We start from the raw sequence: 107,448 nt of genomic DNA, 5'->3' as shown, positions 1-107,448 counted from the left end.
AGGCCCGAAGAAGGACACCTTCAGGTGGCCGTTGGCCTCATCTTCGACAAAAACCGCGCGCCCCTCTGCTTCCTCCCATTTACCTTCTTCCTCTGAATAACCCCGGTTGATTACCCGAATACTGCCGTCATCCTGAACCGAGTACTCGGCAGTCACATTGGACAGGCCCTCCTCAAAGGAATGATCAAGGCGGGCAATTTCGTACCAGGTGCCCTGGTAGCGCTCGACGTCCAGATCACTCACGGGGTCAATTCCATCAGGCAGCCCGGTGCATCCTGCCAGCAGAATAACAACGGAAACAGTCAGACTTTTTACAATGGGCATAAACGGGATTCCTGCAGGGTAAAAGCCATATCCGGCGATCGGATCCGGCCAATAAAAAAATTTACGTTTACGTAAGGTAGAGCTATCTATCTGTTACGCCTGGTATTTTAAAATTCGACTGAAAATGCACGATCTCCAGCCATTGACGATGATGCAAAAGCTATCTAGTCTTTTTCCGTCGAGGCCCCAAAAGGGCCCGCACAACCAAAATCATGTCAACCGGCCTACCCGCCGGGGCAAAACAACAAAACAACCACGAAAGCCGTGATCCGGCCTGGTGGAAGAGGTTTTCAGTATGCCACTGGTAAATCAGTCCCTGATGATGGGCCCATGTGCCCGTATTCTGCAACGTTCGTTTACACCTTTCCTGAAGCATCCCGTTTTCGCATCACGATCATCTGGTTCAAGCCTGCTACGAAACTCCGTCTTCACACGGTTACTGCAGCCTCAGTCTGATATCTGATCGCACCATTACCCGTTAACGACCTTCCGTTTCATGACAATGGAAACGCGCTTACAGGAGCCGGACCAATGACCGTATTTACTCATCCTGAATTCGACCACCATGAACACCTGACTTTCTGCTGCGACCCGGAAACAGGGCTACGAGCCATTATTGCCGTTCACAATACATCCCGGGGGCCGGCCCTCGGCGGATGCCGTATGTTCCCTTATGCCAGCGACGAGGAGGCTCTCCGTGATGTGCTGCGCCTGTCACGGGGTATGACTTACAAGTCTGCCCTGGCCAATCTCAACCTCGGTGGTGGCAAATCGGTGATCATTGGTGATCCCCGACAGCACAAATCAGAAGCGCTTCTGGAAGCCATGGGGCGCTTTCTGGAACAGCTCGGAGGCCTCTACATTGCGGCAGAAGATTCGGGCACCAGCGTCGCTGACCTCAAGATCATGGGCCGCCACACCGCCAATGTAGCAGGCATCAGGGATCGTGCCGGATTCGATGGTAAACCCAGCAATGGTGACCCTTCACCAGCGACGGCCTGGGGAACCTTCGTGGGTATCCAGGCAGCAGTAAAACACAAACTCGGTCGCAGCGACCTGAAGGGGCTCAGGGTTGCGGTCCAGGGCATCGGCAATGTGGGCTACCGACTGGCCCGGCACCTGTCCGAAGCTGGCGCGAAACTGTGGGTGCATGACACTCATCAGGACCAGATGGACCGGGCAGTGGCAGAGCTTGGCGCCACACCGGCCACGGCCGAAGAAATCCTGTATCTGCCCGTCGATGTGGTGGCGCCCTGTGCCATGGGCGCGGTCCTGGGTGATCAGTCCATTGCAAAGCTCCAGGCACCCATCGTTGCCGGTGCTGCCAACAACCAGCTTGCCAGTCCGATTCATGACGAGGTGCTCTGGAAACACGGTGTCCTTTACGCCCCGGATTTCGTTATCAATGCCGGTGGCATCATTGACGTGTATTACGAGCGCACCGGCCCGGATCCCGAGGCGGTTCGCGAACACGTGGACACCATCGGCGTCACACTGAAGGAAATTTTCGAGCGTTCAGACCGCGATGGCCTCCCCACGGGACGGATTGCAGACCGGCTGGCAGAGGAAAGATTCCGGCACATACCCCGTTGATGGTAGCGAGTTCGTCGCCATCGCTCACTCCCCCGAAAACAAAAACAGTAAACAGGAGAAAACAATGAGTAACTCTTCTTCATCCGCCCCGGGCGGTGCCATGGACAAGACGGCCGCGCGTGGGCTCTGGTCCTCCCGCCTCGCCTTTATACTGGCGGCCACCGGCTCAGCCGTCGGTCTGGGCAATATCTGGAAATTCCCCTACATCACCGGTGAAAATGGCGGTGGCGCCTTTGTTCTGGTCTATCTGTTGTGTATTGCTGCTGTAGGCTTACCCATCATGATGGCCGAGGTTCTGATCGGCCGCCGCGGCGGCCACAGCCCCGTCAACAGCATGCGGGCCATTACCCGCCACGAGGCCCTGAAGCCGGCCTGGCGCTGGGTTGCGGGAATCGGTGTATTGGCCGGATTCCTGATCCTGTCGTTCTATTCGGTGATTGGTGGCTGGGCTATTTCCTATGTGGGCACGGCCGCCACCGGACAGCTTGCGGGACAGAGTGCCGAGTCCATCGGCGCGATTTTCACAGGCTTGTTGGGCGACCCCATCAGGCTGCTGATGTGGCATACCCTGTTCATGGCATTGGTGATGCTGGTGGTTGCCCGGGGAGTTCGTTCCGGGCTGGAGCGCGCCGTGAGCATCCTGATGCCGGCCCTGTTTGTGTTACTCCTCATCGTGGTGGGTTACGCCATGACCACCGGCCACTTCGGACAGGCAGTCAGCTTCCTTTTCCAGCCCGACTTCTCGAAACTCACCATGTCGGGCGTACTGGTGGCCCTCGGCCATGCCTTCTTCACCCTCAGCCTGGGCATGGGCGTCATGATGGCCTACGGCTCGTACCTGCCGAAGAACATCTCTATCGCCAAAACATCAGTCACCGTGTCGGTGATGGATACCATGGTGGCCCTGCTGGCAGGACTGGCCATCTTCCCGATTGTCTTTGCCAACGGCCTGGAGCCGGGTGCTGGCCCCGGGCTGATTTTCCAGACCTTGCCCCTCGCCTTCGGCCAGATGCCCATGGGCAGCCTGTTCGGTACGCTGTTCTTTGTGCTGCTGATCTTTGCCGCCTGGACGTCCGGTATCTCACTGCTGGAACCGCTGGTGGAGTGGCTGGAGGAACAGAAAGGCATGAACCGCACCTTGAGCACACTGGGTGCTGGCATCACCTGCTGGTTGCTGGGCATCGCCTCCATCCTGTCCCTGAACCTGTGGGCCGACGTGGCGCCGCTGGGAATGTTTGCGATGTTTGAGGGTAAGACAATCTTCGATCTGCTGGACTTCCTGACCGCCAACATCCTGTTGCCGCTGGGCGGGCTTCTGGTGGCAGTGTTTGTCGGCTGGTTCCTTTCCCGTAAAACGCTGGAGGAGGAATTGGCCATGTCGCCGGCGGTCTTCACCGCCTGGTATCGGGTACTGCGCTATTTCACCCCGATCGCCGTGGCCATCGTGTTCATCTACAACCTGGTGTGACGATCAACGGCGCCGGTACGTTCTGCCTGCCGGGAATGGGCGGCAGAGAAAATACCGGCGCCAACCTTCCCTGCTAGTTTGTTATCTCTCTGGGCTCTGGGCGATTGATCAGCCAGACAGCCATCAGCACGCCGTGAAGCATCAGGAACGGCACCGCAACCAGCAACAATCCCGTCCAGTTGAATGCCGCCAGCACGGCACCGGCACTCAGCGCAGCCGTTGCCTGTGAGCCGAAGACCATCAGGTCGTTAAGCCCCTGAACCCGGAATCGCTCCTCATCCTGGTAGCCTTTCGGCAGCAACGTGGTGCCTCCGACAAACAGGAAATTCCAGCCAATACCAAGCAGAATCAGGGCAGACAGGTAATGCTGGAAACTGATACCGCTGAAGGCCACCGCCACGCACCCGAGATAGGCCAGCAATCCCAGCCCCATCATTCGGGGAATGCCCACAACGCGGATCAGCCAGCCACTGACCAGAGACGGCAGATACATGGCCATGATATGAATCTGGATAACCCATTTGGCATCTTCGAGCGGATGATCGGCGACTTCGGTCATGCTCAGAGGAGTTGCCGTCATGATAAAGCTCATGATCGCGTAGCCGATGGCGGCTGCACTGATCGCAGCCCAGATGACCGGTTGCCTCAGAATGACGGACATCGCACGACCACCTCCGGCGACTGTCTCCCTCACCCGCTCACCACTGGCTCGATACCCGAAACCCAGCACACCCATGGCAAGCAACTGGACTGCGCCAAGGGCAATCCATCCACCCATAAAAGGGTATTCTGCCGCCGAACCACCACCGGCCAGAGCGATTTCAGGCCCCAGCCAGGCGGCAACCAGCCCACCAAGGAGCACTCTGGCGGCAGCAGTGCCGGCCATTTGCGGTGATACCGACTCCATCGCGGCAAACCGGTACTGATGCACGACTGCCAGCCCTGTGCCACCCACAACGGCCGCCGCACACAGTAGAGGGAAACTGGCTGTAAAAGCTGCCAGTGCCCCAAGTATGCCCGCCAGTGCGCCGGCAGATGTTCCCAGCAGCATCACCGGTTTCCGCCCCAGGCGTTCCATCAGCCAGGTTGCGGGTTTGATGGCCAGCACCGTGCCCACAACCACAAGCCCGACAGGCAGCGTGGCAAGTTCAGGAGATGGCGCCAGCAGACTGCCATGAATACTTCCGATAAACACAATAAAAGGCGCCGTGCACATGGCGAGCGCCTGGGCGGCGACCAGTATCCATACATTGAGGGGCATAGGACGGACCTATTTCTTCCTGTAGATGATCCCGGGGTGACACTGCACCATTTCGTAGAGGTGAGGCAGACCGTTCAGCGATTCAGACGCGCCCAGTATCAGGTAACCACCGGGATTGAGGGTGGCGTGAATACGGGTCAGGATGTCCTTTTTCAGCTCCGCCGAAAAGTAGATCAGCACGTTCCGGCACATCACGATATCAAACTTGCCAAGCATGTAGCGCTCAAGCAGGTTCAGTTCACGGAACTCGACCATGCTCTTGATCTGCGGTCGGATCTGCCAACTGCCATTCACCGCCGGGGTGAAGAACTGCTTCTGTCTTTCCGGAGATAGGCCCCGGCCGATGGCAATCATCTCGTATTCGCCGCGGCGTGCCACTTCCAGCACACTCTTGGAAATGTCTGTAGCCGTGATTTTGACGTCCCTGAGTTTACCAGGGCGCTGACGGCGGAACTCTTCAATTATCATGGCGACCGAATAGGGTTCCTGGCCGGTGGAGCAGGCTGCCGACCAGATGCGCAAAGACTCAGCCCCCTTCCTGTCACCAAACTCCGGCAGCAGTTTTTCCTGCAGAATGCGGAATGGATGATTATCCCGGAACCACAGGGTTTCATTGGTGGTCATGGCGTCGATAACCACTTCTTTCAGGCTGGAGCGGCCAGAACGCTTCACCCGCTCCAGCAATTCAGCCAGAGTGCTCAGACTGTTTTCTTCCATGATCCTGCGCAGGCGGCTTTTGACCAGGTACTGCTTGTTATCCCCGAGCAGAATGCCACAAGCATCCTGCAGGAATGTTTTGAAGGCCTCGTATTCCTGTGGCGTTATTTCAGCTTTCATCAGATCTCAGTATCGGGTGAGTCGGGAGCGACAGCAATGTCACTGCTCACGGTCAATTATCTCCATGACCCTTTCCGCCAGCTCATCAGGGCTGAATTTGGCCATGAAATCATCAGCACCTACTTTCTGCACCATGGCCTTGTTGAATACACCGCTGAGGGAGGTGTGCAGCATGATATACACATCCTTGACGGCAGCATCATTCTTGCATTTGGTGACAAGAGTGTACCCATCCATTTCCGGCATTTCGACATCCGAGATGATCAGTGACAGGTGATCAGTAGCCCGGGAGCCGTCTGCGGTAATTTCCTTGAGGTAATCGTAAGCCTGTTTACCATCGTTCCTGGTAACCACTTCCATTCCGATGGCAGTCAGGCAGCGCTCAATCTGCCGCCTGGCAACGGCCGAATCGTCCACCACCAGCACCGGCCTGTGGCCGGGGACTCTTTCCGCACTTCTGGTGCGTATGTCCTCGCCTACGTCCTGTTCCAGTGGCGACACTTCGGAAAGGATCTTTTCCACGTCGATAATCTCGACAATTCGGTCGTCAATACGGGTTACGGCCGTCAGATAAACTTCCTTGCCGGCTCCCTTCGGCGGGGGCAGTATATCTTCCCAGTTCATATTGACAATACGATCCACGCCGCCAACCAGGAATCCCTGGGTCTTGCGGTTATATTCTGTGATGATCACGAAGCAGCTCCCCATCTCTTCCCGGGGAATACCTGGCAACCGTATCGACATGGCAAGGTCGATGATCGGGATGGTCTCGCCGCGGATATGCGCTACACCGCAAATCATGGAACGGCTGTTCGGTATGGAGGACAGCTTCGGGCACTGCAGCACTTCCTTGACCTTGAATACGTTGATGCCATAGACCTGCTGCCCACGCAGCCGAAACAGCAGGAGCTCCAGGCGGTTCTGCCCCACCAGCTGTGTGCGCTGATTTACACTGTCCAATACCCCTGCCATCGTTTTTTCTCCTGCTCGGAACAACCTGCTACCGGTGCGCATCTTGCCGTAAGGCACGCTACTTGCTTGATAGTCTTCAGGCGCTATTCGGCACAGAAAATGTGCCGGTTTATTGACTCTTTGGATGGGCTTAACGGCCAGATTCGGAAATAATTGAGAATTTTCCCGAATTACGGGGCCTTGCCCGGCTATTGACAGCATAGGACAAACTGCGGCGTATGCGCATCACCATTTTCGTTACCGCACTGCTAATGTCTACCATCCCAGGTACGGTCATGGCATCCGGAACCACGGCAGAGCAGATATATTCATCCGCCGAAAACTTCCTCGATGCGTTTGCCAAAGAACAGGCCAGCGAAGGTTTTTCTGTCATGCACGACAGTGGCAAACTCGACGCCCGTCTGTCCCTGGCCACCTGCGAAAAACCGCTGGAGGTTTCATTCAGTGGCGACCCCTGGAAAACCACGCAACCTTCGCTGCTGGTTTCCTGTGAAGGCTCCCGTCCCTGGCGGATGTTCCTGCCGGTCTCTGTAACCATAACCGGCGATGCCATGGTTGCCGCCCGCACCCTCGGCAGAGGGGAAAGGCTGACAGAAAGTGCACTGCGTACCGACTCAGTGGTAGTAAACTCCACGAGGCGGGGCGCGATCACCAGCGAGGACCAGTTAATCGGAATGGAAATGCGGCGGGGAATCAATGCCGGAACCGTTTTTACGCCGGACCTGCTGCTTAGCCCTGCGGCGATAGAGCGGGGAGATCATGTTATTATCAGCGCCCGTAGCGGCAACTTCTCGGTAAACTCCCGGGGCAAGGCCCTGGCTAGCGGCGGCATCGGGGAACAGGTCCTGGTGGAAAACCTGTCGTCGTCCCGCACCGTGCGCGCGCGCGTGACCGCGCCCGGCCACGTGGAGATTCCGATGTAATGCACGCCGCCGCGGCATCTGCTGGCCGCTGGTGGCAAGTATTTGCCGCTGCCGGCGCCACATGGCGAACGTGTAATCTTCACCATGTAAAATTTTGCTAAAGAAATGTAAAGGCATGCCGATAAACAGGTATGAAACTCGTGGAGCCGCCCACTGCGGCCGATCAGCCAAGCAGGTAACGTTATGTCAGTTGACTTTAATGGAATAGGCCCAGGCCAGGTCAACACCCAGAAAACCACGGCCGACAAGTCTTCCGCTGCCCAGAACCCCCAGCCCGCTGCTGACGAGCAGGCGAAAGCACAGGCACAGGGTGCGCGCGGCGAGAATGTTAATCTGAGCAGCCAGGCAAAAGACCTGAAGCAGCTTGAACAGAAACTGGGTAACTTTCCGGAAATGGACGATGATCGCATCGAACAGATCCGCTCAGCCCTGGAAAACGGCTCGTACAAGATTGACGCCGAGAAACTGGCCCAGAAAATGCTTGAGATGGATGAAAGCATTTTCGGGTGAATGAATCATGGCCGCAATTGATGAACTAAAAGAACTTCTTGCCGGGGATATCCGCCAGTTAGACATTCTGGCGGACATTCTCAACCAGGAAAAAACCTGCCTATCCAATTCTGACGTCCGCAAGCTTGGTTCGTTGACCAGCGAGAAGAACACATTGCTGGAACAAATCCGCGAAAGCGCAAAACGAAAAATCCGGTTACTCGTTGCCATGGGCTTCCGCCCCGACAGCGGCGAGCCATCGCGATTCATTCGCAGTGCCGGCCTGCCTGATCTGCTTGCGCTTTGGGAAGAAGCCGACAGGCGCCTGAGAAACTGCCAGGAAGTGAATCAGACCAACGGCAGAGTCATCAGCCACATGCAGAAACGCCTTTCCCGACTGACTGACATTTTCCGGGGCGTTTCCGGGCACCAGAAGCTTTACGGGGCCCAGGGGGAACAGAAAGCGGTTTCCCACAGCACCATTCTTGCCAGCGCCTGACCCGTCCACCAGATTCATTCAATGCCCGCGACGTCAGCGGGTATTGTCTATGCGAATCTGCTCGATTCGTTCCGGAAACGCCAGCTCAAGCCCTCCGTCTGACAGCACCTTGTTTTGTGGCTCATTATGGGCGTAGTGCACGCCGGTAATCGTCAGATCCGAATCCAGAAAATTCAGTACAGGCACAAAAATATTTGCCGTGAGCTTCAGCCCCTCGATCACCTCGGGCTCGAAAACTCCGGCGCTATCATGGACCAGCTGGATTCCAGCCGACCTAGCGCCAGATATCTGCTAGAATCCGACCCCAGTCAGCAGTCATCAGAGTATGGCAGCAAACAACTCCGGAGCTAACAGCGTGAGCCATTATAGAATGACAAATTCCGTTAAACCGTTTCGATATGTGATGCAGATCGTTCTCTGTGTAACCCTTCTGATGAGCGGCACCTCTCTGTTATCAGCCCAGGAGCGCGAAAACGACCTGCCACAGGTAATCATCGAAACCAGTGAAGGTATAATTGAAATTACGCTACGTCCCGATTTGGCACCGGAAACCGTCGAGAATTTCCTCACCTACGTCAAAAACGGATTCTACGAGGGGACCATCTTCCATCGGGTTATTCCCGGTTTCATGATCCAGGGTGGCGGATTTGACGAGGGCCTCAATCAGAAGCAGACACGTGATCCAGTGGTCAACGAAGCCAGGCCGACAGCCAAGAACCTGCGGGGTACCATTGCCATGGCCCGCACCAGCGCGCCGGATTCCGCCACCTCCCAGTTCTTTATTAACCTGAGCGATAACAGCTTCCTGGATGCTGGCGTTCGCGGGCCAGGATATGCTGTCTTCGGCAAGGTCAGCGGCGGCATGGGCGTGGTGGATGCCATCGCCGGCAAACCAACCGGTCGGGCCGGCGGCATGGCCGATGTACCGGAGGAGCCCATCGTTATTCACGGCGTTTCCCAGAGAACCACCAACAACGACACAGAGTAGCGACCGAACAGTGAAAACGGACATCAGGCCCCCATCCATTGAAACGGCCGACATTGAGTGGCGTGACGGCGTTCCATGCTCTACCCGTTTTGACGATGTCTATTTCAGTCGTGATGATGGGTTGAAAGAAGCCCGCCACGTGTTTATCCGCCATAACCGACTGGCTGAAAGATTCTCCGGGTTGCCGGGCCGCAGTTCATTCGTCATCGCCGAAACAGGTTTCGGCACAGGTCTGAATTTTCTCGCCGCGTGGCAAATCTGGGAAGCCTCGAACCCCGATGAGAATGCGTGCCTGCACTTTGTTTCCGTCGAGCGGTACCCACTTGGCAGGGACGATCTGCGCAGGGCCCTTTCCATGTGGCCGGAACTCGGCGACTATGCGGACCAACTGCTCGAACACTACCCGCCCCCGGTTCAGGGCGCCCATCGCCTGATTCTCGCCGACGGGCGTATACGGCTGACGTTGTTCTTCGGCGATGTACTGGAGGCATGGCGCGAGCTGGATTTCCAGGCGGACGCCTGGTTCCTTGACGGCTTTGCCCCTGCCAAAAACCCCGATATGTGGGAAGAAGCGGCAATAAATGCCCTTAAAGGCCATAGCAGGCCTGGCACCACACTGGCGACTTTTACCGCCGTGGGGGACGTCCGCAGACTGCTGTCAGAAGCCGGTTTCAGCATGCGGAAAACGCCCGGATTCGGCCGCAAACTGGAGATGCTGACGGGAGAGATTCCCCTGTCCACCGAGGCAGATGGCAATGCCGGCGAGCCGGTCCCTCATTCCATCGCCATCATAGGGGCAGGAGTTGGCGGTAGCCTGTTGGCTCGCAATCTTGCAGAGCGTGGCCTTGAGGTTACGCTGATCGACAAGGCACCGGAAGCCGGTACGGCTGCATCGGGCAACATCCAGGGTGCGCTTTATGTGAAACTGGGTGTGGAATTCAATGACCAGGCCAGACTTGGCCTGAGTTCCTTGCTGTTCAGTCAGCGCTATTACACCCGGTCCGGGGGAGATGACTGGCACCCGACGGGCCTGATCCAGCTCGCCTACAGTGACGTGGAGGCGAACAGGCAGGCACGGTTCACCGTACGCAATGATTACCCATCAGTGGTTCTCCGCGCAGTAGATGCAGATGAGGCTTCCCGTCTGGCGGGCATCCCCCTCAAGACTGGCGGCCTCTGGTTTCCACACAGCGGCTGGCTCGCCCCCGGCATGTTGTGCCGTTCCCTGATTCGTCATCCGCGGATACACCGCTGCTTCGGTTTTGATGCCCACCGGTTGACTCCTTGCAATGGCAAATGGCACATCGCCGGGAATGGTGAACAGGATGTCATTGCCGACCGGGTGGTAATCTGTGCCGGGCATCTGACTCCAGGCCTGATACCATTGGCTAACAACTTCCGTTTGCGGACCATTCGTGGTCAGGTTTCCCACTTACCGGAGCCGTCACTCAACAATCCCGACGTTGTGCTCTGTGGCCCGGGCTACATCAATCCAGCGCATAAAGGCACTGCACTGACCGGGGCAACCTTTGACCTTCACAATCATTCACCGGGGATGTCTGCCGAAAGTCACCGCGAAAATCTCACGATGCTGGCATCCATGGCGCCCGGCGTTTTCAAGAGTCCGGTGGAGGAAATCGATCCCGATCTGCTTGAGGGAAAAGTGGCATTTCGCTGCACAACTCACGATTATCAGCCGGTTGCCGGCCCCCTGACCGACCGTGAAGGCCGTAAACTGGAGGGTATCGACCTGTTTACCGGGCTGGGCAGCAAGGGGCTGACTTACGCGCCGTTGCTGGCGGAGTACCTGGCAGATCGCATCACCAATCAGCCACAGTGCCTGCCGGCTTCTCTGGCCCGCCGGGTTGCAACCCGGCGCTGCCACAGACAGGAAACATCGCCATCGGAACCTATTGGCGCCTGAAGCAGTCCAATATCCGGCCGATAACCTGAAAAGGACCAGTTTTTACCGGAGCAAACCCTTATGTCCATTCATGTCAGTGAACCTGGCCGGCCGGTCGGTACGCGCCTTCCGGAGATGTTTAGGGGCCGCCGCGTGGGCGACGTCACAGAATTGACAGAATCCCAGAAAATCGATGTCAGCCATAGTGAAACCACCGATGCCGAATTCCAGCTGGCAGCCAGGTCCGGTCGTCATCGCGCGCTTGAGGAATACGGTGCTGCTGCCGCCGGAGAGCTCAAGGAGCGACGTGTGTATCTTCCGGTTTCCCAGATCTCCACACCTGCCCTGTTCTCCTTGCCCGCCACGGCGACGGTGTCAGATGCACTGGATACCATGGAAGAGAACGGCATACATCACATTGTCATTACCGCCGAGGGCAACGTAGCGGGGCTTGTGGACCTGAGGTGGCTACTGGTCTGGCTGCATGAATCCGGCGCCAACGCCCTGGCTTCCGGTTTCATGAATATCGAGTTGCCGGCATTTCTGACTGCTTCGCCGGAAACAGATGCGCATCAGCTGGCCAGGCTGATGCTGGCGCACCAGCTCAATGCTGCTCTGGTGATCGACGACACCGGTCATCCGACCGGCATCGTAACCAGCACCGACTATCTTCGGCTCTATGCCAGCTTAGGCAGGCATGAAGGCAGTGTGTAGGCAGTCTTCCTGCGCCTCAGTGCAGGGAGCGCCCCTCGCCGGTAAACAGTCGTACCTCCCAGCGGTCCGAGGACGCGCCGGAAACCCTGATCAGTGCAATGATTTCGTCATCCCGATAATTCTCCAGGGAAACCACGGCTGGCGCCGTGGTGTCAGCTTTCGATGCCATGACTTACCAGAAAATCGACAAATGCCTGCTCATCCATCACCGGTACACCGAGGCTCTCTGCCTTGGTGAGCTTGGACCCGGCCGCTTCACCGGCAACAACACAGGTGGTTTTACCGGAAACGCTCCCTGCCACTTTTGCACCGAGCGACTCCAGCATGGCCTTGCCCTCATCCCGGGTCATGCCGGACAGGCTACCGGTCAGCACCCAGGTTTCTCCCTTCAGGGGTTTCTCGTCCGCAGTTATCTCCTCACTTTGCCACTGCACTCCAGCGTCTCTCAGTGCCTGGATGGTTTCCTGGTTGTGAGACTGATCGAAGAAACTGCGGATATGACCCGCGACAATCGGGCCCACATCGGGTACCGACTGCAAGGCTTCTTCATCCGCCTCACTGATCGCTTCCAAAGTGCCGAAGTGGCTGGCCAGTGCCTTGGCAGTGGCCTCGCCGACCTCACGAATACCCAGGGCATAGACGAATTTCCACAGCATCGGGTGACGGGAGCGATCAATAGCGTTGATCAGGTTGTTGGCAGATTTTTCCCCCATCCGTTCGAGGCCGGTCAGGTCCGACTTCTTGAGCAGGTAGAGGTCGGCAACCGTATTCACCAGTTCCCGGTCGACCAGGATATCGATCCACCTGTCGCCCAGACCCTCGATGTCCAGCGCCTTGCGGGAAGCGTAATGACGAATGGCTTCTTTGCGTTGGGCGGGACAGTACAGACCGCCGGAGCAGCGCGCCACGGCTTCACCCTCGATCTGCACGATATCAGACTGGCATACCGGGCAGGCTTCAGGCAGTTCCACCACCCGGGCGTTGTCAGGGCGCCGTTCGGTGACCACCTTGACCACCTGGGGAATCACATCACCGGCCCGGCGAACAAAGACAGTGTCGCCGATGCGGGCGTCCAGGCGATGAATTTCGTCCATGTTATGGAGCGTGGCGTTGCTGACCGTAACCCCACCCACAAACACCGGCTTGAGGCGGGCAACGGGCGTGACGGCACCGGTGCGCCCGACCTGGAATTCCACATCCTCAATAACGGTGAGTTCTTCCTGGGCCGGAAACTTTTGTGCAATGGCCCATCGCGGTGCCCGGGAGACAAAGCCCAGATGCTGTTGCAACGCCAGGCTGTTGACCTTGAATACAATGCCGTCAATCTCGTACGGCAGGTCTGGCCGTTTTTCCATGAGATCGTCATAGGCTTTCAGGCAGGCCTCTATGCCTTTTGCCTTGCGCATCTCCGGGTTGATCCGGAAACCCCAGTCCTTCACCTGTTGAAGCCCTTCCCAGTGAGTCGCGGGCAAAAGGCTCTCATCCTCCAGGGCAACGCTGTAGGCACACATTTCCAGCGGTCGCCGGGCCGTTACCGAGGGCTTCTTCTGCCGCAGGCTTCCGGCTGCGGCGTTGCGGGGGTTCACGAAGGTCTTATCGCCTCGGTCGGCCAGCCGTTTGTTGAGCGTTTCGAACCCCTCCAAAGGCATGTAGACCTCGCCCCGAACCTCCACAAGTTCGGGGACAGCCTTGCCGCGAAGCTTCAGTGGCACCGATGGAATTGTCCGGATATTCTCGGTAATGTCTTCCCCGGCGTAACCATCGCCCCGGGTGGCAGCGCGGGTGAGAATCCCCGCTTCGTAATGCAGGCTGACAGCCAGGCCATCCAGCTTGGGCTCGCAGACATATTCGATATCGTCGGTGGTTTTCAGACGGTCTTTCACCCGGCGATCGAATTCCCTCACTTCCTCACCACTGAATGCATTGTCGAGGGACAGCATCGGAATCCGGTGCACCACCTCCTCAAACGTGGTCTCAGCCTGAGCTCCCACGCGTCGGGTAGGCGAATCCGGGGTCACCAGTTCGGGATATTCTGCTTCCAGTTCCTGCAGTTCGCGGAACAGTCGGTCGTATTCCGCGTCCGGTACACGAGGATCATCAAGAACGTAATACTGGTAATTGTGTTCTGTGAGGATGTCCCGGAGTTCTCCGGCCCGGCTTTCTGCGTCGGGAGTGGCTCTGGTCATTTTCTCGGGGATCGTTGCTTGCGTTCAAATTCACGGATGCGCTGGCGACAGTGCTCTATGGTTTGCGGGGTCATCACGCTGCGCCGCTCGTCTTTCAGTTCACCACCCAGGTTGCGCACCACACATTGCGCAGTCTCGAGCATGAACTCGAACGCCTGCATGGAATTGGTGGGCCCCGGCATGCTCATGAAAAAGCTGATTCCCGGGGTGGAGAGCCCTGGCATGTCGTCGGGTTTGAAGGTGCCGGGTTCCACCGCGCTGGCGACACTGAACTGCACTGGACTGCTGGTATCCGACTGTTCATGCCGGTGGTAGATGTCCATATCGCCATGCTCCAGGCCGCAGGCTTCAAACAGTGCTTTCAGCCGGGGCCCGGTGAAATTTTCATCCGCTTTGGCCAGGACGTTGATAACCACCACCTCCTGGGCCTCCGGGCGATTGGAGCCCGCCAGCGGCTGGCCAGAAATGTGGGCGGCCTGTTCGCGCCGCGCTGTATCCTCTTCCACTTCAGTGGTGACTGTCGGAGGCACAGCTTCGCCCTGATCCTCAACATCACTCCCGGGTTTGCCCGGCCCCTCACCACCCACAATTCTGGGTTCCCCTAAAATGCCGTCATCGGTATCCGGCATTTCTGGTTCGTCATCTACAGCACCCCATCCGGTATCGTCATCATAGGCACTGTGCCCGGTGTCACTGGCAGCGAGTTGCTCTGGTGCTTCTGGCGCTTCCGATGGTTCAGGCTGCTCCGGCCCCGTGTTTCGGGAACTTTCGACCACCGGGCGGGTTGGCCGGGATTCCGGTCTGGCGAGGCGATTCTTTTCCGGCTTTACGTAGCCGCGCTCTTCCAGGGTATCGCGGGAGATGGTCCGGGCCCCACCGTTGGGGAGTTCGGGGTTATAGTCCTTGTCGAGCGGCGAATCATCGAGGTCATCCGCCCCCATACCAGAGGAAATTGCGATCGATTCCTTGCGGGCGCGCCTCATGCGACGCAGACCATCAATAACAATACCGAGAATAACCAGGGTACCGATGGCAATTAACCATTCCCTAAGAGACATAGTGATGCTGTCCTGTTTGCAGATCAGATATCGTTGTTACTCTAAGAAAAGCCTGTAATGAATACAACGCAAACACAGGCCAGATGGCGTTTTTGTCATTTTTGCACGAACATTGTCCGGCAGGAATGATATCAGGCCTCCGCAAGCGCCGCTGCCTCGTCCACATCCACCGAAACCAGACGCGAGCAACCTGGCTCGTGCATGGTAACACCCATCAGCTGGTCCGCCATTTCCATGGCGATCTTGTTGTGGGTAATGTAGATGAACTGCACCTGTTTCGACATTTCCTTGACCATGTTGGCGTAACGGCCCACGTTGGCGTCGTCCAACGGTGCATCCACCTCATCCAGCATACAGAATGGCGCCGGATTGAGCTGGAAGATCGAGAACACCAGGGCAATGGCTGTCAGTGCCTTCTCGCCGCCGGACAACAGATGAATTGTGCTGTTTTTCTTGCCCGGTGGCCGGGCCATGATCGCAACTCCGGTTTCCAGAAGATCTTCACCAGTAAGCTCCAGGTAGGCATTGCCACCGCCAAAGACTTTCGGAAACAGCGCCTGCAGGCCACCGTTTACCTGGTCAAAAGTTTCCTTGAAGCGCTGGCGGGTTTCCCGGTCGATCTTGCGGATAGCAGTATCCAGGGTTTCCAGGGCTTCCATCAGGTCTTCATGCTGGCTGTCCAGGTAGGTCTTGCGTTCACTCTGAACCTGGTATTCCTCAATAGCCGCCAGGTTGATGGCACCCAGTCTCTGAATCCGCGCACCGAGCTTCTCCAGCTCCTCGGCCCAGGCTTTCTCGCTGGCATCCTCGGGCAATGTCGACAGGACTTCCTGGAGCCGGACATCCAGCTCTTCCAGCTGTTCAATATGATTACCAGCGCGGATTTCCAGTGCCTGGGATTCCATCTTCAGCTTCTCAAGGGCGGCCCTGACGTCTTGAATAGTGTGTTCTGTGCGGCTGCGGCGTTGCTCCCGCTCGCGCACGTCCTGATCGATTTCTTCCAGCGCATCCCGGGCCGCGCCCAGCTTTTCCTCTTCGGCAAGGCGGCGGTCCAGCAAACCTTCCAGCTGCATTTGCAGGTCTTCAATAGGTTCTTCAGCGCTCTCGCGACTTTCGCGGAGGATGTCCAGACGTTCGTCCAGGCGCTCCTTCTGCAACTGCATCCGTTCGATGGTCTGGCGCAGGCCATCGCGCTGGCTGTTCAGGGACTGCAGCTGAAGTTGCAGCTGGTGCGCGTGGTCGCGGTCGTGCCTTGCTTCCTGACGCAGGCGATCCAGGTTTTCACGCAATACGTCCCGACGTTCCAGCAGGCGCTCTTTCTCTTCGTCACTGTCTTCCGTGGAGGAAAGCGCCTGCTGCCACTCCTCGCGGGTCTCCTGCAGTTGCTCCTGCTGCTCCTCAAGGCTCATGGACACATCCGCCAGATCGTCACGGATACGTTGCAAACGGGCATCTATCTGTTCCGCGCGGGCTTTCAGACCGCTGATTTTCGACGACAGGGTTGCCAGTTCCCGATCAGCGTCCGAAAGCCGGGCCTGAGCTTCATCCCGCGCAGCTTCCGCCCGCTCGGACTGTTCCAGCAGACGGTCCAGGTTGCCTGTTGCTGTTTCCATTGCCGCCTCTGCCTGCTCCAGCTCCTCTGTCAGTGCGGTGACTTTTTTCTGGCGCTCGATAACACCAACCTGCGCGGCGTCTGAGTCCGGCATCAGGACCCAGTCAGCAGACAACCAGGCGCCCTCCCGCGTAATGATGCTGTTGCCCGGCGCCAGGGTGCTTTGCCGCCCGAGGGCCTCTTCCATGGATTCTGCCGTATCCACCAGCGCCAGCACAGACGCCATTCCCCCAGCGCCAGCGACCTTGCCTGCAAGCCCGCCGGATTCAGAGGTGCTACCGGTGTCACGGCTCACCAGTGCCAGACCGCGTGGCGCGCCTTCCATTTCGGATTGTACAGAGCTGAGGCCGGGCACACTCAGCCCCTGGGTGAAGCGCCCGATCACCTGCTCCACCGCAAATTCCCAGCCGTCCTCGATGCGGAGCTGCTTTGCCAGTCGCGGGTTGTTGCTGAGGCCACGGTCATTCAACCAGGCCTGCAGGGTATCGTCCTGGCCGCCCATCTGTTCATCCAGCAGCGCCTGTTGTGACTCCAGTGATGCCCTCAGGCTCTGGACCTGCTGGCGGGCATCTGTGGCTGCCTGTTCCGCGTCCCGCTGCTGATGACGCGCTTCCTGAAGCTCGTCCTGGACCACATTGATGCGCTCTGACGCTTCCTCCCTTTGCAGCTCCAGCGTTTCCTGCTGTTCCAGATAGTCGTCCAGTTCCGCACGGTCAAGCTGGCTTTCCAGTAATTCCTGCTCATCCTGCAGCCTTTGCTGGCGGGAACGCAGCTGTTCGATCGCGTTTTCCAGAGAGCGGATCCGGGACTGGGCCAGTTCTGCCTGTCGACGGGCATCGGCCGAGCGGGCACTGAAATCCTCCCAGTTATGCTGCCATTCACTCATGGCATCTTCGGCACTCTGGAGTTTTTCACCGGACTCCTCGGACTTCAGCGCAAGGGCCTCCTGTTCCGGTTCCAGCATATCCAAGTCTTCCTGGATGCCAGACAGCTTGTCCTGGTCCTGATCCAGTTCCCGTGCCAGTTCGCGCTGGTTTGCCATGGCCTGGTCCAGTTCGGCTGCAGTTTGGCGGCTGCGATCACGCTGGTGTTCAAGGCTCTGTTCGATACGGGCAATATCGGCACCAGCCTCGTAATACCGGGCCTGGGCCCTGTTGAAATGTTCGTTACGTTCCTGATGGCTTTCCCGCAGGGATTCCAGAGAGGTTTCCAGGCTGACTCGTTCGGAAAGCTGTTTCTCCAGTTCCAGTTCGGTATCCCGGATGCGGGAACGCCAGGTCTGCAGGTCTTTGTCCAGGGACTGCCAACGCAGAACCGTCAGTTCAGCCTTCTTCTGGCGCTCTTCCTGCTTGTAGGCCTTATACTTTTCAGCCGCCTGGGCCTGGCGCTCCAGATGCTGCAGTTGCCGGCCAAGCTCTTCCCGCAGGTCCGTCAGACGCTCCAGGTTTTCCTGGGTCCGGCGAATCCGGCTTTCGGTTTCCTTGCGCCGCTCCTTGTACTTGGAAATGCCGGCGGCTTCCTCGATATACACCCGCAGCTCTTCCGGCTTGGCTTCAATCAGTCTGGAAATCATGCCCTGCTCGATGATGGCGTAGCTACGGGGGCCGAGGCCAGTACCCAGGAACAGGTCAGTGATGTCGCGACGCCGGCATTTGGAACCGTTGAGGAAGTATTCGGATTGGCCTTCCCGGGAAACCCGGCGGCGGACAGAAATTTCGTTGAAACGCACGAACTCGCCGGGCGCGGAGCCGTCACTGTTATCAAACACCAGTTCGATGGACGCCTGACCGACCGGCTTGCGGGCACTGGAGCCATTGAAAATGACGTCCGACATGGACTCGCCACGGAGATACTTGGCAGAACTTTCACCCATGACCCAGCGTACGGCATCGATAATATTGGACTTGCCGCAACCGTTAGGACCCACCACCGCGGTCATATTGGAGGGAAACGGCACCGTGGTAGGATCTACAAACGATTTGAAACCGGACAGCTTGATGGATTTCAGCCGCATATCAGGCGCTCACCTCTTCCCTGAGAATACGTAATACCTGTTGCCGTTGATGTTCGCCAAACTCACAGATTGCCTGTTCAAGCCCCGGGGAGTCACTCCGGACAGCGGCGTCAGCCAGCAGCCGGAAAAAACGACCGGTTTCTTCCAGCTCGTCGCGGAAGTTCTCCAGGGCAACAAAATAGGTACGACTGATGGCGGGGCGGAAATTCTCCAGGGTTTCTTCGAGGAACGGGTTTTCCACCAGGCCGTATGAGTAACGCATGACTCCGAAGCCGGCGTCTATCACCTGCTCCGCGGCGTCACCGCCGGAGGAGTTAAGCGCGTCGATTACCGCCTGCAACTCGCGAACCTGCCCCATCACCCCGGACAACTGCTCGCCGGACCAGCGCTCAAGCACTTTGCGGCCCAGCATGCACAACAGGTCTATATAGATATCGTAAAGACTGTTCACCAGATCAGGCGTTAACCGGGAAACCACAGCGCCCCGGCGGGGAAAGATCTCCACCAGATGCCGGCGCTGGAGAATCAGCAGGGCTTCCCTAACAGACCCCCGGCTGACGTTCAGTTCACCGGCCACCTTGAGCTCCTGAATCCGCTCTCCGGGGCTGAGATCACCAGTGACAATGCGCTGCCCGATGTGCTGGGCTATCTGCTCGGAAAGACTTTCGGGGGCCTGAAACCTCATAAAGTTTGTCGCTCACTCGCTACTGGCAGCCAACAATAAGCGCAGAAGTTTACCACAGGCGCTGACGAGCCCAATCCCTTTGTCCGACATTTTAACGATCCGGCTGGCCCGGCAATTCACTGCCGGTTTATTGACATACCGCTCGACGGCAATTCCAAATTAGCTACAAAGCACATTATGATAACTCCATATATTATTGTTTTTAATGTTTATTTAGTATATGGCCGCATATTTGCTACAGGTTACACAAAATACCTTGAACAGGCCGCGTCGAGTGAAAAACATCCCCAAGATCAACAAGTCAGGACCTCAACCCCAGAAACTGGCAGCGCTCAAACAGGCGCACCGGGAATGGAGCGAATCCCCGGATGTGCTGACCCGCCTGACGCGCAGACTCTCAACAACACTCAACCTGGAAACCCAACTGGGAATTCTGGCAGAAGAGATCAGCACCGTCGTCCCTTTCGACTGCATGAACTACCGCCATCAGGTTGCAGCCCGGGAATTCGTTTATGCCACTGGCATGGGCGGCCCCCACCGATGCGACTATCGGCTCAACCTTAAAGGCAGCTTCTACGGCACACTGTCTTTCAGCCGGCGGCAGAAATTTACCGAACAGGAACTCGAAGGTGTCGAGCTGATGCTGGCGGCAGCCATTTGCCCGATTCGCAATGCCTGCCTCTACATCAGCATCGAGCAGGCCGCCCTGACGGATTCCCTGACCGGTGTCCCCAATAAACGCGCCATGAACGAAGTCCTGGCGAGGGCATGCTGTCTGGGAGATCGCCATGGAGAGGATTATTCACTGATTCTGTGCGATCTCGATCATTTCAAGGCAGTGAATGATCAACACGGACATGTGGTCGGGGATCACATTCTGAAACTGGCCGCTGTTGAACTGGAGAAAGCGGTGCGGAATTCCGACAGCGTTTACCGCTTCGGTGGTGAGGAATTCGCCATTCTGCTGCCCCACACCGATGAAATCCATGCCAGGGCGGTTGCCGATCGTATTCGTGAGTACATCGGGACCATTTCCGTTAATTGCGGGGAAACCGATGTGTCGGTCACTACCAGCTGCGGTGTGGCCCAGCGTCTCCCCGATGAAACAGCGGATCAATGGCTGGCGAGGGCAGACGAAGCCCTTTACCGGGCAAAAGACCATGGCCGGAACTGCACCCGGGTCTTTGCCGCTATCGGAAACTGATTATCGCTTTGGTGACTTGCGCGCGGGTTTACGGGCCGGTTTCTGGTCGGCCCCGGAGCCATCCACCTGCCAGCGCGGGTTGCCGGATTTTCGATGTGCCGGCCCAGGCTGTTTCCGGCGCTGGCGATCATGAACTTTCTGCTCGGACGGGGTTTTCGCAGGAATCTCCACTGGCGTCAGGTCCACTGCCTTGCTGAGCGCGTCCACAGCTTTCTGATCCAGCTCTTCCCACTTACCAACCGTCAACCGGCTGGGCAGGAAGACCGGCCCGTAGCGTACCCTCTTGAGACGGCTGACCCGTACCCCCTGGGACTCCCACAACCGCCGAACCTCCCGGTTTCGCCCTTCAAGCAGGGTGACATGGAACCACTGGTTGATGCCCTTGCCCCCAGCCTCCGTGATGTCAGAAAATTTCGCCATGCCATCGTCCAGCAGAACGCCCTCTGCCAACCGCTTGATCATGGCCTCGTCTACCTCGCCGAAGACCCTCACAGCGTATTCGCGGTCAATCTGGCGTGACGGGTGCATCAGCCGGTTGGCCAGTTCGCCATCAGTGGTGAACAGCACCAGGCCGGTGGTGTTGATATCAAGCCGGCCGATGGCAATCCAGCGATGATCCCGAAGCCGCGGGAGGCTGTCGAACACTGTCGGGCGTCCTTCCGGATCCCGGCGGGTTGTCACCTCGCCTTCCGGCTTGTTATAGATCAGCACCCGCCGGAGCACTTCCGCGCCAGCTGCAATATCAAGACGCTTGCCATCCAGCTCAATGCGGTCGCTGACGGAGGCTTTCTGGCCCGGCTCCACAGGCTGGCCATTGATAGCCAGGCGTCCGGCCTCAATCCAGCCCTCGACTTCCCGACGTGATCCTACTCCGGCCCTGGCCAGCAATTTCTGAATGCGTTCGGGACCGGTAACGGTACTTTCTTCCGGCTTTCTGTTTTCCGGCTTACGGGGGCGATCTGCCGCCATGAATCTGTCCTTAACAAGTGGCTGATACCAGCGGCATCAGTGAAGTGTCTGCCCTGGCGACAGCTCGGAGGCTGATTCCCCGTCATCGTCACCAGCATCTCTGGCCGGAGCTTCAAATTCGATCTCGGCCTGTATGTTCTTTTCTATTTCCCGGCCTATCTCTTCCAGATCCCGGATTTCGGAAAGCGGGGGCAACTGATCCAGTCCCTCCAGGTTGAAGTAATCCAGGAACTGCTTTGTAGTGGCGTACATCGCTGGCCGGCCAGGAACATCCCGATGCCCCACAACCCGCACCCATTCGCGCTCGAGCAGCGTGCGGACAATATTGCTGCTGACAGTGACGCCGCGGATATCCTCGATTTCACCCCGGGTAATAGGCTGACGATAGGCAACCAGGGCCAGGGTTTCCAGCAATGCCCGGGAGTACCGCTGTGGCTTCTCCTCGAATAGCCTGCTTACCCAGGGCGCATATTCTTGCCTTACCTGCAGCCGATAACCGCTGGTGACTTTTTTCAGCTCAAATCCTCGCCCCTGACAGGACTGTTCCAGCAAAACGAGCACATGCTCCATGACCTGTCGGGCCGGGCGCTCCTCTTCCCCGAACAGCTCCCGCAGTTGCTCCACAGATAATGGCTTGCCCGCAGCGAGCAGCGCCGCCTCGGTGATTGCCTGAATTTTTCTGAGATTTTCTTCGTTCATGGTTCCACTACCGGATATCAGATTGTGCGCGGTCAGATCGCTAGCGAGAGGCCCTGGCACGGACATGAATCGAACCCAGCACTTCCGCCTGCACCACTTCGATCAGTTGCTCCTTAACCAGCTCAAGGGTTGCGAGGAAACTGACCACAACACCCAGGCGCCCTTCTTCCGGTGTAAACAGGCTTTCAAATGTTACGAACTGATCGTCCCGCAACACCGACAGTATGGCCGACATGCGCTCACGGGTGGAAAGCCTCTCTTTTTCAACGTGGTGGCTGGTAAACAGGTCGGCCCTTTTCAGCACACCCTGCAGAGCAAACAGGATTTCCCGCAGATCAACGTCGGGATGCGGCTGGCTGGACGGCATCTGCGGTAACCCTGCCGAAGCCGTAAAATTGTCGCGTTCCAGCCGCGGCATTTCGTCAATATCTTCGGCAGCCTGCTTGAAGCGCTCGTATTGCTGCAAACGGCGAATCAGCTCTGCCCGGGGGTCAATCTCTTCTTCATCCTCCGCTTCCTGGCGTGGCAACAGCATCCGCGACTTGATCTCTGCCAGGGTGGCAGCCATCACCAGGTATTCAGCAGCCAGCTCAAACCGCATGGCTTCCACCGCGCCGATGTAATCCATGTACTGTTTGGTAATCTCGCTGACATCGATATCCAGGATATCCATGTTCTGGCGCCGGATCAGATACAGCAGCAGGTCCAGAGGCCCTTCAAACGCTTCCAGGAATACCGCCAGGGCATCAGGCGGTATGTAAAGATCCCGGGGAAGATCAACCACGGGTTTGCCTGAGACCCGAGCCAGCGGCACCTGCTCAGCGGCGGGAACGGACGTCTCAGCTCCCTCCTCTGCCGCTGTTTTGCCTGCGGTATCGTCTGTCACGGTGTCTCCAGTTTCCTTGGCGCCGGCGTTCAGCGGTAGTTCAGCCCCATGGCTGCGCGGACTTCCTCCAGGGTATCGCGCGCTGCATCACGGGCATGCTCACAGCCCTCTTCAATTATGGCGTGAACCAGATCCGGGTTGCTCTCATACTCCCGGGCGCGCTCGTGAAGCGGGCGCTGTTCCTCGATAATAGAATCTATCAGTGGCTTCTTGCACTCCAGACAGCCAATGCCAGCGCTGCGGCATCCCGTTTGAACCCATTCCTGGGTGTCATCATCGGAATACACCTTGTGCAGCCCCCATACCGGGCATTTCTCGGGCTCACCCGGATCCGTCCGGCGCACCCGTTGCGGGTCGGTCTGCATGGTGCGGACTTTCTGCGCCACAGTGTCCGGATCCTCGCGCAGGCCGATGTAATTGTTATAGGACTTGGACATCTTCTGACCGTCCAGCCCCGGCATCTTGGATTCAGGTGTCAGTAATGGCTGCGGCTCCGGAAGGATGACCTTGCCGCCGCCCTCAATATAGCCATACAGCCGCTCACGATCTCCGAGGGAGATGTTCTGCTGCTCCTTGAGCAGGGCCCGGGCAGTTTCCAGTGCCTCCATATCACCCTCTTCCTGGTAACGTTTCTTCAGGGTGCGATACAGTTTGGCGTTCTTCTTACCCATCTTGACGATGGCGCCCTCGGCCTGCTCTTCAAAACCCGGTTCACGGCCATACAGGTGATTGAAACGGCGGGCGATTTCCCGCGTGATTTCCACGTGGGACACCTGGTCCGCGCCCACAGGAACACGCCCTGCCCGGTACATGAGAATGTCGGCGCTTTGCAGCAATGGGTAACCCAGAAAGCCGTAGGTGGCGAGATCTTTCTCGCGTAGCTTTTCCTGCTGATCCTTGTAGGTGGGGATACGCTCAAGCCAGCCCAGCGGCGTAATCATCGACAACAACAGGTGCAGTTCCGCGTGCTCAGGCACCTTGGACTGGATAAACATTGTGGAGGAGCCCGGATTAACACCGGCCGCCAGCCAGTCGATAACCATGTCCCAGACACTGTCCTGGATACCGCTGGGATCATCGTAATTGGTGGTCAGCGCGTGCCAGTCCGCAACGAAGAAGAAGCATTCGAATTCATGCTGGAGTTTTACCCAGTTCTTCAGAACACCATGATAATGGCCAAGGTGCAACTTGCCGGTGGGACGCATGCCGGACAAAATCCGTTGCTGGGAATCGACAGAACTCAAAGCATGAACTCCTTGTGTATTTTGGAAAACAGCCATCTTATTGCAGGCTGACCGGGCATTATAGACTTATGTGCTGCCTGCGTTAAGGAACCATTTTAAAACCTGCCACCGGCACCTGAAAACAAAAAGCCCCCGGCAGTCCGCAAGGCAGACCCGGGGGCTTTTTATGACCGGCGGGAACTTACCAGCCAGTTACTTCTTTCAGTGCCTTGCCGATTTCGGCCAGGCTACGCACGGTTTTGACACCGGCGTCATTCAAGGCCGCGAACTTCTCGTCCGCTGTGCCTTTGCCACCGGAGATGATGGCGCCCGCGTGGCCCATACGCTTACCCGGAGGCGCTGTGACACCGGCGATGTAGGCTACCACCGGCTTGCTGACATTCTCCTTGATGAAGGCTGCAGCTTCTTCTTCAGCAGTACCGCCGATCTCGCCGATCATCACGATGGCTTCGGTCTGCGGGTCGTCCTGCAGAAGTTGCAGAATATCGATGAAGTTGGAGCCCGGAATCGGGTCACCACCGATACCAACACAGCTGGACTGACCGTAACCAAAGTCCGTGGTCTGTTTGACCGCTTCGTAGGTCAGGGTACCGGAGCGGGACACAATGCCAACCTTGCCTGGCTTGTGGATGTGACCCGGCATGATGCCGATCTTGCTTTCGCCTGGCGTAATCACACCCGGGCAGTTCGGCCCGATCATGCGAACACCTTTGCGATCCACATACTCTTTTGCATAAAGCATGTCGATGGTCGGAATACCCTCGGTGATGCATACAATCAGTTCGATACCAGCGTCTGCGGCTTCGATGATGGCGTCTTTGCAGAACGGAGCCGGTACATAGATAACGGTGGCTTCTGCTCCGGTTTTCTCGACTGCTTCACGCACGGTGTTGAATACCGGCAGACCAAGATGTTCGGTGCCGCCCTTTCCGGGGCTGACGCCGCCCACCATTTTGGTACCGTACTCAATGGCCTGCTCAGAGTGAAAAGTACCCTGAGCGCCGGTAAAGCCCTGGCAGATAACTTTGGTGTCTTTATTGATCAGGATGCTCATTATTTACCCCCCGCGGCTTTAACGACTTGCTCTGCCGCATTGGACAGACTGGTGGCGGCAATGATGTTCAGGCCGCTGTCGGCGAGTACCTTGGTGCCGGTTTCGGCGTTGTTGCCTTCAAGGCGAACAACCACGGGAACCTTCACGCCCACTTCTTTGACGGCACCGATGATGCCCTCTGCGATCATGTCGCAGCGCACAATGCCACCAAAAATGTTAACCAGAACTGCCTTGACGTTGGAGTCGGACAGAATGATCTTGAACGCTTCGGAAACACGCTCTTTGGTAGCACCGCCGCCAACGTCCAGGAAGTTGGCAGGCTGGCCGCCGGACAACTTGATGATGTCCATGGTACCCATGGCCAGGCCGGCACCGTTAACCATGCAGCCGATGTTGCCTTCCAGTGCCACGTAGTTGAGTTCCCACTTGGCTGCTTCCGCTTCCCGGGAATCTTCCTGAGAGGGATCGTGCATCTCGTGGATCTTCTTCTGGCGATAAAGCGCGTTACCGTCAACGCCGATCTTGGCATCCAGGCAGTGCAGATCACCGGCCGGTGTGATGACCAGCGGATTGATTTCCAGCAACGCCAGATCACGCTCTTCAAACAGCTTTGCCAGGCCCAGGAAAATCTTGGTGAACTGACCAATCTGCTTACCTTCCAGGCCCAGCTTGAAAGCCAGTTCGCGGCCCTGGTAAGGCTGCGCGCCTACCAGCGGATCAACTTCGGCCCTCAGGATCTTTTCCGGAGTTTCTTCAGCCACTTTCTCGATCTCGACGCCACCCTCAGTGGACGCCATGAACACGATACGACGGCTACCGCGGTCAACAACCGCACCCAGGTAGAGCTCCTGGTCGATATCGGTAAGGGACTCAACAAGAATCTTGCTGACCGGCTGGCCGTTCTCGTCGGTCTGGTAGGTCACCAGGTTCTTGCCGAGCCAGTTTTCTGCAAAGGCACGGATCTCGTCCTTGCTCTTGACCAGTTTTACACCGCCAGCCTTACCGCGGCCACCAGCGTGTACCTGGGCCTTTACAACCCAGGCGTCGCCGCCAATTTCGTCAGCAGCAGCCACTGCTTCCTTGGGGGTATCGCAGGCAATGCCCTTGGATACTGGCAGGCCATATTCAGCGAAAAGCTGCTTGCCCTGATATTCATGCAAATTCATAGTTAATGTCCCGCTTTCTGATGGAGGATAACCACATACGGAAATTGAACCCGCGCGGAGCGAATTCGGTTCGATGCGCCGGGGATCACCTCAGCGCACCACTAACGCAACCGGAAACCAGCCGTTTTATAGCAGCGGGGCGCCCCTTTGGCGCCCCTTTTCCCTGATCTGCGTTACTTCTTTTTGCGACGGTTGGCAATGTGGATTGCACCACCGTCTACAGCCAGTGCTGCTTCGTGCACGGATTCAGACAGAGTCGGATGCGCGAAACAGGTCAGTGCCAGATCTTCTGCGCTGGAGCCGAACTCCATCGCGATCACGCCCTGGGCAACAATCTCGGAAGCCTGCGGCCCCACTACATGGAAGCCGAGGATACGATCAGTCTTTTCATCGGCCATGATCTTCACCATGCCGATCGCAGAGTTGGCGGCCATGGCACGGCCGTTCGCCGCGAACGGGAAGGCACCTACCTTGTAAGCCTCACCTTCAGCCTTGAGCTGCTCCTCGGACTTGCCCACCCAGGCGATCTCCGGGAAGGTGTACACCACGTTCGGGATGCAGTCGTAGTTGACCTGGGGCTTGTGGCCAGCGATACGCTCGGCAACCATAACCCCTTCTTCTGAGGCCTTGTGTGCCAGCATGGGGCCACGAACCACATCACCAACAGCCCATACGCCCGGAGCTTCGGTTTTACAGGTATCGTCGACAAAAATGAAGCCACGCTCATCCATCTGAACGCCGGCGTCTTCGGAAAGCAGGTTATCCGTGTAAGGACGGCGACCCACTGCAACAATCAGCTTGTCGAACTTCGCTTCCTGCTTGCCCTTGGCATCTTCGTAACTCACGTTGACCAGCTTGCGCTTGACTTCCGCACCAGTCATGCGCGCGCCCATGACAATGTTGAGTCCCTGCTTCTGGAACTGCTTGAATGCGTCCTTGGCGACCTGTTGGTCGACAACAGGCAAAAAGCTGTCCTGGGCTTCGATCACCGTCACTTCTGCACCCAGACGGGCCCAGACACTGCCCAGCTCCAGACCGATAATGCCGGCGCCGATCACACCGAGGCGCTTTGGTACTTCGGTGAATTCCAGCGCACCCTCGGAGTCGACAATGTATTCGCCGTCAAAAGGCGCAGGCGGGATCTGGATCGGCTTGGAACCGGTGGCGATTATAACGTTTTCCGCCTCGTAGGTTTTGGTCTTGCCGTCCTTGTCCGTCACCTCAACGTTGCGGTTGGCCAGCAGCTTGCCGTGTCCATAGATCGGCGTTACGCCGTTGGACTTGAACAACCCACCGATACCACCGGTAAGCTGGTCCACGATGCCTTCCTTACGCTCCATCATCTTGCCGATGTCCATCTTGACATCCTTGGCGATGATGCCCTGATGGGCAAAACCGTGGCTGGCTTCCTCGTATTTGTGGGAAATCTCCAGCAATGCCTTGGAGGGAATACATCCCACGTTCAGGCAGGTGCCACCCAGCCGATTCTTGCCTTCCTTGTCGGTCCAGGATTCAATACAGGCAGTTTTCAGACCCAGCTGTGCTGCCTTGATGGCGGCAACATAGCCGCCAGGGCCAGCGCCAATGACGATTACGTCGTACTTGTCAGACATGTTTTATCCCGTTTATCCAGTTCGTTGAATGTCGGCTCAGACGTCCAGCAGAATACGTGCCGGATCCTCAAGCATTTCCTTGATGGCCACCAGGAACTGTACCGCTTCCTTGCCATCAATCATGCGGTGGTCATAGGAAAGAGCCAGATACATCATCGGCTGGATTTCCACCTTGCCGTTCACCGCCATCGGACGCTCCTGGATCTTGTGCATGCCCAGAATGGCTGTCTGGGGGGGATTCAGGATCGGTGTGGAAATCAATGATCCGAATATACCACCGTTAGTAATAGTGAAGGTCCCGCCGGTCATATCTTCAATGCCGAGTTTGCCTTCTTTGGCCTTGGTTCCATATTCGACGATTTTCTTCTCGATGCCGGCAAGGCCAAGCGCATCAGCATCACGCACAACCGGAACAACCAGGCCGCGATCACTTGAAACCGCAATGCCAATATCCTGGTAGCCATGGTAAACCATATCGTTGCCGTCGATGGACGCATTTACCGCAGGGAAACGCTTCAGGGCTTCGGTAGCAGCCTTGGTGAAAAATGACATGAAGCCAAGCTTGACTCCGTGACGCTTTTCAAAGCTCTCCTTATACTGTTTCCGCAGTTCCATGACCGGCCCCATGTTCACCTCGTTGAACGTGGTAAGCATGGCGGCGGTCTGCTGGGCATTAACCAGGCGCTTGGCGATGCTGGCACGCAAACGGGTCATCGGTACCCGTTTCTCCGGACGCTCTCCAGAGCCCAGATCCACCTGTGGCATGTCGCCGGCCGGCTTGGCAGCAGGGGCTGAAGCAGACTCTGAAGACTTGCCCGCAGATATATGATTCTGAACGTCTTCTTTAGTAACTCGACCGTCTTTTCCGGTACCTTCAACGGCGTCCGGATTCACGTTGTTCTCTTCCGCCAGCTTGCGGGCGGCAGGGCTCAGAATGGCTTCACCAGAGGACTGGGCGGGGGCTTCGGCCGGCTTCTCAGCAGCCTCTTCCTTCTCGCCTTCCTCTTTCCTGCCTTCGTCCTGGGCAGCCGGCTTTGATGCCCCAGCGGCGCCTTCCTTGAATTTGCCGACTACTTCACCGCTTTCCACGGTGTCGCCTTCGCCCTTGAGTATTTCCTCAATAACACCATCAGCCGGAGCGACGACTTCGAGCACGACCTTATCGGTTTCGATATCGACAATCAGTTCGTCACGAGAACAGGCTTCGCCAGGCTGCTTGTGCCAGGTCGCGACTGTTCCTTCTGCGACCGACTCTGGGAATACGGGGGCTTTTATTTCAGTTGACATCTCGGGTCCTTAGTTCGGTAGCTCGTCAGATTTCAAACGCGTCGTTAACCAGCTTTTTCTGCTCTTCAATGTGGACAGACATATGCCCACAGGCCGGAGCAGCAGAAGCATCACGACCGGCATACTGAAGATACAGTTTGGGGTTGTGGCGATACAGGGCATTTCTCATGTGATGCTGACTGCAGTACCAGGCACCCTGGTTCATGGGCTCTTCCTGACACCAGACGACGTGCTTGAGCTTGCTGTACTGGCTCAGGAGCTCATCCAGGTCGTCCCCCGGGAACGGATACAGCTGCTCGATACGGACGATGGCAACATCATGCCGTTCATCAGCTTTCTTGCGCTCCAGCAGGTCAAAGTAGACCTTGCCGCTGCACAGGATCAACCGGTTTACTTTCTTCGGATCGGAAGGCTCTTTCTCCGGCAGCACTGTTTTGAAGGTACCGGATGTCAGATCGTCGAGATCCGAGGTTGCCTCTTTATGCCGCAACAAACTCTTTGGCGTGATGGCAACCAGCGGCTTGCGCAGTGGGCGTTTGACCTGTCGGCGCAGCATATGGAAAACCTGCGAAGGCGTTGTCGGCACACAAACCTGAATGTTGTGCTCTGCGGACAACTGCAGGAAGCGCTCAAGGCGCGCAGAACTGTGCTCCGGCCCCTGCCCTTCATAGCCGTGAGGCAGCAGCAGGGTCAGACCACAAAGCCTGCCCCACTTGTGCTCACCACTGGTTAGAAACTGATCGATCACCACCTGGGCGCCGTTGGCGAAGTCACCAAACTGGGCCTCCCAGACAACCAGGCCATTGGGAGCCGTGGTTGAATAGCCATATTCGAATGCCATGACTGCCTCTTCGGACAGCAGTGAGTCATAGATTTCGAATCTCGGCTGGTCCTCGGCAATATGTTCAAGAGCAGTATGGGTCGAGCCGTCCTTCTGGTTGTGCAGCACCGCGTGACGGTGAGAGAAGGTGCCGCGACCGACATCCTGCCCGGTAATACGAATCGGGTGGCCTTCCTCGAGCAGTGTGGCATAGGCCATGATCTCGCCGTAGCCCCAGTTGATGGGCAGTGCACCTGCCGTCATCTTCTCGCGATCAGTAATGATCTTGGACACCTGGCGCTGGATATTGAAACCTTCAGGCACATGGGTCAGCTTCTTGCCCAGCTTCTGGATCGTCTTCAGGGCAACGCTGGATTTACATTTTGCGGTCCATTCGTGGCCCAGATAGGGGGTCCAGTCAACGTAGAGCTCCTTGTTGGGCTCCTTGACCAGAGATTTGACCACGTGGTCGCCCTTGTCCAGCTCGTCGCGGTAATCAAGTTCGATCTGCTTGGATTCTTCCTCGCTCATAATCCCGTCGGCAACCAGCTTTTCGGCGTAGAGGTTACGGGTTGTAGTCAGCTTGCGAATCTTGCCGTACATCACCGGCTGGGTGGCGGCGGGCTCATCAGCCTCGTTATGGCCGCGGCGGCGGTAGCAAACCAGGTCAATCACCACATCGTTCTTGAACTCGTGGCGGTAGTCCATGGCCATCTGGGTCACGAACATGACCGCTTCGGGATCGTCCGCGTTCACGTGCAGGATCGGGGCCTGAATCATCTTGGCCACGTCGGTGCAGTATTCGGTGGAACGGGCATCTTCCTGTTTGCTGGTGGTAAAACCAACCTGATTGTTGATCACGATGTGAATCGTACCACCAACACCATAGCCCCTGGTCTGGGACATCTGGAAGGTTTCCATAACCACGCCCTGCCCGGCAAAGGCAGCGTCGCCGTGCATGATGATGGGCACACACTGGGTGCCGTTAGGATCATTGCGGCGGGTCTGGCGGGCACGAACAGAGCCTTCAACTACCGGAGAAACGATCTCCAGGTGAGACGGGTTGAACGCCAGGGCCAGATGGATCTCGCCACCCTCTGTCATCACGTTGGACGAGAAGCCCTGGTGGTATTTCACGTCCCCGGAGCCGGAATCCGCGAGCTTCTTGCCCTCGAATTCGTCAAACAGTTCTTTCGGGTTCTTGCCGAGGGTATTTACCAGAACGTTCAGGCGGCCACGGTGGGCCATGCCCAGTACGATTTCCTTGGCGCCGTAACTGCCGGCCCTCTGGATGAGCTCATCCAGGCAAGGGATCAGGGTTTCGGCACCTTCCAGGCCGAAACGCTTGACGCCGGGATAGCGCGAGCCAAGGTATTTCTCCAGGCCTTCCGCCGCTGTCAGGCGCTCAAGAAGATGCTTACGGGTGCCCGTTTCGTAATTCGGGCGGGAACGCACGGGCTCCATCCGCTGCTGGAACCAGCGCTTGATGCGGGTATCCACAACGTGCATGTACTCGGCGCCAATGCTTTCGCAATACGTCTGACGCAGGCCATCCACGATCTCCCTGAGCTTCATGGTCTCTGAACCGAAGTTCAGTGAGCCAGTCTGGAACTCAAGATCGTAATCGGCTTCTGAAAGCTCATGGAACGAAGGATCGAGATCTTCCACCTGAGGGCGATTCCAGACCCCAAGGGGGTCAAGCTTCGCTTCCTGATGGCCACGGAAACGAAAGGCGTTGATCAGCTGAAGCACACGAATCTGTTTCTTGTCGGCATCTGCAGTTGCACTGGCAGGCACACCACTGGTCGCAAGAAAACGCTGATTACGGGAAATGTGTTCAAACTGCTGGCGTATAGATGAATGATCTATATCGCGGCCTTTGTAGCCATCCACACTGGGAAGTTTATCGAAGTAGCTGCGCCACTCTTCAGGAATGGCATTGGGGTCTTTCAGGTAGGTTTCGAAAAGCTGTTCAACATAGGCAAGATTTCCACCTTGAAGGTGGGAAGTCTGCCATAACTGCTCCATTATGCTTTCATGCATTTTGAATAGCTCACCTTGGGCTGGTGCGGGGAGCTGGCTATGGTCGGCCAGGGGTACATCTGAGTCAATACGGGTTTTTACGGGATCGACTGTGGCCACCACACCCAACAAGGATGTTTTCCGTTCCCCGGTGGTTATTATACTCAGCAAATCCGCTGGGGATCTTTTAAGTTCCCATCACGGCCTGCGTAGTTTGCACCCTGTTAAGACTTTTGACTATAAGCCTTTGGTTGAAGGGCCCGCATTGATGCGGGCCCTTCGGGCGCTTACCTTGTCAGCACAGTATAGCGCCTGTTTCAGATTCTGCTTAAGTTGCGCGCTGAAGCAGCAGATTGCGGATATGGCCGATTGCCCGCGTGGGGTTCAGGCCTTTGGGGCAGACACTGACACAGTTCATGATACCGCGGCAACGAAATACGCTGAACGGGTCGTCAAGATTGGCTAGCCGCTCGGCCTGGGCGGTATCACGGCTGTCCGCCAGGAACCGATAGGCCTGCAACAGGCCTGCAGGGCCAATGAACTTGTCCGGATTCCACCAGAACGACGGGCAGGCAGTAGAACAGCATGCACAGAGGATACACTCGTACAGGCCGTCCAGCTTTTCCCGGTCTTCCGGAGACTGGTAGCGCTCAATGGCAGGCGGTGGGTTGTCGTTGACCAGGTACGGCATGACCTTTTCATACTGCTTATAGAAAAGACTCATGTCGACCACGAGGTCACGGATAACTGGTAGGCCAGGCAGCGGGCGCAGAACCAGCTTGCTGTTCTTCAGAACCTCGGACAGCGGGGTAATGCAGGCAAGACCGTTCTTGCCATTCATGTTCATGCCATCAGAGCCACAGACGCCCTCACGACAGGAACGACGGTAGGCCATCGACGCATCACGCTCTTTGATGAGGTTCAGAACGTCAAGAACCATCAGATCCTTGCCTTCCGGAATCTCTACCTCAACATCCTGCATATAGGGCGCGTTGTCGGTTTCCGGGTTGTAACGATAAAGACTCACTAACATTTCTACATCCCCCCCTCAGTAAGTCCGGACCTTCGGCTCAAACGTGTCAACTGTCTTCGGTGCAAAATTCACATCACGCTTTCCGACACGCTTTTCTACCGGGTAATACATAGAGTGCTTCAGCCAGTTCTCATCGTCACGATCGGCAAAGTCATTACGGGCGTGGGCGCCGCGGCTTTCCTTACGCTCGAACGCGGAAATGGCCGTAGCCTGAGCCACCTCGAAAAGATTATCGAGCTCAAGCGCTTCTATTCGAGCCGTGTTAAAGGCATTACTGGTGTCGGCCAGCTTGGTGTTACGAACACGTTCGCCGATCGCCTCCAGTTTCTCCAATCCCTCTTCCATGCTCTTGCCGTCGCGGAACACACCGAAGTACAGCTGCATGCAGCTCTGCAGATCCTTCCGGACCTCGGCGACACTTTCACCTTCAGAGGCACTGTTCAGACGATCAAGCCGAGCCATCGCATTCTTGATATCCTGCTCGCTGGCGTTGTCAACCTCGAAGCCGCCACGGAGCTGCTCCTCGATGTGCAGGCCAGCCGCACGGCCAAATACAACCAGATCAAGCAATGAGTTGCCGCCAAGACGGTTGGCACCGTGTACGGACACACAGGCCGCCTCGCCACAGGCGAACAGACCCGGGATCGGCTTGTCTTTTCCATTCTCATCCTGGGTCAGGGCCTGACCGCCGACGTTGGTCGGAATACCACCCATCATGTAGTGACAGGTCGGAACAACCGGAACCGGCTCTTTTACAGGATCCACGTGAGCAAAGGTACGGGACAGCTCACAGATACCCGGCAGACGAAGATTCAGGGTTTCTTCACCCAGATGATCCAGCTTCAGCAGAACATGGTCCTTCTCGGGGCCACAGCCGCGACCTTCAAGAATCTCGATAACCATCGAACGCGCAACAACGTCACGACCAGCCAGGTCCTTCGCGTTGGGCGCATACCGCTCCATGAAACGCTCGCCCTCGGAGTTGATCAGGTAACCGCCCTCACCACGGCAACCTTCGGTCACCAGCGTGCCGGCACCGTGAATGCCCGTAGGGTGGAACTGCCACATTTCCATGTCCTGCATCGGGAAGCCCGCACGCAGCGCCATGCCGATACCGTCGCCTGTATTGATCAGGGCGTTAGTGGTAGAGGCATAGATACGGCCGGCACCGCCGGTGGCCAGAACCGTTGCCTTGGACTTGATATACGCGACTTCGCCGGTCTCGATCTCTATGCCAACAACGCCGACCACTTCGTCTTTGCTATTCTTGACCAGATCGACCGCATACCACTCGTTCAGAAACGTGGTGCCACCTTTCAGATTTGCCTGGTACAGGGTATGCAGAAGAGCATGACCAGTACGGTCGGCAGCAGCACAGGTACGAGCCGCCTGAGTGGGATTATCCGGCCCCTTGGACTGGCCACCGAAAGGACGCTGATAAATGCGACCCTGTTCGGTGCGGGAGAACGGCAACCCCATGTGTTCCAGCTCAAAAACGGCCTGCGGGCCAACTGAACACATGTACTCGACCGCATCCTGATCGGCAATGTAGTCAGAGCCTTTGACAGTATCGTACATGTGCCAGCGCCAGTCATCGTTGGGATCCGCACTGGCAATCGCGCAAGTAATACCACCCTGTGCAGACACAGTGTGGGAGCGCGTCGGGAAAACTTTGGTGATACACGCGGTGTTGACGCCGGATTCGGTCAACTGAAGGGCGGCACGCATACCGGCACCGCCACCACCGATAACAATCGCGTCGTAAGACATGGTCTTGATATTAGCCATTAATTAAAGCCCCCAAAGAATCTGAATACCCCAGACTACATACACGAACATTGTCAATCCACACAGTGCCTGGACCAGGAACCGGGGCAGCGTCGCCTTGATGTAATCCGTTGTTACTGTCCAGAGCCCCACCCACGCGTGCCCTCCGATTGAAAGCAGGGCAAGCAGGGTAAAGATACGAAACCAGGTCTGATCGAAGAGTCCGGACCAGGTGTCGTAATTGACGTCAGACGTCAACATGAAACCGAACAGAAAAATTGTATACAGAGCAAGTACGTAGGCGGTAACACGCTGGATCATCCAGTCGAATACGCCGCTGCGGCCAAGATTCGTAACACTGTCTACGCTGTTCACCATACCCAGACTCCTGCAAGAAGGATGAGAATCACGGAAATCACGACGGTGGCTTTCGCCGCGAGCCGGCCACTTTCCAGTTCTTCGCCAATGCCCATATCCATCAGCAGGTGCTTGATGCCGGCAACCAGGTGGTACAGCAAGGCAGACAGAATGCCCCAGGTAATCAGCTTCGCCAGGAAGCTGTCCAGCAATCCACTAACGCGGCTGAAGCCTTCTTCCCCGGAAAGGGAAAGCTGAAGTCCGTACAGCATGAAGGCAACACCCACGAAAATGATGATGCCACTTATGCGATGCACGATGGACGTAATGGCTGGCAGCGGAAAATGGAACTTGCTGAGATCGAGATTTACTGGTCGTTTGCTATTCACAGCGCTCTCACACTCTCTCTTGGTTCCGCGGGCCGGAGAACCGGTTGCGGATGGTTGGTATGTAACGATCATGGTGCTGAACGAATCCGGCACACGATTGCCTAAGGAGGGAGAAAAACCGGCGTGCGCTCTTCTGACATCTGACGCTGCGGCCTGGCATATCCCCGATTCCGGGATACGGATTATAAGGAGTACCCCTGTCAATTACAAACGCGCAACCTTGTCAAACCCCTGTAAATAAGGGCCTGAGACTGGCTATATAGATGATTGACAAATCCGATTAATGCCCCCGGCCGGGCGCATTCCGGGTATCCCTGATTTACAGCGGATGTCAAATATAGGGTTTTATTGCCTCCTCCATTGACAAAAAAAGCCAACGCCCTATATTTTGCCGCCAGTTTTGCGATAATACGCGCCTTCTAGCGCATCCAAATGCTGATAAATAGGAGAGCACCATGACCGACAGGAAAGCCACGCTTTCGGTGGGTGACAAGTCCATCGAGCTACCAATTTATTCGGGCACCGTCGGCCCTGACGTCATTGACGTGAGAAGCCTGGTCCAGGAAGGCGTATTCACTTACGACCCCGGATTTGTATCCACTGCGGCCTGCGAATCCCAGATCACCTACATTGACGGTGCCAACGGTGTTCTCCTGCACCGGGGTTACCCGATTGAAGAACTGGCAGAGAATTCCGACTACCTTGAAGTCTGCTACCTTCTGCTGAACGGCGAGCTGCCCACGGCCGAGGAAAACAAGCACTTTCACGACACCATCAAAAACCACACAATGCTTCACGACCAGATGCGCAATTTCTACCAGGGCTTTCGCCGGGATGCGCATCCCATGGCCATAATGTGTGGCGTTGTGGGCGCCCTTTCTGCCTTCTATCACGACCAGATGGACGTTGCCAACGTCGAACAGCGAGAAATCACTGCCCATCGCCTGATTGCCAAGATGCCGACCATCGCGGCCTGGAGCTACAAATACAGCGTCGGCCAGCCGTTCGTTTATCCACGAAACGACCTTTCATACGCCGAGAATTTCCTGCAGATGATGTTTGGCGTTCCCTGTGAGGAATACAAGCCGAATCCGATCCTGGCGAAGGCCATGGACAGGATCTTCATTCTGCATGCGGATCATGAACAGAATGCCTCGACGTCCACTGTTCGCCTGGCAGGATCCACCGGCGCCAACCCCTATGCGTGCATTGCCTCCGGTATTGCAGCTCTCTGGGGGCCGGCTCACGGCGGTGCCAACGAAGCAGTACTGGATATGCTGGCGGAGATCGGCGACGAAGCCAACATCGAGAAGTTCATTGCCAAGGCCAAGGACAAGGACGACCCTTTCCGTCTCATGGGCTTTGGCCACCGGGTTTACAAGAACTTCGACCCGCGCGCCAAAGTCATGGCGGAAACAGCCCACGAAGTGCTGACCGAGCTGGGCCTGGAAAACGACCCGCTGCTGAAAATCGCCCAGAGACTGGAAAAAATTGCCCTGGAAGACGAATACTTCGTCCAGCGCAAACTGTATCCGAATGTGGACTTCTATTCCGGCCTGATTCTCAAGGCGATCGGCATTCCGACATCCATGTTCACCGTAATCTTTGCCCTGTCCCGCACCATTGGCTGGTTCTCCCACTGGAACGAGATGGTCAGTGGTGATTACCGCATAGGTCGCCCACGCCAGCTGTACACAGGCGAGAAAAGCCGGAAGTACCCGAAAAAATAGACAAAACCGGGTTATCTGAAGAAGGCCGCTGCAAAGCGGCCTTTTTTGTGTCTGCTCATTCTGTAATGATTAACGCTGATTTTCCCAATAATAACCAACGTCCGGAGACAGACTTTATGACCGCAACCGCAGCATTTATTGGCCTGGGTATTATGGGCTACCCCATGGCGGGCCATCTGGCCAACGCAGGAATCGACGTAAGGGTCTGGAACCGAAGCGCCGACAAATCCGCGGCCTGGGCTGGTAAATATCCCGGCAAAACCGGTGGCACCATCGCCGATACGGTAATGGAAGCCGACTTTGTATTTACCTGTGTTGGCGCAGACCGTGACCTCGTTGAAATCTTCGAGGGCCCTGAAGGCATTATTGCCAATGCCAGGCCCGGCGCCATCCTCGTGGATCACACCACGGCATCAGCCGGCATCGCCGAACAGCTGGCACAACTCGCCAGGGCGCGAAACCTTGAGTTCATCGATGCCCCGGTATCCGGAGGTCAGCAAGGAGCGGAAAATGGTCAGCTCACCATCATGTGTGGTGGCGAAACCGAGCCGTTTTCGCAAGCGAAGCCATTAATGGAGCATTACTCGAAAGCCCTCAATCTTATGGGCCCGGTAGGCAGTGGCCAGAGAACCAAAATGGTGAACCAGATTGCCATAGCCGGCCTGGTTCAGGGGTTGTCTGAAGCACTCCACTTTGCCGAACAGGCAGAGTTGGACGTTCGTAAAGTTGTCGACGTTATTTCCAAGGGCGCGGCCCAGTCATGGCAGATGGAGAACCGCTCCGGAACCATGATTGACGGGGAATTCGAACACGGCTTCGCAGTGGACTGGATGCGAAAAGACCTCGCAATCTGCCTGGAGGAAGCACGCAAGAATGGCTCTCGGATTCCGGTTGCGGCGCTGGTGGATCAGTTCTACGGGGATGTTCAACAGATGGGGGGCAACCGCTGGGATACGTCGTCGCTGATTCAGCGCCTGCGCAAAAAATCCTGATGTTCGCTCTGCAACAAACAGCAGGATGGATCGCAACTATCCTGCTGCCGTCTCAGGCCACTACTTTTCTTTCGGCTGCCACTTACCGTTCACGTACCAGGCAGACCAGCCGGTCGCCTTGCCTTCTTTCTCGGACATGACGTACTGCTCTTTGCTCTTGCGGCTGTAACGAATGACCGTCGGGTTACCTTCGGGATCCCGCTCTGGCGCGTCCATCAGGTAATCATACTTCGGGTCGATTTCCTTGCGGTGAGGCTTGATTTCCATCACCAGCGGCGGACGTGTCTCCCGGTTCTTTGGAAACTTGCTTGCAGCCAGGAACAGGCCGGAGGCCCCGTCACGTAACACGTACGTATCATCGACCTTCTGGCACTGCAGCTCCGGCATCGGCACCGGGTCCATCTTGGGAGGCGCAGGCTCGCCGCTCTTGAGCAGCTTGCGGGTATTCTTGCACTCGGCGTTGATGCAGCCAAAGTACTTACCGAAACGACCGGTCTTAAGCTGCATTTCAGAGCCGCACTTATCGCACTCCAGCGTTGGCCCCTCATAGCCCTTGATTCGGAAGGTACCCTTCTCCACTTCATAGCCGGAGCAATCAGGATTATTACCACAAACGTGCAGCTTACGGGTTTCGTCCACCAGGTAACTGTCCATGGCGGTGCCACACTTGGGGCAGCGGCGCTTCTTGCGCAGCAGGCGGCTTTCGCCCTCGCCTTCCACATCTTCATCGGCACTGACCACTTCGTCACCTGATACCAGGTTGATGGTGGTCTTGCAGCGTTCCTTCGGTGGCAGCGAATAACCGGAACAACCCAGGAAAACGCCAGTACTGGCAACGCGGATCTGCATCGGGCGGCTACAGGTCGGGCACGGGATATCGGTTTCTGTCGGGGTATTCGCCCGCATACCACCGTCTTCAACACTCTCGGCGGTTTCCAGTTGTTGACGGAACCGGCCATAAAAATCGTTCAGGACCTGCTTCCAGTCCACCTCACCGCCGGCAATCTCATCCAGCTCATCTTCCATTCTGGCGGTGAAATCGAAATCCATGAGGTTGGGGAAGGATTCCGACAGTCGCTCGGTCACAATCTCACCCATCTTTTCCGCGTAGAAACGGCGGTTCTGCAGGCGCACGTAGCCCCGATCCTGAATGGTGGAAATAATAGAGGCATAGGTTGAAGGCCGGCCAATGCCCTGTTTTTCAAGCTCCTTGACCAGGCTGGCTTCGGTGTAACGCGGTGCCGGCTTGGTGAAATGCTGGGTGGGCTCAAGCTTCTTCAGCTCAAGGGTCTCATTTACCTGGATGTCAGGCAGCGCAACGTCTTCGTCCTTCTTCGCAGACTGGGGCGCCACCTTGAGAAAACCTTCAAACTTGATAATCCGGCCGCGGGTACGAAGCTCGTAATCCCCATTGGCGACCACAATAGACGTACTCAGGAACTCGGCATCCGCCATCTGGCAGGCTATGAACTGACGCCAGATCAGGTCATAAAGCTTCTCAGCGTCCTTCTCCAGGCCGCTGATATCCGCCGGCCTGCGGCCCACGTCTGTCGGCCGGATGGCCTCGTGGGCCTCCTGAGCACCCTCTTTGCTGCCGTATACCCTGGGTTTCTCCGGCAGGAACTTTTCACCAAACTGCTTCTTGACGAACTCGCGGCAGCCGGCCACAGCGTCCTGACTCAGATTGGTGGAGTCGGTACGCATATAGGTAATGAAACCGGCCTCATAGAGGCGCTGGGCGAGCATCATAGTTTTCTTCACGCTGAAACCCATCCGGTTGCTGGCGGCCTGCTGCAGCGTGGATGTAATAAACGGCGCCGATGGCCTTGATTTCGTCGGCTTGTCTTCCCGCTTGGCGACCTTGAAACTGCCCGCCTTCAGGCGCCCAACGTGTTCGGTACTCTGTTTCTCGCTGACCGGGCGATAGGCCTTGTCATCGTAACGGGTAACTTCAAAACGAACTGGCTTTTCGGCCTGCCTGGAGGCCAGGTCCGCGTGAAGCTGCCAGAATTCTTCCGGAACAAACTTGCGGATTTCGCGCTCACGCTCGACGATCAGCCGCACCGCCACCGACTGTACCCGGCCGGCAGACAACCCCCGTGCAATTTTGGCCCACAGCAGCGGCGACACCATGTAGCCGACGACCCGGTCCAGAAAACGGCGCGCCTGCTGGGCATTGACGCGATCGGTGTCCAGGTTACCCGGATCCTTGAAGGCCTCCTGGATGGCGCGTTTGGTAATTTCATTGAAAACCACACGGCGATACTTTTCTGGCTCACCGCCAATAGTTTGCTGAAGATGCCAGGCAATGGCCTCACCTTCCCGGTCCAGATCCGTTGCGAGGTAGATGTGGTCGGCTGACTTGGCAAGGCGTTTGAGTTCGCTGACCACCTTTTCCTTGCCAGGCAGGATCTCGTAACGGGCACTCCAATCGTGATCCGGGTCCACCCCCATGCGGGCAACCAGTTGCTCCCTGGACTTGCGCTTCTTGTGAGCCGCCTTCTCGTCCGGGCTCATCTTGCGGGTCAGCGCAGCCTGTCTGGCGCGCTCTTTCGGATCCGAGGTTGAGCCGCTGCCACTGACTGGCAGGTCGCGAATATGCCCGACGCTCGACTTCACAATGAAGTCGGAGCCCAGGTATTTGTTGATGGTCTTCGCTTTCGCTGGCGACTCGACAATAACGAGACTTTTACCCATATCGGAGATCTGTGTCCTTGGCGATAATCGGTTAAAAATTCAGCAAACCGTAAACTCGCTGTAAAATCAGTCGGCTAGAAAACACACATTAGCCGCCACATTGGTATAGGTGCATTGTTTTACAGGGTCAAGAAAAGCAAGACAACCCATTCTTCTGTTTATGGCCGGCTTTTTTTGCCAGCTCAGAGACAGGAAAGCCCGGCATTTGCCGGGCCTCCTGAAGGTTTGCTATCAATCCGGCTTACCGAATCAGAGGCGCTCCCACACGGTCGCAATGCCCTGACCAAGGCCGATACACATGGTGGAAACACCAAGCTTGCCGCCTTTAGCCTGCATTACGTTCAGCAGGGTTGTTGAGATTCGTGCACCGGAACAGCCCAGCGGATGGCCAAGGGCAATCGCACCGCCGTTCAGGTTCACCTTCTCTTCCACGACGCCCAGCAGTTTCAGGTCTTTCAGAACCGGAAGGGACTGACCTGCAAACGCTTCGTTCAGTTCCCAAAAGTCGATGTCTTCAACTTTCAGGCCTGCACGCTTCAGGGCTTTCTTGGTGGCCGGAACCGGACCATAACCCATGATCGCGGGATCACAGCCTGCTACCGCCATGCTGCGAATCTTCGCCATCGGCTTCAGACCCAGCGCTTCGGCACGCTCTGCAGACATCAGTACCATCGCTGCAGCACCGTCAGTCAGCTGTGAAGAGGTACCCGCAGTGACGGTACCGTTCTTCGGATCGAAGGCTGGCTTGAGCTGGCTCAGAGACTCCACAGTCGTCTCCGGCCGGATGGTTTCGTCCTCTTCAATCAGTACCTTGAAGCCGTTCTCATCATGGCCCTCGATAGGCACGATCTCATTCTTAAAGCGACCTTCCAGAGTGGCTTCGTGGGCCAGGCGATGGGAACGCGCGCCAAATTCGTCCTGCTGCTCACGGGTGATACCGTGCATTTTGGACAACATTTCAGCAGTCAGGCCCATCATGTTGGAAGCCTTGGCAGAATACTTGGACGCAGCCGGGTTGTGGTCGAAGCCTTCAGTCATGGGTACGTGCCCCATGTGCTCGACACCACCAATAACGAACACGTCGCCGTTGCCGGTCTGGATGGCCTGGGCCGCCGTATGGATCGCGCTCATGGCGGAACCACACAGACGGTTGACAGTCTGCGCTGCAGATTCATGCGGGATGCGGGTCAGCAATGAAATCTGACGCGCCACGTTGAAGCCCTGTTCCTTGGTCTGGTTTACACAGCCCCAGATCACGTCTTCAACTTCTTTCGGGTCGAGCTTCGGATTGCGCTCAAACAGTGCTTCAATCAGCGCAGCCGACAGGTTTTCCGCACGTACATTGCGGAAGCAGCCATTCTTGGCACGACCCATTGGACTCCGCACGCAATCGACGACGACAACGTCTCTCGGATTAAGGCTCATAGATCTTTCTCCGTTCGGAAATCTCGTTCAGGGTTAGCCAAAGAACTTTTCGCCAGTCTTGGCCATTTCACGCAGCTTCTCGGTCGGGTGATACAAAGGACCAAGATCTGCAAACTTGTCTGCCAGCTCGACGAACTTGTCGACACCCATGTCGTCGATATAGCGCAGGGCACCACCGCGGAACGGCGGGAAGCCGATACCGAAGATCAGGCCCATATCGGCGTCTGCCGGGTCTTCAACAATGCCGTCTTCCAGGCAGCGAACGGTTTCCAGGCACAGGGGCAGCATCATGCGGGCGATGATGTCCTCGTCACTGAAGTCGTTCTTACCCTGAACAACCGGCTCAAGCAGCTTGTAGGTTTCTTCGTCGACAACCTTCTTCTGCTTGCCCTTGCGGTCCAGTTCGTACCTGTAAAAGCCCTTGTCGTTCTTCTGTCCGTAACGGTTGTTATCGAACATTACGTCAATGGCAGTAGTACCTTCGTGCTTCATCCGGTCCGGGAAGCCTTCGGCCATGACGTCACCAGCATGCTTACCAGTGTCCATGCCCACGACGTCCAGCAGATAGGCAGGACCCATCGGCCAGCCAAACTTTTCCATAACCCTGTCGACATGCTGGAAGTCAGCGCCGTCACGAACCAGGTTCACGAAACCGCCGAAGTACGGGAACAGCACGCGGTTTACCAGGAAGCCGGGGCAGTCGTTGACAACGATCGGTGTCTTGCCCATGGCCTTGGCGTAGGCCACCGTAGTGGCAATCGCCCGGTCGGACGTCTTCTCGCCACGGATAACCTCAACCAGTGGCATCATGTGCACCGGGTTGAAAAAGTGCATGCCACAGAAGTTTTCCGGGCGCTTCAGGTTGGCCGCCAGCTTGTTGATGGAAATGGTTGAGGTATTGGAGGTCAGGATGGTGTCTTCACGAACCGAGTCTTCGGTTTCACGCAGCACTGCGTCCTTGACCTTAGCGTTCTCGACAACCGCTTCCACTACCAGGTCGACATTCTTGAAGTCGCCATAGTTCAGGGTCGGTGTGATGTTGTTCAGAACATCTGCCATCTGATCGGGCTTCATCTTGCCCTTGTCGATGCGCTTGGTCAGAAGCTTCTTGGCTTCCTTGAGGCCCAGCGCAATACCGTCCTGGTTGATGTCCTTCATCAGGATGGGCGTGCCTTTCAATGCCGATTGGAATGCAACACCACCGCCCATGATGCCTGCGCCCAGTACGGCCGCCAGGTTCACGTCGTTGGCTTCTTTTTCCCAGGCCTTGGCCTTTTTCTTGAGTTCCTGATCGTTCAGGAACAGGCCCACCAGGCACGCGGCCACGTTGGTCTTGGCCATCTTGGCAAAGCCCTTGGCTTCCACCTCGATCGCCTTGTCACGGGTCAGACCGGCATGCTTCTGCATTACCTTAATGGCTTCCACTGGCGCCGGGTAGTTCTTGCCAGCCTGGCCAGCAACAAACGCCTTGGAGATCTCGAACGCCATCATGCTTTCCATGGCGTTCAGCTTGATCTTGCCCTTCTTTTCATCACGACGGGCCTGGTAGTCCAGCTTGCCGTCGTTGCACTGATTGATGATGCCGATGGCGGCTTCTACCAGCTTTTCGCCTTCAAGCACGGCGTCTACGGCGCCGACTTTCAGGGCCTTATCCGCGCGGTTCTCGGTACCACCGCAAATCCACTCAACCGCGTAATCAACGCCCACCAGTCGCGACAGGCGAACAGTACCGCCGAAGCCCGGGAAGATGCCGAGCTTCACTTCCGGCAGACCGACTTTTGCCTTCTTGTCCATCACCCGGTAATCGGTGGCCAGACACATTTCGAAGCCGCCACCCAGAGCCATACCGTTGATAGCGGTAACCGTGGGAAAAGGCAGATCTTCAATAGCACTGAATACTTCGTTGGCCTTCAGGTTGTTGGCAACCAGGTCTTCTTCCGGCCCTGCGAACAGGTTGGTGAATTCTGTAATATCGGCGCCAACGATAAAGCTGTCCTTGGAGCTGCTCACTACCAGGCCCTTCAGGCCTTTCTGTGCTTCCAGCTTGTCAGTCGCGGCGCGGAGCTCTTCAATCGTCAGACGGTTGAACTTGTTCACTGACTCGCCCTGCAAGTCGAAGTTCAACTGAGCGATCCCGCCTTCGATCTCTTTAACCGTGATGGCTTTACCTTCGTAAATCATCAACTGATCTCCAGTCTGTGTTTGGAACTGCTGAGACAGCCGCACAAGCGCTCGCCATGCGGCCGCTGATGCAGCGAGATTTCGGTCACTACCCGATCAATCGATCCAAAATTCATACAGTCGTTTGAATCGTGAGGTGACACGATGAAAAAAAACAGCTCGTTTGTCAATTTGTTTCTGGAAGAATCAACCGGACCTGCCTCCGAAGGGACAGCCGAATGGCACCTGGAGGCGAATGGAATTATTATTTATCAAGCAACTGCGACGGGGTATTCAGAAGAAACGAGAACTTAATCACGTAAATTTCAAACTCGTTTACATTTGCCCCTGTTCCGCCCCGCAAAACTGCTTGATCGGCCGGCTCGGTTACTTTACCTTCGGTATGCGACTTTAGTCCACAATAATAAAACAGCCTTACGGAGACCCATCCTATGAAAGACGCTCGCCTGCGGGTACGCTCACTCGCAACAGCCCTGATGCTGTTGCTGATTACTTCCCTGACAGTTCGTGCCCAGGAACAGGGAGACGGATTTCTTTCTGATCTTCACAGCTTTCGCATCAGCAATTACATGGCGCTGGATGCTTACTATCGTTTCAGCGCCAGCGGCGATACCGAGACTCTCAACGAAATTGTGGCCGCTATCAACGAAGCCAATGAATCCATGAATGCGGTTGCAGACAGCACCGCCGGCGTACTTTCAGGAGAGCAGGTTGAAAGCCTGAACGAGGAATTCGACAAGTTCAAAGACCTGATGCGCAGCAATATCAATGACGTGCGCAACACCGGCTACCCGGACCTGCGGCTTGTTTCCGACATGGCAAACCAGGCTCTGCTGATGAGTGAGGTAGCCAGCGAGATGTACATCGTGGCCCGGGAAAGCTCTGAAACAGAGAGCAACAACCGTATTGAGGCTGCCCGCTCCGCTGCGGTTACCATGGCACAGATGATGGGGAAATATTCGGCGCGCACACACTCCTCGGTTGCCCAGACTTTCCAGGGCTCATCCAACGATATGCCCCTGGATGAGCAGGCAAAACAATTTGAAACGCTACTCTCACAGGTTGCGGAAGGTAATGCCGAAGGGTCACTCAAGAAAACGCTGAACGACGTCACATCGAAGTGGGAATTCATTCGCGGCTCCTACGTCAACTACAATGACAACAATGTCGCCTTCGTTATTGACCGCTATTCAAAAGGCATCCTTGACAGCCTGGCCACAACCATTGACCTGCTGAGGGAAAGCGCCTGACACGCCCTGCCTGGCCGGCGGCAGCGCAAAATCTGCACCGGCCACCTCTGCTGGTTTTTCAGCGCCGAACTCTGACTGGTTTGATACCCGTCACTATTGGTTTACACTTTTCAGGTACAGTGTTGCCTGGATAAGCCCCGATTCAGACCTCATCCGCGAAGGAGCGATGCGATGTCAATCTATCAGAAAATTATGGTGGCCATTGATCTTACAGAAGAGGCCCCGCAGGTTCTTAACAAGGCCGTAGAGGTCAGCAAGGCTCATGGTGCCCAGCTTATGCTGGTGCACGTGGTTGAGCCGGTGGGCTACGCCTATGGTGGCGATATCCCCATGGATCTGACGGAACTCCAGGATCAGCTGGACAAGGCAGCGAAGGATCAGCTTGCCCAATACGGTGAACAGTATGGCGTGGCGAAAGAAGACCAGGTGGTGACCGTTGGCCGTCCCGAGTCGGAGATTCATCGTCTGTCGAAAGAACAGAATGCAGATCTGGTCATTGTAGGAAGTCACGGGCGCAAGGGCTTTCAACTGCTCCTGGGCTCCACCGCCAATGGCGTCCTGCACGGAACCGTGTGCGACGTGCTTGCCGTTCGCATCCAGTAACCGACGCGATACCGCGGGATGGCGCCTCAGGCTGCGCCATCTCCCCGCATTTTCGCCTCCAGCTTTCGAAGCTGACTTTCCAGGGAAAAACTCACGCTGGAGGCCATTGAAAAGAAATTCAATAGCGCCTTCAGGTTGCTGTCACCCTCGCAGACAGAATGAATGCGCTGCCAAAGTGCCTGATTGACCAGTTGCAGGCGGTGATTCCTCTCCACCAGTCCCTTCAGATCCCAGTCCGGCTCCTGATGATTTCGCTTCGCCAGGTACTGCTGCAGCAGGTAGTGGGAAACACTGCGCATGATGAACTCGTCATTGCTGGCAAATGGCAGATGATGCACCGCCATGGATTTTAGCTCCGACAGGACCGGGCAGCCACTGGTGGCCATCTTGAGGCCCAGCAATGAGCGAAGCGCCTCTTCAAGTGTCGTTGATTTGGAATAAGTCCTGCGATCGTCGGTAACAACAACTTCTACCTTCTGATAGGCGTCTTCGGCCTGAAATTCCTTCACTACCGGCAACATCTACACCGCCGCAGGGCATTGCGGAGAGTCCGACGCTTTCAGCGGACAATTGGAGCACTGGCAGTGTTCCAGCCGGGTCCACCCGGGCAGGTTATTTTTCGCTTCTGCCGGCTGATCCGTCACCTTGAATTCCACGGGGCGGCTGTCTTCAAACCTGAATTGATACGTAACGTTCATTGATTCGCCTGTTCCTCCAGCTCCATCCACCGCTCAATCACCTTTTCCAGACGGGCTTCCCTGTCACCCAGTTCTGCAAGGGTCGCGGATACTTCATCTGCCGGGCCGGAGTAGAATTCCGGATTCGAAATCCTCTGACGGAGCTCTTCCAGCTCACTCTCGAGGTTCTCGATCTGCCCCGGTAACTGCTCCAGTTCGAGCTTCAGCTTGTAGCTGAGCCTGGCTGGCTTCGCCTTCGTCGGTTCGTTTTCGGGCGACACAGGTGCAGGCTCCGCGGATGGAGCTGGCCTGCCGGTTCCTGGTGGCCGAGAAGCCTTTCGGCTTCCGCCTTCTGAAGGAAAACGCCCACCCTGTCTTCGCCAGTCGGTATAGCCACCTACGAATTCAGCAACCTTACCAGAGCCGTCCAGAAATACGGTGTCGGTTGCCACATTGTCGAGAAATTCCCGGTCGTGACTGATCACCACGACAGTGCCTGCGAATTCCACCAGCCTGGACTCCAGTAGCTCCAGGGTTTCCACGTCCAGATCGTTGGTTGGCTCATCCAGAACAAGAATATTCGCGGGTTTGCTGAACAGCTTGGCCAACAGCAACCGTGCCCGTTCGCCACCAGAAAATACGCGCACAGGCGAGCGGGCCCGTTCCGGACTGAACAGAAATTCCTGCAGGTACCCGAGAACGTGTTTACTCTGGCCATTGATTTCAATGAATTCACGCCCTTCTGACAGGTTATCCAGGGCATTACGCTCAAGATCCAGCTCGCCCCGGAGCTGATCAAAGTAGGCCACCTGAAGGTTGGTTCCCAGGCGGATTTTGCCTTCCGTGGGCTTGAGATCACCAAGCAGCAGACGAACCAGTGTGGTTTTCCCGGTTCCGTTCTCGCCGACCAGGCCGATCTTGTCGCCCCGGAGCACAGTCATATTCATGTCCCGGATAACCGGGGTGCCATCCGGATACGCAAATCCCGCCTCGCTGGCTTCTACCACCAGCTTTCCTGAACGGGCAGCATCCTCCACCGAGAAGCTGGCTGTACCGCCACGTTCGCGCCGCTGCCGACGCTCTTCCCGCATCGCCTTGAGCGCTCTCACCCGCCCCATATTGCGGGTGCGCCGTGCCTTGATGCCCTGCCTTATCCAGGCCTCTTCCTGCTTCAGGCGCTTGTCGAACAGCGCGTTCTGGCGCTCTTCCTCCTCGAGTGCTTTTTCCTTCAGATCCAGGTAGCGGTCATAGGTAGCGGCAAAACTCACCAGGTGGCCTCGGTCCAGCTCCACAATCCGCGTTGCCATCCTGCGGATAAACGCCCGGTCATGACTCACAAACAGTATAGCGCCGCGGAATTGCGACAGAGCCTCTTCCAGCCACGCGATAGCAGGCACATCCAGATGGTTGGTAGGTTCATCCAGAAGCAACACATCCGGCTCGGTAACCAGCGCCCGGGCCAGCAGTACCCGTCGCTGCCAACCGCCTGACAGGGTATTCAGGGTCTGGTCAGGATCAATGCCGTACTGGGCAAGAATCGCACCCACTTTCTGGTCAAGCCGCCAGCCGTCAAGTGCCTCCAGGCGTTCCTGGACCTTCATCATACGATCCAGGCCTGACTCATCCGTATTCTGTGTCAGTCTGTGGAACTCGGCAAGCAGTTCACCGGTTTCGGGAAAGGCACCGGCAACGGCTTCGTAGGCAGTCCATGTATCGTTGACAGGCAGGTTCTGGGGCAGCACGGCAAGTCTGGCACCATCTTCCAGTCTCACGATTCCGCCATCTGGCACAACCTCGCCGGTGACAATTTTCAACAGGGTGGACTTCCCCTCCCCGTTTCGCCCCAGAAGACACACCCGCTCCCCGGCCTCCATGGTCATGGAAGCCTGGTCGAGTAATGGCTGCATGCCAAAAGCAAGGGATATAGCATCCAGCGTTAACAATGGCACGTTATTGATTCTCCGTGGTTACAGTAGGTGTCAAAGTGACGGGATTTCCCACCCGGATCTCACCGGCCGATTCATGGATGGCATTCATCCCGAAGATCACTCCATCCGTGGTTCGCCGATAGGTTCCAAGCTCCCGGAGAGGCTGAAGATCCGGCGCCTTCAAGCCCCGGTCAGGGTCTACCGTGGTCACGACGCATCGCGAACAGGGTTTGACCAGGCTGAACTCAATATTGTTGATAGACAGCGTCCGCCATGTGTCTTCCTCCCAGGCAGTGGCACCTTCAACCACGATATTTGGCCGGAAATTTCGCATCTCGACGGCCGTCTTCAGGCGCGAATTCAGCTCTTCCAGGGAGGCAAGGTTGGTAATGAGAAACGGGAAACCGTCAGCAAAACTGATACGACGATACTCGCTAACCCTGCCGGCATCAACGCGGCGAAACGTTTCTTCAGGCATGAAAACAAAGCGGAATGTATCACCACAGAATCGGGATATTGCCTCGGAAGCCGCACCGCCGCCGTATACCGCCTTCGCCCAGTCCTGCCAGACTCTGACCCGGCACTCCTCGGGGCCAGCAACCAGGGAAAATTCGCCTTCACCCGGAATATCGACAACAATCTGGCCCTTCTCCAGGCGCGTGCCAATTAGCGCAAGTTCCGGATTGCTCCGTTGGGTCACGAATTGCCGGTCGGTATCGACAATCATCCAGCGCCGGTCACCAGCCGGACCGAAATCATCCATCTGGAATTCGGAAACCTCGATCCCCGCCAGAGATTTGACTGGATAGACATACAATGAATGCACCTGCATGGTAACTCCCGCCCAATGGGTAGAAAGAACTGCGTGACAGGCAAGTATACCGGGAAAAAAAGAGTAGGACTGCGGGACAGAAGCCCTGAAACGAAGAAGCCCGGCCTTCTGTCTCGAAAAGGCCGGGCTTTCGGAATCTGGAGCGGGAAACGAGATTCGAACTCGCGACCCCAACCTTGGCAAGGTTGTGCTCTACCAACTGAGCTATTCCCGCTTGATCAACGGACGCGTATTCTACGGATTCGTCCTTGCCCGTCAACTATTTTTTCAGCCTTCGTTTCAGCCTACTCTATTGCCCGAAACGTTTTCCTGACTCAAGGTAGGCCTCCTCATCGGGCGTGGGGGTACGCTTGAGTGCCCTGTTCCGATGGGGAAATCTTCCGAACCTCCGGATAATCACCTGATGATCCCTGGCAGACTGCAGGAAGCTTTCCATGAAATCGCCAGCGATTCCACCGGTAGCGGAAGCCAGCTGCTGGTAACAGTCCACAGACAGATTCTGGTCTTCCATTTTTTCCGAGTGCTGCAGCGGCATATACAGGAAGGCCCGCTGAACCGGCGGCAATGCCATATCGTGACCATTTCGCATGGCACTCCGGCAAAGCCTGATTGCCAGTTTGTCGTTGTCGAACGCCATAGGGCCGCCCCGATGGATCTGACGGGTAAACTGGTCCAGCAGGATAATCTCAGCCAGAGCTCCGCCAGGTATATTCCTCCAGTGCCGCAATCCGTCTTCAGAAGCAAACAGCACCATGGACAAAAAACGCCGGCGAATCTCCTGATCAAAAGCGCGTGAGGAACGAAACCAGCGGTTACGATGTTCACTGTCCGGCAACCCGTGCTCATCAAGTTCACCAAACCAGAAATCCAGAATCTCTTTCCAATCGAACATATGGTCTACCCTGTTGCATTGCCACAGGCCGGCTTTGGTGCCGGCACTGCTACACTCTACGATAACTAACCGGCTTTTGGTCCTATCAGGAGATACTATGAGCGACGATCCCAGAATCATTCTTCTTGCGCACGGAAGCAGTGACCAGCGCTGGTGCCAGACCTTCGAAGAACTCGCTACGCCTACACTCGGTTCCGTGCCCGGCTCACGCATTGCCTACATGGAACTGGCCGAGCCATCCCTGGACACTATTATTTCAGAAGGCCGGAACGAAGGCATCGGAACCTTCATCATCGTTCCTTTATTCCTGGCAGCAGGCCGGCACCTTAGAAAAGACGTTCCCGGAATGATTGAAGATCTCCAGTCTACCTACGGTGTCTCCATTACCCTGGCGCCACCGATTGGCGAAAACCCACAACTGGGCTACGCAATCCGTGATGTGGTGAACCAGCAACTTGAGCAACAGAAGCAGACGGCCTGATAAACAACGTTGGTGCTGCCGCCAGAGAGATAGAAAGCGGCGGCCCGAAAGGAGAGAATGGTCATGGAAAAGCGGATTCTGATTACTGGGGGCACCGGTTTTATAGGGCAACCACTGTGCCAGAAATTGATTGCAGACGGGTATGCTCTCACGGTGCTGAGCCGTCAGCCATCCCATAATGTTCAGTCAGTGTGTGGCCGGGTGGAGGCCGTGATGGACCTGGATAATCTCAGGGGGCACGAGGGTTTCGATGCGGTTATCAATCTTGCCGGGGAAGGCATAGCGGATAAACGCTGGTCCGAAGCACGCAAGCAGGAGCTGAGGGACAGCCGCATTGCCCTCACGAACCACCTTGTGGATGTCATTAGGAGCTGGAAAAACTGTCCGGCCGTACTGGTATCCGGTTCGGCCGTCGGCTTTTACGGAAATCAGGGCAGCAACCGAGTTACTGAAGATACGCCACCCCACGATGAATTCACCCACCGGTTGTGCAGCGACTGGGAACAGGCAGCCCTGAGGCTGGAACCCACCGGGGTGCGGGTATGCCTGTCACGCACGGGCGTTGTTGCCGGGCCCGACGGCGGTTTTCTCCAACGCATGTTAATGCCATTCAAGTTGGGACTGGGTGGGCGCCTGGGAAGCGGAGAACAATACATGCCCTGGGTGCATCGGGACGACGTGGTGGCAGCCCTGATATGGATGCTGGAAACCGAAACCGCTACTGGCGCCTACAATGTAGTAAGCCCCAATCCGGTAACCAACCGGCAGTTCACCAAATCTCTCGCCGGCGTTCTGGGCAGGCCTGCGATTTTTCCGGCTCCGGCTCCAATTCTTAAAATTGCACTGGGAGAAATGTCAACGCTGTTGCTAACCGGGCAAATGGCGATACCGGAGCGGCTGGAAGCCGAGGGATTCCGCTTCCGGTTTCCCGATCTGAGCCCCGCACTGGCGGATGCAACGAGGTACTGAGTCGCGAAACGGGGTTTTTCGAAAAACTGTTTGACAGCCCGCAACTCCTTACTTAATATACGCGCCACCTCGACGAGGCAAGGTTTTGAAGCGATGCGTCCCCTTCGTCTAGTGGCCTAGGACTCCGCCCTTTCACGGCGGCAACAGGGGTTCGAACCCCCTAGGGGACGCCAACTTCTCACCTGATTCTACTGCTTATGGCCGTCATGAGCCGGGGAATCGGAGTGCCTGCCATGGTCTCCGAGCTGGTGCTTTGAGTCCTTCAGTACAAAAACACCTACCCCAACAAAAAAGCCTACCATCAACACAACGGTAACGATTCCTGCGATAACAACTGCATCGGTATACATAGCCATATCCTCCGGACATTCCTGATCAACTAAGTCCAGATTACGCCTACACTGACAACTGCATATTGATCTGGGTCAATAGCGATGGCAACGACACATCCTTTCAAAACCCTGAACCGCGACACATTTCTTTCGGTTTTTCCTGTGTTTGCAGCGCATTTGAGAGAAACTGCTGCTATAGTCCTGAAGACGTAGCCTGACCTTTAGTAACCAATCCTCCATGGGGCGGCCGAAGTATAGGACATGCAAAAACTGCTGACTCGTCTGCAACGATTCCGAACCGGGTCCCCGCTCTCGTTCCGGCTGCTCGCGTATATCCTGCTGTTCAGCTCACTGTTCACACTGATTTCATCAGCGAGCCAGATATATTCTGACTATCGCAAGGATCTTTACCAGATTGACCGGCGCATGGAAGTCATTGAAACCGGTTATACGTCCAGCCTTGCCCGCAGTCTCTGGGCACTTGACCAGAAACTGCTTCAGACCCAGCTTGAAGGTATTCTCAGCCTCCCGGACATCGTTCACCTGCGCCTTCGGATCGAGCCGGACTCGGAACTGGTCATGGGTAATATCCCCCGTGACACCACAACCACCGAACACACATTTGAACTGACGCACCAGGGCGATGACATGTTCACCCTTGGCGAACTGACGGTAACGGCCGACCTGAAACGGGTGTATTCGGATATGCGTCAAAAGGTGGTGGTGGTTCTGACTACCCAGTTCTTCAAAACCTTTTTCGTATCGATTCTGATTATCTGGATATTCCAGTATTTCGTGGCCCGTCATCTGAGCACCATGGCCAACTATGCCAGCAACTTCTCCCTCAACAACCTTTCCCAGCCACTTCAGCTGGACCGGCCGGATACCACACTTAACCGCAACGACGAGCTGGCCCAGGTGACGGAGGCCATCAACCAGATGCGGGAAAGGCTCAATAGCGATGTGGCTCGCCAGGAGCGCGACGCCGAGGAAATTCGTAAATTCTCCAAGGCAATCGAGCAAAGCCCCTCATCTGTACTCATTTGCGACCGCCAGTGGCGTATCGAGTTTGCCAACCAGAAATTCACACAGCTCACCGGCTACGACGGGAAATCCATTATCGGCAAACACCCTGGCGTGTTTTCGGAGGATGCCACTGCCCACCGAGAGAACCGGCAACTTTGGCAGTCGATCCGTCTCCAGGTCCAGCGCGTGGGGGTCTGGCAGGGCGAGATCAACAGCGTTCGCAGAAACGGCGAACGATTCTGGGAGCAGCTGATTGTTACTCCCATCAAGAACTCCAACGGAGAGGCAACCGGCTACCTCATCCTCGGCGAAGACATCAGTATCCGAAAACGCTACGAACAGCAGCTCCTGCGGCAGGCAAACTATGACATCCTCACGGGCCTTCCAAACCGGATGCTGGCGCTTGACCGGCTTAAACTGGCGTTGGCACAGGCGCGACGGGAAAGTTCGCTTGTCGGCGTCATGTTTCTCGATCTGGATAACTTCAAACATATCAATGACACCCTCGGTCATGATGCCGGCGACAATCTTCTGATTGAGGCAGCCCGCCGCATCTCCAGCTGCCTTCGAGGCACCAGCACCGTTGCCAGACTCGGCGGCGACGAATTCCTGGTAATACTGCCAGGCCTGACCGGGCCCGAAGCCACCTCCCAGGTAGCAGAGCGCATCCTCAAGACGTTCGCCCCTCCCTACCTGCTCAATGGCCAGGAAGTGTTTGTTACCACCAGTATCGGCATTGCCATCTTCCCGATTGACTCCGACAACAGTGGCACCCTGCTGCAACATGCTGATGCCGCCATGTATCAGGCCAAGCACAAGGGCAAGAGCGCCTATGCGCACTTCGCTCCGGAGATGACCGAAGTCTCCCACGAACGGCTGCAGATGGAATCGCTGATGCGTCGCGCACTGGAGCAGAAGGAATTCGAGCTCTACTACCAACCCATCGTTCGAACCGATTCCGGCGAGCTATGCTCCGCGGAGGCACTGCTGCGCTGGAACAATCCCGGCCTGGGCATGATCATGCCTGACCGTTTTATCCCCTTGGCAGAGGAAACCGGTCTTATTACACCAATCGGCGAATGGGTGCTGAAGGAAGCCTGCCATGCGGCCATGCGGTGGAAGGCAACCACGGGCACCAGTGTTGGCATATCGGTGAATGTTTCTCCACGCCAGTTCCGGGACCCCGGGTTCATCTACACGGTCATGAATGCACTGGAAACCAGTGGCCTTGAACCCCATCAGCTGGAGCTGGAAATCACAGAACGTCTGATACTGGATAACACCATCGAGACAGCCGACATTCTCCGTCAACTGGATCAGTCCGGCATCCGCCTCTCCGTGGATGACTTTGGCACAGGCTACTCCGCTCTCAGCTACCTGAAAAGCTATCCCTTTGATACCCTGAAAATTGACAAATCTTTTGTTCAGGACGTGATGAAAGAGCAGGACGACGCAGCCCTGGTCAAAGCCATTATCAATATGGCGCACAGCCTCGGCCTGCGGGTGATTGCAGAAGGGGTGGAAGAAGAGGCACAGACCCATTTCCTGCAGCGGGAGGGATGCGACTACTCCCAGGGCTACTTCTACAGCCGCCCGCTGCCGGAAGTAGAGTTCCGGGAATGGCTCAGGACCAATCATCGCGTCCGCTGAAAAGCCACCAATTAAAACGGATTGATATGGAAGGAACGATACTCGTCGTCAACTGTGGCAGTTCGTCGCTCAAAGTTGCCCTGTTTGACGCACAACTGAAAAAACTGTCCAGCGGGCTCGCCGAGCGACTTGGCAAGGAAGACGCCTTTGCCACAGTCAAAGGCCATCCGGCACAGATTGAACTGGACGCCCTGGCAGATCACCAGCAGGCACTGAGTGCCCTTGTTACTGTCTTCCGGGACGATGGATTGCTCGATGACGCACCTGCCGCTGTCGGCCACCGGGTCGTTCATGGCGGGGAAACGTTTCGTGAAGCCGCCCTCATTAACGATGACGTGCTGGCAGCGATAAAAGACTGCGCAAGCCTGGCGCCACTCCATAATCCGGTGAACCTTGCGGGCATTGAAGCGACCAGAGCCCTGTTCCCTGATATTCCCCAGGTAGCGGTTTTCGATACGGCGTTTCACCAGACCTTACCCGAGAAAGCCTATCTGTATGCGCTTCCCTCTCATTTATACAACGACTGGGGCGTTCGGCGATACGGCTTTCATGGCACCAGCCACCAGTTCATGGCAAACGAAGCCGCCCGGATACTGGGCAAAACGCCGGCCACAACCTCTATCATTTCGGCGCACCTGGGTAATGGATGCAGCATAACGGCCATCCGCGATGGCAACAGTGCAGACACCAGTATGGGGCTGACGCCGCTGGAAGGTCTGGTTATGGGAACACGCAGCGGGGATGTAGACCCCGGGCTGTTCGACTTCCTGGCCAACCAGGGCGTGGCGCCGCACGAAGTCCATCGGCTGCTGAACAACGAGAGCGGGCTGCTGGGTCTGTCAGGACAGACCAACGACATGCGCACCCTTTGCGAGCTGGCAGACCACGGCCACGAACCGTCACAGACCGCCATTGAGGTTTTTTGCTTCCGTCTCGCCCGCTATGTCGGGGCAATGATGGCGTCACTGAATCATCTTGATGCGCTGGTTTTTACCGGTGGCATTGGCGAAAACAGCAGCCTGGTGCGAAAGAAAACACTGGCACATCTGAGCCTGTTCGGATTCACTATCGACGATGAGTTGAATCATCACCACGGCAGTATCAGCGATGGCCGGATAGAAGGGGCCGAAAGCCGCTTCCGCGTTCTGGTCATACCTACCAATGAAGAACTCGTGATTGCCAGGGAAGCGCTGGCCTCCGCCCGGCCCGGTATGGCTGGCTAACCAAGATCCAAATCAGGGAGCCTGCCATGGCAAAGAACCTCTATATTGCGCCAACCTCGATAAATTCGGGGCTGACGTCTGTGTGCCTGGGATTACTTCGCGCCCTTGAGCGAGTGGGTGTTAGCGTGGGTTTTTACAAACCCTTCAGCCAGTCCGTCCATGAGGGCGAGGCGCATCATAACCGTGGCGAAGATACATCTGTAGCCTTTGTCCGCGCCCGCAGTCATCTGGAACCTCCCCAGCCCATGAGCCTCAAAGAGGCGCAGAAACTGCTCAACACCGGCAAAGCCGACCAGTTGCTGGAAACCATCGTCGGCGAATACCAGAAGGTGGCTCAGACCGTTGATGTGGTCATTATTGAAGGCCTGGTGCCTGACCGAAGTGAAGCCTACATCGCAAGACTGAACGTGGAAGTCGCCCGCAACCTGGGCTCTGAAGTGGTTCTGGTCAGCACTCCCGGGGAGACCGACCCGAAAACCCTGGACGACGAACTGGAGTTCTACGCCCGGTTGTTCTCGAGCCCCGCCGATCCTGAGGTTATCGGCGTAGTGCTCAACAAGGTCGGCGAGCCGGAGAAATCGGAATTCACGCCCCGGGTAAATTCCCGGGCCATCGAAGAACCGATTGATTACGGCCAGGCTTGCAAGGTATTCAGCGAGGGACGCTACCGGCTGCTTGCGGTTATTCCCTGGCAACCGGAACTGCTGGCGCCACGGGTATCGGATATTGTCCGCGAAATGGATTCTGAAGTACTCCACCAGGGAGAAATGCACACTCGCCGTGTGCAGAAGGTAACCGTCAGTGCCCGCACCATACGCAATATGGTAAACACGCTGAAGCCGGGAACACTGATAGTTACCCCGGGAGACCGTGAAGATATTATGGTGACCACAGCGGTTGCTGCACTCAATGGTGTTCCACTGGCCGGCATGATGCTCACCGGGGGCCTGATGCCGGACGACAGAGTGATCGACCTATGCCGCCGGGCACTGGAAACGGGCCTTCCGGTCATGCGAGCTGAAAGCAATACTTATGAGACAGCTCATCGACTGGCCAGCCTTTCGTCCGCCATTCCGGTGGATGACCCGGACAGAATTGAAAAAGCAATGGAGGCCGTGGCAACCCGCATCGACGCAGAATGGCTCCGGGAGCACCTGAAAGTAGACCGGCAGAGCCGCTTATCACCTCCTGCTTTCCGTTACCTGCTGTCTGAGCGCGCCAGGGCGGCAGCCAAACGTATCGTGCTTCCCGAAGGCAATGAGCCGCGCACGGTCCAGGCCGCAATCATCTGTCACCAGCGCAAACTGGCTCACTGCATCATGCTGGGTGATCGTAACGACATTGCCAATGTAGCACGGCACCAGGGGCTCGAATTACCTGAGGAAATGGAAGTCGTTGATCCGGCCGAGGTTCGAAAGGACTATATCGAGCCCATGGTAAAGCTCCGACAGCACAAGGGCCTGGCCCCTGACATGGCGGAAGCGATGCTGGAAGACAATGTGGTGCTCGGAACCATGATGGTCTCGGAAGGCAAGGCTGACGGCCTGGTATCCGGTGCCGTGCACACCACGGCCAATACGGTGCGCCCGGCCATGCAACTGATCAAGACCCACGAGCACGCCAGGGTGGTGTCGTCGGTGTTCTTCATGCTGCTGCCCCAGCAGGTTGTTGTCTATGGTGATTGCGCCATCAATCCGGACCCCAACGCAGAAGAACTGGCCGATATAGCAATCCAGAGCGCTGGCTCAGCAGAAGCTTTCGGTATCGAGCCAGTGGTTGCCATGATCAGCTACAGCACCGGTGAGTCCGGGAGTGGCAAGGATGTGGAAAAGGTACGGGAAGCCACCAGAATCGCCCGGGAAAGGCGTCCTGACCTGTTGATTGATGGCCCCCTGCAATACGATGCGGCTGCCATCGAGAGCGTTGCCAAAAGCAAGGCGCCCAATAGCAAGGTGGCCGGCAAGGCCACAGTGTTCATCTTCCCGGACCTCAATACCGGCAACACCACCTACAAAGCAGTGCAGCGCAGCGCAAACGTGGTGAGTATCGGCCCAATGCTGCAGGGCCTGAGAAAACCGGTGAACGACCTTTCCCGGGGAGCGTTGGTGGAAGACATCGTCTTTACCATCGCCATTACCGCGGTACAGGCCAAACAGGTGGAGGATGCAGGGCTGATCTGACCGTTCAGCCTTGCCCTGACGGGTTCAGCGTTTCTTGCTCTTCATTCGGGCTTTCTTCTTGACCGGCCGGCCTTTCTTGAGGTCGTTATCCTGCTTTACTTTCTGGCGGGGAGTCAGACGGCTGACCTTATTGGCAAACGGGTTCTCGCTGGAACGGAATTCGAAGCGGATCGGCGAACCGTTTACCTTCAGGACCTTGCGGAAGGTGTTCTCCAGGTAGCGCTTGTAGGCACCGGGCAATGCATCTGTCTGGTTGCCATGCACCACGATGACCGGCGGGTTCGAGCCACCCTGGTGGGCGTAACGAAGCTTGATGCGGCGCCCCTGCACCAGAGGCGGCTGGTGCTGTGCCGTCGCATCCTGAAGAATGGCAGTCAGGCGGTTGGTGGGCCATTTCGCCATCGCCGATTCATAACAGTCATGGACAGAGTCGTACATGACACCAACGCCGGAGCCGTGAAGCGCAGAAATATAGTGCTTGTCGGCGTAATCGAGAAAATCCAGGCGACGCTGAACCTGCTCTTTCACCTTAGCCTTGTCTTCCGGGTCCATACCATCCCACTTGTTGACTGCAATCACCAGGGAACGGCCGGCATCCAGCACAAAGCCAATCAGGTGGAGATCCTGGTCAACCAGTCCTTCCCGGGCATCAATCACCAGGATAACCACGTGGGCATCATCAATGGCCTGCAGGGTCTTTATGATGGAAAACTTCTCCACCGTTTCACTGACATTCTTGCGACGCCGTACGCCCGCCGTGTCGATGAGCGTGTATTGGTGGTCCATGCGCTCGTAAGGAATGTAAACGCTGTCCCGGGTGGTACCGGGCATATCAAACACCACCACCCGGTCTTCCCCCAGCATGCGGTTGACCAGGGTGGATTTGCCCACGTTCGGACGGCCGACAATACCGATGCGGATACCTGGATAACGATCAGCCCTGTCCTGGGCTTCGCGCTCCTCTTCCGAGGGCAGCAATTCCTCCAGCATCGAACGAATGCCCCGGTTATGGGACGCAGCAATCAGGAAGATGGACTGGAAACCAAGACCATGAAAATCAGAGGCTGCAATGTCCGGATCCTGGCCGTCGGTCTTGTTGACAACAAGGTGTGCCTGTTTACCGGTTTTGCGCAGATGATCAGCAATCAGCTCGTCGCCGCCATTAAGGCCCGCCTTGCCGTCTACCAGAAAAAGCACAATGTCCGCTTCTTCAACGGCCTGCATGGAATGGCGGGCCATTTCCGCATCAAGGCCTTCCTCTCTGCCGGTGAGGCCACCGGTATCAATGACAATAAACCGCTGGCCCTCGTAATTGCCCTCACCGTATTTACGGTCACGGGTAAGGCCGGGAAAATCCGCTACTAGCGCATCCCGGGATCGCGTCATCTGGTTGAACAGTGTTGACTTGCCAACGTTGGGACGTCCGACAAGTGCAATTACAGGGGTCATAATCTTTCGCTACACAGTAAACAGGGCCAGCGCTTCACAGCGATATAACCGGAAAGGAGCGCTCAGTCGCGCTCCCGGATTTTAACAACAGACATTTTACCGCTATTGCCGTAAACCAGAAGGTTGCCGTTCTGCAGACGCTGGAAAGGCACTCGCAGCCCTTCGTCATCAAACTCGAGCTGTCCCTGCAGGCTGCCGTCCTCCAGGGACAACATGTGGATGTAACCCTCGTAGTCACCAACCATCAGATAGTCGTCGAACACGATTGGCTGAGTAGGCTGGCGCCAGGATAACCGGTCCTGCTTCCACACCTCACGCCGGTCATTACCACGATACGCAGTAATATCTCCATTGGCGCCGGCTACAAAAATGTTGCCATTACCAATCATTGGAGACTGCAGGCTCGACTCTCTGCGGCTCCATATTTCCTCACCACTCTGCAGATCAACCAGCGCCAGTTTACCCTGGTAACCAACCACCATGGCGGCGCTTTCAAGAATCAGCGGCTCACCGGCTACATCAACCAGCCGTTCCAGTTCGGTACGGCCCTGGGGCTGGCCTACCTCATACTGCCAGACCGGTTGTCCATTCTCAGCGGAAATCGCCATCAGCTTGCCGTTGGCCAGTGAGGCCAGAACCAGATCTGCCCCCACCAACGGTGAAGCAGCAGCCCGCATGGAGAGAACCGGCACGTCGCTGTCGTACTGCCAGGCCTTGTCACCGCCATTGGCATTGAACGCCAGCACTTTACCGTCGATGGTCTGCGCGACCACAAGACGACCATTCGACTGTGGCGATGCCAGTACCTCATTCGGCAGATCCTGCTCCCACAGCTCGGTGCCGTCCTGGCGCGATAAGGCCTTTAGCTGTGCATCGCGCGTAACCAGGTAAAGATTACCCTGATCTCCGCCAACGCCGGCGCTGATCTCTTCTTCCAGGTCCTGATACCAGGCCACCTCACCGTTTTCCGGGTCGACGGCCCAGATTTCCCCTTCGGCGGAAGCCGCATAGAGGGTATCGCCTGCGTTCAGCGGGGCCAGATAAAGGAAGTTATCCGCATGGCCATCGCCCACCCCCATGGTCCAGACACTTTCCAGCTCCACGGAAGCAGAAATATTCGGCACCGGAGCGGGCTGTTCAAAAGTATCATTAGAGCTGCAACCAGCCAGCAGTGCCAGCGCAAGCAGACCAGTCAGAGAAACGGAACGTATCTGCCCAATAGACATCACGGGCATCAGGCTCCCTCCCCTACGCCAAGGTCAGACAGTTTGAGTTCGAGAATACCGCTGCGCCCCTGCTGGTTCTGCTCTCTGGCCGCCAGATAGGCATCGCGGGCTGCTTCACGGTCACCCTGAGCCAGCAGGATATCACCTTTCAACTCAGTGAAAATGGCGCCGAAACTACCTGAGTCGTCAACGCCCTCAATGGTACTGAGCGCCTCGTCATACTGCTCTGCCGCCAAATGGGCACGGGCCAGTCTGTTACGGATCACCAGCGCCAGAGCACCGGATTCACCGGCCTTTTCCTGTGCCCAGGATAGCGAGTCAATGGCTGCCTCAGCATCACCCTGGTCCATGATCTGTTGCCGCGCCAGCATCAACATGCCGTAGATGGCGAATGCACTGTCGCCGTACTCCTCACGCAGTGTCTCGGCTACATAGGCCACGGTCTCTGCACGATTCTCATCGCTTTCATCGCTGTAGGCGTTGATCAGGTCAGCAAACTGGGAAGCAGCTTCGGTCCGTTGCTGCATCTGGTGGTTCTGCCAGGCCTGCCAGCCAAATACGATGGCCAATGCCGCTGCAATACCAATCAGGAGCGAGCTGCCATTTTTCTTCCACCAGTCCTTGATTGCCTGGACCGTTTCTTCCTCAGTGCGAATTTCAGCCATGATGACTCCTGTATTTAATGATTATCGTGCCTGCAGCGGAAACCTGTCGGCCCGCCATCAGCGGCCCAGTAATTCTTTCAGTACGCCCGCAAGTTCCGCCTGGGCGATGTCCTGTTGCGGTTCGTCCGACCGCAGCGGTTTGAGTGCCGCTGAGCCGGTGGCCAGTTCATTCTCGCCCAGAATAATGGCGTAACTCGCACCGCTTCGGTCGGCCTTTTTCATCTGGCTCTTGAAGCTGCCGCCGCCACAATGGCTCATTATGCGGGCGTCAGGCAAGGCGGAGCGCAGCGACTCACCAAGCGACAATGCCGGTGCCACGGCCGAATCCCCCATGGCAGTGACATACACATCCACACAGGAATTGGCAATGGCGGGAACAAGGTCAAGGGTCTCGAGCAGCAGAATCAGCCGCTCGAGACCCATGGCAAAGCCAACGGCGTGGGTGGGTTTGCCACCGAGCTGCTCAACCAGACCATCATACCGGCCACCGGCACATACCGTGCCCTGTGCGCCAAGGCTGTCAGTGATCCACTCGAACACGGTTTTGCCATAGTAATCGAGACCCCGCACCAGTCGCGGGTTTACGGTGTAATCAACACCCGCCGCATCCAGCAGCGCACGAAGTTCGCGAAAGTGTTGCACGGACTCCTCGTCGAGATAGTCATCCAGGCTGGGAGCGTCTGCCAGAAGCTGCTGTGTTCCCGGGTGCTTGCTATCAAGAACCCGAAGGGGATTGGAAGACAGCCGACGCCTGCTGTCTTCGTCCAGCTGATCAAGGTAACCCGAAAGATAAGCCACCAGGGCTTCCCGGTATTCACGGCGAGCTTCTGATGTGCCAATGGAATTGATTTCCAGGCGGGTATGTTCACCCAGCCCGAGTTCACGCCACAGGCGGGCAGTCAGTACAAGCAGTTCCGCATCGATATCCGGGCCATTCATACCGAAACATTCCACGCCAATCTGGTGGAACTGGCGGTAGCGACCCTTCTGCGGGCGCTCGTGGCGGAACATGGGGCCGGTGTACCAGAGGCGACGGGTCTGATTGAACAGCAGTCCGTGCTCTTCAGCAGCGCGGACGCAGCCAGCAGTACCTTCCGGGCGCAGGGTCAGGCTGTCACCGTTACGGTCTTCGAAAGTATACATTTCCTTCTCGACGATATCCGTCACTTCGCCGATGGAGCGCTTGAACAGGTCGGTCTGCTCCACCACCGGCATACGGATTTCCTGGTAACCGTATTGCGAGAGTACCTGCCTGACTGTGTCTTCCACGAACTGCCAAATCGGCGTCTGTTCTGGCAGGATATCGTTCATCCCGCGAATTGCCTGGATCTTAGCCAAGTTACTACCTTATCTGTTTCAATGATTAGACGATCTGCACTCAGTCAGTCGAACGGGTGATGATCGCGTCTTCTTTTTCCTTTCGACGGGCAACTTCCTCGCGGATCAGCCGCTCCAGATCATCGGTCAGGTTGGCATTATCAAGCTTCTGGTTGGGCTTGCCTGACATATAGAACAGGTTCTTCGGGCTGCCACCGGTAAGGCCGAGGTCTGCCACTTTGGCCTCGCCCGGGCCGTTGACGATACAGCCGATAATGGCAACATCCAGCGACTCGTTCACGTCTTCCAGCCGCGCCTCAAGGTCATTCATGGTCTGGATGACGTCGAAGTTCTGGCGCGAACAGCTCGGGCAGGCAACAAAGTTGATGCCGCGACTGCGCAGGCGAAGGCTCTTGAGGATATCGAAGCCAACCTTGATCTCCTGCACCGGATCCGCCGCCAGGGACACCCTGATCGTGTCGCCGATACCGTCCATCAGCAGCATACCCAGGCCAATCGACGACTTTACGGTGCCTGAACGGAAACCGCCCGCCTCGGTGATGCCAAGGTGCAGGGGCTGCTCGATCTGGCTCGCGATCAGGCGATAGGCTGCAACGGTCATGAACACCTCGGATGCCTTGAGGCTGACCTTGAAGTCCTGGAAATCATGTTTGTCGAGAATGTCAATATGGCGCATGGCCGATTCCACCAGTGCCTCCGGCGTCGGCTCGCCGTACTTGCGCTGCAGTGCTTTTTCCAGTGAGCCGGCATTGACCCCGATACGGATGGGAATATTGCGGTCACGGGCAGCACTTATCACCGCACTTACGCGGTCATCCCGGCCGATATTTCCGGGGTTGATGCGCAGACAGTCCACCCCGAGTTCGGCAACCCTCAAGGCAATGCGATGATCAAAGTGGATGTCTGCAACCAACGGCACAGAGACCATGGAGCGAATCTTGCCGAAGGCTTCGGCAGCGTCCATGGATGGCACGGATACCCGGACGATATCGGCGCCCGCTTCCTGGAGGGCACGGATCTGGCCCACCGTGGCGTCGACATCGCAGGTACTGGTGTTGGTCATACTCTGAACAGCGATCGGAGCGTCCCCGCCTACGGGAACATTACCCACCATGATCTGGCGAGATTTACGTCTTTTGATCGGAGATTCGTGATTCATAGCTTGCCAACCGGGAAATTAAGTTCGTGACTGTCAGATATCCAGCGTAAATTCTGCACGGTTATTGACGACCCGGAAGCTGGACATGTCCACCGGCTCGCCATCGAAACGTATTGATTGAATCGCATCAACAGCACCAACGATAACTTCGATCGGCACCCTGCCGGAGACTTCAATCGTGTCACCATTGCGCTGCAGAGACCCCACCAGACGATTGCCCGTAGAATCAGTCACCTGAACCCAGCATTCGTCACTGAAGGCCATTTCCAGCCTGGCATTGACGGCTGCGGCATCCGGTTCCGCACTTTCCTCGAATGCAGGTTCAGGGGCACTGGTCACGACCGGAACGCGGTTCTCGTCAACGTCGCCGGAAGCCGCTGGCATCTGCTCAGGCGATTCCATGCCAGCCTCGTCGGATCCCGTGTCTGTCACCAGCGCAATCTGCTGCTGTTCGTCGGGCCGGGCATTCATGCTTACTTCTTCAACGGCCGGCTCGTCAATAACCGGCTCACCGCCCGCTGGCGCTGGTTCTTCCACCCCGGCATCATCTTCGATACGGCTCTCTTCAGGGGAGTCGCTACTGCCGGGTTCTGATTCCGTCGGTTCGATTGTCTCAGATGATTCATCGGAACTGTCCGGCTCCTCCGGAGACGAAGTCGTTCCCATGGTGTCAAGAAAACGAAGACCAACAAATACCACGATGGCGATAATCAGGATATAAAAGAGAACCTTTGCAATGCGCCGTTTCCGGTGCCTGCGGCGCTCTATATCCACCAGCGGGTTCAGTTCTTCCGCCTGTGCCTTTTCCTGCCGCAGCGGCTCAAGTTCCTTGTCCAGCGTCGCTATCACCGCATCCGGATCAAGGCCAACCTGGCGCGCAAATGTTCTGACATATCCTTTCAGGAACAGTTCACTGTCGATCTGCTCGTAGTTACCTTCCTCAATGGCGTGAATCACCGCCGGACGCAGGTGTTGCGCCTCAGCCACAGCCGAGACACTCAGCCCCTTCTGCTCCCGCGCGCGCCTCAGTTGTTGCCCTGCGGCTTCACTCACTACTGGCTGTTGTGTGTCATCACTGTCCATTCGACGTCATCACCCTGTATTGTTGGTATTCGACAGAGTTCGGGAAGTTGTTCTTCAGTTGCAGCCCCAGGCTTGATGCCTGATCCCGGTCACCAAAATGCCGGGCAATACGAATGCCCGTATACAGGCTTTCCGGAGAATGGCGGAGATTCCGGTTACGCTGCATCAGGGTGGTCAGACGGCTATAGTGCCTGGAAGCCGCCTGGTAATCACCGGACTCCACCAGTGTGCGGGAAAGTGCAAGCAGGGATCTGGCGTCGCCCCGGGACAACTCCACAGCCCGTCGGTAAGCTTTAATCGCGCCATCAAGGTTGTCTATACGCTCTTCAGTGAGGCCGAGGTTGAAGAATACCGACGCTCTCTCGCCGTAACTGGTGTCTCTGGAGGCAGCAAGGAACTGGTCACGGGCATCTTCAAACCGGCGCTCACCATAAAGAAACGCCCCGTAATACACTCGTGCACGGGTGTAGTCCGGATCGCTGTCCAGTGCATCCCTGAATGACCGTTCAGCAAGCTCCGGTTCACCCTCTGACTGATAGACCAGACCCTTCGCTGCAAGAGCGCCCGGGTTCTCCGGCTTGAGCTCAAGAGCACGGTCAAGATGATTGCTGGCACGCTCGATATTGTCCTGGCCGATATAAGCGGTTGCCAGTTCAACATAGTTGTCAACCGCCTTGTCGCGATCAGCCTCGCGGGCAAACCGGCTATCAGTGTTGGTCACACAACCTGTGACGAACATTGCCAGTAATACCATGGCAAGTGCAGCCCGGAGCCTGTTTACTGGTTCAGATGTCACAGTTGGCATTTCCTCTTGTCTTCAGAGAATTTCTCACCCGGCTTCATGGACTGACCTGGTGCACCTGTATGTAACGCTGGCTTCGTTTGGTCCGGTCTTCCACCATGCCAACAAGCTGGCCGCAAGCGGCATCAATGTCATCGCCACGGGTTGTTCTGACGGTTGCGATATACCCCGCCTCATTGAGAACCGCCTGAAAACGACGGGTGGCATTCATGCTCGGCCGACGGAAATCGCTCTCCGGAAACGGGTTGAAGGGAATCAGGTTGATCTTGCACGGCAGTCCGCGCAGCACAACAGCCAACTCCCTGGCATGCTCCGGCTGATCATTGACTCCCTCAATCACTGTGTACTCGATGGTCGCTTTACGCTTGTCCGGCAGCCGGGCCAGATAGCGACGGGTCGCGGCCAGCAATTCCGAGATCGGATACTTTTTATTCAACGGCACCAATTGGTTACGTAGTTCATCATTGGGGGCATGAAGTGAAATGGCCAGTGAAACATCCGTAACCTCGCCCAGGCGATCGATGGCCGGAACCACGCCGGATGTACTCACGGTGACACGCCGCTTGGAGATTCCGTAAGCCAGGTCCTCCATCATCAGGTTCATGGCATCAACCACATTATCGAAGTTCAGCAGCGGCTCACCCATGCCCATCATGACCACATTGGTGATAGGGCGATCCGGGCCGGGCTCAAAAGGCATGAACGCTTTGCGAGCCACCCAGACCTGGCCGATGATCTCGGCGGCCGTCAGGTTGCGGTTAAAGCCACGCTTGCCCGTTGAGCAGAAGGTGCAGTCCAGGCTGCAGCCAATCTGGGAAGAAACGCACAGGGTGCCGCGCTCGCCGTCCGGGATCAGCACGGTTTCGACGCTGTTGCCGTTATCCATGCGCATGACCCATTTGCGGGTGCCGTCTTTCGAGGATTCATCGTAAACCACTTCCGGCCCGCGAATCTCTGCGACTTCTTTCAGCTTTTCCCGCAGAACCTTGCTCATATTGGTCATTTGATCGAAGTCATCGGCACCGCGCTGATGAATCCACTGCAGCACCTGCGTTGCCCGGAAACGCTTCTCCCCCAGGGATTCAAAGAAAGCCTCCATTTTGGCCTTCGGCATTCCCAGAAGGTTGGTTTTCTCAGCAACAGCTGTCATTTCATAACCTCGATCAGATAACCAATCCGGGCCGGAAACGATTCCGGCCCGGGGCAGCTCAATCAACCGCGGGGGCAGATTTCGCTGTCATTGAAAAAATACGCAATTTCACGCTCTGCAGACGCTGCTGAATCCGAACCGTGAACGGCGTTAGCGTCGATGGACGATGCGAAATCGGCGCGAATGGTGCCTGCTTCCGCCTCTTTCGGGTTGGTAGCGCCCATCAGGTCACGATTCTTCAGGATAGCACCTTCGCCTTCCAGAACCTGAACAACAACCGGGCCGGATGTCATGAAGGCTACCAGATCATTGAAAAACGGGCGCTCCTTGTGCTCGGCATAGAAGCCTTCCGCCTGCTCCTGGGTCAGATGCATCATCTTCGCGGCAACAATCGTCAGTCCTGCTTTCTCAAAACGTGTATAAATCTCGCCGATCACATTTTTTGCGACTGCGTCGGGCTTGATAATCGAGAGCGTGCGCTCGTTTGCCATGATCTGTCTCCATTCAGGTTCAGAAAAATTTCAGGGTTGAGATTATACGCAGTCCGGAGGCAACTGCCTACCGCACTGAACGGAGACGGGTAACCACGTCAATGATTTGCGTCGCTGCAAAGTCAACCTCCTCCGGTGCGGTAAAACGTCCGAAGGAGAACCGGAGTGCCCGGTGGGCCTGCTCGTCATCCAGCCCGATGCCCTTCAATACAAATGATGGCTCGATCGTCGCCGACGCACAGGCAGAGCCGGAAGAAACCGCCAGATCCCTCAGCCCCAGCATCAGCGACTCGGCATCCACGCCTGCGAACGACAGGTTCACGATACCCGGCACCCGGTGCTCGTTACTACCATTGAGCGTAACGCCTTCAAGGCCTGACAGCCCTTCCAGAAACTTTGTTCGGAAGCCTTCAAGCACTTCTTTTTCCTGCTCGAGCTGCGCACTGGCAAGCTCGAAAGCCTTACCCATACCTACAATCTGATGGGTTGGCAGGGTGCCGGAACGCATCCCGCGCTCATGGCCACCGCCGTGAATCTGTGATTCGATGCGTACGTCCGGTGATCGCCGAACATACAGTGCACCAACACCCTTGGGGCCGTAGACCTTGTGAGCTGACAACGAAAGCAGATCCACCGGTACAGCACTGACATCCACTTCTGTTTTACCGGCGGCCTGAGCGGCGTCCACATGAAACATCACACCACGCTCGCGAAGCATGGCACTGATCGGCTCGATGTCGGTCTGGCAGCCCAGTTCATTGTTCACCATCATCAGGCTCACCAGAACCGTGTTTTCCCGGAGGGCACTCTCCACCTGTTTCGGCTCAATTAGCCCATCCTGACCGGGAGTCAGCCAGGTGATGCTCACCCCGTTGCGCTCAAGCCATTTGCAGGTATCAAGAACCGCTTTATGCTCAATCACCGAGGTTATAATGTGAGGATTCTCGTGACCGGCAACCGCGCCTTTTATGGCAAGGTTGTCGGACTCCGTAGCACCCGATGTCCAGACGATTTCACGCGGATCAGCGTGGATGAGACTGGCAACCTGTCGACGGGCACCCTCCACCGCTGCTTCAGCCTGCCAGCCATAAGCATGGGTACGGGAGGCAGGGTTACCGAAAACACCGTCAGGCGTAAGGTACTTGCACATTTCTTCCGCAACGGCGGGATCGACGGGCGTGGTCGCCGCATAATCAAGGTAGACGGGCTTTTTCATAGAAGTTTCAGGCTAATAGCTCAGGCCGAGGCCTGATCGGAAAGGCGCTCGGTGTTGATCGTCTGTGAATCACCTTCGGAATGACGATTGTTCTGCCGACTGGCAACCACTTGGATCTCACGCTTCCTCATCAGATCTCCAAGGCTGATATCGCTCAGGAACTGATGGATCTGGTCGCTGAGATCAGACCACAGGTGGTGGGTCAGGCATTTTTCGCCATTCTGGCAATCACCCTTATTGCCGCAACGGGTGGTATCCAGGGATTCACTGACCGCGTCCACCACCTCCGCAATATATACGGCATCGGGTTCGCGGCTCAGGCGGTAGCCACCGCCAGGCCCGCGGATACTGGTCACCAGTTTGTGACGGCGAAGGCGAGAAAACAACTGCTCGAGATACGAGAGGGAAATCTCCTGCCGGGCAGAAATATCAGCCAGACTGACCGGACCCTGATCCCCGTGAAGGGCCAGATCCAGCATTGCCGTCACCGCATAGCGGCCTTTGGTGGTCAGTCTCATAAACTCAGCCCCGGTCAGGGATTACTTAGGCTTTAACAGAGCCGAGTATGAATTGACCCACCAAATCAGTCAAGTATTCACCTTTGCGACGGCTCGTCGTCCCGCACGCAGTCGAAATCCTCTTCGTGCAGCGGCGGCAGTTCACCGTTCTGGTATTCACTGTTCACTTTCCGGAGCGCCTGGCACATGTTCTCGATACGGTCATCCACCGCGTGCATGTGGTCAAGCAGGCTGCGCATCGCTCGGGCGACCGGGTCCGGCATTTCCTCGGTCACGCCGTACGCATCGAAGCCCATCCGCTCTTCCATCTCTTTGCGGCGAACATTGTCCTCACCCTTGCTCTTGACCACTATACGGCCGGGAATACCCACCACTGTGGCCCCTTCGGGCACAGCTTTGGTGACCACAGAGTTGGAACCGATCTTGGCGCCCTCTCCCACTTCGAACGGTCCCAGAATCTTGGCACCGGCGCCAACCACAACACCATTCCCCAACGTGGGATGTCGCTTGCCCTTGTTCCAACTGGTGCCGCCGAGGGTTACCCCCTGGTAGAGCGTTACATCGTCACCAATCACGGTGGTTTCACCAATCACAACACCCATACCGTGATCGATAAAGAAGCGACGGCCAATGGTCGCACCGGGATGAATCTCGATGCCCGTCAGCCAACGGGCGAGGGTCGAGAACGTGCGCGCGAGCCACTTCAGACCCAGGTTCCAGAGCCAGTGGGAGAACCGGTGGCACAGGAGAGCATGAAGCCCGGGGTAGTTGGTAAGAACCTCGAAGGTGTTACGCGCTGCGGGATCACGATGAAATACGCTGTTTACATCTTCCCTTAAACGTTCAAACATAACCCTATTCCTGCTCACCGGCTGAGGAACCAGCCCTGGAAGTGTGTTGTCCTGCCTTGTCATTGCCGGCAGACTTCTGAACCGCTGTCAGGACGCCCCGAAGAATACTGATTTCCGTCTGATCCAGTTTCGCTCTCTGGAACAGACGGCGCAACCGGGTCATCAACTGCCCGGGCTTGTCCCGACGATGAAAATCAACATCTACCAGCGCCTGTTCAAGGTGCGTGAAAAAACCCTCAACGTCCCTGACCGGTGCCGGCGGCACATCCCAGCCGGCATCCCCCGGCGCGTCCATCGGCTTCAGATATGGGCTGCCATCGCCACCTTCAAGGCCACGGAGATAATGCATCCGCAATTCATAACACATTACCTGAACTGCCATGGACAGATTCAAAGAACTGTAGTCCGGATTCGACGGAATATGGATGTGGAAATGACAACGCTGCAACTCATCATTGCTCAGGCCATGGGCCTCGCGACCGAACACCAGCGCTACAGGCCCCGCGCCGGAGTGCTCCGCAGCCTTTGCTGCGGCGTCCGGCGGCGCGATCACCGGCCAGGGAATCTTGCGGCCACGGGCGCTGGTGCCCATGACGCAGACACAATCGGCAATGGCTTCGTCAAGCGAGTCGACAACGCGGGCATTATCCAGCACATCCGACGCTCCCGCCGCCCGTGCGTAGGAAGTTTCATCGGGGAACGACGACGGATTGACCAGCCACAGACTGCCAAGCGCCATGTTTTTCATGGCCCTTGCAACGGCTCCGATATTGCCCGAATGAGACGTTTCAACCAGAACAATCCTGACCTGGTCGTCAAATGTGTCCGTGCCCTCCTGGGGCATCGCTGACTTGTGCATGGCGCTCACATCTCTGTAAAAATCCGGAAAGGCGCGCATGATAGCAGATTTCGTCCCCGGCCTGCCTCATCGGATATGCCCTGATACAGCGCGCCATCAGTGACATTGCGGAGTCGAAAAACATACAAGCGGCGCCAGTTTTTGATATGATATGCGGCCTTCACACACCCGGATAATGAACACTCAGATGCAACCAGCTATTAAAATGGCCCTGCGCGTAGCTCGTCAGGGGTCCGACTATCTGAAAGCACATTTCGAACGCCAGGAACCCAATGGCGACAGCGAGGACCGCCGCAAGCAACTGGAACGGGTCGAGCAGTCTGTTTACGACAATTTTTCTGAGCAGCTCGAAAAGGCCTACAAGGACCATGTAATTGCACAGCTGAACGAGGCGGACTCCGACGGCAACGACAAGAGCTGGCATATATTTCCGGTGCTAGGGCGCGAGAACTTTCTGCGTGGCATTCCCGATTTTGCACTGGCACTGCTCCAGAAAAAGAATAATCGCACCGAGAACCTGCTGCTGATCAACCCGATCACCGGCGAAGAATATTCTGCCAGCCGCGGCCATGGCGCAGCGCTCAATAGCCGCCGCGTACGCACAAGTGAAGTCAAACACGCCGACCGTGCAGCCGTCGTCAGTAATCTCCTGGACCAGACCCGCAGCAGTGACGATGCGCTTATGTGGGGAGAAATGGCCTCCCTTCTGGCTCATGACAGCAGCATGTTCCGCACAGCTGGCTGCATTGCGCTGGATATTGCGCGGGTTTCCTCCGGCCATCTGGACGCTGCCGTTATTTTCCGCCCGGAGCCGGCAGATCTGGCTATTGGCGTGACACTGGCACTGGAATCCGGCGCTTTGACCGGTGACTTCTCCGGTAACCCGTCAACGGAGAAAGCGAAGCAGCTTATCGTTGCCAATCCCAAGCTGTTCCGGGAAGTACTGAAAACCCTTCACCCCTTCCGGGGCCGCCTGCCACGCTAGACCGGCCGGACACAAAAAAGCCGCAACCCCTTAAGGTGTTGCGGCTTTTTTCTGACTGACCGGATTACATCCGGTTCAGCCAATCGGGCGGTTCTTCTTCCTCTTCCTGCCCCGCCAGACCTTCCTTCGGCGGTACAATCAGATCTTCCCGGGCAACACCGAGGGCAACCAGCATGTTGGCGGCAACGTAGATGGAGGAATAGGTACCCACCACAACACCGATCATCAGCGCCAGCGCAAAGTTGTTGATGGCCTCTCCCCCCAGGAAATACAGGGCCAGAAGAACAGCGAGCGTCGTGCCGGATGTGTTGATGGTCCGGCTGATGGTCTGTTGAATGGACTCATTGATAACATGCTCGGAATCTCCCTCCCGCAGCTTGCGGAAGTTCTCCCGAATTCTGTCCGCCACAACGATCGTGTCGTTCAGGGAGTAACCGATCACCGCGAGCAGTGCGGCCAGCACACTCAGATCAAAGGTCCACTGGAACAGCGAGAACACACCAAGAACAATAATCACATCGTGGGCAAGCGGCACAACCGCTGCTATGCCGAACTTGAACTGGAAGCGCATACCGACGTAGATAAGCACCACCGCCAGGGCAATCAGCATCCCGAGGCCGCTGTCTTCCTTGAGCTCCTCGCCCACCTGGGATCCGACAAACTCGGAACTGACCAGTTCAAGCTCGGCACCATCCTCTGCCAGAGCTTCGGTCACCTCTGCTGCGAGCTTGTCGTTTTCCGATTCCGCCATTCTCACCAGAATGGTGGTATCGGAACCGAAATTCTGGACCACGAACTGTTCGTAGCCGGAGTCTTCCAGGGTTTCCCGTACATCATCCAGTGCGGGCGCCTGCTGGTACTCAAGCTCAACCGACGTACCGCCGGTAAAATCGAGGCCCAGGTTCAGGCCACGAGTCGCCAGCAGAGCAACCGCAGCGATGATCAGCGCAATGGACACAACGGAAGCAGCCTTCCGTATGCCCATGAAATCGATTGGTTTCTTCTCAACTTCAGACATTGGCCAGCTTCCTTCCGATCGACAGCTTTTCGATCTTTCGACCGCCGTATACAAGATTTACGATGCTGCGACTGACCATCAGCCCGGAGAACATCGATGTGAGAATACCGATCGACAGAGTCACCGCGAACCCTTTGACCGGCCCGGAACCCATGGCAAACAGGATGACGGCTACCAGCAGGGTGGTGATGTTGGCATCGAAAATTGATACGAAGGCCCTGGAGTAACCGGAATTGATGGCTGACTGGGGCGGAATGCCTGTCTTCAGCTCTTCCTTTATCCGTTCAAAGATCAGCACATTGGCATCAACCGCCATACCCACTGTCAGTACAATACCGGCGATACCCGGCAGAGTCAGGGTCGCGGAGAGTATCGACATGCAGGCAATCAGCATCATCAGGTTGAGCGTCAGGCCAACACTGGCAATGACCCCGAATCCCCGGTAATACACGATCATGTAACAGAGCACCAGCAAAAACCCGATCACGACTGACATCAAGCCTGCGTCAATGTTCTTCTGGCCAAGGCTCGGGCCGATTGTGCGCTCCTGTACGAAATACATGGGTGCTGCCAGGGAGCCGGCTCTCAACAACAGTGCCAGTTCCGAGGCTTCCGGAATGGAATCAAGGCCGGTAATCCGGAAACTGCTGCCCAGCGCAGACTGGATTGTGGCCAGGCTGATAATGCCCTTCTCGACCACCCGGTTGTCCACGGTTTGGGTTTCCCCATCAACTTCCACCTCTTCGGTTTCCGTGCGGTACTCGATAAACAGGACGGCCATTCGGCGACCGATGGCATTGCGGGTTGCCCGGTTCATCAGATCACCGCCAACAGAGTCCATGGTGATGTTGACCTGTGGCTGCCCGTTCTCATCAAACGCCTGCTGGGCATTGGACACGTTATCACCGGTAACGATGACCTCCTGCTCCAGTCGTGCATCTCGATTGGGGTTGTCACGGAACTCGTAGGTCTCCGTGTTCGAGCCGGATTCGTCCTGGCTAGCTTCAAGACGGAACTCCAGATTGGCAGTAGCGCCGAGAACACGCTTTGCGGCGGCGGTATCCTGGACACCAGGCAACTCGACAATAATCCTGTCGGCGCCCTGGCGCTGCACCAGGGGCTCTGCGACACCCAGCTCGTTCACCCGGTTGCGGATGGTTGTCAGGTTCTGCTCCAGCGCGTAATCCTGGATCGACCTGACTTCTGCTTCCGACATGGTGAGCATCAGACGGTATTCATCATCCTCACTCTGCTCGTCCATCGTGAACTGGTCGTACTGGTCACGTATTAGACTGAAGGCTTCGCTGCGCGAGTCTTCATTCCGAAATGTCAGGACAATGGAATTGTCACCTTCCAGATCACCGCCACGATACCGCACGCGCTCGTCGCGCAGTTCACGCTTGACCTGGCTGGACATGGCTTCGAGGCGCTGCTCAAGTGCTGTCTCCATGTCCACTTCCAACAGGAAGTGGACACCACCGCGCAGGTCAAGCCCCAGCTTCATGGGCCCAGCACCGAGGCTCTTCAACCATTCAGGCGTTGACGGTGCCATGTTCAGCGCCACCAGATAGTCCCTGCCGAGCGCGTCCTGAACAACCGGCCTTGCGCGCACCTGGTCGTCAGAACCGTTCACGCGAATCAGGGCGTCGCGCTCCTGAATCTCGGAGTTCTTGACAGCAATTCCCTTGGCCTCGAGCGCATCAACAGCTCTTTCAAGAATCCTCTCGTTGACTTCGGTGCTGCTCCGCGCACCGGTGATCTGTATGGCGTAGTCGTCAGGGAAGACATTAGGCAGGGCATAGATAAACCCGATCATCAGCGCGATCAGGATAACCAGGTTTTTCCAGAGCGGATACTTGTTCAGCATGGGGTCCCTTTAAGCCGGCCCTCGGGCCGGCTGTGATGTTTCAGCTTGGCAAATTCAGACCTGAGTCAAAAGCCGGCTCAGATGTCCTTCAGAGTTCCTTTCGGAAGTGCCGCTGCAACAGCAACTTTCTGAACCTTCACTTCGACGTTGTCGGCAATTTCCACCACGATGAAATCGTCGGTTACCTTGGTGATCTTACCGGCCATACCGCCGGAGGTAACCACTTCATCGCCCTTGTTCAGGCCGGCCATCAGCGCCTTGTGCTCCTTGGCACGCTTGGACTGCGGGCGCCAGATCAGGAAGTAGAAAATCAGGATAAAGCCGGCAAAGAAGATCACCTGCCCCATCACACCCATGCCGCCAGCACCGGGATCCTGCGCCATGGCCAGTGTCGGCATTACGGCAAAGAGTGCAGCAACAAGTAACTTGATTGATTTCATTGACTATCTCCGTTTTTTAAGAAAAGTTCAGGTAGCGGTTCAGAACCGGCTCGCCCCGGGGTCACTGTGCCATTGGAGACACGGTTTCACCCCGGCGGGCATAGAAGTCGCTAATAAAGTCCGACAATGTACCTGCTTCAATTGCGCCACGCAATCCGGCCATCACGTTCTGGTAGTAACGCAGATTGTGAATGGTGCTGAGTTGCGAGCCGAGCATTTCTCCACATTTATCCAGATGATGCAGATAACTTCTCGAAAAGTTCTGGCAGGTATAACAGTCGCACTGGTCATCCAGTGGCGCGGTATCATGGCGATGACGCGCATTACGGATCTTGACGATGCCCGTGGAGGTAAACAGGTATCCGTTACGGGCGTTGCGGGTGGGCATCACGCAGTCGAACATATCCACGCCCCGGCGAACCGCTTCAACAAGGTCTTCCGGCCGGCCAACGCCCATCAGGTAACGGGGGCGGTCTTCCGGCATTTTTGGCGGCAGGTGATCCAGGATACGGATCATATCCTCCTTGGGCTCCCCCACTGACAGCCCGCCGATGGCATAGCCATCGAAACCGATCTCCGTAAGCCCCTCCAGTGAGCGCTCCCGCAGTGATTCGTACATCCCGCCCTGAACAATACCGAACAGGGCAGCCGGGTTACCGGCGTGGGCCTCTTTGCTGCGCTGGGCCCAGCGCAGCGACAGCTCCATGGACTCGCTGGCCTGCTTTTCCGTGGCGGGATAGGGGGTACACTCATCGAAAATCATGACAATATCGGAGCCCAGGTCCCGCTGCACCTGCATGGCGATTTCCGGCGACAGTTCCACCGGAGAACCGTCCACTGGAGAGCGAAATGTCACGCCGGCTTCGGTGATCTTGCGCATCTCTCCCAGACTGAACACCTGGAAGCCGCCGGAGTCTGTCAGTATGGGGCCGTGCCACTGGGTAAAGTCATGCAGGTCACCATGGGCCTTAACAACCTCGGTGCCGGGCCGCAACATCAGGTGAAAGGTGTTACCAAGGATTATCTCCGCGCCTATCTCGCTAATATCCCTGGGCAGCATGCCCTTGACGGTGCCATAGGTGCCTACCGGCATGAACGCCGGGGTTTCCACGGTGCCGCGAGGGAAAGTCAGGCGCCCGCGCCGGGCACGGCCATCCTCACCCAGCTTTTCAAACGACATAAAACACTGATCAGTCATGATTGCTCTCCGGATTCCGGGTGCCCTTCCCCTGCATAGGACTTGAGGGCGCCCAGGCTTGGTTCCTGACCGGTAATAAACATGGCGTCACCATAGCTGAAAAAGCGGTAACGCTCTGCAACGGCCTCGCGGTAGGCAGCCATTGTGCTCTGGTAGCCTGCAAAAGCGCTGACCAGCATGATCAGCGTTGATTCTGGCAGATGAAAATTGGTCACCATGGCATCGACGGTCTGGAAGCGATAACCGGGGTAGATAAAGATGTCAGTTTCGCCCTTGAACGGCTTCAGCACACCGCCACGGCTGGCCGACTCGAGGGATCGTACCGAGGTTGTTCCCACCGCAACCACCCGGCCACCCCCGGCCCTCGCTGCATTCACCGCATCAACGGTTGCCTGCGACACCTGGGCCACTTCACTGTGCATCACGTGATTTTCGATACGGTCAACTCGAACGGGCTGGAACGTACCTGCACCCACATGCAGCGTGACAAACGTGCTCTCTATACCCCGGGCCTCGAGTTGCGACAGAATCTTCTCGTCGAAGTGCAAACCGGCCGTCGGCGCGGCTACGGCGCCGGCCTCCCGGGCGTAGACAGTCTGGTAGCGCTCGCGGTCCGTTGACTCGTCTGGTCGGTCCACATAGGGAGGCAGAGGCATATGCCCTATGCGCTCAAGGAGGTCCAGAAGAGGTTCGCTGCTGTCACAGACCAGATGAAAGAGGGCGTCCTCACGCTGCTTCATCAGCATAGGGGTGCCGTCTTCCAGAATAATCCGCTGCCCCGGTTTGAGCGCTTTCGATGTCTTCACGTGGGCCAGTAACTCGTGCTCTCCCAGCAGCCGCTCCACCAGCACTTCAACCTGGCCGCCGGTTTCTTTCTTCGCGAACAGGCGTGCCGGAATTACCCGGGTATCGTTGAAAACCAGAAGGTCGCCAGGCTGGAGAAGATCCGGCAGATCGCTGAATTGCCTATGGGTAACGGAGCCGGAAAGGCCATCAAGACCCAGCAGGCGTGACGCGCTGCGCTCTTTGAGGGGATACCGGGCAATCAGTTCATCCGGCAAATCAAAGTGAAAATCGGAGACGTTCATTGAATGGACTATTCAAGTCACCGCGTTGAGCGGCTTGTAAGTGGTAGCGGCGGGCGGACTCGAACCGCCACGGGTTTTACCCCAACGGATTTTGAATCCGTCGTGTCTACCAATTTCACCACGCCGCCATCGGAGAGTGTGGGGGATTATACTGAGGTTGATTCTGAAAGCAATATAAGCGCCGTACTTGAACTTGCGACGCTCAGGAAATTTACAGACGATCAAACAGGGAAAGCCTGGACACCTGCGCAAACGACTGCTGGGCAGCCTGTAGTACGAAGCTCTGGAAGCTCAGGTTGCTGATAGCTTCTGCGTAATCGACATCCCGTAGTTCAGAGCGGATATCCTCGCTGTAGACGGAAGAGTCCTCCAGAAAGGACTTGGTGGATTCCACGGCGTTCAGGCGACCACCCAGTTCCGTTTGCTTCTTGACGATGCTCTCCTGGGCGTTGTCGAGGTTCTGCAGGGAGGCGGCGATCAGGTCGTCATAGGCTGCCTGCCCTTCCGGTGTTCCCTTATCAAGGGTATCCAGCCCGTCAATCAGGTTTTCGAAGGTGGCGAACACGGACTGCTTTTCGCTGGCGCGGATCGTAAAGGTGTCGCCATCCTCCGCATCCGAGATGGTAGCCCGAACTCCTGCGATTTCAAAAGGTTCGCCAGATTCGTAGGGAATACCGGGTGGCCCGACAAGAACATCCCCCGTATCCGTGACTGCTGTCAGAGTGTTGGTACCTGTGTCGACAGTAATTTCAATGTCATCCGGAGATACAGCCGAGAAAGCGCTGTTATCCACTACCTGAACCTGATCAATCCGGCCGTCTCCGGTGTTTCCCCCACCAGGCTCTGCTGATACCGCCGCCGGAATGGTCGAGAAAATGCCCTTGCCATGGTCGCTGATAGGCACCGTTACACCGTCATCAATCTCCAGCACCCGCTGCCCTTCATCTCCCTGGTATTCCCAGTTTCCGGATTCATTCTTGGCGAACGCCGGGTTATTGCCCTGAAAACCACTGAAAATATACTCGCCGGAAGCGTCCCGCGTATTCGCAATGTTAGCCAGCTGGCCCAGCCGTTCCTTGATTTCCGAAGAAATGGACTTGCGGTCATTGGCCGAAAGAGACCCGTTACCGGCCTGGACCGTCAGCTCCCGTACCCGCTGGATAACATCCAGTGAGTCGCCCAGGGTGCTCTCTTCCTGTTGCAGCCGGTTCTCGGCAAGCCCCGCGTTACGCTGATAGGTTTCGATGCGAGATAGTTCCTGGTCCAGCTTGAGAATCCGCGCTGCCGCCACAGGGTCATCCGAAGGCTTGTTAACCCGTTTTCCAGTCGAGATCTGCTCCTGAGTCTGGTTCAGGTTGCCATTAAGATCCTGCATCCGGTTAATGCCACCGGAAAAAATCTGCTGTGATGAAATTCTGATCATGTCACATCACCTCGCGCTGTTACCGGAAACTCTGTAACAGGGTATTGAACAAATCCTGGGCCACGCTCATCACCTGAGCCGAGGCGTTGTAGGCGGCCTGGTACTGGATCAGCCTGCCGGCCTCTTCATCCAGGTTGACCCCTGAAACCGATTCCCGCTGGTTGGTGGACTGCTCCAGCAGGGTTTTGCCCGCATCCTTGTCCAGCTGGCTCTGACGGGTTTTCACGCCAATGTCCTCGACCAGGCCGGCGTAGCCTTCAGAAAAACTCTGACTGCCGTTGTTGAGGGTATTCTTGGTGCCCAGCGCCGCCATGAATTCGGCATTCCGGTTATCCGATACGCCGTTCGTGTTGTAGTTAATCGCAAAGGAATCACCGGGCTGAGGATTGCCGGATATTTCAAACTGGAAGCCGAAATAATCCGGAGAACGAGGATCTTCAGTAAACAACTTGTTTGAAACGCCTGGCTCAAACCGGTTCACCGGGGGCGTGGCTGCGGGATCGGCCGGCACAATGGGGTTACCGGTATTAGCATCGACAATGTCATAGAACATCTCACCGCCGCTTTCAAAGAACTCGACATCCAACGGTGGATCCAGCTCGCCCTCCTGGCGGAAATTGGACAAAAGCGAGTTGGTAGACGGGTTCCGCACATTCAGCATTTTGCCCTGATTGATCGTAGCATCACCGGCATTTCCGGCAGTGCCCTCTGCCCTCACCGGACTCGCGAAGGCAAGGTCTTCCTCCCGGTTCACTTCCAGATCAATATTGGCCGCGGCCTGCCGGGTGGGCTGGATCAGGAACTTGTCGCCGGCATTGAAGGTGCCCCCCTCCACCCGAATATTAAACCCGGGCATGGAAATTTCAGACTGCACCGGGTCCGGCAGACGGCCCTGGTTAACGACCTCACCCGAAGCCCGGTCAATCAGCTCGAAGTTGCGTCCATCGCCGCCAATCTCCAGAGACCAACTTCCAGCCGGCAGCTCTGAACTGTCGGTGATTTCGACCGCAAGCTCTGCATTTCTTGGTGCACTATTGTTGGCATTAGCGATCACCCTGCCTTGTTGCGCCGCTTCCGAGTTAATGTCGCTGAAGAATCGCCCCCCCAACTCACCCTCAAGGTCCATACCAATTTCATGCTGATGATTAACAGTTTCAGATAGCGCAATCGCAATCCGGCCCAGCTCATCAAACGCCGGCTGCAACCCCTCCGACTCGAAACGGCGCAGACCACCCAGCTTGCCACCATTGATCTGGTCGTCAACATTACTGGTCCGACCGCCGTTGGTCAGAGTAAACTCAAGCGATGTAGGATCTTCTGAGTCATCTCGGGTGCCCAGTTGCACGGCATTATCGCCAACGACCAGAGACTGACCGTTACGCAGGGACACGTTGACCTGGCTACCCTCGGCCTGAGTCACCCGGATGTTGACCAGCTCCGACAGTTGCCGCAGTTTCTCGTCCCGCTTGTCCAGCAACTCATTGGGCTCCCGCCCCTGCGCCAGCCCCGGCGACTCTGAAATCGCATTGTTCAGTTCGGCGATGCTCTTGAGCAGCGTATTGGCATCTTTTACGCCCTGCTGCTTCTGGGTCTTGATTGACTCCCTCTGCTGGATGAATTCCTGGTTAAGCGCTTCAAAACGGTTAACAACCTGTTGCGCTTCGCTGAGCACCAGTTGCCGCTGGGGCAGCGAGGCCGGGTCTTCAGCGGCATTCTGCAGGCTGGCGAAGAAATTATTGAGGGCATTACTCAGGCCCGTGGACTCACCACCCAGAAGGTTATCGAGGCGTGACAATTCGGAGTTCAGGGTTTCCTGTTCTCCGGCCAGTGTTGTGTCTTCACGCACCTGCTGGGTGAGATATTCGTTGGCCAATCGGCGGATATCGGTAACGTTGACGCCTGTACCCACGGAACCGGCGCCAGTGCGCTGCGCCGCTTGGGTTTCAAACTGGACTTCCTGGCGGCTGTACCCTGGCGTGTTGGCATTGGTAATGTTATTGCCGGTGGTATTCAGCGCCGTCTGGTGGCCGAGGATGCCGGTAAGACCGGTATTGATGAGCCCTGCCATAACCGTTACTCCTCAGACCCGCGGGAATCCATGGACAATGTTGTCATGGAATCGTTGTTCATAATGCGGCGAATCTTGGCACCGTAATTCGGATCAGTGGCATAACCGGCTTCCTGGAGCTTGTTGGCAAACTGATCAGGGTCGTCGGCGGCGGCCAGCACATCCCGATAACGGGGATTGGACTCAAGGAACGACACGTAATCCCGGAAGCTGGATTCATAATCCGGATACGCCCTGAACGCCGCCCGCTCATTCATCGGCACACCTTCCCGGAATTCAGTCGTGGCAATATCCACGGAACCGCCCTGCCAGCGCTGGTCTGCCTTGATGCCGAACAGGTTAAAGCTCGGTGAACCGCCGTCACCCTCAATCATGTGCCGGCCCCAGCCGGTTTCCAGTGCTGCCTGGGCAATCATCAGCCTGGGGTTGATGCCGCTTTGTTCAGCCACCTTTTCAGCCACGGGCAACAGTTCACGAACAAACTGCTCCGGCGATTCGAACCGGTCTGGAAGGGTTGCGCCTGTTTCCGGCTTCACGGCCGGTGCGGGCATTTCGGCAACCCGGTTTACCTTGTCCACCTGCTCCGGCAGACGTGGCGACAGAACGGGTACATTGCGGTCGTAATCTGCCAGCTCCGCCTTGTGGGCCGCCATAGGTTTACCTTCGTCGGTCATACCCGGAATCTGCCGGCTTAACTGCCGAACCAGTGCTTCAGAGAGTCCGGTGCCCTGTTTTTGCGATAATGTGAGGCTGAGTTGGCTGTCGAACATTTCCTGATAGAATTCCGACTGGCTGCTGTTGAGATAATTGCCTTCCGCGAAAACATCGCCGGCCTTGCGCATGGATTTCACCATTTCCGACAGGAACAGGCCCTCGAACTGCTTTGCAACCTCAAGCAGTGCCGCATCCTTGTCTGTCCGGGCCCGGCTCTTAAGGGAGTTGAGCCCGTCAAAATCGGTATAGACCTGTGCCTTCTGGAGACTGTAATCCTGCATCACGCCACCTATATAACAATCAACTCGGCCCGCAGAGCGCCGGCCTGCTTGAGTGCTTCCAGAACAGCCATGACATCACCCGGCGCAGCACCTACCTGGTTCACCGCCTGCACAATCTCGTTCAGTGTGACCGCCGGCCCGAACTGGAACATTCTTGCCGGTTCTTCGGTAATCGCGATCTGGGAATCAGGCTCCACCTCTGCGTCTGCATCGGTAAAGGGGTTGGGCTGTTCCACTTCCGGATTCTCTTCGATGGTCACCGTAAGGTTGCCGTGAGTTACAGCAGCCGGACTCACTTTGACGTTTTTCCCGACAACGATGGTGCCGGTGCGGCTGTTAATCACCACCTTGGCAGCTTCCTCTGCGGGATCCACATCGATGTTTTCAAGAATGGAGAGAAAGCTCACTCGCTGGGACGGATCGCGGGGCGCCTTGACCGATACCGCTGTTGCGTCGTGGGCATAGGCCATATCCGGCCCCAGCTGGTCATTAATGGCTTCCACCACCCGGCGGGCGGTGGTGAAATCCGGACGCATCAGGTTGAAGGTGATGGTATCGCCCTTGGTAAAGGGTGACGTCACCTCCTGCTCAATGGTGGCACCGTTGGGTATCCGGCCGACACTGGGCACATTGACCGTGATACGTGAACCGTCTGCCCCCTCTGCACCAAAACCGCCAACCACCAGGCTGCCCTGGGCCATGGCATACACCTGGTCATCAGCACCTTTCAACGGCGTCATCAAGAGCGTGCCGCCCCGTAAGCTGTCAGCGTTGCCGATCGATGACACAGTAATATCCATGTCCTGCCCCGGCTTTGCGAACGGCGGCAGATTGCCGGTAACCGTCACCGCCGCCACATTGGCAAGGTTCGGGTTTACCCCTTGTGGTAGGGTAATGCCGAACTGGTTCATCATGTTGCGGAAGGTCTGGTTGGTGAACGGCGCCTTGTCGCCGGTTCCATCGAGACCCACCACCAGACCGTAACCCACCAGTTGGTTGTCACGCACACCCTTGATGCGAGCCAGGTCCTTCAGGCGATCCGCCAGCACGGGCGCAGCGATCACCGACAGTACCAATACCAGTACCGCGAACCTCAGCATTTTCATAGCGGGAACCACTCACTGTTGAAGAATCGGGCCAGCCAGCCCATCTGATTGGCCTGGTCAAAGTCACCAGTGCCACCGTAGGCGATGCGCGCATCAGCGATGCGATTCGACGCTACGATATTATCCGGGGAAATATCCTGGGGCCGAACCAGACCGGTCAGGCGGATGTATTCATCACCGTTGGTCAGAGACAGCCACTTTTCACCGCGAATGTGCAGAATCCCATTGGGCAGCACTTCTGTCACTGTAACGGTGATATTGCCGTTAAGGCTGTTGCTCTGGTCGGCTTCCGCCTGGCCCTGGAAATCACGTTCCAGATCAATGTCTGTGTCCACGCCAAGGTTGTCCTTGCCCAGAATACGGGGGTCCAGCATGGAAATTTCATTGTCCTTGTTGATGCTGCTTTCGGCGTTCTTGCTGGCCTGGGTGGATTCCTCCAGGGTAACGGTCAGAATATCGCCGACATTCAGTGCGACCGTGTCACCGTAAAGGCTGTAGTTTCTTGATGACTGGTAGATAGCTCCGGACTCCGGATCCCGCTGCATCATGGCCTCGGCCCGAACAGGGGAATAGGCCGGATCATCGGGCATTGCCCGGGGCCGGCTCATGGCAGTACAGCCCTGAAGCACAACCAGCGCCAGGACCACCGCCAGGGTGCCGGCGCCGTGTCGGGCTTCTCTGTTAGAGATAATGGGTGTCATGGTTGCCCCTCCTGCTCGCTGCTGCCGGTTAACCGATATTGTTCGTGATGAACTGCAGCATCTGGTCCGTTGCCGAGACCACTTTCGAGTTCATTTCATAGGCGCGCTGGGTGGTAATCATGTTCACCAGCTCCTCCACAACTTCCACGTTGGAAGCCTCGACCATGCCCTGTTCAACAGTGCCCAGGCCGCCGATACCGGGCTCGCCTTCAGCGGGGTCGCCGCTGGCATTGGTCGCCTTGTACAGGTTGTTACCTATGGCCTGCAGCCCCTGGGGGTTGGTGAAGTCCACCAGCGTGATTTCTCCCAGGTTTACCGGAGCCGCCTGGTCATCAGTCACCGCTGATACCGTTCCGTCCTTGCCAATGGTGACGTTGGTGGCGTTTTCCGGCACGTTGATATTGGGCTCGAGGGTATAACCGTCCGGGTTGACGATATCGCCGTCGGAATTAAGCTGGAACTGACCATCACGGGTGTATGCAATCTGGCCATCCGGCAGCAGTATCTGCATGAATCCGCGGCCGTTTACCGCGAGATCCAGGGGCTGCTCGGTGACTTCCAGGTTACCCTGGGAAAACTGCTTGGCGGTGCCCACGATACGCACACCAGTACCGAGCTGAAGGCCGGACGGCAGCTCCGAGTTCTGGGTATTCAGACCACCGGGTTGCCGGTCGATCTGGTACAGCAGATCCTGAAACACCGCCCTGTCCCGCTTGAAACCGGTGGTGTTCACGTTGGCCAGATTGTTGGAGATGGTGGACATGTTGGTGTCCTGCGCGCTCAACCCGGTTTTGCTGACCCAAAGTGCTGGATGCATGTCATGTACTCCTTGCCGGGGTTGCTTCAATGCGGCTGATTCTTGCCGCTTCCGCACCCATCCGGACGATGTTCAATAGGTTTATCAGAGATTCTGCAACAGTCGTGCCGACGCCTCGGAATTCTGGTTGGCCGTGGTCATTATCTTCACCTGCATCTCGTACTGACGGGACAGTTGCAGGTTGGAAATCATCTCTTCCACGGCGTTAACGTTGGAGCTCTCCAGAAACCCTGAAGCCACCCTCATATCAGCATCCGGGGGCTCCGGGCCATCCAGCGCCTCGTCGGGCTTGCGGCGAATAAAACCGTCTTCACCTTTTTCCAGGGCTCCAGGAGGGGGATTCACCAGCTTCAGACGGTCCACTTCAACCAGCTGGTCCGGCGGGCCACCAACCGGAACAATCGAAATCGTTCCATCCGCACCGATCTGAACATTGTCGAAAGGCGGCAATGCCACCGGGCCACCATTACCCATCACCATCTCTCCGTTGGAGAGCCGCACCAGACCGTTCACATCGATCTGCATGCTGCCGGAACGGGTAAAAACCTCTTCTCCCTGCTGGTTCTGCACCGCCAGCCAGCCATCGCCCTCAACAGCAACGTCCAGCTTGCGGCCGGTATCCTGCAATGCACCGGCGGAAAGATCGGTACCTGGCCGTTCCGCCATGGCGTAGGCACGGGTGGGATGGTGCTCGCCAAATACCGGCATACTGCGCGCCTGGGCGAAATCCCGCTTGAAGCCGGTAGTGCTGACGTTCGCCAGGTTGTTGGCGTGGGCCTGCTGGGAAAGCATGTTCTGCTTGGCGCCGGACATGCCGATATAAAGGGACTTATCCATGGGAAAACTCCTGCCGGAATTTTGACTGCTATCAGTCTTTCCAGTGTTCAAGCAGGAGTTGTGCCATGTTCAGTTTTCAGGATTAGCGGAGGTTGATGATCGTCTGGGTGACGGCATCCGAGGTTTCGATGGTTTTTGCATTAGCCTGATAATTACGCTGTGCAATGATCAGATTAACAAGCTCCTCTGACAGATCCACGTTGGATTCTTCGACGGAACTGGCGTTTATGGAGCCCAGGGTTCCCGTATCCGGAGCGCCGATAATTGGCTGTCCAGACTCGAAAGTTTCCACCCAGGTGGTTTCACCCACTGGAGACAGGCCGTTGGTATTATTGAATGAAGCCAGCGCAACCTGCCCCAGTGACTTGGATTGGCCGTTAGTGTAACGGGCAAACAGCACACCCTCGTCGGAAACATCCAGACCCGACAGCCGGCCGGTTGCATAACCGTTCTGTTGCTGGTCATTCACCCCGAATTCGCTGCCATACTGGGTGGTATTACCCAGGTCCAGGACGAACGCCGAGCTTGTAGGCGGATCCGGAATCGGGGTGGTGATATTGTCTCCTGGAGCCGGCGGGCCATCTGCTCCATTAGGCGCACCGTCAGCATCCTTGGGTGTCCAGTCATCAATCAGGATTTCCCCATTGGGGTCGCCATTCACCGATTGTAGTTCACCGTCCTGGTTAAAACGGGCACGGTGGGGAGTCTCATCCGTTCCGCCAACAAACTCACCATCAATCTGCGTGTAGACCGACCATTCACTGGTACCCACGCCATCACCCGGCGATGGCTGCTTCACATAGAACTGGGTCATATCGTGGGAGTTGCCCAGGCTGTCATAGATGGTCGTGGATGTTGCGTGATTGTATGTACGCTGGTCCAGAGGGTTGAAAGCGTTTATCCGCTGTGGAGCTACGTTAAAAGCCTCTGCAACTGTTGTTGATGTTGAGTCCACACCAGTAACTGTACGGTCGGTATTTATTGAGACAGTGCCTAATGCCGATTCATCAAAGTCAGGGTCCGTAGCGTTTTCATACTCCGCCCGAAGCGTCTCACCCGAGTTGTGCGTAATACTCAGCACGCCATCTTCATCAACCGACGCGGATATCGACTGATCCGATACTTGCCTGATTCTGGATTCAAGCTCATCAACTGTCGTGACCCCATCCAGGTCGATATCTCTTGGCGAACTCTCGTCACCAACCGTCAATCGAAAGGTTGAAAAATCGGCATCCGACATATCACCGACCGGGAGAGACGTCGCAGCCGATGCCGACACTCCGGACGCAGACTGGAGTTTGCCAACGATATCGCTAACAGCCTCATCCGCATCAATATCGATGGTGCTGGACTGACCGTCATACTCAAAGGTAACACTCTCATCCCGCAGATCATCTACGCTCAGCGAGTTCCAGTTTCTCACCTGGCTTTCCAGCACAGACTCGCGGGAATCCAGGTTCAGGTCAGAACGCAGGTTGGTCGTGCGTTTGGGTGCCAGGTTATCGGTTTCGATCTGCAGATCATCCTGAATGCCAGACAGGTTGCCATCATCATCGGCAACAAAACCCTGAACCCGCATGTTCTGATTATTGGTAACAAACCCGTCCTTATCGATGCCAAACTGGCCGGCCCGGGAGTAACGAACCTCACCGCCATTGTTAAGAACAAAAAAGCCGTCGCCGTCGATGGCCATGTCCAGGCCATTGTCGGTGAAGCTGATGTTGCCCTGGCCAAAGGACTGCTTGACGTCCTGGACTCTCACACCGTCACCGATAGGATTGCTCCCGGAACCAAGAAAGCCGCTGGCATAAAGGTCACCAAACTCGGCCTTGCTACCCTTGAACCCAACCGTACTGGCGTTGGATATGTTGTTACCGGTTACATCAAGGTCAACCGATGATGCCCTTAAGCCACTAAGACCTGTGTTGAAAGCCATACTTCACCTCGTGCTGTTTCACCGGTATCAATTGATCTGCTCAACGTCCGACAGGGCGATTGAGCCCATGCCGGCCAGGTTCAGCGTAATATTGCCACCCTTGCCCAGAGAGACGCTGTCCACGTTGGCACTGAGCATGGTGCCTAACTGTTCGGGGCCATCCGGGGTGGAGGCCTCAGCCACTACCTTGTAGGGGCCGGGAGGCAAACTGTTGCCGTTGCCGTCCTTGCCGTCCCAGCTGAAACCTGTAACGCCAGCCTGCTGAGCCCCCATATCAACCTGTCGCACCCGCTCGCCGGCCTGATTTTCGATGGAAATCCTGAGGCTGCCGGTGCTGTTGGGCACTTCCACATTGCCTGTAAGTTCACCGTCGGCACCGAGAATACCCACTGACGACGGTGCCAGAACGGTGCGCCCCACCATGGCGGAAGCCTGGAGTGCCTGGGTGGAGCCGAACTGACCTGCCACATCATCCACACTCTGGGACAGACCCTGCATTTCCTCCAGGGAGCTGAATTGCGCCAGTTGGGAGATGAATTCACCGTTTTCCTGGGGCTCCAGCGGATTCTGGTTCTTGAGCTGGGCAATCATCAGTTCCATGAACTCATTCTTGCCAAGTTCCTCACTTCCCTTGCTACCCTTCTCCTGTTCGAGCTTGTACTTGCTCAGCACATCCGAGGCGTCTGCCGGGTTAATTGCACTCATGATTCAATCCTCGCTCGGTTACTGCTGACCCAGGGTCAGGATGCGCTGCATCATGGATTTGGCGCTGTTCATAATGTCCACGTTCATCTGGAAACCACGAGAGGAGGACATCATGTCTGCCATTTCTTCAACCACATTCACGTTGGGGTAAAACACATAACCCTCTTCGTTGGCTGCGGGATGATCAGGCTGGTATCGCATCTGCAGTTCCGCATCACTCTCAACGATGCCTTCAACCTGAACGCCGGCGCCGGGCCCTTCTTCGCTGCCAAAGGCCTGCTGCTGTGAAGGATTCAGCATGGCTTGCTGAATGGCGGCAAACACCGGTTTGCGCGCGCGGTACGTCTCCTCAGTGCTGGAACTGGCGGTCTCGGCGTTGGCGATGTTGGACGCAGTGGTGTTCAGCCGCAGTGACTGGGCTGTCATGCCGGATCCGGCGATATCGAAAATGCTACCCAGTGACATGGTGTTGCTCCTCAGTTAATTGACTGCGCCCGGATCACTGACCCGAGAGTGCCTTCTTGATACCTGTGACTTTGCCGTTCAGGAACTGGAAACTGGCCTGGTAATCCATGGCGTTACGCATGAAACGGGTCTGCTCCTGCTGGGCATCCACCGTATTGCCGTCTACCGATGGCTGATGCGGCACCCGGTAGAGTAACTCACTGTCCTGGCCCATGGTCGACGTATCCATGTGCGAGTCGTGAGTACGGTTCATGCCGAAGCCACTGTCCATGCCCTCCTGGGCTTTCTGCATCATCGCCTGAAAATCGATATCCCGTGCCTTGTAGCCCGGAGTATCCGCATTGGCGAGATTGTTTGCCAGCACTTCGGCACGCTTTACCCGCCCTTCCAGGGAGTGCTGATGAATGCCTAATGCTTTGTCCAGAGAAATAGCCATAATGCCTCCGATTCCTGCACACGGCGTTGTTCACATTGCCGTTTGTGCGTTATGCAGGAGTAAAAGCAATCACGATGCCAGTTTTCAGGAGTTGTTGCTGGGCGGGGGTTGGAGCGAAGTTATCGGTAATCCGGGCAATAAAGAAACAGGTAAAGCGGCAAGGGATTTCCCCCGCCGCAAGCGGCAGGGGCAAGTGCCGGCAACTACTGTGGCCAGCGCCTGACAAATTCATCGGGATCGGGCCTGGGCACCCCGGGTTTTGTTGAGCTAACGCTACCGGTATAGAGAAACCCGATAATCATTTCATGGTCCGCCAGCCCAAGGCCTTTCGCGATACCCGGATTATAAGCCAGGCTACCGGTGCGCCACATACCACCAAAGCCTGCAGCCTCCAAGGCCAGCAGCAAATAACCCATGCCAACAGCAGCTGACATGGTCTGCTCGACTTCAGGTACTTTCGGGTGTGCCTGATGAGAGGTAATACCCACAATAACCATCGGTGCCCTCAAGGGGTTCTGGCGAAGCTTTTCCCGCGCCTTTTCCGGGGCATCGTCATCGCAGGTAGAGGCAAACAGTTCCCCCAGCGCCGTCAGGGCTTCCTCGCCCTCGATAACGAGATAGCGCCAGGGGCGCAAAAGCGCATGGTCCGGTGCCCTGGCAGCACAGGCGAAGGCCTTGTCCAGTGTTTCCGAATCCGGGGCAGGCGCGGTCAGGCGTGGTTCGGAAGATCGGTTCAACAATGCATCGATTACTGCAGTCATAGTGTCTCGCTGTAGTCGGGGTACACCGGCACTGCCGGGCTGAATATCCCTTACGAATTGTGGGACAAATGTATTACTGTTAGTCTTTAGTATAAGTAATTTCCACGATGAACCCGTACTTATCTACCCTAAAAACGATAAATGAACCGGTAGACGTTTTATGAGCCAACAACAACGCGTCTGCTTCTGCGCGGACTCGCCCCCGATATGATGAGCGCACCAGTAGACCTGCGTAACGCCAGTTCCAGTGCCAGCAAAGCCGGTTTACTGGACTCCCAGAACAACCCGATTGCCATTCCCCCCATGCCGGATTATAGCGGCAGGATTCTGGCGTACACAGCGACTGCAGGCATTATTGTCTCTGGCATTCTGCAGGATGTGTTCGGCCTCTGGACGCTATGGCTGCTGGCCGGTGCCCTCACCTGGCCCCACATCGCCCATCAGCTCACCCGCCGCACTTTTCTGCGTAACTCCACCCGCATCCGTCAAAAAATTCTGTTGGTGGACTGCGCCATCGGTGGCGGATTTGTCGGCTGCATCGGGCTGATCGCCGTCCCTTCTGTCGCTGTCGTGCTGATGCTGATGTTCAGTTGCCTGATCATTGGTGGCATCCGCCAGTGGCTGTTCGGCACGGTGATCATGGCGGCCAGCTGTGCCGCGGGCGTAGTCATCGTTGGCCCTGCAGATTCGTTCCAGTCGCCCATGCTCACCAGTATTGTTGCCATACTGGCTACAGGGCTGTACATCTGCGTTACCGCCTTCTATTCCCATCAACAGGCCCGGGCACTGATGATGGCAAAAACCCAGATCCAGAATCAACGGGAACAGTCTATCGCCCTGTCCCAAAAACTGTCCAAGTACCTCTCACCCCAGGTGTGGCAGTCCATCTTTACCGGCGAGCGGGATGTGCGCCTGGAAACCCAGCGCAAAAAGCTGGCAGTGTTCTTCTCCGACATCAAGGGCTTTACCGAACTGTCCGAGGAAATGGAACCCGAGGCCCTGACCGAGCTGCTGAACCACTACTTCAATGAGATGTCCGAGGTGGCCCTCAAGTACGGCGGCACCATCGACAAGTTTGTTGGCGATTCCATCATGATCTTCTTTGGGGACCCCACCAGTCGTGGCCAGAAAGAGGATGCCTTCGCCTGCGTATCCATGGCAGTGGAAATGCGCAAGCACATGAAGATCATGCGCCAGAAATGGCGTAGCCAGGGCATCAAGACACCGCTTGAGATACGCATGGGAATCAGTACCGGCTATACCACGGTGGGCAACTTCGGCGCGGAAAACCGCATGGACTACACCATCATCGGCAAGGAAGTGAACCTGGCCAGCCGCCTGGAATCCCTCGCCGAGCCCGGCGAAATACTTATCTCCTACGAAACCTTCTCGCTGATCAAAGACCGCATCATGTGCCGCGACAAGGGTGAGATAACCGTGAAAGGTTTCGGCCGCCCGGTGCCTATCTACGAGGTTGTCGACTTCCGCCGTGACATGGGGCCCAACCGCAGCTTCCTGGAGCATGAGCACAGCGGCTTTGCCATGTACCTGGACTCGGAAAAAATCACCGAGCGGGAACGCGAGTCGATTCTTTGTGCGTTGGAGGACGCCGCGGAGCGCCTGCGCCAGGAAAAGGGTTCCTGACCGGTCTTTCCCTTACTGCCTGATCAACCTTGGCCCGGCGGCGTCTTCCGGTTGAGTGCTGCGCCATGGATTGATATCCAGCCCGCCCCGACGCGTATATCTTGCGCACACGGATAGGTGCTGCGGCTGGCAGCGCGCCATCAGGTCCGTGAACAGGGTTTCCACGCAGTGTTCATGAAAGTCCTGCTTCTGGCGAAAGCTCACGATGTACCTGAGAAGCCCCGCGCGATCCAATTGCGAACCGGTATAGTCGATCAGCACCGTGGCCCAGTCCGGCTGGCCGGTGACCGGGCAGTTGCTCTTCAGCAGATGTGAGCAAAGCTTTTCCGAAACCACGTCGCCACTGGTGGCGAGCGCATCCGGGTTATAGTCATAACCCACGGACGCCAGTTCCTCATCATCAATCAGTACAAACCCTTCCGGCCGGCCAACGGCTCTCGCCCCCTGGTCGACACTGTGCAGATCCACACTCACAGAGGCTCCACTGGCGCTGGAAAGGTCCCGGAAAATAACATCCCTGACCTGCTCCACCGAAGAGAAAACTGTCTGGTTGAGGGAGTTCAGATACAGCTTGAGGGACTTGGACTCAACGATCGCCGGCGAGGCCGAAGGCACACGGATTTCCGCCCATGCCACGGCAGGAACACCACCCGGCCGGAGCCAGGAAATTTCCCAGGCCTGCCACAGGTCTTCACCGAACCAGGGCCAGCGGCCATCGTCCAGGCCAATGCGTCGGCGGTTCTCTTCCCGCGGAACGGGAAACAGCAGTTGCGGATCGTATGCATCCGGGTAGTCGCTGGATTTGCCCAGCGGGGCATCAATAAGGGCCATGATCAATCCTGGAACCAGACATCAGTGACGAATACCCTTGCCGCGCGCCAGCATGCGCAGGGAAATGGCAGACAGAATGGCAATAAACATCAGAATCATACCAAGGGCAACGTATGGATTGACATCCGACACCCCTAGAATGCCATAGCGGAACGCATTCACCATGTAGAGAATCGGGTTGATCATCGAAACGCCCTGCCAGAAACCCGGCAGCATATCGATGGAATAGAACACACCGCCCAGGTACGTCAGCGGTGTCAGCACAAACGTCGGTACGATGGAAATGTCATCAAACTTGGTTGCCAGCATGGCGTTGATAAAGCCACCCAGAGAGAACAGGGCCGAGGTCAGGAACACCGTCAGGATCACCATAGGCAGGTGATGAATCGACAGCTGCGTGAAGCCCAGCGACAGCAGCGTCACAATCAGGCCGATACCCAGCCCCCGCGACATGCCACCGGTGACATAGCCCGCCAGAATTATCCAGTTGGGCACGGGAGAGACCAGCAGCTCCTCAATGCTTCGCTGAAACTTCATGGAGAAGAACGACGACACCACATTGGCATAGGAGCTGGTGATCACCGCCATCATAATCAGCCCGGGAACAATGAACGACATATAGTCGAAGCCACCCATCGCCCCGATACGAGAGCCGATCAGGTTACCGAAAATAATGAAATACAGCGTCATGGTGACCGCCGGTGGTAACAGAGTTTGCGGCCATATCCGCATGAACCGACGTATTTCCCGGGTCACGATGGTCTTGTAGGCGGTCAGCATCGCGTCCGTTCTCATGCGGTTTCTCCCTGTTTCGCAACACTGGTGTTGTTGTCCTCCACCATGCGAACAAACAGCTCCTCCAGCCGGTTGGCCTTGGTACGCATGCTGACCACGCGAATACCCTGGTTTTCAAGCTGAATAAACATACCGTTCAGGCTCTGGCCTTTCTGCACATCCACGACCAGTGCACCCTCGTCATCAAGGTGGTTGTAGAAACCATCAAGTTCCGGCGCTTTTTCCAGCGGCTTGGCAGTATCCAGCACAAAGGTTTCCGAGCTCAGCTGCTGCAACAGTTCCTTCTTGCTGGTATTCCGCAGAATGCGACCATGATCAATGATCGCAATGTTGCGGCACAGGGCTTCCGCCTCTTCCAGGTAGTGAGTAGTGAGAATAATGGTGGTGCCCCGGCGGTTCATTGCCTCCAGGAAAGTCCACATGGAGCGACGCAACTCGATATCCACCCCCGCCGTGGGCTCATCCAGGATCAACAGCTTCGGCTCGTGAACCAGCGCCCGGGCAATCATCAGCCGCCGCTTCATACCACCGGACAGCATCATCGCCGGGGTGTCCCGTTTGTCCCACAGCCCGAGTTGGCGCAGATACTTTTCAGCAGACTCCGACGCCTTCTTCAACGGAATGCCGTAGTAGCCGGCCTGGGTGGTGACGATATCAAACACTTTCTCGAACTGGTTGAAGTTGAACTCCTGGGGTACAACGCCCAGGTTCAGCTTGGCATCGGAAAGATGGGTGTCGATGTCGGATCCGAATACACGCACCTTGCCGGCACTCTTGTTCACCAGGGAACAGACAATGCCAAGTGTGGTGGACTTACCAGCGCCATTGGGGCCGAGCAGCGCGAAGAAATCACCTTCGGCCACGTGCAGATCAATACCCTTAAGGGCCCGAAAGCCGTCGCCATAGGTCTTGACCAGACCTTCAATCTCAAGTGCGTTGGTCATAATGAATCCACGGGAACAAAAAAACAGATAGCTATAAGTTGTGGCCCGGAAAGAAAAATTCAAGTGGCCGTGCAGAGGCGGTGCAAAATCACTAAAACCCCAAACTGCGACAGGTTTCCCGATATGCCAGAAGGGGCTTCCTTATAATGCCGGTTACAACAACTTACGCGAGCTTGATGCCATCAGCACCCAGCTGGCCAACCGTTACTTCCTGGATGATGACGTCGTGGAATTCCAGGCCTCTGATACCGCCATCAAAACCGTCCGGGTACGGAAAATTGCCGGCAAACCCCGGTTGGCAAACATCGAGTCCATCAGCACACGTTGAGTATTTTGTTGCAGGTGAATCAGGGGGGGGGGGTCGGAACTGCTGGTCAACTTCCGCCCGGAAGATACCTATCGCTGGGTTAAAAAACAGCTTCGGGTGATTATCGAATAAACCAAAGCGCTGGCGCCATCAGGCGCCAACGATCCGCGACAGGCTCCAGCGGGATTCGGCACCGGTTACATCGTAGTGCTCGGGATGAAGCCCTTCCGTGCCATATGGCAGGCACTCCGCTATGGTCAGGGCCTCATGGGCGCTGCGACTTTCGTTGTACTTCGCCAGATCCAGAATCCGGGCAGAGCGCAGGGGCTGATGTGCGCGATCTGTCATCACCATCACCTTCGGCCACAGACGTCGCTCGGGTGTGTGGGAAACAACGATACCGCGCTGGCCGTCCGTGAGCTCAACCAGGCTGCCAGTCGGGTAGATGCCGATAGCCTGGATAAACTGCTCGGCCAGGTATTCCTGGAACTCGATGTTGCGCATTTCATAAAGCAGATTAACCGCACGGGCAGGTGTCATCGGCTCGCCAGCATCGCGGGGGCCAATCAGAGTCTCGAAGTACTCTGCCAACCCGGCAACCTTGGCCAGCAATGGAATTCTGTCGCCCCGGACACCTTCCGGGAAGCCGGAGCCGTTATGGCGCTCGCGGTGCCCCTGGACAACGCTGATAACAGCCCTGGACACTCCTGTGTCCACCAGCTTCGCAACACCTTTTTCAACGTACGTACGGTAGATGACAAAATCATCGGCATCCAGCTTGCCCTCGTTCACGAGGATGCTATCAGGAAGGTCCAGTTTACCGATCTGCGACAACAGGCAGCCCAGCCCCAGGTGGTTCAACAGGCCTTCGTTCAGGCCAAGCTGACGCCCGCATACCAGGGCCCAGACAGCCGTGTTCAGTGAGTGTCGGTAGGTATAGTCGTCATGGTGCCGTGTCCGGCTAAGCCATAGCAGCGCATCGGGGTTACGAATCGCACTGGCGACCATTTGCCGGGTCACCGTGGCCACTTCGCGAAGGTCCGGTGCATCGCCGTGATTGACGGCGTCAAAAACCCGATGAAGAGAGGCTTCGGCGTCCATCATTACCTTCCTGGACATCTTGAGCTCTTTCTTCATGGTGGTCACGTTTTCGTAGCTTACCGGCTCCTTGATGCTCAGCGGGGGCAGATGTACCACTTCGCGGTTGTTGCCCGTGCGCCTGGCATTGCCGGCGAATGCTCGGTTGCCTGGTTTGTGCTGTTCAACGCTGTCGCGAGTTTCCGCAACATCGATAACAACCCACTTGCAGTAGGAAACCAGGGAACGAACGTCGTCCTGGGAGCGGATATGGAAACCCTGGATCGGAAACGGTGTCTGGTGCCACGGGCGATCGAGATCAGACACAAACATGCCGATTTCAAGATCGTGGACAGCTATCTTCTTTTGGCGGACTCCCACGGGACACCTCTACACGTGTACGAATCGATAATCACTATTGTGACGCGCCCCGCGCCAGAGTCCATTACATTTTTGTAGTGCAAAGTAACCCGAAAGCGACAGGGGGTAACCAAAACTATCAACGGGAAACAAAGTGTAGCAATGTGACAACCCTCACAATTAAACAGATTGTCAGAAAACTATTGGTCGCTTTCACAGACACCATCATCCAGCGCCGGAGGCCTCGAATCGAGCCGCCCGCGCGGCGTCTTGCGGCTGTAGATGGTATAAGGCACCGAAGATGCCCGGATATATTCGATGTTCTCGCTGTTGTCGCCACGGGCCAGCACATCATCGCCCGTTTCTCCGCAGGCGCGAATTCCCTCACCACATCCGGCCTGGCTCGCCCCGTCGTGGCTGTAATAGGAAGCGCAACCACTCAGAAGGAATGGCATAAAAGCAAAGGAAAGATATAAAGCACGGTGCAATCTGCGGCTCTTCATGTTCATAACATCCGTGTTACTGGTCTGCGAACTGCAGCCCGAATCCGTCATTGGTCTTGCGCACCACCACCATATCCAGAACCGGGGCAGGCACCGGCAGGCCCTGCACCTGAACCTGGACCCTGTCGCCAATTGATGGTGTAAACGGCTCGGTATCAACCACCACAAAAACACCGCCGTCGGATATATCCCTGGTCGAGAACACGAACTCACCAAGCGCTTCATGAGTCACGCGGACCTTCGCACTCATTGCCGTGCGGTTGTGTACTCTGCGATCATTCCCAACCATAGTCTGTGTTCCCACCACTTTTTGCATAGTTTTTATAGTCTTCCGAAGCATAGCACCATTTTTAAAAGAATATGCATCAGTGTATTGACACCCGGCTGAATAGAAATGAGAGTGGTTGCTGTTCTTAAACATTGCTGAATCTCAATACAGGTCAGCAAGCCATCGCTTAATCGAACTACAGGAAGATATAACATGCGTCCGAAACTTGTCGCTGTCGCCGTGGCCGCTGCCTGCGCCCTGCCTCTCCAGGCCAGTGCCGATGGAGAAGTTAACATCTACTCCTACCGCCAGGCCTATCTGCTGGAACCTCTTCTCAATGCTTTTAAAGAAGAAACCGGTATCGAAACCAACGTGGTGTTTGCCAAGAAAGGCCTGGCAGAGCGCCTGGAGCGCGAAGGCCGCAACAGCCCCGCCGACCTGGTAATGACAGTGGATATCTCCCGCCTCAACGAACTGGTTGAGCGTGACCTGGTGCAAAGCCTCGGCAATGACACCCTCGATCAGAACATTCCGGAAAACCTCCGCCACCCGGAAGGCAAGTGGTATGCGCTGACTACCCGTGGCCGCCTGATCTTTGCCTCCAAAGAGCGTGTTGAAGAAGGCGAGATCACCACCTACGAAGACCTGGCAGACGATAAGTGGAACGATCGCATCTGCACGCGTAGCGGCAAGCACCCCTACAACGTTGCCCTGTTCTCATCGATGATCGCTCACCACGGCGAGGAAGAGGCCGAGGAATGGCTCTCAGGCCTGAAAGACAATCTGGCCCGCAAACCTCAGGGTGGCGACCGCGACCAGATCAAGGCGATCAACGCTGGTGAATGTGACATTGCCATCGGCAACAGCTACTACTACGGCAACATGCTGAACGACGAGAACCAGCGTGAACAGGCAGAGTCTGTGCGCCTGGTATTTCCCAATGCCGACGGGCGTGGCACCCACATCAACATCAGCGGCATTGCACTCACCAACAGTGCACCGAACCGTGACAACGCCGTTCGCCTGATGGAGTTCCTGTCCACGCCGAAGGCCCAACAGATCTACGCCGAGGCCAACACAGAGTACCCGGCCAACCCCAGCGTTGAGCCATCCGGTATTGTCGCCGAGTGGGGCGAAATCAATCCGGATAACCTTTCGCTGCAGGATATTGCCGAAAACCGCAACACTGCAGTGCGGATGGTGGATCGCGTCGATTACGACAACTAAGTGCTTCACGCCAAAAAAGCCGGGACGTTGGTCCCGGCTTTTTTGTACAATCCCGGCCCTGTATTTTCATGAACCCGAAGGGCACCTATGACCGAGGCCATTACCGCTGACCAGACCGGAGCTGTCATCCCCCTGCTGGCCAAGCGGACCTCGAAGCGCTGGTTGATCTCCGCAGCACTTACCACGGCCATAGTGGTACTTCCGGTTCTGTCTGTGATAATCCTTGCACTGTTTCCCGAAGAAAACATCTGGCCCCACCTGCTGGACACCACCCTTCCCCGGTACCTGACGACCACTCTCAAGCTGATGGCCGGCGTTGCCGTGATTACCCTGACTATCGGCCTTGCTACCGCCTGGACCGTAACCATGTGCGAGTTCCCCGGGCGCAAATTTTTCGAGTGGGCCATGCTGCTGCCCTTTGCGGTACCGGCTTACGTTATTGCCTATGTATACACCAGCCTGCTGGACTATGCCGGGCCCGTGCAGACCACCCTGAGGGGATGGTTCGGCTGGAACAATGCTGCTGACTACTGGTTCCCGGAAATCCGCAGCCTGGAGGGGGCCACGCTGATGATCGGCCTGGTGCTCTACCCCTACGTATACCTTCTGGCACGGGCTGCGTTTCTGGATCAGTCGCCGTCACTGTTTGCTGTCAGCCGCAGTCTGGGCCATTCGGCACTGAGCACCTTTTTCAGGGTGATGCTGCCCATAGCCCGCCCGGCCGTCGCCGTCGGCTTGTCGCTGGTGATGATGGAAACACTGAACGATTTCGGCACCGTGGACTTCTTCGCCGTACAGACACTTACAGCGGGCCTGTTCGACACCTGGATGAACCTGGGCAACCTGGGTGGTGCCGCGCAGATCGCCACCACCATGCTGGCCTTCGTGGTGATCCTTGTCACTCTTGAGCGCTATTCCAGGCGCAAGCAGCAGCAGTTCGCGGCACGGGACAACCGCGGCCCGATCCACCGCTTCACAATGTCTTTCCCGCGGCAGCTAATCTGCGTGGCTGTGTGCGCGCTGCCGGTCATTCTTGGCTTCCTGTTACCGGCCATCACCCTCGGCCAGTACGCCTGGGAATATTTTGATGAGAGCTGGAACACCGACTTCATCCGCAACACCCTAAACAGTCTGTTCCTGTCCGGTACCGCTGCCCTGACAACACTGGTAATCGGCGTCACCCTGGCCTACAGCCGGCGGCTGCACAACACCCGGGGGATGCAGATCATGATGCGGCTCTCCAGCCTGGGCTATGCCATGCCCGGTGCCGTGCTGGCGGTGGGGGTGATTGTGCCCCTGGCGGCCTTCGATAACCAGGTGGATGACATCATGCGGGACACCTTCGGCGTCAGCAGCGGGTTGCTGCTGAGCGGCTCGGCGTTCGCGCTTATCTTCGCCTATACCGTACGTTTCCTTGCCGTATCAGCCGGCAGTGTGGAAAGTGCACTGCAGAAGATCACCCCGAGCATGGACATGGCGTCCCGGTCCCTGGGCCATACGCCCGGGCAGACACTGGTAAAGGTGCATCTCCCGATGCTTCGGGGCACCCTGATAACTGCCGCTCTGGTAGTGTTTGTGGACGTGATGAAGGAGTTGCCGGCCACCCTGATACTGAGGCCGTTCAACTTTGAGACTCTGGCCACTTACGTGTACCAGTTCGCCTCGGACGAGCGACTGGCACAAAGTGCCCTGCCGGCACTGATTATTGTGCTCGCCGGCATCATCCCGATTATTCTGATGAGCAAGTCCATCTCTGGCACCCGCTCCATAAGCTGATGTCTTTCAACAGCTGGCAGCCTGCTAGATAACCGGCCTGGAACGGGCGTCCTGAACCACGAAGCGGCCCTGGAATACAGCCACCGGCTCACTGAGCGGTTCCATCGACGGCTGACCGCAGTAAACCTCGGCAATCAGAGACAAACGCCCCTTGCCGTGGCGCGCCAGGCTCTTGCGGAAGCGGTCGGGAATCTCGCCACCGGGAAGGCGGCAGAGGGCATAGAAATCACCGTCTACCGGTTCGATATGCTCGATTTCACCAACCTGTATCACCACGTTGCCGGCCAGCCCGAGATCAGACAGAACCAGTTCAACCAGGCCCCAGGCGGAAATCACTGCGACGGAATACACGCTGCCCCCGAAACCTGTGCCCTGATGATTATGGTTGGGTTCAAGGGGAGCGCGGATCAGCAGTGCGTGGCCATCATAGGAAAGTAATTCCACCCCCAACGCTTCCGAGAGCGGAATCATGCTGTGAATGCGTTTCTGAAACCGGGCTAACTGAGTCATATTCCCTCCTGAATATGACGTCAGTTTATGCCCGTTAAGGCACTTTCCCTATGCGACTAACGTCGGTTTACTGCCAGATGACAGGCTGACGTTTGGCGTACCAGCTATCGACCTTTTCACCGTAGGCATCCTCAACCACATTGCGCTTGAGCTTCAGCGTGGGGGTCAGGAAACTGTTCTCAATGGACCATTCGTCACTGACCACGGTAATAAACGCCAGTTGCTCGTGAGGATCCACCGTCTTGTTCACATCGGCGATCAGCTGCTTGAAGCTTTCCTCGATTTCCTGACGGAAGGCCTCATCGGCCATCTTCGGGCGAATCTCCTCGCCCAGCATCACCAGCGCATGGGGCTGGGTCTGGTTGGCACCGGACACACACACCATCTCGATGGCCTCGTGAGACATCAGGCGGTTCTCGATGGGCGCCGGGGCAATGTACTTACCCTTGCTGGTCTTGAAGATCTCCTTGATGCGGCCGGTGATCTTCAGGCGCCCCATCTCGTCAAGTTCGCCCTTGTCGCCGGTCTTCAGGAAGCCGTTTTCTGTGAAGGTTTCGCGGGTTTTCTCTTCATCCTTGTAGTAACCCGTCATGGTGGCCGGGCTCTTGACCAGGATCTCGCCCTCGTCGGAGATCTTCACCTCCACGCCAGGCAGGGCTTCACCCACATAACCGGTGCGTGAACGGCCGGGCTTGTTCATGTGGGAGTACGCAAAGTTCTCGGACATGCCGTAGCCTTCCAGTAGCTCCAGCCCCAGGTTGCGATACCAGTCCAGCACATCGTGGGACAGCGGTGCAGACCCACTGCCGGCCAGCTTGACCTTGTCCAGGCCCAGCCCTTTGAGCACTTTCTTCTTGATCACCCGGTTCAGCAGCGGAATCTTCAGCAGCTTCTCCAGCTTTTCTTTCGGCAGCTTCTGCAGCACACCGTGCTGGAACTTCACCCAGAGGCGCGGAACCGAGAGGAACAACGTGGGCTGTGCACGCTGCAGATCCTGCACGAACGTATCCAGCGATTGGGCAAAATACAGCTGGAAGCCGGCATACAGGGAAGCCAGTTCCACAAAGGTGCGCTCAAATACGTGAGCAAGTGGCAGATAGGACAGCATGCGTTCTTTGGACCCGACTTTCAGCACTTCCATACCGCCCTCGGCGGCAAACGCCATATTGCCGAAGCTCAGCATCACACCCTTGGGACGACCGGTACTGCCCGAGGTGTAGACAATGGTGGCCAGTTCATCGGGATCACGGCGGGTGTTTTCCTCAAGCGGAGGGAACTTGCCAATGATGTCATCCCAGGTTTCGAAGTCATTGGGTGGGCTCAAAGGATAGGACACACAACGCACGCTCTCCGGCACTCCGGATTTCATCATATCCCAGTCGTCGAGCTTGCCGACAAACAGAACCTCGCACCCACTGTGGCCCAGAATGTAGTTCACCGTATCTGCGTTCAGCGTGGGATACAGCGGCACGGAAATATGGCCCGCCATCCAGATAGCCCAGTCAGACATGATCCACTGGGCACAGTTCTTGGAGATAATCCCCACCCGGCTCTTTTCCGGCAGGTTCAGGGATTTCAGGTAGGAAGCCATGCGGCGTGCTTCGTCCACAGCCCGCTTCCAGGTGTACTCGACGACTTCGCCATCGCCGACAGGCTGGATCATATAAAGGGAGTCCGCTTTCGCGGTTTCCCAATGATAGACCATATCCAGGGGGAGTTTGTTGGTGGTGTCCATGGACCTTCCTTGCAGTATGTTATTTGAGTTATCGGGATTCTTTTTGTAAGGGGTTTTGCGTATTCGACTTTAGTAGACTATTTCAACACATCATCGGCCGTCAAAACGTGATGTAAATAAAACTATTCTCTTTCATGAACGGCCTGACCGCAGGTTTCGCCCCTGAATTTAATCATTAAGGTACCTTCCCCTACTCCGCAAGCCAATAGCCTGTGATAAACTCCCGCCCCATTATTAAACGGGCGTTCGACAGTCAGACGACACCCAGGTCGCGCCACACATTCTGAACTGACTCGGGAGACCGGCTTATGGCCAACAGATTTCTGCGTACGCTGCTAGGCACCGCTCTGCTGGCACTGGCTGCCACGGCTTACGGCGGTGACCAGCGGGTGATAGCCATCACCCAGATTGTAGAACATCCGGCGCTGGACGCGGTGTACCAGGGAGCCAGGGACCAGCTGGAAGAACAGGGTTATAAGGACGGCGACAACGTGCGCATCATGCACGAAAGTGCCCAGGGCAACTCTGCAATTGCCTCACAGATTGCCCGCAAGTTCGTGGGCGAAGGCCCGGACGTGATCGTTGCCATCGCCACGCCGTCTGCGCAGACCATGGCGGCCGCTGCCCGCAATACCCCGGTGGTATTCTCCGCAGTAACTGACCCGGTGGGCGCCAAGCTTGTGAAAAGCCTTGAAGCCCCTGGCGCCAACATCACTGGTGTAACCGACATGCTGCCCATCGAGCGCCACCTGGACCTCCTCGAGCGAGTGGTTCCCGATGCCAAGCGCATTGGCACTGTCTATAACCCGGGTGAAGCCAACGCCGTGGCACTGGTCGAGTTACTGGAAGAGCGCCTGGAAGCCCGCGATATGGAACTGGTCAAAGCTGCCGCCACCAAAACCTCAGAAGTGCTGGGCGCCGCCCGCTCCCTGGTGGACAAGGCCGACGCCATCTACCTGACCACCGACAACACCGTGATCAGCGCAGTGGAAGCCGTCATTTCGGTGGGTGAGCGCGCCAAAATCCCCGTCTTTGCCGCAGACACCGCCACTGTCAACCGTGGTGCCGTTGCTGCACTTGGCTTTGACTACTACGATCTCGGTCGCCAGACCGGCGGCATGGTGACGCGCATTCTTGAAGGCGCCGACCCGGGGGAAATGGACGTGGAATCGGTCGACACCCTCGATCTGTTTGTCAATCCCGCTGCCGCAGAGCGTATGGGCATTACCCTTTCTGATGACCTGATCAGCGAAGCCAAAGAAGTCGTAAACAGCGACAAGTAACACACTGTTGACGGGCTGCCCCACAAGGGCGGCCCGTTTCCAATTACGGTGAACCTATCCCATGCTCAGTAATATCGCCTTTTACGGTGCGGTTGAGACCGGTCTTATCTACGGCCTGGTCGCCTTCGGTATCTACATCTCGTTTCGTGTGCTCGATTTTCCGGACCTGACAGTGGACGGCAGCTTCCCCCTCGGTGCCGCCGTTGCCGCCATGCTGATTATTGAAGGCTTCAACCCCTGGCTGGCTACCGGCGCCGCCGTAATTGCCGGCATGGGCGCCGGTGCGGTTACCGCCCTTCTTAACGTCAAGCTCAATATCCTCAACCTGTTGGCCTCCATCCTCACCATGATCGCGTTGTATTCAGTAAACCTGCGCATCATGGGCCGGCCCAATGTTGCCCTGTTGTCGGAAGAAACCGTGCTTACGCCCTGGTACAACCTGGACCTGGAATACCACCAGGTGCCGGTGGTGCTGTTTACCATTGTGGTGCTGGTGGGCCTGGTGCTGTTATGGCGCTTCATGAAATCGGAAACCGGCCTGGCCATGCGCGCCACCGGTGCCAACCCCAGAATGGCCCGGGCCCAGGGCATTGCCACTGGAGCCATGATCGTTCTGGGTGTTGCCCTGTCCAACGGCCTGGTAGGGCTGGCGGGTGCGCTGTTCGCCCAAAGCCAGGGCGCAGCCGACGTCACCATGGGGGTGGGTGTCATCGTTATCGGCCTGGCCTCACTGATTGGCGGTGAAGCCGTGCTCACACCTTCGACGGTCGTGCGGGCCCTGATCGCCTGTGTGATCGGCGCCATCATCTACCGGCTGGCGATTGCCCTGGCACTGAATGCAGACTTCCTGGGGCTGCAGTCCCAGGACCTGAATCTGATCACCGCCGTGCTGGTCACCCTGGCTATTGTACTGCCGGGTGTGCGCACGTCCGTTGCCGCGCGGTTGACCCGCAACAAGGCCTGAAGGGGGAAACATGATTACAGCAACCGATCTGAAACTGACCTTCGGCAAGGGAACGCCCCTGGAAAATCCCGCCCTGCGCGGCATGAGCCTGACCGTCAACCAGGGTGAATTCGTTACCGTTATCGGCAGCAACGGCGCCGGCAAATCCACCTTCCTCAACGCCCTCGCCGGCGAAGTAATGGTGGACAGCGGCAAAATTATCGTGGACAACCAGGACGTCACCAAACTGCCCACCTACAAGCGGGCGGGCCGTGTGGCACGGGTCTTCCAGGACCCACTGGCCGGCACCTGCGAAGGCCTGAGCATCGAGGAAAACCTGGCACTGGCGATCAAACGCGGCCAGCGACGCGGCCTCAGCTCCGCGGTCAAGGCCCGTTACATGGACCAGTTCAAAAGCAGCCTGGCCTCGCTCAACCTGGGTCTGGAAAACCGCCTGGGCGACAAGATGGGCCTGCTTTCCGGTGGCCAGCGCCAGGCCGTCAGCCTGCTGATGGCCAGCCTGACACCTTCTGCCATCCTGTTGTTGGACGAACACACCGCGGCACTGGACCCGAAAACGGCCGCTTTCGTGCTGGATCTGACCACACAGATCATTGAGGAACAGAAACTCACTGCCCTGATGGTTACCCACAGCATGAAACAGGCGCTGGAAGTCGGCGACCGCACGGTGATGTTGCACCAGGGCCAGGTGGTCTTCGATATTGCCGGCAAGGACCGGGAAGGCCTGGAAGTGAAGGACCTGCTGGAGCTGTTCGAGAAACAGCGCGGACTGGAAATTACCGACGACAGTCTTCTGCTGGGTTAACCCCATCTCCGCGGGGGAAGGACGGAACCTTCCCGCCCCGGCCAACCTTTTTCAGAATCACCGCCGCACAATTTTTAACCACAACATCTAGTGGTTTCTGGCAAAATCGCCCAACGCTGCGTTTTGACAGGCATTTCCCGATTTTCAAGTATTCCGCCATTGATTTTCTTACGCTTTCAGCGGGAGTCTATAGTTGACTTCTTATTCACAGAACACTATATCCTGTTATACTCATAAGGAATTCACCCATATATGGGGTTTCCCGGCCAGACAGGCACAAAGTGCAACACAAGAGACCGGGCAGTGAATACAGGGTGGGACTCTTTCCTGAAACCCGCCACCAAGCCCTCTCCCGGGCGACATGGCGGGTAATACGAACACCAGATCTAGTGTTTACCGGATCTGAAGCAAGACAGCCTCCCGGGCTGCGCACACTCTGACGAAACACATTGGGTATGGCCGGCTGCGGTTTGCAACGGTCATTAACAGAAATACCGGACATCCGAGGGTAGCAATGAACGCTAAAGCACAGGCCGTGATAACAACAATTCCAATGCAGGAAGCTTCGCTGGACATCTGGAACAGCAAGTACCAACTCAAAACCAAGACCGGTGAACCGGTCGACAAGGACATCGAAGCGACCTACACCCGTGTAGCAACTGCCCTCGCCGAAGTGGAAAACAAGGCCGACCGCGCCAAACACATGAAAGAGTTCGCCTGGGCCCTGCGCCATGGCGCCATTCCAGCCGGCCGTATCACCTCCAATGCCGGCGCGGAAGCTCACAAACCGGCCACCTCCACCATTAACTGCACTGTATCCGGCTCCGTTCAGGATTCCATGAACGACATCCTGGAGAAAAACCACGAAGCCGGCCTGACCCTGAAAGCGGGCTGCGGCATCGGTTACGAGTTCTCTACCCTGCGTCCGAAAGGTGCCTACGTCGCCGGCGCCGGTGCCACCACCTCCGGCCCGCTGTCGTTCATGGATATCTTCGACCGCATGTGTTTCACCGTGTCTTCTGCCGGTGGCCGCCGTGGTGCCCAGATGGCGACGTTCGACGTGCACCACCCGGATGTAATCGACTTCATCCAGGCCAAGCGTGAAGACGGCCGCCTGCGCCAGTTCAACCTGTCGCTGCTGATCACCGAAGACTTCATCGAAGCCGTACGCAACAACGACGACTGGCACCTGTCTTTCCCGGTTACCGAGAAAGAAGCTGCTGACGAAGGCCTGGACCTGAACGACGCCAGCCAGTTTGTCTACCGCGACTTCCCGATCCAGAAAGGCTACGTGGTAAACGGCGAAGGCAAGGTGGCGTGCAAGATCTACCGCACCCTGAAAGCCCAGTTCATCTGGGACACCATCATGACCAGCACCTATGACTACGCCGAACCGGGTTTCATCCTGATCGACAAGGTCAACCAGATGAACAACAACTGGTTCTGCGAAGACATCCGCGCCACCAACCCCTGTGGCGAGCAGCCCCTGCCCCCGTATGGCAGCTGCCTGCTGGGCTCCGTTAACCTGACCATGTTCGTGGACTACCCGTTCACCGACAAGGCCAGCTTCAACTATGAGAAGTACCGCAAGGTGGTAGGCATCTTCACGCGCATGCTGGACAACGTGGTGGAAATCAACGGCCTGCCGCTGGAAGAACAGCG

The 107,448-nt window shown here is 56.8% G+C and carries 94 protein-coding genes, 3 tRNA genes and 1 pseudogene; 27 read left to right on the top strand and 71 right to left on the bottom strand.

Annotated elements, in window-relative coordinates:
• A partial coding sequence (locus tag ACESMB_RS01685; RefSeq protein ID WP_372970788.1) for a lipocalin family protein occupies positions 1 to 324 on the bottom strand: 324 nt, incomplete at its 3' end.
• A gap of 531 nt (positions 325 to 855) precedes the next feature.
• On the opposite strand from ACESMB_RS01685, the gene ACESMB_RS01680 reads away from it, so the two are divergent.
• Both ACESMB_RS01680 and ACESMB_RS01675 read left to right on the top strand, forming a co-directional pair.
• The gene (locus ACESMB_RS01680; protein ID WP_372927154.1) at positions 856 to 1,917 is read left to right on the top strand and encodes a Glu/Leu/Phe/Val family dehydrogenase; all 1,062 of its coding nucleotides are present in this window, start codon (positions 856 to 858) and stop codon (positions 1,915 to 1,917) included.
• 64 nt (positions 1,918 to 1,981) lie between these two features.
• Positions 1,982 to 3,385, top strand: coding sequence for a sodium-dependent transporter (locus tag ACESMB_RS01675; protein ID WP_372927155.1), 1,404 nt, complete (start codon positions 1,982 to 1,984; stop codon positions 3,383 to 3,385).
• A gap of 73 nt (positions 3,386 to 3,458) precedes the next feature.
• Here the strand turns inward: ACESMB_RS01675 and ACESMB_RS01670 are convergent, their stop codons facing one another.
• The 3 genes from ACESMB_RS01670 to ACESMB_RS01660 are packed head-to-tail and all read right to left on the bottom strand — an operon-like array spanning position 3,459 to position 6,455.
• Complete coding sequence (locus ACESMB_RS01670; protein ID WP_372927156.1) at positions 3,459 to 4,646, bottom strand: MFS transporter; 1,188 nt, start codon at positions 4,644 to 4,646, stop codon at positions 3,459 to 3,461.
• A 9-nt stretch (positions 4,647 to 4,655) separates the two neighbouring features.
• Positions 4,656 to 5,483, bottom strand: a complete 828-nt coding sequence (locus tag ACESMB_RS01665) for a CheR family methyltransferase (RefSeq protein ID WP_372927157.1) — start codon at positions 5,481 to 5,483, stop codon at positions 4,656 to 4,658.
• Positions 5,484 to 5,522: 39 nt separating this feature from the next.
• Positions 5,523 to 6,455 (bottom strand): chemotaxis protein CheV, encoded by a 933-nt coding sequence (locus ACESMB_RS01660; RefSeq protein WP_372970787.1) that lies wholly within the window; start codon positions 6,453 to 6,455, stop codon positions 5,523 to 5,525.
• A gap of 218 nt (positions 6,456 to 6,673) precedes the next feature.
• Here ACESMB_RS01660 and flgA point away from each other — a divergent pair, with 218 nt between their 5' ends.
• From flgA to ACESMB_RS01645, 3 genes are all read left to right on the top strand, one after another.
• On the top strand, positions 6,674 to 7,378 hold the full coding sequence (gene flgA / locus ACESMB_RS01655) for a flagellar basal body P-ring formation chaperone FlgA (RefSeq protein ID WP_372927159.1): 705 nt from the start codon (positions 6,674 to 6,676) through the stop codon (positions 7,376 to 7,378).
• Positions 7,379 to 7,561: 183 nt separating this feature from the next.
• Positions 7,562 to 7,888: a flagellar biosynthesis anti-sigma factor FlgM gene (gene flgM / locus ACESMB_RS01650; RefSeq protein ID WP_372970786.1), complete on the top strand. Its 327-nt coding sequence runs from the start codon at positions 7,562 to 7,564 to the stop codon at positions 7,886 to 7,888.
• A 7-nt stretch (positions 7,889 to 7,895) separates the two neighbouring features.
• On the top strand, positions 7,896 to 8,366 hold the full coding sequence (locus ACESMB_RS01645; protein ID WP_372970785.1) for a flagella synthesis protein FlgN: 471 nt from the start codon (positions 7,896 to 7,898) through the stop codon (positions 8,364 to 8,366).
• Positions 8,367 to 8,399: 33 nt separating this feature from the next.
• On the opposite strand, the gene ACESMB_RS01640 is transcribed toward ACESMB_RS01645, so the two are convergent.
• Positions 8,400 to 8,552, bottom strand: a complete 153-nt coding sequence (locus ACESMB_RS01640) for a hypothetical protein (protein WP_372927162.1) — start codon at positions 8,550 to 8,552, stop codon at positions 8,400 to 8,402.
• A 184-nt stretch (positions 8,553 to 8,736) separates the two neighbouring features.
• On the opposite strand from ACESMB_RS01640, the gene ACESMB_RS01635 reads away from it, so the two are divergent.
• The 3 genes from ACESMB_RS01635 to ACESMB_RS01625 are packed head-to-tail and all read left to right on the top strand — an operon-like array spanning position 8,737 to position 11,971.
• Complete coding sequence (locus ACESMB_RS01635) at positions 8,737 to 9,354, top strand: peptidylprolyl isomerase (RefSeq protein WP_372927163.1); 618 nt, start codon at positions 8,737 to 8,739, stop codon at positions 9,352 to 9,354.
• Between the two features lie 10 nt (positions 9,355 to 9,364).
• Positions 9,365 to 11,278 carry a bifunctional tRNA (5-methylaminomethyl-2-thiouridine)(34)-methyltransferase MnmD/FAD-dependent 5-carboxymethylaminomethyl-2-thiouridine(34) oxidoreductase MnmC gene (mnmC, locus tag ACESMB_RS01630; protein ID WP_372970784.1) on the top strand — a complete coding sequence of 638 codons (1,914 nt, stop codon included), beginning with the start codon at positions 9,365 to 9,367 and terminating at the stop codon, positions 11,276 to 11,278.
• A 60-nt stretch (positions 11,279 to 11,338) separates the two neighbouring features.
• Positions 11,339 to 11,971 carry a CBS domain-containing protein gene (locus ACESMB_RS01625; RefSeq protein WP_372927165.1) on the top strand — a complete coding sequence of 211 codons (633 nt, stop codon included), beginning with the start codon at positions 11,339 to 11,341 and terminating at the stop codon, positions 11,969 to 11,971.
• A 16-nt stretch (positions 11,972 to 11,987) separates the two neighbouring features.
• Here ACESMB_RS01625 and ACESMB_RS01620 read toward each other — a convergent pair whose 3' ends face one another.
• From ACESMB_RS01620 to ACESMB_RS01600, 5 genes are all read right to left on the bottom strand, one after another.
• Positions 11,988 to 12,140: a hypothetical protein gene (locus ACESMB_RS01620; RefSeq protein ID WP_372927166.1), complete on the bottom strand. Its 153-nt coding sequence runs from the start codon at positions 12,138 to 12,140 to the stop codon at positions 11,988 to 11,990.
• Entirely contained in the window at positions 12,124 to 14,157 is a 2,034-nt protein-coding gene (ligA, locus tag ACESMB_RS01615; protein ID WP_372970783.1) for an NAD-dependent DNA ligase LigA, read from the bottom strand. The genes ACESMB_RS01620 and ligA overlap by 17 nt, the downstream gene beginning before the upstream one ends.
• Positions 14,154 to 15,215 carry a cell division protein ZipA gene (gene zipA / locus ACESMB_RS01610; RefSeq protein ID WP_372927625.1) on the bottom strand — a complete coding sequence of 354 codons (1,062 nt, stop codon included), beginning with the start codon at positions 15,213 to 15,215 and terminating at the stop codon, positions 14,154 to 14,156. Before zipA ends, ligA begins: the two co-directional genes overlap by 4 nt.
• Before the next feature lie 131 nt (positions 15,216 to 15,346).
• On the bottom strand, positions 15,347 to 18,841 hold the full coding sequence (gene smc, locus ACESMB_RS01605; protein ID WP_372970782.1) for a chromosome segregation protein SMC: 3,495 nt from the start codon (positions 18,839 to 18,841) through the stop codon (positions 15,347 to 15,349).
• Position 18,842: 1 nt separating this feature from the next.
• The gene (locus ACESMB_RS01600) at positions 18,843 to 19,526 is read right to left on the bottom strand and encodes a GntR family transcriptional regulator (RefSeq protein WP_372925665.1); all 684 of its coding nucleotides are present in this window, start codon (positions 19,524 to 19,526) and stop codon (positions 18,843 to 18,845) included.
• Between the two features lie 274 nt (positions 19,527 to 19,800).
• On the opposite strand from ACESMB_RS01600, the gene ACESMB_RS01595 reads away from it, so the two are divergent.
• Positions 19,801 to 20,730: a GGDEF domain-containing protein gene (locus ACESMB_RS01595; protein ID WP_372970781.1), complete on the top strand. Its 930-nt coding sequence runs from the start codon at positions 19,801 to 19,803 to the stop codon at positions 20,728 to 20,730.
• Here the strand turns inward: ACESMB_RS01595 and rluB are convergent, their stop codons facing one another.
• The 13 genes from rluB to sdhC form a co-directional block, all read right to left on the bottom strand.
• Positions 20,731 to 21,699, bottom strand: a complete 969-nt coding sequence (gene rluB / locus ACESMB_RS01590; protein WP_372925662.1) for a 23S rRNA pseudouridine(2605) synthase RluB — start codon at positions 21,697 to 21,699, stop codon at positions 20,731 to 20,733.
• A gap of 36 nt (positions 21,700 to 21,735) precedes the next feature.
• On the bottom strand, positions 21,736 to 22,398 hold the full coding sequence (gene scpB, locus ACESMB_RS01585) for an SMC-Scp complex subunit ScpB (RefSeq protein ID WP_372925661.1): 663 nt from the start codon (positions 22,396 to 22,398) through the stop codon (positions 21,736 to 21,738).
• Between the two features lie 40 nt (positions 22,399 to 22,438).
• The gene (locus ACESMB_RS01580) at positions 22,439 to 23,284 is read right to left on the bottom strand and encodes a segregation and condensation protein A (protein ID WP_372970780.1); all 846 of its coding nucleotides are present in this window, start codon (positions 23,282 to 23,284) and stop codon (positions 22,439 to 22,441) included.
• A 29-nt stretch (positions 23,285 to 23,313) separates the two neighbouring features.
• Positions 23,314 to 24,528 carry a tryptophan--tRNA ligase gene (locus ACESMB_RS01575; protein ID WP_372925659.1) on the bottom strand — a complete coding sequence of 405 codons (1,215 nt, stop codon included), beginning with the start codon at positions 24,526 to 24,528 and terminating at the stop codon, positions 23,314 to 23,316.
• A 181-nt stretch (positions 24,529 to 24,709) separates the two neighbouring features.
• Positions 24,710 to 25,582, bottom strand: coding sequence for a succinate--CoA ligase subunit alpha (sucD, locus tag ACESMB_RS01570; RefSeq protein ID WP_135955575.1), 873 nt, complete (start codon positions 25,580 to 25,582; stop codon positions 24,710 to 24,712).
• The gene (gene sucC / locus ACESMB_RS01565; RefSeq protein ID WP_372925658.1) at positions 25,582 to 26,748 is read right to left on the bottom strand and encodes an ADP-forming succinate--CoA ligase subunit beta; all 1,167 of its coding nucleotides are present in this window, start codon (positions 26,746 to 26,748) and stop codon (positions 25,582 to 25,584) included. The genes sucD and sucC overlap by 1 nt, the downstream gene beginning before the upstream one ends.
• 173 nt (positions 26,749 to 26,921) lie before the next feature.
• Positions 26,922 to 28,361 (bottom strand): dihydrolipoyl dehydrogenase, encoded by a 1,440-nt coding sequence (lpdA, locus tag ACESMB_RS01560; protein WP_372925657.1) that lies wholly within the window; start codon positions 28,359 to 28,361, stop codon positions 26,922 to 26,924.
• Between the two features lie 36 nt (positions 28,362 to 28,397).
• Positions 28,398 to 29,648, bottom strand: a complete 1,251-nt coding sequence (odhB, locus tag ACESMB_RS01555; protein WP_372970779.1) for a 2-oxoglutarate dehydrogenase complex dihydrolipoyllysine-residue succinyltransferase — start codon at positions 29,646 to 29,648, stop codon at positions 28,398 to 28,400.
• Between the two features lie 25 nt (positions 29,649 to 29,673).
• Positions 29,674 to 32,511: a 2-oxoglutarate dehydrogenase E1 component gene (locus ACESMB_RS01550; RefSeq protein WP_372925655.1), complete on the bottom strand. Its 2,838-nt coding sequence runs from the start codon at positions 32,509 to 32,511 to the stop codon at positions 29,674 to 29,676.
• A gap of 307 nt (positions 32,512 to 32,818) precedes the next feature.
• Positions 32,819 to 33,523: a succinate dehydrogenase iron-sulfur subunit gene (locus ACESMB_RS01545; protein ID WP_372925654.1), complete on the bottom strand. Its 705-nt coding sequence runs from the start codon at positions 33,521 to 33,523 to the stop codon at positions 32,819 to 32,821.
• A 15-nt stretch (positions 33,524 to 33,538) separates the two neighbouring features.
• On the bottom strand, positions 33,539 to 35,311 hold the full coding sequence (gene sdhA, locus ACESMB_RS01540; RefSeq protein ID WP_372925653.1) for a succinate dehydrogenase flavoprotein subunit: 1,773 nt from the start codon (positions 35,309 to 35,311) through the stop codon (positions 33,539 to 33,541).
• Between the two features lie 3 nt (positions 35,312 to 35,314).
• Positions 35,315 to 35,668, bottom strand: coding sequence for a succinate dehydrogenase, hydrophobic membrane anchor protein (gene sdhD / locus ACESMB_RS01535; protein WP_114612591.1), 354 nt, complete (start codon positions 35,666 to 35,668; stop codon positions 35,315 to 35,317).
• Complete coding sequence (gene sdhC, locus ACESMB_RS01530) at positions 35,662 to 36,036, bottom strand: succinate dehydrogenase, cytochrome b556 subunit (protein WP_114612902.1); 375 nt, start codon at positions 36,034 to 36,036, stop codon at positions 35,662 to 35,664. Before sdhC ends, sdhD begins: the two co-directional genes overlap by 7 nt.
• Before the next feature lie 455 nt (positions 36,037 to 36,491).
• Here sdhC and gltA point away from each other — a divergent pair, with 455 nt between their 5' ends.
• Together gltA and ACESMB_RS01520 are read left to right on the top strand one after the other, a co-directional pair.
• Positions 36,492 to 37,766 (top strand): citrate synthase, encoded by a 1,275-nt coding sequence (gene gltA, locus ACESMB_RS01525; RefSeq protein ID WP_372925652.1) that lies wholly within the window; start codon positions 36,492 to 36,494, stop codon positions 37,764 to 37,766.
• A gap of 116 nt (positions 37,767 to 37,882) precedes the next feature.
• A complete protein-coding gene (locus ACESMB_RS01520) occupies positions 37,883 to 38,758 on the top strand; it encodes an NAD(P)-dependent oxidoreductase (RefSeq protein ID WP_372925651.1) in 876 nt (291 codons plus the stop codon).
• Between the two features lie 60 nt (positions 38,759 to 38,818).
• Here the strand turns inward: ACESMB_RS01520 and topA are convergent, their stop codons facing one another.
• From topA to fadB, 3 genes are all read right to left on the bottom strand, one after another.
• Positions 38,819 to 41,455: a type I DNA topoisomerase gene (gene topA, locus ACESMB_RS01515; protein WP_372925650.1), complete on the bottom strand. Its 2,637-nt coding sequence runs from the start codon at positions 41,453 to 41,455 to the stop codon at positions 38,819 to 38,821.
• 249 nt (positions 41,456 to 41,704) lie between these two features.
• A complete protein-coding gene (gene fadA / locus ACESMB_RS01510; RefSeq protein WP_372925649.1) occupies positions 41,705 to 42,880 on the bottom strand; it encodes an acetyl-CoA C-acyltransferase FadA in 1,176 nt (391 codons plus the stop codon).
• A 33-nt stretch (positions 42,881 to 42,913) separates the two neighbouring features.
• Complete coding sequence (gene fadB, locus ACESMB_RS01505; protein WP_372970778.1) at positions 42,914 to 45,061, bottom strand: fatty acid oxidation complex subunit alpha FadB; 2,148 nt, start codon at positions 45,059 to 45,061, stop codon at positions 42,914 to 42,916.
• A gap of 431 nt (positions 45,062 to 45,492) precedes the next feature.
• Between fadB and ACESMB_RS01500 the strand changes: the two genes are divergently transcribed.
• Together ACESMB_RS01500 and ACESMB_RS01495 are read left to right on the top strand one after the other, a co-directional pair.
• A complete protein-coding gene (locus ACESMB_RS01500; RefSeq protein ID WP_372970777.1) occupies positions 45,493 to 46,311 on the top strand; it encodes a hypothetical protein in 819 nt (272 codons plus the stop codon).
• A 171-nt stretch (positions 46,312 to 46,482) separates the two neighbouring features.
• Positions 46,483 to 46,914, top strand: coding sequence for a universal stress protein (locus tag ACESMB_RS01495; protein ID WP_372925646.1), 432 nt, complete (start codon positions 46,483 to 46,485; stop codon positions 46,912 to 46,914).
• 26 nt (positions 46,915 to 46,940) lie between these two features.
• On the opposite strand, the pseudogene ACESMB_RS01490 reads toward ACESMB_RS01495, so the two are convergent.
• The 5 genes and pseudogenes from ACESMB_RS01490 to ACESMB_RS01470 form a co-directional block, all read right to left on the bottom strand.
• Positions 46,941 to 47,612 (bottom strand): annotated as a pseudogene (locus ACESMB_RS01490) (DUF6901 family protein).
• Positions 47,609 to 49,540: an ATP-binding cassette domain-containing protein gene (locus ACESMB_RS01485; RefSeq protein WP_372970776.1), complete on the bottom strand. Its 1,932-nt coding sequence runs from the start codon at positions 49,538 to 49,540 to the stop codon at positions 47,609 to 47,611. Before ACESMB_RS01485 ends, ACESMB_RS01490 begins: the two are co-directional and overlap by 4 nt.
• A 1-nt stretch (position 49,541) precedes the next feature.
• Positions 49,542 to 50,351, bottom strand: coding sequence for an MOSC domain-containing protein (locus ACESMB_RS01480; RefSeq protein WP_372925643.1), 810 nt, complete (start codon positions 50,349 to 50,351; stop codon positions 49,542 to 49,544).
• A gap of 138 nt (positions 50,352 to 50,489) precedes the next feature.
• A tRNA-Gly gene (locus ACESMB_RS01475) sits at positions 50,490 to 50,565 on the bottom strand.
• 75 nt (positions 50,566 to 50,640) lie between these two features.
• The gene (locus ACESMB_RS01470) at positions 50,641 to 51,243 is read right to left on the bottom strand and encodes a DUF924 family protein (protein WP_372925642.1); all 603 of its coding nucleotides are present in this window, start codon (positions 51,241 to 51,243) and stop codon (positions 50,641 to 50,643) included.
• 97 nt (positions 51,244 to 51,340) lie between these two features.
• On the opposite strand from ACESMB_RS01470, the gene ACESMB_RS01465 reads away from it, so the two are divergent.
• The 3 genes from ACESMB_RS01465 (at position 51,341) to ACESMB_RS01455 (ending at position 52,866) form a co-directional block, all read left to right on the top strand.
• The gene (locus ACESMB_RS01465) at positions 51,341 to 51,724 is read left to right on the top strand and encodes a sirohydrochlorin chelatase (protein ID WP_372925641.1); all 384 of its coding nucleotides are present in this window, start codon (positions 51,341 to 51,343) and stop codon (positions 51,722 to 51,724) included.
• A 63-nt stretch (positions 51,725 to 51,787) separates the two neighbouring features.
• The gene (locus ACESMB_RS01460) at positions 51,788 to 52,693 is read left to right on the top strand and encodes a TIGR01777 family oxidoreductase (protein WP_372925640.1); all 906 of its coding nucleotides are present in this window, start codon (positions 51,788 to 51,790) and stop codon (positions 52,691 to 52,693) included.
• Positions 52,694 to 52,790: 97 nt separating this feature from the next.
• A tRNA-Glu gene (locus ACESMB_RS01455) sits at positions 52,791 to 52,866 on the top strand.
• A gap of 15 nt (positions 52,867 to 52,881) precedes the next feature.
• Here the strand turns inward: ACESMB_RS01455 and ccoM are convergent.
• The gene (ccoM, locus tag ACESMB_RS01450) at positions 52,882 to 53,043 is read right to left on the bottom strand and encodes a cytochrome c oxidase subunit CcoM (RefSeq protein ID WP_372925639.1); all 162 of its coding nucleotides are present in this window, start codon (positions 53,041 to 53,043) and stop codon (positions 52,882 to 52,884) included.
• A 243-nt stretch (positions 53,044 to 53,286) separates the two neighbouring features.
• Here ccoM and ACESMB_RS01445 point away from each other — a divergent pair, with 243 nt between their 5' ends.
• The 3 genes from ACESMB_RS01445 to pta are packed head-to-tail and all read left to right on the top strand — an operon-like array spanning position 53,287 to position 59,104.
• On the top strand, positions 53,287 to 55,701 hold the full coding sequence (locus tag ACESMB_RS01445) for an EAL domain-containing protein (RefSeq protein ID WP_372970775.1): 2,415 nt from the start codon (positions 53,287 to 53,289) through the stop codon (positions 55,699 to 55,701).
• Positions 55,702 to 55,727: 26 nt separating this feature from the next.
• Complete coding sequence (locus tag ACESMB_RS01440; RefSeq protein ID WP_372925637.1) at positions 55,728 to 56,924, top strand: acetate/propionate family kinase; 1,197 nt, start codon at positions 55,728 to 55,730, stop codon at positions 56,922 to 56,924.
• Between the two features lie 26 nt (positions 56,925 to 56,950).
• Positions 56,951 to 59,104 carry a phosphate acetyltransferase gene (gene pta / locus ACESMB_RS01435; RefSeq protein WP_372925636.1) on the top strand — a complete coding sequence of 718 codons (2,154 nt, stop codon included), beginning with the start codon at positions 56,951 to 56,953 and terminating at the stop codon, positions 59,102 to 59,104.
• Positions 59,105 to 59,128: 24 nt separating this feature from the next.
• Here pta and der read toward each other — a convergent pair whose 3' ends face one another.
• From der to trmJ, 13 genes are all read right to left on the bottom strand, one after another.
• Positions 59,129 to 60,553, bottom strand: a complete 1,425-nt coding sequence (gene der / locus ACESMB_RS01430; protein ID WP_372925635.1) for a ribosome biogenesis GTPase Der — start codon at positions 60,551 to 60,553, stop codon at positions 59,129 to 59,131.
• A 62-nt stretch (positions 60,554 to 60,615) separates the two neighbouring features.
• Complete coding sequence (gene bamB, locus ACESMB_RS01425; RefSeq protein WP_372970774.1) at positions 60,616 to 61,788, bottom strand: outer membrane protein assembly factor BamB; 1,173 nt, start codon at positions 61,786 to 61,788, stop codon at positions 60,616 to 60,618.
• The gene (locus ACESMB_RS01420) at positions 61,788 to 62,444 is read right to left on the bottom strand and encodes a YfgM family protein (protein WP_372970773.1); all 657 of its coding nucleotides are present in this window, start codon (positions 62,442 to 62,444) and stop codon (positions 61,788 to 61,790) included. The genes bamB and ACESMB_RS01420 overlap by 1 nt, the downstream gene beginning before the upstream one ends.
• Before the next feature lie 57 nt (positions 62,445 to 62,501).
• On the bottom strand, positions 62,502 to 63,782 hold the full coding sequence (gene hisS / locus ACESMB_RS01415; RefSeq protein ID WP_372970772.1) for a histidine--tRNA ligase: 1,281 nt from the start codon (positions 63,780 to 63,782) through the stop codon (positions 62,502 to 62,504).
• A 40-nt stretch (positions 63,783 to 63,822) separates the two neighbouring features.
• On the bottom strand, positions 63,823 to 64,941 hold the full coding sequence (ispG, locus tag ACESMB_RS01410) for a flavodoxin-dependent (E)-4-hydroxy-3-methylbut-2-enyl-diphosphate synthase (protein WP_372925631.1): 1,119 nt from the start codon (positions 64,939 to 64,941) through the stop codon (positions 63,823 to 63,825).
• Positions 64,942 to 64,974: 33 nt separating this feature from the next.
• A complete protein-coding gene (locus ACESMB_RS01405) occupies positions 64,975 to 66,024 on the bottom strand; it encodes a RodZ domain-containing protein (protein ID WP_372970771.1) in 1,050 nt (349 codons plus the stop codon).
• Positions 66,014 to 66,778: a type IV pilus biogenesis/stability protein PilW gene (gene pilW, locus ACESMB_RS01400; RefSeq protein ID WP_372970789.1), complete on the bottom strand. Its 765-nt coding sequence runs from the start codon at positions 66,776 to 66,778 to the stop codon at positions 66,014 to 66,016. The genes ACESMB_RS01405 and pilW overlap by 11 nt, the downstream gene beginning before the upstream one ends.
• Positions 66,779 to 66,863: 85 nt before the next feature.
• Complete coding sequence (gene rlmN, locus ACESMB_RS01395; protein WP_372925629.1) at positions 66,864 to 67,976, bottom strand: 23S rRNA (adenine(2503)-C(2))-methyltransferase RlmN; 1,113 nt, start codon at positions 67,974 to 67,976, stop codon at positions 66,864 to 66,866.
• Positions 67,977 to 68,038: 62 nt separating this feature from the next.
• Entirely contained in the window at positions 68,039 to 68,467 is a 429-nt protein-coding gene (gene ndk / locus ACESMB_RS01390; protein WP_150993152.1) for a nucleoside-diphosphate kinase, read from the bottom strand.
• A gap of 67 nt (positions 68,468 to 68,534) precedes the next feature.
• Positions 68,535 to 69,683 (bottom strand): IscS subfamily cysteine desulfurase, encoded by a 1,149-nt coding sequence (locus ACESMB_RS01385; RefSeq protein WP_372970770.1) that lies wholly within the window; start codon positions 69,681 to 69,683, stop codon positions 68,535 to 68,537.
• Positions 69,684 to 69,703: 20 nt separating this feature from the next.
• Complete coding sequence (iscR, locus tag ACESMB_RS01380) at positions 69,704 to 70,201, bottom strand: Fe-S cluster assembly transcriptional regulator IscR (RefSeq protein ID WP_372925627.1); 498 nt, start codon at positions 70,199 to 70,201, stop codon at positions 69,704 to 69,706.
• 77 nt (positions 70,202 to 70,278) lie between these two features.
• Complete coding sequence (cysE, locus tag ACESMB_RS01375) at positions 70,279 to 71,052, bottom strand: serine O-acetyltransferase (protein ID WP_372925626.1); 774 nt, start codon at positions 71,050 to 71,052, stop codon at positions 70,279 to 70,281.
• Between the two features lie 4 nt (positions 71,053 to 71,056).
• Positions 71,057 to 71,911: a tRNA (cytosine(32)/uridine(32)-2'-O)-methyltransferase TrmJ gene (trmJ, locus tag ACESMB_RS01370; RefSeq protein ID WP_372970769.1), complete on the bottom strand. Its 855-nt coding sequence runs from the start codon at positions 71,909 to 71,911 to the stop codon at positions 71,057 to 71,059.
• 187 nt (positions 71,912 to 72,098) lie between these two features.
• On the opposite strand from trmJ, the gene ACESMB_RS01365 reads away from it, so the two are divergent.
• Positions 72,099 to 72,896: an inositol monophosphatase family protein gene (locus tag ACESMB_RS01365; protein WP_372970768.1), complete on the top strand. Its 798-nt coding sequence runs from the start codon at positions 72,099 to 72,101 to the stop codon at positions 72,894 to 72,896.
• Between the two features lie 64 nt (positions 72,897 to 72,960).
• Here the strand turns inward: ACESMB_RS01365 and secF are convergent, their stop codons facing one another.
• The 18 genes from secF to ACESMB_RS01275 all read right to left on the bottom strand — a co-directional run bounded on the left by secF (position 72,961) and on the right by ACESMB_RS01275 (position 90,757).
• On the bottom strand, positions 72,961 to 73,914 hold the full coding sequence (gene secF, locus ACESMB_RS01360) for a protein translocase subunit SecF (protein ID WP_372970767.1): 954 nt from the start codon (positions 73,912 to 73,914) through the stop codon (positions 72,961 to 72,963).
• Entirely contained in the window at positions 73,907 to 75,781 is a 1,875-nt protein-coding gene (secD, locus tag ACESMB_RS01355) for a protein translocase subunit SecD (protein WP_372970766.1), read from the bottom strand. Before secD ends, secF begins: the two co-directional genes overlap by 8 nt.
• 77 nt (positions 75,782 to 75,858) lie before the next feature.
• Positions 75,859 to 76,221: a preprotein translocase subunit YajC gene (yajC, locus tag ACESMB_RS01350; protein WP_372925621.1), complete on the bottom strand. Its 363-nt coding sequence runs from the start codon at positions 76,219 to 76,221 to the stop codon at positions 75,859 to 75,861.
• Between the two features lie 61 nt (positions 76,222 to 76,282).
• Entirely contained in the window at positions 76,283 to 77,401 is a 1,119-nt protein-coding gene (gene tgt, locus ACESMB_RS01345) for a tRNA guanosine(34) transglycosylase Tgt (RefSeq protein WP_372925667.1), read from the bottom strand.
• 14 nt (positions 77,402 to 77,415) lie between these two features.
• Positions 77,416 to 78,507: a tRNA preQ1(34) S-adenosylmethionine ribosyltransferase-isomerase QueA gene (gene queA / locus ACESMB_RS01340; protein WP_372970765.1), complete on the bottom strand. Its 1,092-nt coding sequence runs from the start codon at positions 78,505 to 78,507 to the stop codon at positions 77,416 to 77,418.
• Positions 78,508 to 78,548: 41 nt separating this feature from the next.
• Positions 78,549 to 78,635, bottom strand: a tRNA-Leu gene (locus tag ACESMB_RS01335).
• A gap of 83 nt (positions 78,636 to 78,718) precedes the next feature.
• The gene (flgL, locus tag ACESMB_RS01330; protein WP_372970764.1) at positions 78,719 to 79,930 is read right to left on the bottom strand and encodes a flagellar hook-associated protein FlgL; all 1,212 of its coding nucleotides are present in this window, start codon (positions 79,928 to 79,930) and stop codon (positions 78,719 to 78,721) included.
• Positions 79,931 to 79,949: 19 nt separating this feature from the next.
• Positions 79,950 to 81,998: a flagellar hook-associated protein FlgK gene (flgK, locus tag ACESMB_RS01325; RefSeq protein ID WP_372970763.1), complete on the bottom strand. Its 2,049-nt coding sequence runs from the start codon at positions 81,996 to 81,998 to the stop codon at positions 79,950 to 79,952.
• A 5-nt stretch (positions 81,999 to 82,003) separates the two neighbouring features.
• Entirely contained in the window at positions 82,004 to 82,993 is a 990-nt protein-coding gene (flgJ, locus tag ACESMB_RS01320; protein ID WP_372970762.1) for a flagellar assembly peptidoglycan hydrolase FlgJ, read from the bottom strand.
• A gap of 8 nt (positions 82,994 to 83,001) precedes the next feature.
• Positions 83,002 to 84,099, bottom strand: coding sequence for a flagellar basal body P-ring protein FlgI (locus tag ACESMB_RS01315; protein ID WP_372970761.1), 1,098 nt, complete (start codon positions 84,097 to 84,099; stop codon positions 83,002 to 83,004).
• The gene (gene flgH, locus ACESMB_RS01310; protein WP_372970760.1) at positions 84,096 to 84,800 is read right to left on the bottom strand and encodes a flagellar basal body L-ring protein FlgH; all 705 of its coding nucleotides are present in this window, start codon (positions 84,798 to 84,800) and stop codon (positions 84,096 to 84,098) included. Before flgH ends, ACESMB_RS01315 begins: the two co-directional genes overlap by 4 nt.
• 28 nt (positions 84,801 to 84,828) lie before the next feature.
• Entirely contained in the window at positions 84,829 to 85,617 is a 789-nt protein-coding gene (gene flgG / locus ACESMB_RS01305; RefSeq protein ID WP_372970759.1) for a flagellar basal-body rod protein FlgG, read from the bottom strand.
• An 84-nt stretch (positions 85,618 to 85,701) separates the two neighbouring features.
• Positions 85,702 to 86,454 (bottom strand): flagellar basal body rod protein FlgF, encoded by a 753-nt coding sequence (locus tag ACESMB_RS01300; RefSeq protein WP_372970758.1) that lies wholly within the window; start codon positions 86,452 to 86,454, stop codon positions 85,702 to 85,704.
• A gap of 82 nt (positions 86,455 to 86,536) precedes the next feature.
• The gene (locus tag ACESMB_RS01295) at positions 86,537 to 88,390 is read right to left on the bottom strand and encodes a flagellar hook protein FlgE (RefSeq protein WP_372926731.1); all 1,854 of its coding nucleotides are present in this window, start codon (positions 88,388 to 88,390) and stop codon (positions 86,537 to 86,539) included.
• A gap of 27 nt (positions 88,391 to 88,417) precedes the next feature.
• Positions 88,418 to 89,095 (bottom strand): flagellar hook assembly protein FlgD, encoded by a 678-nt coding sequence (locus ACESMB_RS01290; protein WP_372926732.1) that lies wholly within the window; start codon positions 89,093 to 89,095, stop codon positions 88,418 to 88,420.
• A gap of 18 nt (positions 89,096 to 89,113) precedes the next feature.
• On the bottom strand, positions 89,114 to 89,560 hold the full coding sequence (flgC, locus tag ACESMB_RS01285) for a flagellar basal body rod protein FlgC (RefSeq protein ID WP_372926733.1): 447 nt from the start codon (positions 89,558 to 89,560) through the stop codon (positions 89,114 to 89,116).
• Between the two features lie 34 nt (positions 89,561 to 89,594).
• Positions 89,595 to 89,996 (bottom strand): flagellar basal body rod protein FlgB, encoded by a 402-nt coding sequence (gene flgB, locus ACESMB_RS01280; protein WP_372970757.1) that lies wholly within the window; start codon positions 89,994 to 89,996, stop codon positions 89,595 to 89,597.
• A 203-nt stretch (positions 89,997 to 90,199) separates the two neighbouring features.
• On the bottom strand, positions 90,200 to 90,757 hold the full coding sequence (locus tag ACESMB_RS01275; RefSeq protein WP_372926735.1) for a nitroreductase family protein: 558 nt from the start codon (positions 90,755 to 90,757) through the stop codon (positions 90,200 to 90,202).
• Between the two features lie 207 nt (positions 90,758 to 90,964).
• Between ACESMB_RS01275 and ACESMB_RS01270 the strand changes: the two genes are divergently transcribed.
• The gene (locus ACESMB_RS01270; protein WP_372926736.1) at positions 90,965 to 92,401 is read left to right on the top strand and encodes an adenylate/guanylate cyclase domain-containing protein; all 1,437 of its coding nucleotides are present in this window, start codon (positions 90,965 to 90,967) and stop codon (positions 92,399 to 92,401) included.
• A gap of 12 nt (positions 92,402 to 92,413) precedes the next feature.
• On the opposite strand, the gene queF is transcribed toward ACESMB_RS01270, so the two are convergent.
• From queF to ACESMB_RS01240, 6 genes are all read right to left on the bottom strand, one after another.
• Positions 92,414 to 93,232 (bottom strand): NADPH-dependent 7-cyano-7-deazaguanine reductase QueF, encoded by an 819-nt coding sequence (queF, locus tag ACESMB_RS01265; RefSeq protein ID WP_372926737.1) that lies wholly within the window; start codon positions 93,230 to 93,232, stop codon positions 92,414 to 92,416.
• Positions 93,233 to 93,253: 21 nt separating this feature from the next.
• On the bottom strand, positions 93,254 to 94,027 hold the full coding sequence (locus ACESMB_RS01260; RefSeq protein WP_372926738.1) for an ABC transporter permease: 774 nt from the start codon (positions 94,025 to 94,027) through the stop codon (positions 93,254 to 93,256).
• A complete protein-coding gene (locus ACESMB_RS01255; RefSeq protein WP_372926739.1) occupies positions 94,024 to 94,971 on the bottom strand; it encodes an ABC transporter ATP-binding protein in 948 nt (315 codons plus the stop codon). Before ACESMB_RS01255 ends, ACESMB_RS01260 begins: the two co-directional genes overlap by 4 nt.
• A 457-nt stretch (positions 94,972 to 95,428) precedes the next feature.
• On the bottom strand, positions 95,429 to 96,736 hold the full coding sequence (locus ACESMB_RS01250; RefSeq protein ID WP_372970756.1) for an HD-GYP domain-containing protein: 1,308 nt from the start codon (positions 96,734 to 96,736) through the stop codon (positions 95,429 to 95,431).
• Between the two features lie 179 nt (positions 96,737 to 96,915).
• Positions 96,916 to 97,218, bottom strand: coding sequence for a hypothetical protein (locus ACESMB_RS01245; RefSeq protein WP_372926741.1), 303 nt, complete (start codon positions 97,216 to 97,218; stop codon positions 96,916 to 96,918).
• A gap of 16 nt (positions 97,219 to 97,234) precedes the next feature.
• Entirely contained in the window at positions 97,235 to 97,507 is a 273-nt protein-coding gene (locus ACESMB_RS01240) for a PilZ domain-containing protein (protein ID WP_372926742.1), read from the bottom strand.
• 192 nt (positions 97,508 to 97,699) lie between these two features.
• Between ACESMB_RS01240 and ACESMB_RS01235 the strand changes: the two genes are divergently transcribed.
• Both ACESMB_RS01235 and ACESMB_RS01230 read left to right on the top strand, forming a co-directional pair.
• Positions 97,700 to 98,713 (top strand): Fe(3+) ABC transporter substrate-binding protein, encoded by a 1,014-nt coding sequence (locus tag ACESMB_RS01235; protein ID WP_372926743.1) that lies wholly within the window; start codon positions 97,700 to 97,702, stop codon positions 98,711 to 98,713.
• Positions 98,714 to 98,800: 87 nt separating this feature from the next.
• Entirely contained in the window at positions 98,801 to 100,489 is a 1,689-nt protein-coding gene (locus ACESMB_RS01230; RefSeq protein WP_372970755.1) for an ABC transporter permease, read from the top strand.
• Positions 100,490 to 100,513: 24 nt separating this feature from the next.
• Here the strand turns inward: ACESMB_RS01230 and ACESMB_RS01225 are convergent, their stop codons facing one another.
• Entirely contained in the window at positions 100,514 to 100,999 is a 486-nt protein-coding gene (locus ACESMB_RS01225) for a thioesterase domain-containing protein (protein WP_372926745.1), read from the bottom strand.
• Positions 101,000 to 101,066: 67 nt separating this feature from the next.
• On the bottom strand, positions 101,067 to 102,734 hold the full coding sequence (locus ACESMB_RS01220; RefSeq protein WP_372970754.1) for an AMP-binding protein: 1,668 nt from the start codon (positions 102,732 to 102,734) through the stop codon (positions 101,067 to 101,069).
• 308 nt (positions 102,735 to 103,042) lie between these two features.
• On the opposite strand from ACESMB_RS01220, the gene ACESMB_RS01215 reads away from it, so the two are divergent.
• The 4 genes from ACESMB_RS01215 to ACESMB_RS01200 form a co-directional block, all read left to right on the top strand.
• The gene (locus ACESMB_RS01215; protein ID WP_372970753.1) at positions 103,043 to 104,017 is read left to right on the top strand and encodes an ABC transporter substrate-binding protein; all 975 of its coding nucleotides are present in this window, start codon (positions 103,043 to 103,045) and stop codon (positions 104,015 to 104,017) included.
• A 61-nt stretch (positions 104,018 to 104,078) separates the two neighbouring features.
• Complete coding sequence (locus ACESMB_RS01210; protein ID WP_372970752.1) at positions 104,079 to 104,981, top strand: ABC transporter permease; 903 nt, start codon at positions 104,079 to 104,081, stop codon at positions 104,979 to 104,981.
• A 10-nt stretch (positions 104,982 to 104,991) separates the two neighbouring features.
• Entirely contained in the window at positions 104,992 to 105,786 is a 795-nt protein-coding gene (locus tag ACESMB_RS01205) for an ABC transporter ATP-binding protein (RefSeq protein ID WP_372926749.1), read from the top strand.
• Between the two features lie 514 nt (positions 105,787 to 106,300).
• Positions 106,301 to 107,448, top strand: a 1,148-nt coding sequence (locus tag ACESMB_RS01200; protein WP_372970751.1) for a ribonucleotide reductase N-terminal alpha domain-containing protein, incomplete at its 3' end; no start/stop codon positions are given.

The organism is Marinobacter sp., assembly GCF_041686475.1.
Lineage (GTDB): Bacteria > Pseudomonadota > Gammaproteobacteria > Pseudomonadales > Oleiphilaceae > Marinobacter.
This window is presented reverse-complemented; position numbering and strand designations above follow the sequence as displayed.

Excerpts from the sequence above, each read along its gene's own strand:
- ACESMB_RS01680 (WP_372927154.1), top strand. The coding sequence starts at position 856 with ATGACCGTATTTACTCATCCTGAATTCGACCACCATGAACACCTGACT.
- ACESMB_RS01675 (WP_372927155.1), top strand. The coding sequence starts at position 1,982 with ATGAGTAACTCTTCTTCATCCGCCCCGGGCGGTGCCATGGACAAGACG.
- ACESMB_RS01670 (WP_372927156.1), bottom strand. The coding sequence starts at position 4,646 with ATGCCCCTCAATGTATGGATACTGGTCGCCGCCCAGGCGCTCGCCATG.
- ACESMB_RS01665 (WP_372927157.1), bottom strand. The coding sequence starts at position 5,483 with ATGAAAGCTGAAATAACGCCACAGGAATACGAGGCCTTCAAAACATTC.
- ACESMB_RS01660 (WP_372970787.1), bottom strand. The coding sequence starts at position 6,455 with ATGGCAGGGGTATTGGACAGTGTAAATCAGCGCACACAGCTGGTGGGG.
- flgA (WP_372927159.1), top strand. The coding sequence starts at position 6,674 with ATGCGCATCACCATTTTCGTTACCGCACTGCTAATGTCTACCATCCCA.
- flgM (WP_372970786.1), top strand. The coding sequence starts at position 7,562 with ATGTCAGTTGACTTTAATGGAATAGGCCCAGGCCAGGTCAACACCCAG.
- ACESMB_RS01645 (WP_372970785.1), top strand. The coding sequence starts at position 7,896 with ATGGCCGCAATTGATGAACTAAAAGAACTTCTTGCCGGGGATATCCGC.
- ACESMB_RS01635 (WP_372927163.1), top strand. The coding sequence starts at position 8,737 with ATGACAAATTCCGTTAAACCGTTTCGATATGTGATGCAGATCGTTCTC.
- ACESMB_RS01625 (WP_372927165.1), top strand. The coding sequence starts at position 11,339 with ATGTCCATTCATGTCAGTGAACCTGGCCGGCCGGTCGGTACGCGCCTT.
- ACESMB_RS01620 (WP_372927166.1), bottom strand. The coding sequence starts at position 12,140 with ATGGCATCGAAAGCTGACACCACGGCGCCAGCCGTGGTTTCCCTGGAG.
- ligA (WP_372970783.1), bottom strand. The coding sequence starts at position 14,157 with ATGACCAGAGCCACTCCCGACGCAGAAAGCCGGGCCGGAGAACTCCGG.
- zipA (WP_372927625.1), bottom strand. The coding sequence starts at position 15,215 with ATGTCTCTTAGGGAATGGTTAATTGCCATCGGTACCCTGGTTATTCTC.
- smc (WP_372970782.1), bottom strand. The coding sequence starts at position 18,841 with ATGCGGCTGAAATCCATCAAGCTGTCCGGTTTCAAATCGTTTGTAGAT.
- ACESMB_RS01600 (WP_372925665.1), bottom strand. The coding sequence starts at position 19,526 with ATGAGGTTTCAGGCCCCCGAAAGTCTTTCCGAGCAGATAGCCCAGCAC.
- rluB (WP_372925662.1), bottom strand. The coding sequence starts at position 21,699 with ATGGCGGCAGATCGCCCCCGTAAGCCGGAAAACAGAAAGCCGGAAGAA.
- scpB (WP_372925661.1), bottom strand. The coding sequence starts at position 22,398 with ATGAACGAAGAAAATCTCAGAAAAATTCAGGCAATCACCGAGGCGGCG.
- sucD (WP_135955575.1), bottom strand. The coding sequence starts at position 25,582 with ATGAGCATCCTGATCAATAAAGACACCAAAGTTATCTGCCAGGGCTTT.
- sucC (WP_372925658.1), bottom strand. The coding sequence starts at position 26,748 with ATGAATTTGCATGAATATCAGGGCAAGCAGCTTTTCGCTGAATATGGC.
- lpdA (WP_372925657.1), bottom strand. The coding sequence starts at position 28,361 with ATGTCTGACAAGTACGACGTAATCGTCATTGGCGCTGGCCCTGGCGGC.
- odhB (WP_372970779.1), bottom strand. The coding sequence starts at position 29,648 with ATGTCAACTGAAATAAAAGCCCCCGTATTCCCAGAGTCGGTCGCAGAA.
- ACESMB_RS01550 (WP_372925655.1), bottom strand. The coding sequence starts at position 32,511 with ATGCATGAAAGCATAATGGAGCAGTTATGGCAGACTTCCCACCTTCAA.
- ACESMB_RS01545 (WP_372925654.1), bottom strand. The coding sequence starts at position 33,523 with ATGTTAGTGAGTCTTTATCGTTACAACCCGGAAACCGACAACGCGCCC.
- sdhA (WP_372925653.1), bottom strand. The coding sequence starts at position 35,311 with ATGGCTAATATCAAGACCATGTCTTACGACGCGATTGTTATCGGTGGT.
- sdhD (WP_114612591.1), bottom strand. The coding sequence starts at position 35,668 with ATGGTGAACAGCGTAGACAGTGTTACGAATCTTGGCCGCAGCGGCGTA.
- gltA (WP_372925652.1), top strand. The coding sequence starts at position 36,492 with ATGACCGACAGGAAAGCCACGCTTTCGGTGGGTGACAAGTCCATCGAG.
- ACESMB_RS01520 (WP_372925651.1), top strand. The coding sequence starts at position 37,883 with ATGACCGCAACCGCAGCATTTATTGGCCTGGGTATTATGGGCTACCCC.
- topA (WP_372925650.1), bottom strand. The coding sequence starts at position 41,455 with ATGGGTAAAAGTCTCGTTATTGTCGAGTCGCCAGCGAAAGCGAAGACC.
- fadA (WP_372925649.1), bottom strand. The coding sequence starts at position 42,880 with ATGAGCCTTAATCCGAGAGACGTTGTCGTCGTCGATTGCGTGCGGAGT.
- fadB (WP_372970778.1), bottom strand. The coding sequence starts at position 45,061 with ATGATTTACGAAGGTAAAGCCATCACGGTTAAAGAGATCGAAGGCGGG.
- ACESMB_RS01500 (WP_372970777.1), top strand. The coding sequence starts at position 45,493 with ATGAAAGACGCTCGCCTGCGGGTACGCTCACTCGCAACAGCCCTGATG.
- ACESMB_RS01495 (WP_372925646.1), top strand. The coding sequence starts at position 46,483 with ATGTCAATCTATCAGAAAATTATGGTGGCCATTGATCTTACAGAAGAG.
- ACESMB_RS01480 (WP_372925643.1), bottom strand. The coding sequence starts at position 50,351 with ATGCAGGTGCATTCATTGTATGTCTATCCAGTCAAATCTCTGGCGGGG.
- ACESMB_RS01470 (WP_372925642.1), bottom strand. The coding sequence starts at position 51,243 with ATGTTCGATTGGAAAGAGATTCTGGATTTCTGGTTTGGTGAACTTGAT.
- ACESMB_RS01465 (WP_372925641.1), top strand. The coding sequence starts at position 51,341 with ATGAGCGACGATCCCAGAATCATTCTTCTTGCGCACGGAAGCAGTGAC.
- ACESMB_RS01460 (WP_372925640.1), top strand. The coding sequence starts at position 51,788 with ATGGAAAAGCGGATTCTGATTACTGGGGGCACCGGTTTTATAGGGCAA.
- ccoM (WP_372925639.1), bottom strand. The coding sequence starts at position 53,043 with ATGTATACCGATGCAGTTGTTATCGCAGGAATCGTTACCGTTGTGTTG.
- ACESMB_RS01445 (WP_372970775.1), top strand. The coding sequence starts at position 53,287 with ATGCAAAAACTGCTGACTCGTCTGCAACGATTCCGAACCGGGTCCCCG.
- ACESMB_RS01440 (WP_372925637.1), top strand. The coding sequence starts at position 55,728 with ATGGAAGGAACGATACTCGTCGTCAACTGTGGCAGTTCGTCGCTCAAA.
- pta (WP_372925636.1), top strand. The coding sequence starts at position 56,951 with ATGGCAAAGAACCTCTATATTGCGCCAACCTCGATAAATTCGGGGCTG.
- der (WP_372925635.1), bottom strand. The coding sequence starts at position 60,553 with ATGACCCCTGTAATTGCACTTGTCGGACGTCCCAACGTTGGCAAGTCA.
- bamB (WP_372970774.1), bottom strand. The coding sequence starts at position 61,788 with ATGCCCGTGATGTCTATTGGGCAGATACGTTCCGTTTCTCTGACTGGT.
- ACESMB_RS01420 (WP_372970773.1), bottom strand. The coding sequence starts at position 62,444 with ATGGCTGAAATTCGCACTGAGGAAGAAACGGTCCAGGCAATCAAGGAC.
- ispG (WP_372925631.1), bottom strand. The coding sequence starts at position 64,941 with ATGAATCACGAATCTCCGATCAAAAGACGTAAATCTCGCCAGATCATG.
- ACESMB_RS01405 (WP_372970771.1), bottom strand. The coding sequence starts at position 66,024 with ATGGACAGTGATGACACACAACAGCCAGTAGTGAGTGAAGCCGCAGGG.
- pilW (WP_372970789.1), bottom strand. The coding sequence starts at position 66,778 with ATGGTATTACTGGCAATGTTCGTCACAGGTTGTGTGACCAACACTGAT.
- rlmN (WP_372925629.1), bottom strand. The coding sequence starts at position 67,976 with ATGACAGCTGTTGCTGAGAAAACCAACCTTCTGGGAATGCCGAAGGCC.
- ndk (WP_150993152.1), bottom strand. The coding sequence starts at position 68,467 with ATGGCAAACGAGCGCACGCTCTCGATTATCAAGCCCGACGCAGTCGCA.
- ACESMB_RS01385 (WP_372970770.1), bottom strand. The coding sequence starts at position 69,683 with ATGAAAAAGCCCGTCTACCTTGATTATGCGGCGACCACGCCCGTCGAT.
- iscR (WP_372925627.1), bottom strand. The coding sequence starts at position 70,201 with ATGAGACTGACCACCAAAGGCCGCTATGCGGTGACGGCAATGCTGGAT.
- cysE (WP_372925626.1), bottom strand. The coding sequence starts at position 71,052 with ATGTTTGAACGTTTAAGGGAAGATGTAAACAGCGTATTTCATCGTGAT.
- trmJ (WP_372970769.1), bottom strand. The coding sequence starts at position 71,911 with ATGCACAAGTCAGCGATGCCCCAGGAGGGCACGGACACATTTGACGAC.
- ACESMB_RS01365 (WP_372970768.1), top strand. The coding sequence starts at position 72,099 with ATGCAACCAGCTATTAAAATGGCCCTGCGCGTAGCTCGTCAGGGGTCC.
- secF (WP_372970767.1), bottom strand. The coding sequence starts at position 73,914 with ATGTCTGAAGTTGAGAAGAAACCAATCGATTTCATGGGCATACGGAAG.
- secD (WP_372970766.1), bottom strand. The coding sequence starts at position 75,781 with ATGCTGAACAAGTATCCGCTCTGGAAAAACCTGGTTATCCTGATCGCG.
- yajC (WP_372925621.1), bottom strand. The coding sequence starts at position 76,221 with ATGAAATCAATCAAGTTACTTGTTGCTGCACTCTTTGCCGTAATGCCG.
- tgt (WP_372925667.1), bottom strand. The coding sequence starts at position 77,401 with ATGTCGTTTGAAAAGCTGGGTGAGGATGGCCGTGCCCGGCGCGGGCGC.
- queA (WP_372970765.1), bottom strand. The coding sequence starts at position 78,507 with ATGAACGTCTCCGATTTTCACTTTGATTTGCCGGATGAACTGATTGCC.
- flgL (WP_372970764.1), bottom strand. The coding sequence starts at position 79,930 with ATGATCAGAATTTCATCACAGCAGATTTTTTCCGGTGGCATTAACCGG.
- flgK (WP_372970763.1), bottom strand. The coding sequence starts at position 81,998 with ATGGCAGGGCTCATCAATACCGGTCTTACCGGCATCCTCGGCCACCAG.
- flgJ (WP_372970762.1), bottom strand. The coding sequence starts at position 82,993 with ATGCAGGATTACAGTCTCCAGAAGGCACAGGTCTATACCGATTTTGAC.
- ACESMB_RS01315 (WP_372970761.1), bottom strand. The coding sequence starts at position 84,099 with ATGAAAATGCTGAGGTTCGCGGTACTGGTATTGGTACTGTCGGTGATC.
- flgH (WP_372970760.1), bottom strand. The coding sequence starts at position 84,800 with ATGACACCCATTATCTCTAACAGAGAAGCCCGACACGGCGCCGGCACC.
- flgG (WP_372970759.1), bottom strand. The coding sequence starts at position 85,617 with ATGCATCCAGCACTTTGGGTCAGCAAAACCGGGTTGAGCGCGCAGGAC.
- ACESMB_RS01300 (WP_372970758.1), bottom strand. The coding sequence starts at position 86,454 with ATGGATAAGTCCCTTTATATCGGCATGTCCGGCGCCAAGCAGAACATG.
- ACESMB_RS01295 (WP_372926731.1), bottom strand. The coding sequence starts at position 88,390 with ATGGCTTTCAACACAGGTCTTAGTGGCTTAAGGGCATCATCGGTTGAC.
- ACESMB_RS01290 (WP_372926732.1), bottom strand. The coding sequence starts at position 89,095 with ATGAGTGCAATTAACCCGGCAGACGCCTCGGATGTGCTGAGCAAGTAC.
- flgC (WP_372926733.1), bottom strand. The coding sequence starts at position 89,560 with ATGTCACTGGGTAGCATTTTCGATATCGCCGGATCCGGCATGACAGCC.
- flgB (WP_372970757.1), bottom strand. The coding sequence starts at position 89,996 with ATGGCTATTTCTCTGGACAAAGCATTAGGCATTCATCAGCACTCCCTG.
- ACESMB_RS01275 (WP_372926735.1), bottom strand. The coding sequence starts at position 90,757 with ATGACTGCAGTAATCGATGCATTGTTGAACCGATCTTCCGAACCACGC.
- ACESMB_RS01270 (WP_372926736.1), top strand. The coding sequence starts at position 90,965 with ATGATGAGCGCACCAGTAGACCTGCGTAACGCCAGTTCCAGTGCCAGC.
- queF (WP_372926737.1), bottom strand. The coding sequence starts at position 93,232 with ATGGCCCTTATTGATGCCCCGCTGGGCAAATCCAGCGACTACCCGGAT.
- ACESMB_RS01260 (WP_372926738.1), bottom strand. The coding sequence starts at position 94,027 with ATGAGAACGGACGCGATGCTGACCGCCTACAAGACCATCGTGACCCGG.
- ACESMB_RS01255 (WP_372926739.1), bottom strand. The coding sequence starts at position 94,971 with ATGACCAACGCACTTGAGATTGAAGGTCTGGTCAAGACCTATGGCGAC.
- ACESMB_RS01245 (WP_372926741.1), bottom strand. The coding sequence starts at position 97,218 with ATGAAGAGCCGCAGATTGCACCGTGCTTTATATCTTTCCTTTGCTTTT.
- ACESMB_RS01240 (WP_372926742.1), bottom strand. The coding sequence starts at position 97,507 with ATGGTTGGGAATGATCGCAGAGTACACAACCGCACGGCAATGAGTGCG.
- ACESMB_RS01235 (WP_372926743.1), top strand. The coding sequence starts at position 97,700 with ATGCGTCCGAAACTTGTCGCTGTCGCCGTGGCCGCTGCCTGCGCCCTG.
- ACESMB_RS01230 (WP_372970755.1), top strand. The coding sequence starts at position 98,801 with ATGACCGAGGCCATTACCGCTGACCAGACCGGAGCTGTCATCCCCCTG.
- ACESMB_RS01225 (WP_372926745.1), bottom strand. The coding sequence starts at position 100,999 with ATGACTCAGTTAGCCCGGTTTCAGAAACGCATTCACAGCATGATTCCG.
- ACESMB_RS01220 (WP_372970754.1), bottom strand. The coding sequence starts at position 102,734 with ATGGACACCACCAACAAACTCCCCCTGGATATGGTCTATCATTGGGAA.
- ACESMB_RS01215 (WP_372970753.1), top strand. The coding sequence starts at position 103,043 with ATGGCCAACAGATTTCTGCGTACGCTGCTAGGCACCGCTCTGCTGGCA.
- ACESMB_RS01210 (WP_372970752.1), top strand. The coding sequence starts at position 104,079 with ATGCTCAGTAATATCGCCTTTTACGGTGCGGTTGAGACCGGTCTTATC.
- ACESMB_RS01205 (WP_372926749.1), top strand. The coding sequence starts at position 104,992 with ATGATTACAGCAACCGATCTGAAACTGACCTTCGGCAAGGGAACGCCC.